Source organism: Halobacillus hunanensis (assembly GCF_900166655.1).
GTDB lineage: Bacteria > Bacillota > Bacilli > Bacillales > Halobacillaceae > Halobacillus_A > Halobacillus_A hunanensis.
Window position 1 is genome coordinate 1 of the sequence record NZ_FVZB01000005.1, and the last position, 114083, is coordinate 114083.

The window sequence follows — 114083 nt, forward strand, 5'->3', positions numbered from 1 at the left end:
TTCTTTATAAAATGATGTGGTGGCGACAGCGAAGAGGTCACACCTGTTCCCATGCCGAACACAGCAGTTAAGCTCTTCAGCGCCGATGGTAGTCGGGTCGATCCCCGTGAGAGTAGGACGCGGCCACATTATTATTTGAAAACCGGAAGCATATGCTTCCGGTTTTTTTACTATATAATAATAAAGACCCTTTATTCCTGAGCAAGGAAGGTGGAATCCGAATGGATGAGTTCATCATATTTAATGAACATATAGAAACATTTTTTATACGCTTGTTAATCGCACTTGTCTTATCAGGTATTATTGGTTTTGAAAGAGAATTAAAAAATCATTCTGCAGGATTTCGTACACATATATTAGTTGGAATTGGTTCGTGTCTCATGATGCTTTTATCCTTGTATGGTTTTGAACACTTTATTAACAAATATGACAATGTGCGTTTTGATCCTTCACGTATTCCCTCATATGTTATTAGCGGGATTGGGTTTTTAGGCGCAGGCACAATTATTGTAAATGGAATGACGATAAGGGGTTTAACGACAGCTGCTTCTATTTGGACGGTTGCAGGACTCGGTTTAGTAGTTGGTGCCGGGATGTACGATGTAGCAGTGCTTGCTACTATTTTAGTTTTGCTAAGCCTAATCTTCTTAAACAATTTGGAGAAAAAGTACTTTAGCAGTTATTTTAAAAATTCCTATGTACTCATTACGGATGAACGGATAGAGACTGGTAAGTTACTTGGTATCTTTGATGATAAAGGCATTGAACTGCAAAGAATAGAGATTGAAAATTTGAATAATCGTACTAAAAGCATTCTCATACACATTAATAAAGGGCAGGAATTTAATGATGCTACACTAATTGAACGGCTTTCAAACGTAGAAAATGTAATACAGGTCAAACAGAAAAGATAAGGAACTATACGACAAAATCGTATAGTTTTTTTGGTTTTAAGCTCCCTTTAATTAGGGAATGATTACAGATATAACAAAAACATTTTATTTGCGTATATGTAAAATTTAAGTATAATAAAATTATAGTCAAAGATAGTCAAAGTCAAATGAGGAGGAGGGAAAATGCGGAATATATCTGACATCATAGAAGAGTATTTAAAGAATGTTATAGACAATAATGAGAAGAAAGCTATTGAAATCAAGCGAAGTGAAATTGCTGATCGATTTCAATGTGTGCCTTCCCAAATAAATTATGTGATTAAAACACGGTTCACTGTGGAAAAAGGGTATATAGTTGAAAGTAAGCGCGGAGGCGGAGGCTACATTCGCATCAGGCGTGTTCAACATCGATCAGAAGCACAGATGATCGAAGACCTTATCCATCTAATCCATCCTAAAGTTTCGCAGTCTATAGCAATTGATATTATTGAAAGATTACTTGAAAATGACAGCATCACTGGTCGTGAAGCTCGTATGATGGTAAGTGTAATGGACCGTGAAGTTCTCGCTTTTCCCCTTCCTTTAAGGGATGAGATCCGTTCAAGAATTTTAGCGGCTATGCTGTTTACCCTTAAGTACAAAAGCTGAAATAGGAGGGAGAGAATGTTATGGAATGTCAACGATGCCATAACCGTCCTGCCACTGTTCATTTGACACAATTATTAAATGGTGAAAAGACTGAAATCCATGTTTGTGAACAATGCGCGAAGGAAAAAGGATATATGCATGACCATGAAGAAAACTTTATATTGAACGACTTATTGACTGGACTTTTTAATTTCGAAACGAAACACTCGTTGAAGGGTCAGCAGACTAGTGCCCCGTCTCCAAAGGAACAACTCAAATGCCCTACATGCGGACTTACATTTCAAGAATTCGCAAAAGCAGGGAAGTTTGGTTGTGCGGAATGTTATAGGACATTTGATGATAAATTAAATCCTATTTTGAGACGGGTTCATAGTGGTAATACGCGTCATGATGGTAAAATCCCTAGACGTGAAGGAGGCAACTTGCACCTTAAACGTCAGATGGATCAATATAAATCTGAATTACAACGCCTCATACAACAAGAAGAGTTTGAGGAAGCTGCTAAAGTAAGGGATGAGATTCGCTCCTTAGATAGCCAACTCGATCAAAGAGGGGAGGAGGACTGATGTCATTACAGCAATTTATGAATGAGGCAATTAGTCCGTGGATGAAGGAAGATGGACCCGATAGTGATATCGTGTTAAGCAGCCGTATACGTTTGGCACGTAACTTTTCTGACGTTCCTTTTCCGACGATTTCTTCAGAGGAACATTTGGAAAAGGTACTATCTTTTTTCCATGATGAGTTCCAGGATCAATCCTTTCGAGATTACAAAAACTTTGAAGTTGTTAAAATGAACGAGTTACAACCGATTGAGAAAAGGGTGCTGGTAGAAAAACATTTGATCAGCCCGCACTTAACGGATAATTCAGAGCACTCAGCATCCTTGATCTCTAAAAATGAACAAGTGTCGATCATGATCAACGAAGAAGATCATATACGCATCCAGTTATACTTCCCGGGCTTTCAGCTTGACAGAGCTCTTGAGCAGGCCTCACAGCTTGATGATTGGCTTGAAGAAAAGGTCGATTACGCTTTTGATGAGAAGCGAGGATATTTAACTGCATGCCCGACAAATGTAGGTACTGGAATGAGAGCCTCGGTGATGATGCATTTGCCTGCTCTTGCCATGACCCAGCAGATTAACCGCATGACCCCTGCCATTAATCAGCTAGGTTTAGTCGTTCGGGGTATCTATGGAGAGGGCAGTGAGGCAGTAGGCAGTATTTTTCAAATATCCAATCAGATTACCTTGGGGAAATCAGAGGAAGATATTGTAGAAGATCTTCATAGTGTAGTAAAACAACTGATTGACCAGGAACGAAGAGCAAGGCAAGCATTGATGCATCGCTCAGGTATTCAGCTTGAGGACCGAATTTTTCGTTCATATGGTGTTTTAAAACACAGTCGAATCATAGAGTCTAAAGAGGCTGCTAAATGTTTATCAGATCTAAGACTTGGCATTGACCTTGGTTTCATTGATCATGTACCAAAAACTATTTTAAATGAATTAATGGTATTGACGCAGCCTGGATTCCTGCAGCAATACGCAAAAGAAACCTTATCCCCATCCGAGCGGGATGTTAGAAGAGCATCATTAATTCGAGAAAGACTTCAGTTAGAAAATAAAGAATAAATGCAAGGAGGTTGTATCCATGATGTTTGGACGTTTTACAGAACGCGCGCAAAAAGTACTTGCCTTAGCACAAGAGGAGGCCGTTCGATTAGGTCACAACAATATTGGAACAGAGCACATTTTATTAGGATTAGTAAGTGAAGGTGAAGGGATTGCTGCTAAGTCTTTAACAGCATTAGGACTTGAAGCAAGCAAGATTCAGCAAGAAGTAGAAAAGTTAATCGGTAAGGGAGAAAAAGTATCCCAAACGATTCACTATACTCCAAGAGCTAAAAAAGTTATTGAGTTATCAATGGACGAAGCACGTAAATTAGGCCATTCTTATGTGGGTACAGAGCACATCCTTCTTGGTCTGATTCGCGAAGGTGAAGGTGTAGCAGCTCGTGTATTAAACAACTTAGGTGTAAGTCTTAATAAGGCACGGCAGCAAGTCCTTCAACTGCTAGGGAATAATGAGTCAACAGGCGGGCAAAATCGCCGTGGAGGCGGTGGGGGGTCACAGTCAGCCAATGCAAATACCCCGACACTTGATTCTCTTGCCCGTGATTTAACAGCGATAGCTAAAGAGGGAAATATTGACCCGGTAATTGGAAGAAGCAAAGAAATAGAGCGTGTAATTCAAGTACTAAGCCGCCGTACAAAAAATAATCCGGTACTTGTGGGAGAGCCTGGTGTAGGTAAAACAGCCATTGCTGAAGGGCTGGCTCAGCAAATCATGAACAATGAAATTCCTGAAATCCTGCGTGATAAACGGGTTATGACTCTCGATATGGGTACAGTAGTGGCAGGAACTAAATACCGTGGTGAATTTGAAGATCGCTTGAAAAAGGTAATGGAAGAGATTCGCCAAGCAGGAAATATCATCCTGTTCATTGATGAACTGCACACTTTAATTGGAGCAGGAGGAGCCGAAGGTGCTATTGATGCTTCAAACATTCTGAAACCTTCCCTTGCTCGTGGTGAATTGCAGTGTATTGGTGCTACAACTCTTGATGAATATAAAAAGTATATTGAAAAAGATGCAGCTCTTGAACGTCGCTTCCAGCCAATTCAAGTAGATGAACCTACGCTCGATGAATCTGTACAAATCTTGAAAGGGCTCCGTGACCGTTATGAAGCTCACCATCGCGTAACGATTACAGATGATTCTATTGAATCAGCGGTCCGCTTTTCTGATCGTTATATTACCGATCGTTTCTTGCCGGATAAAGCGATTGATTTAATAGATGAAGCAGCATCTAAAGTTCGTCTTCGCTCCTATACAGCACCACCTAATCTGAAAGAGCTTGAGCAAAAACTTGAAGAGGTACGAAAAGAAAAAGATGCCGCCGTACAGAGCCAGGAGTTTGAAAAGGCTGCATCCTTAAGAGACAGTGAACAGCGTCTTCGCGATGAACTTGATCAAACGAAAGATGAGTGGAAAGAAAAACAAGGTCAAGAGGACTCCGAAGTGACAGTAGAGGACATCGCTTCGATCGTATCGACATGGACGGGAGTTCCAGTTAAGAAAATGACCAAAGATGAAAGTGAACGATTACTACACTTAGAGGATACACTTCATGACCGTATCATTGGGCAGGAAGAAGCTGTTAAGGCTATATCCAAAGCGATTCGCCGTGCTCGTGCCGGACTGAAGGATCCGAAGCGTCCAATTGGTTCCTTTATTTTCTTAGGGCCAACAGGTGTAGGTAAAACAGAGCTGGCCCGTGCCTTAGCCGAAAGCATGTTTGGTGAAGAAGATGCGATGATTCGAATTGACATGTCAGAGTATATGGAAAAACACAGCACTTCTCGTCTTGTAGGCTCCCCTCCAGGCTATGTAGGTTTTGAAGAAGGAGGACAGTTGACAGAGAAAGTACGGAATAAACCATACTCTGTTATCCTGCTTGATGAAGTAGAAAAAGCTCACCCAGAAGTCTTTAACATCTTGCTTCAGGTACTTGAAGATGGACGACTGACTGACTCTAAAGGGCGTGTAGTAGATTTTCGAAACACGGTTCTGATTATGACATCAAACGTCGGTGCCCAAGAGCTTAAGAGAAACAAATACCTTGGGTTCTCAATGGATGAGGCCAACCAAGACTACAAAGATATGAAATCCAAGGTGACAGATGAATTGAAAAAAGCGTTCCGTCCAGAGTTCTTAAATAGAATCGATGAAACAATTGTTTTCCATTCTCTTGAGAGAAAACACATGAAAGACATTGTTACCCTAATGGCGGAACAATTGAGGAAACGCTTGTTAGATCAAGAAATCGATTTTACTCTAACGGAAAAAGCTATTGAGCACATTGCTGAAGAAGGGTTCGACCCAGAGTATGGCGCAAGGCCGTTACGCCGTTCCATTCAGAAAAATGTGGAGGACTTATTATCAGAAGAGTTATTGAAAGAAAATATTCAAAAAGGCCAAAAAGTTAAAATTGACCTGAATGATAATAAAGAATTTACCGTTAACGTTCAGCAAGAAGCGAAATAGGAACGCAAATATGAATAAAATATGAATAATTATAAATCGGAAGGGGTTTGCCTTCCGATTTTTTTCTGTATCAGCTATGCTTTTATTAAGAAGGTTTTAATATAATTGATAACTGCATGAAACTTTTTCACAATGTTTATCGTATAAAATAGTAAGAGAGGGGAAGATTCCCTTGGCTAAAAGAAAGACGAAGTTCGTTTGTCAAGAATGCGGATATGAAACACCGAAGTGGATGGGGAAATGTCCGGGTTGTCATCAGTGGAATACACTAGTTGAGGAAACTGCGATAACAGGATCCAATTCCCGTCACGTATTTCAAACCAGTACTTCATCATCTAAACCGGAGAAAATTAATGCGATCAAGTCTGAAAAAGAGCCTCGAATGGCCACGGATATGCCTGAATTAAACCGTGTGCTTGGCGGAGGTATTGTACCGGGGTCGCTGGTTTTGATAGGTGGAGACCCTGGTATTGGGAAGTCAACATTATTACTGCAAGTGTCAGCGCAAATTGCGAATAAACAGCCTCCAGTTTTATATATATCTGGAGAGGAGTCCTCACGCCAAACTAAACTGCGTGCAGAACGCCTGGGGGTAAAGTCAGAAGAACTTTATGTTTTATCTGAAACGAATTTACAGGACGTGTTAAATCAAATTGAGGCGATTGATCCCAAATTTGTGGTTATCGACTCTATTCAAACCATTTTCAAGGAAGACGTTACTTCAGCACCTGGGAGTGTGTCGCAAGTTCGTGAATGTACGAGTCAACTCATGAGGATAGCTAAGAGCAAGGGGATACCCATCTTTATCGTTGGCCATGTTACGAAAGAAGGCTCTATTGCTGGTCCGCGTCTACTTGAGCATATGGTTGATGCCGTCTTATATTTTGAGGGAGAAAGACATCATACTTTCCGTATTCTAAGGAGCGTTAAGAACCGCTTCGGAAGTACACATGAAATGGGCATCTTTGAGATGAAAGAGAAGGGCTTAGAAGAGGTGCTGAACCCTTCTGAAATCTTTTTAGAGGAAAGGTCTCAAGGGGCAGCTGGATCGATTGTAGTAGCTTCTATGGAAGGGACAAGGCCAGTCTTAGTGGAGATTCAGGCTCTCATATCTCCAACGTCTTATGGCAATCCTAGAAGAATGGCAACAGGCCTTGATAATAACCGAGTACCTCTATTAATGGCCGTCCTTGAAAAAAGAGCTGGGCTCCTGCTTCAAAATCAGGATGCCTATGTAAAAGTTGCAGGCGGTGTTAAATTAGACGAACCGGCGATTGATTTAGCTGTGGCCATCAGCATAGCTTCAAGTTTTAGAAATCAGTCTTCAAATGCTGATGATGTTGTGGTAGGCGAGGTAGGACTAACGGGTGAAATTAGAAGAGTCGCCCGCATTGAACAACGAGTGCAGGAAGCAAATAAACTTGGTTTTAAGCGTGTTATTATTCCTAAGAAGAATTTAGATGGTTGGACACCGCCACAGCCGATAGAAGTCATTGGTGTAAACACCGTTCAAGAAGCGATTCAGGTCACATTGGGGGAGCGGTAAATGGAATTACATGAGAGAAAAGATAATGGGATTGGTGAGATTCTAAAATTCGTTGCTCCTGGCACCCCGATACGTGATGGAATTGATAATGTATTACGGGCTAAAACAGGAGGGCTTATCGTCGTTGGGTATGGAGACACTATACGAGACTTAGTGGATGGTGGTTTTCATATTCAATCACACTTTACACCTGCCCATTTATATGAGCTTGCGAAAATGGATGGAGCGTTAATTTTAAACGATGAAGGCTCAAATATTTTATTCGCTAACGCTCAATTGATGCCAGACCCTGACATTCCCTCCACTGAAACAGGAATGCGGCATCGGACAGCTGAGCGGGTGGCGAAGCAAACAGGGCATTTAGTTATTGCTATTTCCCAAAGACGTAATGTGATTACGCTTTATAAGGGCCCGTTACGGTATTCTTTAAAGGATATTGGTGTAATTTTGACGAAAGCGAATCAAGCGATTCAGACACTGGAAAAATATAAGAACGTGTTAGACCAAAGTGTAACAAACTTAGGGGCTATGGAGTTTGAAGATATGGTATCTTTCTCTGAGGTTGTACAGGTGGTTCATCGAATAGAAATGGTCTTGAGAATTAAAACGGAAATCTTAAATTATGTGAATGAATTAGGAACAGAGGGGCGCTTGATTCAACTTCAGTTAACAGAACTAGTCTCAAATATTGAAGAGGATGCCAAATCTTTATTAAAGGACTATAGCAAACGTCCTGATTATGAACCGTATTATATTTTGCGGAAAATGCAGGAAGGAGCAAATACAGAGCTGCTCTCTGACGAGCAGGTTTTAAAGCTGCTAGGGTATCCATCTTACACGAAAATGTCTGATCCTATATGTCCTAGAGGATATCGGATATTGCAACGAATTCCCCGCCTTCCCAATTTAATTATCGAACACTTAGTTGAAAGGTTCGGAACTTTGAATGAGATTATACAAGCATCTGTAAAAGAGTTGGTGGAAGTAGATGGGGTAGGAGAAATACGTGCCACAAAAATAAGAGATGGGCTGGATAGGATTCAGGAGCAGTTATTCGTTGATCGGCATATATAAAATAATTGACAATATATTTAAATTTATGTTAAAATATTTTGTTCATCAATTGACTATATTTGGAATTTGTGCTAGTTTGAGATCATCATTTATGTTTTTAACCGATTAATAGTTCGGAAGTTTGGTCATAATGGAATCAAGGAGGTGAACGCAATGCTAAGAAGAATTGTTCAATTATTTATAGTTGTAACCGGCGGAACGATCGGCTATCTTTATATTCCTGAATTACTTTCAACGATGAACCTTTCCTGGCAAGGGTGGATTCAATCAGTAGTCGGTGCACTTGTAGGAGCACTTATCTTATTTTTACTAACGTTTTGGGTCGTCGATCATATCGTTAACTTTTTAAGATGGGTAGAGGACACCTTGGTAAGAGCCCCTGTCGCTGACCTTTTGTTTGGCAGCCTTGGGTTAATTGTCGGTTTAATAATTGCTTATTTAGTCAATAACATCTTGCAAGATATTAAGATTCAAATTGTGAATCAGATTTTACCGATCTTCTTGACCTTCCTTCTCGGTTATTTCGGATTTCAAGTCGGGTTTAAGCGGAAGGACGAGTTTTTAAACTTACTTGCCATTGCGAATAGGAAAGATAAGAAGCTTGCTGAAGAAGACCTGACGGGAGCGGAAAGTGTTGATCGTTCCATGATTCCGAAAGAGAAAATATTGGATACAAGTGTTATTATTGATGGACGAATAGCTGATATTTGTGAGACGCATTTTCTGGAGGGGACGATTGTAATCCCTCAGTTTGTATTGGAAGAATTGCAGCATATAGCAGATTCATCCGATGGTCTTAAACGTAACCGCGGACGCCGTGGACTGGATATTTTAAATCGACTTCAAAAGGATCTGCCCGTTAAGGTGGAGATATATGAAGGCGATTTTGAAGATATTCATGAAGTGGACAGCAAGCTTGTGAAGCTGGCTAAAGTGATGGACGGGATTGTAGTTACAAATGATTTTAACCTCAATAAAGTATGTGAATTTCAAAATGTCCAGGTTCTTAATATTAATGATTTAGCAAATGCTGTTAAACCTGTCGTTCTCCCTGGAGAAGAGATGACCATTCAAATTATAAAGGATGGGAAGGAACAAAAACAGGGTATCGGCTATTTAGATGACGGCACGATGATTGTGGTGGAAGAAGGTAAAGATTATATTGGCAGAACGATTGAAGTGATCGTGACTAGTGTCCTTCAGACTTCCGCAGGCCGGATGATTTTTGCTAAACCAAAATCACTTGAAAAAGCTTTATAAAAACGGTATAAACAAATAGAGAAAAACAAAAGTGATAACTGTGTGTTATCGCTTTTGTTGTTTAATACTGCTAGGATGGTAAATATGACAAATTATAATGTTGTGATTTTAGCTGCTGGACAAGGAAAACGTATGCTTGCTGGTAAGAATAAACAGTTTCTAATGATTAATGATAAGCCTTTAATCATACATACCCTTACCGTTTTTGTATCAGATCATCACTGTAAGGAAATTATACTCGTAACGAATCAACGTGAACGAGATCAAATGATCGAGCTTATAAATTCGTATGGTTCTTCCTCTTCTGTTACGTTTGTAAACGGAGGAGCTGAACGGCAGGACAGTGTTTATGAAGGACTTAAATCAGTTCGACAAACAGATCTCCCTGTTTTTATTCACGATGGGGCACGCCCTTTTGTAACGCATGAAAATCTACATAAACTAGCTGGGGTCGTACGTGATAAAGGGGCTGCATTATTGGCAACACCTGTCACTGACACGATTAAGCAAAAGGATCAGGCCCAATTATGGACGCTTGATCGAAGTAAACTGTGGGCTGCTCAAACTCCGCAAGCTTTTGATTATGAATTGATCACGGAAGCTCACGAACGAGCTCAAAGGGAAAATTACTACGGAACAGATGATGCTTCTTTAGTGGAGCGGTTAGAAAGGCAAGTCGAGATTGTGGAAGGCAGTTATGACAATATTAAATTAACAACCCCGGAAGATTTGGCTAAAGCAGAAGCTTATCTAAAGGGTACCAGGATAGGGAAGGCAGGAGAGCAGGCTATGTTTCGCATTGGACAAGGGTTTGACGTTCATCAGCTTTCTGAAGGACGGAAGTGTATCATTGGCGGAGTGACCATTCCTCATGAACGAGGCCTAATTGGGCATTCTGATGCAGATGTACTGCTTCATACGATTGCGGATGCATGTCTTGGAGCAATAGGGGAAGGCGATATTGGAAAACACTTTCCTGATACGGACCCTGAATTTAAGGACGCGGATTCAGGCGAACTCTTAAAGCGTGTGTGGAAATTCGTAACAGATGAGGGTTATGAGTTGGGGAATCTTGATTGTACCGTAATCGCACAGGAACCCAAGATGGCACCGTATATTGATGAAATCCGCGAAAATATTGCTCAGTTATTAGATGCAGAGCAATCACGTATTAACGTCAAGGCTACAACGACAGAACAGTTGGGTTTTCCAGGGAGAAAAGAAGGGATCGCAGCCCAGGCCGTTGTGCTTCTTCAAAATAGTCAACAATCATAAGGGAAAAATGATAAAATAAAAAGAGGATTATGCTCGGTTTGTAATGTAGAAAGGAGAACATACTATGACGAACAATGTACGCGTGCGTTATGCACCAAGTCCAACAGGGAATCTCCATATCGGTAATGCTCGTACTGCTTTATTCAATTATCTTTTTGCAAGAAATGCAGGAGGTAAGTTTATTATTCGTGTAGAGGACACGGATGCTAAGCGAAATGTCGAAGGCGGCGAACAGAGTCAATTAAATTACCTGAAGTGGTTAGGCATCGAATGGGATGAAGGATCAGATGTCGGTGGTAATTATGGACCTTATCGCCAAATGGAACGTCTTGAACTGTATAAAAAGTATGTCTATGAACTGTTAGAAAAAGGTCTTGCTTATAAATGTTATATGACGGAAGAAGAACTAGATGCGGAGCGGGAAGATCAACGCGCTCGTGGTGAAGTTCCTAAATATTCTGGAGCTCACAGTAATTTGTCAGAAAAACAAATCAATCAATTTGAAACGGAAGGCCGTCAGCCAAGTATTCGTATTCGGGTTCCAGAAGGAAAGACGTACAAATTTAATGATCTTGTCCGTGGAGATATTTCCTTCGAATCCAGTGACTTTGGTGACTGGGTTATTGTGAAAAAAAATGGTACGCCAACCTACAACTTTGCTGTTGCTGTTGACGATCATCTAATGGATATTACTCATGTGCTTCGCGGGGAAGAACATATATCCAATACACCTAAGCAGATGATGGTCTACGATGCCTTGGGCTGGGAGCCGCCAACATTTGGCCACATGACTCTTATTCTAAATGAGAATCGTAAGAAGCTAAGTAAGCGTGATGAACACATTCTTCAGTTCATTGAACAATATAACAAGCTAGGCTATTTACCAGAAGCTTTATTCAACTTTATTACATTGCTGGGCTGGTCACCTGTTGGAGAAGAAGAAATTTTCACAAAGGATCAGCTGATTGAACAATTCGATTCTGATCGTTTATCAACGTCACCTGCGATTTTCGATCCTGCTAAGTTAAAATGGATGAATAATCAATATGTGAAGGCTTTGAATTTGGACAGTGTTGTTGATTTGGCCTTGCCACATTTGGTGGAGGCTGGTCGTTTATCTGAAAATATGGCCGAAAATGATCAGTCCTGGGCACGGGAATTGATAAGTCTTTATCATGAGCAGCTGGATTACGGTGCACAAATCGTCGAACTGACGGAACTTTTTTTCAAACAAGAAATTCAGTATGATGAATCAGCGATGGATGTGTTAAAAGGGGAGCAAGTTCCAGAAGTTCTGGATACGTTCAAGAAAAAGCTGGCAGAGCTTGATGATTTTTCACCTGCGAATGTTAAAGCGCAGATTAAGGCGACACAGAAAGAAACAGGTCATAAAGGGAAGAAGCTGTTTATGCCGATTCGTGTGGCTACTACAGGACAAACACACGGACCTGAACTGCCAGATGCTATTCACCTGTTAGGGGCGGAGACGGTTACTATCCGTTTGAATGATGTTCTGAATCAGCTTCAAAACTAATTAATTCACAAACATAAGATTATAGCATATAGTAAAGATACTCATATGAAACGTTGAAGAGGAGAAGTATGGAGTGAAATCCTTACCCAGAGACAATCACCACCGGCTGAAAGTGATTGTAAGGAACACTCCTGAAATGCACCTCGGAGTCTGCAGCTGAAAAACAGTATGCTGTCAGCGGTCACCTGCCGTTATCAGGTTTTAAAGAGGGGAAAGTTTTTCCCAAAACAGAGTGGAACCGCGCATAACGCGTCTCTGTGCTGCCTAAGCACATGAGACGCGTTTTTTTTTTTAGGTGAATTGCACGCTTTTTCTTATATAAAAGGAGGGGGTATGGATGGGGTTTATGAAAATGTTTAAAGAGGATGTCGATGTGGTCTTTGATCAGGATCCCGCAGCTCGTTCTTATGTGGAAGTCATACTGACGTACTCTGGATTACATGCGATATGGGCGCATCGAGTAGCACATGCTTTATATAAGCGGAAGTTCTTCTTTATCGCCCGGGTTATTTCTCAAGTCAGCCGTTTTTTTACAGGCATTGAAATTCATCCGGGGGCTAAAATCGGCCGCCGCTTTTTCATAGATCACGGCATGGGAGTCGTCATTGGGGAGACATGTGAGATTGGCGATAATGTAACACTGTTTCAGGGCGTGACTTTAGGTGGAACAGGGAAAGAGAAAGGAAAACGGCATCCTACCTTACAAGATAACTCACTCGTTGCTACAGGGGCGAAAGTATTAGGGTCGATCACAATTGGAGAGAATTCTAAAGTAGGAGCAGGCTCGGTGGTGTTACATGAAGTGCCGGCCAATTCAACTGTTGTCGGGATTCCCGGACATGTGGTAGTTCAGGATGGTAAGAAAATTGGCAGGAAGGATTTAGATCACCACAAGCTTCCTGACCCGGTTTATGATCGGCTGGACCAAATGGAGAAAGAAATTACACGCTTGCGTGATCAGTTAGATAAGGTGGAAGGAGTCAGTCATAATGAGCATTAACGTTTACAATACACTAACAAGAACGAAAGAAACTTTTCAGCCGCTGGAAGAGGGGAAAGTGAAAATGTATGTATGCGGACCAACCGTGTACAACTATATTCATATCGGCAATGCTCGTCCAGCTATCGTATTTGACACCGTGCGCAGATATTTTGAGTATCGTGGTTATGAGGTCGAGTACGTGCTTAATTTTACAGATGTCGACGATAAATTAATTAAAGCTGCCAATGAAATGGGCGAGGAAGTCCCAGATATTTCAAACCGGTTTATCGAGGCCTATAAAGAGGATGTCAAGGCGCTGGGGGTGAAGGAAGCCGTTCATCACCCTCGTGTAACAGAAAATATGGAAGAAATTATCGCTTTTATTAAAGGTTTAATTGAAAAAGGTTTCGCCTATGAATCAGAAGGGGATGTTTATTTCCGTACACGGTCTTTTAATGAATACGGGAAACTTTCTCACCAATCAATTGATGAGCTTCGTTCTGGGGCTAGGATTGAAGTAGGAGAGAAGAAAGAAGATCCCCTTGATTTTACGCTTTGGAAAGAAGCGAAGTCCGAAGAGATTTCATGGGAAAGCCCATGGGGTGAAGGACGCCCTGGCTGGCATATTGAATGTTCAGCAATGGCGCGAAAGTATTTAGGGGATACAATTGATATCCATGCAGGCGGGCAAGACCTTACATTTCCTCACCATGAAAACGAAATTGCCCAGTCTGAAGCCAATAATGGCCATTCGTTTGCTCGGTACTGGATGCATAATGGGTATATCAACATTGAAAATGAAAAAATGTCTAAATCCTTAGGGAATTTCGTGCTCGCCCATGACTTAATTCAAAAACACGACCCGCAAGTGATTCGCTTCTTTATGCTGAGTGTCCAGTATCGTCATCCGATTAATTTTAGTGATGAGCTATTAGCGGGAGCGAAAAGCAGCCTGGACCGAATTCGGAATGCTTATGAAAATATTCAGCATCGTAAGAAATCCAGTATGAATTTGCAAGAGTCTACAGAGACTTGGATGGAACAAATTGAACAGCATAAACAGCAGTTCATGACTGAAATGGACGATGATTTTAATACAGCTAACGCAATTTCTGTATTATTTGATTTAACGAAGTCAGCTAACCTTTATCTACAGTCCGAACAGACCAATGAAGCGGTGCTTGAAGACTTTGAGCAGGCATTGAAAGAGTTGACGGATGTCTTGGGTGTACAAATTGCCAAAGATGAAGAACTGTTAGATGAAGAAGTCGATTCCTTGATCGCTGAAAGGAAGCAGGCCCGGAAAGATCGCGATTTTGCTCGTGCTGATCAGATTCGTGATGAACTGAAGGCGCGCAACATTATTTTAGAGGATACCTTTCAAGGTACTCGCTGGAAACGGGGCTGAGTTTCTATGGCAGCGACGAATGTGAAACAAATGAAGAGCCTCGCTCTCGCTTATATGGGAGACGGGGTCTATGAATTATATGTTCGTAAATATTTACTTGATAAAGGTGAGGTTATTAAGCCTCAACAGTTACATCAAGCAGCTGTGAGATTTGTGTCAGCTAAATCCCAGGCAAAAGTTGTTCAGGCATGGCAGGAAAGTTCCCTTTTGACAGAGGAAGAGGAAGGTGTGCTCAGGCGTGGACGCAATGCCAAGTCAGGGAGCATACCTAAGAATACAAACGTTCAAACGTATCGTTACTCGACTGCGTTTGAGGCTGTGATTGGTTATCATTATTTAGCGGGAAATACGGAGCGGCTTGAAGAGCTGATCACAAATGCTATTGATCTGGTTGAAGAAAGGAGTGAGAGTAATGAAAGATGAGTGGATTATTGGTAAAAACAGTGTACAAGAAGCATTACGATCAGGACGAGCTATTAATAAATTACTCGTTTCAGACCAACTTCAGCACAATGCTTTGAAGAAGCTTGAACAACTTGCTAAAGAGAATGGCGTCATTGTTCAGAAGGTTCCCAAGCGAAAAATTGATCAATTAGTAGACGGGAACCACCAGGGTGTAGCAGCAGCTGTAGCCGCCTACGAATATAGTGATATTGATGATTTATTTGCTCGTGCGGAAGAAAAAGGGGAGTCCCCCTTTTTTGTTATTTTAGATGAGATTGAAGATCCCCATAACCTGGGTTCGATATTGAGGACAGCAGATGCGAGTGGTGCCCATGGTATAATCATTCCTAAGCGAAGGTCAGTTGGATTAACGACTACTGTCGCCAAAACATCAACGGGAGCGATTGAATACATCCCTGTTGCCCGGGTGACGAATCTTTCCCGCACAATTGACGAACTGAAAGAACGGTTTGTTTGGGTTGTAGGAACAGATGCTGAGGGTACAGAAGATTATCGGCAGTTAGATGGTAATATGGCTGTAGCCCTTGTCATCGGAAGTGAAGGGAAAGGAATGAGCCGCTTAACGAAAGAGAAATGTGACTGGATGGTACGTCTTCCTATGGCGGGCCAAGTGACTTCTTTGAATGCTTCAGTGGCAGCGTCCCTCTTGATGTATGAAGTCTACAGGAAGCGCCGCCCCCTCGGTGAGTAACGATGATTGTTTTACTTGTTGATGGGTACAACATCATTGGAGCTTGGCCGGAGCTTAAGCGGCTTAAAGACCGGGATTTAGGTCAGGCCAGGGACCTTCTGATTGAAAAATTGGCTGAATATCAGGCATATACGGGCGACCGGGTCATTGTTGTTTTTGATGCGTACCATGTAAGGGGTCTTGAGAGGAAGCAGCACAATTTTAAAATTGAAGTCATTTTTACAAAAGAAAATGAAACAGCCGATGAGCGGATTGAGAAGCTGGCTGGGAGCTTAACCGATATAAGGACGCAAGTGTATGTAGCTACTTCTGACTATGCAGAACAACGTACGATTTTTGCACAGGGGGCCTTTAGAAAATCTGCCAGAGAACTTTACATTGAGGTTATGAATATTCAACGGGAAATAAAGAAAGATGTAGAATCTCATAAAGCCGTTCAATATCAGCCGAAGATCCCGATGAATAAAGAGATACGTGACATTTTTGAAAAGTGGCGTCGAGGAGGTAAATGACAAGGGCTTGTTGACGCTAGTGAAGCGCTTACTGTATAATATTTCTATATATTTAGGTACCACGGTCGGAGGGATCCTGAGTGAGCATCGGACAAACTGAGGCAGGCATCGAAGAGCTGGATCTTGATAAGCTTGATGACGAGTTAATCATTGAGCGTATTAACCAGGGTCAGATCCAGGCTTTAGATTATTTAATTAATAAGTATAAGAATTTCGTTCGTGCAAAAGCCCGGACGTATTTTCTTATTGGTGCAGATCGAGAAGACATTGTACAAGAAGGCATGATTGGTTTGTATAAGGCAATTAGAGACTATCAAGGGGACAAATTATCTTCGTTTAAAGCTTTCGCAGAACTTTGCGTTACCCGTCAAATTATTACCGCAATTAAAACCGCCACAAGACAGAAGCACATCCCGCTAAATTCTTATGTATCGCTGGACAAGCCCATCTTTGATGAAGAATCAGATCGTACATTATTAGATGTTATAGCCGGTTCTAAGGTCATTGACCCTCAAGAACTAATCGTCAACAAAGAAAAGTTCGGCGATATGGAAGAAAAAATTTCTGAATTATTAAGCGAATTAGAACAAAAAGTGCTCGCGCTTTATTTGGACGGGCAATCCTACCAGGAGATCTCTGTTGAGTTGAAGCGGCATGTTAAGTCGATTGATAATGCGTTGCAGCGGGTTAAGAGAAAGCTTGAGAAATACTTGGAAATGAGTGAAATTACGCTATAAGGTATAATTGACAGCCACTTGAAAGCGTGCTACATTTATGAAAGTGATTATACCTCTAACGTGGGGTGACAAAAAATGTCAACAAAGATTATTTTGGCTTGCGTACAATGCCAAAGTCGCAATTATAACACCCATAAAAATCGAACAAATCAACCCAAGCGATTAGAGGTTCGTAAGTTTTGTAAAACGTGTACAACTCATACACTTCATCGTGAAACGAAATAGAGCATGAAGCCGGCAGGCATAAGTTTGGAGGTAGTGTAGCATGTTTAAATTCTTCAAGAATGTATCCCGTGAAATGCGCAAAGTAAGCTGGCCTAAAGGACAGGAGCTTACGAGGTACACCATTACCGTATTGGGCACTGTAGCTTTCGTGGCTGTGTTCTTTGCGATTGTTGATCTAGGAATCTCTCAGGTACTTGAACTCATTTCTAAATAATAGTAAAGTCTTAATTGTGATATAATATAGTATAGCCTTGCAACAAAAACCCGTTTAACGGGTTTTTTATGTTGGTTAAAGAAAGCGACGATCATATAAATCGCTTTTTTAAATTTTAAGTTAAGGGAGGGAAGGGCAAGCCACTTGTCCTGTATGAATGGAAAAAAGATGGTATGTGGTTCACACTTATTCAGGTTATGAAAACAAAGTAAGAGCCAATTTAGAAAAACGTGTCGAATCTATGGGAATGGAGGATAAGATCTTCCGCGTTCTTGTTCCTGAGGATGAAGAAACTGAAATTAAGAACGGAAAGCGTAAAGTCGCTAAGAAAAAAGTTTTCCCTGGTTATGTACTAGCTGAGATGGTGATGACAGATGACTCATGGTATGTAGTGCGTAACACACCTGGTGTCACTGGATTCGTCGGGTCTACTGGCTCTGGTTCAAAACCAATCCCTCTCTTGCCTGAAGAAGTGGAGACGGTACTTAAACGTATGGGTATGGATAAACCTTCTGCAGCTGAAGTTGATTTTGAAGTGAAGGAAAGTGTAAAAGTTACAGAAGGTCCATTTGCGAATTTCACTGGATCCATTGAGCATATCGATTTAGATAAGCAAAAGGTAAAAGTTCATGTCAATATGTTTGGAAGAGAAACGCCGGTTGAATTGGACTTCTCACAAATTGAAAAATTATAAATCTCTCCCCCTCTTGCATTATGTGAAAATAAATGCTAAAATTCTAATGTTCTTTATGTGCCTCTATACAGAGGGGCGTTGATGCATATTAGATGAGTGGGAGGGGAAAACCCTATTACCACATCACGGACTTTAAGGAGGTGTGTCTCGTGGCTAAAAAAGTTATCAAAGTTGTTAAGCTTCAGATCCCAGCAGGTAAAGCTAACCCAGCACCACCAGTAGGACCGGCGCTAGGTCAAGCAGGTATTAATATCATGGGCTTCTGTAAGGAGTTTAACGCTAAAACGCAAGATGAAGCGGGTATGATTATTCCGGTTGAAATTACGGTATTTGAAGACCGTTCATTTACATTTGTTACTAAAACTCCGCCAGCTGCCGTTCTTCTTAAGAAAGCAGCAGGTATTGAATCAGGTTCAGGTGAGCCGAACCGTAACAAGGTAGCAGCTGTCAAGCGTGATCAAGTTCGCGAAATCGCGGAAACAAAAATGCCTGACTTAAACGCTGCTGACGTTGAAGCTGCCATGCGCATGGTTGAAGGTACAGCGCGCAGCATGGGGATCACAGTTGAAGACTAATCCCACAGCGTCACTTTGATGGAGTTAAAGGTTGCGAGAGAGGAAATTTCCTTGCTATCGCAACCTTTATTCGTGGGAGGTTAATCCGTTAAAACCACAACGAGGAGGAAATAAAATGGCTAAAAAAACGAAAAAACAACAAGAACTTCTTAAACTTGTTGATCGTACGAAATCTTATGATGCACAAGAAGCAATTAACCTTGTAAAAGAAACATCAAAAGCAAACTTTGATGAGACCGTTGAAGCGGCTTTCCGCCTAGGTGTTGATCCGAAGAAAGCGGACCAGCAAATTCGCGGAGCTATGGTGCTTCCGCACGGTACAGGTAAAACCCAGAGTGTGCTTGTTTTTGCTAAAGGTGATAAAGCAAAAGAAGCAGAAGCTGCCGGAGCTGATTATGTTGGAGATCAAGACCTTATTAACAAGATTAATCAAGGCTGGTTCGACTTTGATGTAGTCGTTGCGACTCCAGACATGATGGCTGAAGTAGGTAAGCTTGGCCGCGTACTAGGACCTAAAGGTCTTATGCCAAACCCTAAAACAGGAACCGTTACGTTTGAAGTTGAAAAAGCTGTAAATGAAATCAAAGCAGGTAAAGTAGAATACCGTGTCGATAAAGCGGCTAACATCCATGTACCAATTGGTAAATCTTCTTTCGATGCAGAGAAGCTGAAAGAAAACTTCGATGCTATTACGGATGCTTTGGTTAAAGCTAAACCTCAGGCGGCTAAAGGAACTTACATGCGTAATGCTGCTGTTTCTTCAACTATGGGGCCTGGCATTAAAGTTGATATTTCTAGTTACGTGAAATAATTATTTACATGTTGACTTTCCGTTTCTAATTTTATATAATTAGAAACGTTGTATAAATCGAATACGTTATACCGTAGACAGCAGGTGCGAATGATCGCTTAATTTCCTGCCGAGGTGTATGGATAAACAGGACAAACGGATGTCCTGGCATACGCACCTCCATGTCTGCATGGAGGTGCTTTTTTTGCTGTAGTTTGTTGGTCCTGGCATCGGAAACGGTATGATGAAACGTCAATAGGAGGTGGAACGATGAGCAAAATTATCGAGCAGAAACAGCAAGTTGTAGCTGAAATAGCTGACAAATTCCGTAACAGTAAATCTGCAGTACTTGTAGACTACCGCGGACTTGATGTAGCAGAAGTAACTGAACTTCGCTCACAGCTTCGTGAAGCAGGTGTAGACTTCAAAGTGTATAAAAACACGATGACTCGCCGTGCTGTACAAGAAGCTGAGCTTACAGAACTTGATGAGGTTCTTGTGGGGCCTACAGCTCTTGCATTTAGTGAGGATGACGCTGTTTCTCCGGCGAAAATTCTTAACAACTTTGCAAAAGATCATGACAACCTTGAACTTAAAGGCGGCGTGATTGAAGGACAAGTAGCTACTCTTGATCAAATTAAAGAGCTTGCAACTATTCCGAACTACGAAGGTCTTGTTTCTATGTTCCTAAGCGTGCTTCAAGCACCAATTCGCAACTTCGCTTACGCTACAAAGGCAATTGCGGATCAAAAAGAAGAAGAAAGCGCCTAAGCCAGCGCTCGTTATTGGCAATATAAATTTTTATTTAAAATCTAAGGAGGATCTATCTCATGTCTAATGAACAAATTATTGAAGCGATTAAAGAGATGTCTGTTCTTGAGCTTAACGATCTAGTTAAAGCAATTGAAGAAGAATTTGGTGTATCTGCTGCGGCTCCAGTTGCAGCTGGCGGTGCTGCTGCAGGCGGCGAAGCTGAAGAAGAAAAAACTGAATTCGATGTAGTACTAGAATCTGCTGGAAGCTCTAAGATTAAAGTTGTTAAAGCAGTACGTGAAATCACTGGTCTTGGTCTTAAAGATGCAAAAGATCTAGTTGACAATGCACCTGGTGCTATTAAAGAAGGCGCTGCTAAAGAAGAAGCTGAAGAAATGAAATCTAAGCTTGAAGAGGCTGGCGCTTCTGTAGAACTTAAGTAATCGTACTTGTTAAAGTAAAGCTCGCTGACTATCGGCGGGCTTTCTTTATCTCTTTTTATCTACGAAGTAACCTTTGTAGAATCTTCTGAAGTACTACTTCCCGGTAAAAGAAGGTGTTCACAGTATGTCAGAACATTATTATTCAAAGAAAACAAACGCTAAAAGTGAAGAGCGCTCATGGTCGTTTAACCTAAGGGGAATGCTATTAAATTTTACGACTGATCACGCTGTTTTTTCGAAAAGAGAGATAGACTTTGGGTCTCGTCTTCTCATTGAATCTTTCCGGGAGCCGTCTATTCGCGGGGACTTGCTGGATCTTGGGTGTGGATACGGACCAATTGGGTTATCTTTAGCTAAAGATTTAAAACAACGTCATGTTTGGATGGCTGATGTAAACGAGCGGGCTTTAACTCTTGCGAAACGAAATGCCGGGCAAAACGAAATTGAGAATGTATCAATTGTAGAAAGTAACCGTTTTGCGAGTATTCAAGGTAAGCAATTCGCTGCTATCTTGACGAACCCTCCTATACGTGCCGGAAAGAAAACCGTGCACCTCATGTTTGAAGAATCAAGAGATGCTCTTGATAATGGGGGAGAACTTTGGGTCGTGATCCAAAAGAAACAAGGAGCCCCTTCAGCTCAAACTAAATTGAATGAATTGTTCGGTGAGGTAGAGGTTGTCGAGAAGAAGAAGGGGTACTATATATTGAAAGCTAAAAAGGTTTGACTGCTCTATTGAATTGTGCTAGTATAGAAAAATGCCAATATGACCTTAGTGTTGTCAAGTCCTTTTTTTCATTATATTGAATAAATTTTTGATAGAAGGATAGAATGGTAAATCGAACAAGCAAAATGAAACGAGGTTTTTATTTGAAAACCCTTTTTCTTTTTTGTCTAACGTTAGAGAGAAATGAAGAAATACCATCCGGTTTAAGCGGGTGTTTACAATAGTGCTTGTGGCAAGATCAACCGCAAGCCTGTTCGGCATGTCTTTGCCGAACCCTTTTTTCGTTATAAAAATGCTTGATTTGAGGGGTGAATCAGTTGACAGGTCAACTAGTTCAATACGGACGACACCGCCAGCGCAGAAGTTATGCACGTATCAGTGAAGTTTTAGAGTTGCCTAATTTAATTGAAATTCAAACAGCTTCTTATGATTGGTTCTTAGAAGAAGGTTTGAAAGAAATGTTTAAAGACATTTCACCAATTGAGGATTTTACAGGTAACCTATCACTGGAATTTGTAGACTACAGCCTTGGCGAGCCAAAGTATCCAGTAGATGAGTCAAAAGATCGAGACGTAACATACAATGCACCGCTTCGTGTGAAAGTTCGTCTTCTGAACAATGAAACTGGTGAAGTGAAAGAGCAAGAAGTATTTATGGGAGATTTCCCGCTTATGACAGACACGGGTACCTTTATCATTAATGGTGCTGAGCGTGTTATTGTTTCTCAGCTTGTTCGCTCTCCAAGTGTATATTTTAATAAAAAGATTGATAAAAACGGTAAGCGAGGCTATACCGCAACTGTAATTCCGAACCGCGGGGCTTGGCTTGAGTTTGAAACAGATGCGAAGGATGTTGTGCATGTGCGGATTGATCGTACACGTAAACTTCCAATCACTGTCCTTTTACGTGCCCTTGGTTTCGGTACTGATCAAGAAATTATTGATTTGATCGGGGACAATGAGTATCTGAAAAACACATTGGAAAAAGACAATACTGAAAATAGTGAGAAAGCATTGCTTGAGATTTATGAGCGACTGCGCCCTGGTGAACCGCCAACAGTCGAAAATGCTAAAAGCTTGCTAGTTTCTCGTTTCTTTGATCCGAAACGCTATGACCTTGCACGCGTAGGCCGCTATAAAATAAATAAAAAGCTCCACATTAAAGATCGTCTCTTCAACCAAACTTTAGCAGAAACATTAGTGGATGAAGAAACGGGCGAAGTATTGGCTGAAAAAGGTGCAAAAATAGATCGGCGTTTGTTGGATAAGTTAATTCCACACTTCGATAATGAAGAAGAAACAACAAGTGAACGTGTATTAGAGACGATTGACGGGGTTCTAGAAGAACCGATCCGTGTACAATCAGTTAAAATTGTAGATCCAACCGACCCTGAAGGTGAGCGTTCCATTAATGTAATTGGAAATGCGAATATTGACCGCGACGTGAAAAACATTATGCCGGCAGATATTCTATCCTCCATCAGTTATTTCTTTAATTTATTGCATGATGTGGGTGGGACAGATGACATTGACCACTTGGGTAACCGTCGTCTTCGTTCCGTTGGAGAATTGCTTCAGAACCAATTCCGTATCGGGTTATCTCGTATGGAGCGTGTGGTAAGGGAGCGTATGTCGATTCAGGACACTTCTTCTATTACGCCACAGCAGCTCATTAATATTCGACCGGTGATTGCTTCAATTAAAGAATTCTTTGGAAGCTCCCAACTTTCACAATTTATGGATCAGACCAATCCGCTGGCTGAGCTTACGCACAAACGTCGTTTATCAGCCCTTGGACCTGGTGGTCTAACTCGTGAACGTGCAGGCTTTGAAGTTCGTGACGTACACTATTCCCACTACGGTCGTATGTGTCCTATCGAAACACCAGAAGGGCCGAACATTGGGTTGATTAACTCACTGTCTTCTTATGCAAAAGTAAATGAATTTGGTTTCATTGAAACGCCGTATCGTCGTGTTGATCCAGAAACAGGTAAGGTTACTGCCCAAATTGATTATTTAACAGCAGATGAAGAAGACAACTATGTAGTAGCCCAAGCCAACGCAAAGCTTGACGAAGATGGTTCATTCCAAGATGAAGAAGTTATCGCTCGTTTCCGTGGTGAAAACACGGTGGTAAGCCGCGATCGTCTCGATTATATGGACGTTTCACCAAAACAAGTGGTGTCTGCAGCGACTGCCTGTATCCCGTTCTTAGAAAACGACGACTCCAACCGTTCTCTTATGGGAGCAAACATGCAACGTCAAGCTGTTCCATTGCTTAAACCTGATGCACCAATTGTTGGTACAGGAATGGAGTATGTATCTGGTAAAGACTCCGGTGCTGCTGTAATTTGCCAGCACGAAGGAACAGTGGAGCGAGTAGAAGCGAAAGAAGTGCTTGTACGCCGTATTTCTGAAGTGGATGGCAGAGAGGTAGAAGGCGATTTAGACCGCTATCGTCTGCAGAAGTTTATCCGTTCTAACCAAGGAAGCTGTTACAATCAGCGTCCGATTGTTTCTAAAGGAGACCGCGTAACAAAAGGTGAAATCCTGGCTGACGGGCCGTCCATGGACATGGGTGAACTTGCGCTAGGTCAGAACCCGCTTGTTGCCTTCATGACATGGGATGGTTACAACTATGAGGATGCCATCATTATGAGCGAACGTCTCGTGAAGGACGATGTGTACACTTCCATTCATATAGAGGAATATGAGTCTGAAGCCCGCGATACAAAGCTTGGACCAGAAGAAATTACACGTGATATTCCAAACGTTGGCGAAGATGCGCTTCGTGATTTAGACGAACGCGGCATTATCCGTGTTGGTGCTGAAGTAAGTGATGGAGATTTACTAGTAGGAAAAGTAACACCTAAAGGGGTTACAGAGCTATCTGCTGAAGAGCGCCTCCTTCATGCTATCTTTGGTGAAAAAGCACGTGAAGTTCGAGACACATCTCTACGTGTACCGCATGGAGCTGGTGGGATTGTCCTCGATGTAAAAATCTTCAACCGTGAGGATGGAGATGAACTGCCTCCAGGAGTAAACCAATTAATCCGTGCCTACATCGTTCAGAAGCGTAAAATTTCTGAAGGAGATAAAATGGCAGGACGACACGGTAACAAAGGTGTTATCTCTAAGATTCTCCCTGAAGAGGATATGCCGTTCTTGCCAGACGGAACACCAGTTGACATTATGCTCAACCCTCTAGGGGTTCCATCTCGTATGAACATTGGTCAGGTGCTTGAATTACACTTGGGAATGGCTGCTCGTCAGCTTGGCACGCGTGTAGCGACGCCAGTGTTTGATGGAGCGCGTGAGGAAGACGTATGGGAAACACTAGAAGAAGCCGGTATGTCACGTGATGCAAAAACCATTCTCTATGATGGACGTACAGGTGAACCATTCGATAATCGTGTATCTGTCGGTGTCATGTATATGATTAAACTGGCACACATGGTAGATGATAAACTGCACGCTCGTTCTACGGGACCATACTCTCTTGTAACGCAACAGCCGCTGGGTGGTAAAGCACAGTTCGGCGGTCAGCGTTTTGGTGAGATGGAGGTATGGGCACTAGAAGCTTACGGTGCTGCTTATACACTGCAGGAAATTCTAACTGTGAAGTCTGATGATGTCGTTGGTCGTGTGAAGACTTACGAAGCCATCGTTAAAGGTGATAATGTTCCAGAACCAGGTGTTCCTGAATCCTTTAAAGTTCTTATTAAGGAACTTCAAAGTCTGGGTATGGATGTAAAAATTCTATCTGGTGATGAGAAGGAAATAGAAATGCGAGATATCGAAGATGAGCAAACTAAGGAATCTGAGAACTTGAACATGGAAGAACAATAGACGAGATTGTGTTCTAAGCTTAGGGTAGAACCTGGAGACTGAAAGGGAGGTAGGCCCCTTGCTAGATGTAAATAATTTTGAGTATATGAAAATTGGTTTAGCATCACCAGACAAGATACGCTCTTGGTCTTATGGTGAAGTGAAAAAACCAGAAACAATTAATTATCGTACGTTAAAGCCTGAAAAAGATGGCTTGTTCTGTGAACGGATATTTGGTCCTCAAAAAGATTGGGAATGTCATTGCGGTAAATACAAACGTGTCCGGTATAAGGGCGTTGTCTGTGATCGCTGTGGTGTGGAAGTAACGAAAGCGAAAGTACGTCGTGAGCGTATGGGGCACTTAGAATTAGCTGCCCCTGTTTCTCACATTTGGTACTTCAAAGGTATTCCGAGTCGTATGGGACTTGTTCTTGATATGTCTCCTCGTGCTTTGGAGGAAGTCATTTATTTTGCAGCATATATCGTAACCGATCCAGGGGAGACAGCTCTTGATAGGAAGCAGCTTCTTTCTGAAAAAGAGTACCGTTCATACCGTGAAAAATTCGGTCAAGGATTCCAAGCGGCCATGGGTGCAGAAGCAATTCGCAAGCTGTTATTTGATATTGATCTTGACGGAGAAGTGGAGAAATTGCAGGAAGAGCTTAAAACAGCACAAGGACAACGTCGTACACGTGCGATTAAGCGCTTGGAAGTTCTTGAGTCATTCCGTCACTCTGGAAATGACCCGTCCTGGATGATTTTGGATGTGCTTCCGGTCATTCCACCTGAACTACGTCCAATGGTTCAGCTGGATGGAGGACGTTTCGCTACTTCCGACTTAAATGACCTTTATCGTCGAGTGATCAATCGTAACAATCGTCTGAAGCGATTACTGGATCTTGGGGCTCCAACGATTATTGTTCAGAATGAAAAGCGTATGCTTCAGGAAGCTGTCGATGCTCTCATCGATAACGGCCGTCGAGGACGTCCGGTTACTGGTCCTGGTAACCGTCCGCTTAAATCCCTTTCTCACATGCTTAAAGGGAAGCAGGGGCGTTTTCGTCAAAACTTGCTCGGTAAACGTGTTGACTACTCAGGACGTTCTGTAATCGTCGTTGGACCAGGTCTTAAAATGTACCAGTGTGGTCTTCCTAAAGAAATGGCTCTTGAATTATTCAAGCCTTTTGTCATGAAAGAGCTCGTCTCACGAGGTCTTGCCCACAATATTAAATCAGCGAAACGGAAGATTGAACGTGTGCACCCAGAAGTTTGGGATGTACTAGAAGACGTGATTAAAGAACACCCTGTTCTGCTTAACCGAGCACCAACTCTTCACCGTCTGGGAATACAGGCATTTGAGCCGACCCTTGTGGAAGGCCGGGCTATCCGTCTTCATCCACTCGTGTGTACAGCTTATAACGCTGACTTTGATGGTGACCAAATGGCTGTTCACGTGCCGCTATCTTCTGAGGCTCAAGCTGAAGCACGCATTTTAATGCTGGCTGCTCAAAACATCCTTAACCCGAAAGACGGTAAACCAGTTGTTACGCCTTCTCAGGATATGGTACTTGGAAACTACTACCTTACCCTTGAACGCGCAGGCGCTGTTGGTGAGGGGATGGTCTTTAAAGATCTAAATGAGGCTATTATGTCTTATCAGAACGGATATACACACTTGCATACACGTGTTGCCGTTCAAGCCAGCTCATTGAAGAATGAAACCTTTACTGAAGAGCAGCAGCAACAATTGCTGATTACCACAGTAGGGAAATTAATCTTTAACGAAATGCTTCCAAACTCATTCCCTTACATGAATGAGCCGACACAAGAGAACTTGGAAGTGAAGACATCTGATCGGTTCTTTGTGGAGAAAGGCGCAGATGTTAGGAAAGAAATTGCAGGTCGCGAAGAAGTCCTTCCATTTAAGAAAGGAATTCTTGGGGACATTATTGCGGAAGTATTTAAACGGTTTACCATTAGTGAAACGTCCAAGATGTTGGACCGCATGAAAGATCTTGGCTTTGCTTATTCCACTAAAGCCGGGATTACTGTCGGTGTCTCTGACGTTGTTGTACTTCCAGAGAAACAAGAAATCCTTGACGAGGCACAAGCAAAAGTGGATAAAGTGCTCAAACAGTTCCGCCGTGGTCTAATTACTGAAGGGGAACGCTATGACCGTGTCATTGAAATATGGTCAGCCGCTAAAGATGATATCCAAGATCGTTTGATGCAGTCACTGAACCCTCGTAACCCGATCTTCATGATGAGTGATTCTGGCGCACGTGGTAACGCATCAAACTTTACACAGCTTGCTGGTATGCGTGGTCTGATGGCTAACCCGGCAGGACGTATTATTGAATTACCGATTAAATCAAGCTTCCGTGAGGGGCTTACTGTACTTGAATACTTTATTTCCACACACGGAGCTCGTAAAGGACTTGCCGATACAGCACTTAAGACAGCTGACTCTGGTTACTTGACGCGTCGACTTGTAGATGTGGCGCAAGATGTAATCGTTCGGGAAGATGATTGTGGAACAGACCGAGGCTTAACCGTTTCTTCTCTAAGAGAAGGGACAGAAATGATTGAGCCATTGATTGACCGTCTAATCGGGCGAACTGCTTTTGAAACGGTCAAACACCCAGAATCAGGAAAAATCCTTGCTAATCGCAACGAGGTTATTTTCGAAGATGCCGCGAAACAAATTGTTGACGCTGGCCTAGAAAAAGTTGTCATTCGCTCTGCATTCACATGTAATACGAAGCATGGTGTTTGTAAGAAGTGTTACGGTCGTAACTTAGCAACGGGTGATGAAGTGGAAGTTGGAGAAGCAGTAGGTATTATTGCTGCACAATCCATCGGTGAACCAGGTACACAGCTTACTATGCGTACTTTCCACACTGGTGGGGTAGCAGGTGATGACATCACGCAAGGTCTTCCGCGTATTCAAGAGATCGTGGAGGCGCGTAATCCGAAAGGGCAAGCAGTCATCACTGAAATCGCTGGTACAGTTCACGAGATTAGTGAAGTAAAAGAGAAGCAGGAAATTGTTGTTCAGGGCGCTGTTGAAACACGTTCCTATACAGCTCCATATGGTGCTAGACTGAGAGTTGTAGAAGGGGACGAAGTAGTAGCAGGGGAAGCTCTGACTGAAGGTTCCATCGATCCGAAAGAACTTCTAAGTGTTCAAGGACTAGATGGAGTTCAAGAATACTTGCTGAAGGAAGTTCAGAAAGTATATCGTATGCAAGGTGTTGAAATTTCAGATAAACACGTAGAAGTTATGGTTCGCCAGATGCTTCGCAAAGTTCGTGTGCTCGACTCTGGAGATACAGACGTATTGCCAGGATCTCTTCTGGAAATTCATCAATTTAAAGAGGCTAACCAACGAGTTCTTATGGAAGGCGGCCAGCCTGCTGTTGGACGTCCGGTTATTCTCGGTATTACGAAAGCTTCTCTTGAAACAGACAGCTTCTTGTCTGCAGCATCCTTCCAGGAAACTACGCGTGTCTTGACCGATGCAGCGATTAAAGGTAAGCGCGATGAGTTACTTGGACTTAAAGAGAATGTTATCATTGGTAAACTGGTTCCAGCAGGTACAGGTATGACCAGGTACCGTAAGATTAAGGCAGAGTCTGAAGCCAGTGAAGAGATTCAAACGGCTGAGGAAGTAACACAGCCCTAAGTAAAAACTAGATGAACAAGTGATAAAGCCAACAACTAACACAGGATGAACAATAAGGAAGCATCTTCTGTAAAAAAACTATTTAAAATTCAGTTGACATGAATTTCAGGTAGTGATAATATAATCAAGGTGCTTCCGTTTATCCTTGTTACTTTGGAGGATACGAAGATGTCTTATGAAAAAGTAGCAAAGGCTAAACCTGATATAGTCATTGGAACCAAACAAACACTTAAAGCTATGAAAAATGGCGAAGTGAATCATGTCATTACAGCAGAAGATGCTGATCAGTTTATGACAACGAAAGTAGCCAAACTAGCCGCGCAATTGAACATCCGTCATTCGAATGTAGATTCGATGAAGGAGTTGGGGAATGCGTGCGGCATTGATGTAGGGGCTGCTACTGTGGCGATAAAGCAATAAAGTTTTGGCGGTTAAACGCGAAAGCTTTGTTTTTTGCCTTTTTATGAACCACCTGGATGTGTGGGATTAAGAATAGATGAAGGGAGGACACTCATAATGCCAACAATAAACCAATTAGTACGTAAAGGACGCGTAAGCAAAGGTAAGAAGTCTGACTCACCTGCTTTGAACAAAGGCTACAACAGCTATAAAAAGCGTATAACTGATCAGTCTTCTCCACAAAAACGCGGCGTGTGTACACGTGTAGGTACGATGACACCTAAAAAGCCGAACTCTGCGCTTCGTAAATATGCGCGTGTTCGTCTTACCAACCAACTGGAGGTTAACGCCTACATTCCTGGTATCGGCCACAACCTGCAAGAGCACAGTGTTGTTCTTATCCGTGGCGGACGTGTTAAAGACTTACCTGGTGTGCGTTATCACATCGTACGCGGTGCATTAGATACTGCGAGCGTTGATGGTCGTATGCAAGGCCGTTCTAAATATGGTACGAAAAAGCCTAAAAAGAAATAAGACACAAATTGTGTCATTCACTAACTGTAAAAGAAAGGAGGGGAACATATGCCACGTAAAGGTCCAGTAGCTAAACGTGATGTGTTACCAGATCCAATGTATAACTCTAAGCTAGTAACCCGTTTGATCAACCAAATTATGGTTAATGGTCAGCGCGGTAAGGCTCAGAAGATTCTTTATAAATCATTTGAACTTGTTCAAGAACGTAGTGGGAATGAAGCTATGGAAACATTTGAACAAGCCATGAAGAATGTAATGCCAGTACTTGAAGTACGTGCTCGTCGTGTTGGTGGTTCTAACTACCAAGTACCTGTTGAGGTACGCCCAGAGCGTCGTCAAGCACTAGGTTTGCGCTTCATCGTGAACTATGCGCGTCTTCGCGGAGAGAAAACGATGGAAGAGCGCCTAGCTAATGAAATTCTAGATGCTGCTAACAATACCGGTGCTGCAGTTAAGCGCCGCGAAGATATGCACAAAATGGCGGAAGCAAACAAAGCATTCGCTCACTACCGTTGGTAATCATCTGCGGAATAAATTTTCATTGAGGAAGGAGAAAGAATCATGCCTAGAGAGTTCTCCTTGGAAAAGACACGTAACATCGGGGTTATGGCTCACATTGATGCCGGTAAAACAACGGCTACCGAGCGTATTCTTTTCTATACAGGACGTATCCATAAAATTGGTGAAACTCACGAAGGGGCTTCACAAATGGACTGGATGGAGCAGGAACAAGAGCGCGGAATCACGATTACTTCCGCAGCAACAACTGCTCAGTGGAAAGACCACCGTATTAACATCATTGACACACCAGGACACGTAGACTTCACAGTTGAGGTTGAACGTTCTCTGCGTGTGCTTGATGGATCTGTAGCCGTACTTGATGCTCAGTCTGGTGTTGAACCACAAACTGAAACAGTATGGCGTCAGGCAACCACATACGGTGTTCCGCGTATTGTATTTGTAAACAAAATGGACAAAATCGGAGCAGACTTCATTTACTCCTTGGGTACATTGAAAGACCGTCTAGGAGCAAATGCTGCAGCTGTTCAGCTTCCAATTGGTGCTGAGGATGACTTCGAAGGAATCATCGACCTAATAAACATGGAAGCATACTATTACATGGATGACCTTGGAACGCGTGCGGAAGCTCGTGAAATTCCTGATGAGTACAAAGAACAAGCTGAAGAGTATCACAGCAAACTAGTTGAAGCTGTTTCAGAACTTGATGAAGACTTGATGATGAAGTACTTAGAAGGAGAAGAAATCACTACAGATGAGCTTAAGGCGGCTATCCGTACAGCAACTCTAAGTGTAGATTTCTATCCGGTTTTCTGTGGATCGGCTTTCAAAAACAAAGGCGTTCAACTTCTAATTGATGGTGTTATTGATTATCTCCCATCACCGTTAGATGTACCACCAATCGAGGGACATGTCCCACAAACTGAAGAACAGGTTGTACGTAAGGCTGACGATAAAGAGCCATTCTCTGCACTGGCCTTTAAAGTTGCAACAGACCCTTATGTAGGTAAACTGACTTTCTTCCGAGTATACTCCGGTACACTTGACTCTGGCTCATATGTTAAGAACTCTACAAAAGATAAGCGTGAGCGTGTAGGACGTATCCTGCAAATGCACGCAAACTCTCGTGAAGAGATCTCTACAGTATACGCTGGGGATATTGCAGGTGCTGTTGGTCTTAAAGACACTGGTACAGGTGATACCCTATGTGCTGAGAAGAGTTTAGTTATCCTTGAATCTATGGAATTCCCTGAACCGGTTATCTCTGTTGCAATCGAACCTAAGTCTAAGGCTGACCAAGATAAGATGGCTGTAGCACTTGGTAAACTTGCAGAGGAAGATCCAACATTCCGTACAGAGACGAACGTTGAGACTGGTCAAACAATCATCGCTGGTATGGGTGAACTTCACCTTGATATTATCGTTGACCGTCTGCGTCGCGAGTTCAAAGTCGACGCAAACATTGGTGCACCGCAAGTTGCCTACCGTGAAACGTTCCGTGGAAGTGCGGAAGTTGAAGGTAAGTTCGTACGCCAGTCCGGTGGTCGTGGGCAATTCGGTCACGTTTGGGTTAAATTTGAACCAAACGAAGAAGGTGCAGGGTACGAATTCGTAAACAAGATCGTTGGTGGTGTTGTACCGCGTGAATACATTCCTTCTGTAGAAGCTGGAATTAAAGATTCTATGGAGAACGGTGTTCTTGCCGGCTATCCTATGGTTGACATCAAAGCGACGCTTTATGATGGGTCTTACCATGACGTTGACTCCAACGAAATGGCCTTTAAAGTAGCTGCATCAATGGCACTTAAAGAAGCAAAAAATAAATGTAAACCAGTTCTTCTTGAACCAATGATGAAAGTTGAAGTTGTTATTCCGGAAGAATATATGGGCGATATCATGGGTGATGTAACTTCCCGTCGTGGACGTGTAGAAGGTATGGAAACTCGCGGTACTGCTCAGGTTGTTAAAGCATTTGTTCCATTATCTGAGATGTTTGGCTATGCAACTGCACTTCGTTCAAACACACAGGGCCGTGGAACTTACACTATGCATTTTGATCACTATGAAGAAGTTCCGAAGAGTATCTCTGAGGAAATCATTAAGAAAAATGCTGGTGAGTAATTGATTTTTTTGTTAAGTTGAAGTATAACTTGTAATGTAAGCATAGGAAGATAACTTCTTCCTATCGCTTCATCATAAAACTAATTTCAAAAATAACTATGTTATTTATTTAAAGGAGGAAATATACAATGGGTAAAGAAAAATTCGACCGGTCCAAGTCCCACGTAAACATTGGTACAATTGGACACGTTGACCATGGTAAAACTACATTAACTGCAGCAATCACCACTGTACTTCACAAGAAATCCGGTGAAGGCTCTGCAATGGCTTACGATATGATCGATGGTGCTCCAGAAGAGCGTGAGCGTGGAATCACAATTTCTACTGCACACGTAGAGTACGAAACTGAAACTCGTCACTATGCACACGTTGACTGCCCTGGTCACGCTGACTATGTTAAAAACATGATCACTGGTGCTGCACAAATGGACGGAGCTATCCTAGTTGTATCTGCAGCTGATGGCCCAATGCCACAAACTCGTGAGCACATCCTGCTTTCTAAAAACGTTGGTGTACCAGCGATCGTTGTTTTCCTTAACAAAACAGACATGGTAGACGACGAAGAACTTCTTGAGTTAGTTGAAATGGAAGTTCGTGACCTTCTTTCTGAGTATGACTTCGATGGTGATGAAACACCAGTTGTAAGTGGTTCTGCTCTTAAAGCACTTGAAGGTGAAGAGAAGTACGAACAAGCTATCTTTGACCTTATGGAACAAGTTGATGCTTTCATCCCAACTCCAGACCGTGACACTGACAAGCCATTCATGATGCCAGTTGAGGATGTATTCTCAATTACTGGCCGTGGTACAGTTGCAACTGGTCGTGTTGAGCGTGGCCAAGTTAAAGTCGGCGACGAAATCGAAATCATCGGTATGGCTGAAGATGCTCGCAAAACTACGATCACTGGTGTGGAAATGTTCCGTAAGCTTCTAGATTATGCTGAAGCTGGCGATAACATTGGTGCACTTCTTCGTGGGGTTAACCGTGAAGATATCAGCCGTGGTCAAGTACTAGCTAAGCCTGGTTCTATTACACCACACACAAACTTCCAAGCTGAGGTTTATGTACTATCAAAAGATGAAGGTGGACGTCACACTCCATTCTTCTCAAACTACCGCCCTCAGTTCTACTTCCGTACAACTGATGTAACTGGTGTTATTCAACTTCCAGAAGGCGTTGAAATGGTAATGCCTGGCGATAACATTGAAATGACAGTTGAACTTATCTCTCCAATCGCGATTGAAGATGGAACTAGATTTTCTATCCGCGAAGGTGGACGTACTGTAGGTTCTGGCGTTGTTTCTAAAATTACTAAGTAATAAATGATTCCCTAAATCAGGTAACGGCCAATGGTCGTTACCTGATTTTTTATTTTTACTTGAACAGTTTTTTCATTTGAAAAACTGAAATGTCATTTATTCTGCAGTTCTATCAAAGAATGATTTCATACTTAAATCCTCCTGAGCCCAAGAGATACAAAGTGTATAAATGAATCATCTCCCCAAGTCTAGTCATGCATATAATTTAAATTAATTTTATTAGGCTAAGCAGTATCCTGAAATCTCGATAATGTCTGAGAAGAGAAGGGGAGGTGGGGAATTCAATAGGTTTTCACCAAGACACTATTAGTAAGATTGTTCTGTTGCTCTCATTAGCGAAATGGGGATGGGAAACTGCGAGACTCCTACGAGAAAGGAAACGCTGGCGCGACCCCAGAAGTCGTAGACCGAGGAGACTTGCCGGTTTTAAGGAAGTTCGGCTAAAACCGAAACCTCCTGTTTCAACGCCGGACGCCCCCAAGTCCTGTGGGGGCACCGTGGAAAGCGAGTAGTTTGCCAGCCCCATTCTCCTATTTAAAATATGGAACCTAACTCAGATTCAACAAATGAGCAGTTGTGGGGTAACACGAATAGAAAGTGATTATGAAATTGACTCAAATGAAAAGTTCTATAATCATATCTATTTAAAATGAGGGTTGAATTATGCATGAAACGCATGTATAATATCTTGAGGTGTTCACTTCATAACTTTTTATGAAAACACTCTTGCATTGACCACGATTCTTCTATATAATGAGTAATGTTGGTCATAAAAGGCGATGATGCGAAAGGTTGTTGATACACCCGGCCCCTTTGCCATGGCGGGTAACATCAAGGAATTTTCGCGGAGAATGTCTATTTTAAAAAATGGGCGAAGAAGGAGGGAAAATAATGGCAAAAGAAAAAATTCGTATTCGTTTAAAAGCGTATGATCACCGTGTGCTTGATCAATCCGCTGAGAAAATCGTAGATACTGCGAAGCGCTCTGGAGCAAATGTTTCAGGTCCAATCCCGCTTCCAACTGAGAAATCTATCTATACTGTACTTCGTGCGACTCACAAGTATAAAGATGCTCGTGAACAGTTCGAAATGCGTACACACAAACGTCTTATCGACATTGTTAATCCGACACCGCAGACAGTAGATTCGCTAATGCGTCTTGATCTGCCTTCAGGTGTGGATATTGAAATTAAATTATAAATTATAAAAAGTAACAATAGGAGGTGGAACGGATGACGAAAGGAATCTTAGGACGCAAGGTCGGCATGACTCAAATCTTTTCAGAAGACGGAGAGTTGATTCCAGTAACAGTTGTACAGGCTGAGCCAAACGTTGTTCTTCAGAAGAAGACAGTTGAAAATGATGGCTATGAAGCGTTGCAACTTGGTTTTGCTGATCAAAAGTCAAACCGTTTGAAGAAAGCTGACCAAGGTCACGCTGAAAAAGCAAACACATCACCTAAGCGCTACATTCGTGAATTCCGTAATTCTAACCTTGATGACTACGAACTAGGTCAAGAGGTTAAAGTAGATATTTTCGAAAATGGTGACGTAATCGATGTAACAGGAACTTCTAAAGGGAAAGGTTTCCAAGGCGCAATCAAGCGTCATAACCAATCTCGCGGCCCAATGAGCCACGGTTCCCGTTTTCACCGTCGTTCTGGTTCTATGGGGCAAGGTGCTGACCCATCTAAAGTCTTCAAAGGTAAAGGCCTTGCAGGACAAATGGGTGGAGAAACAGTTACCCTGCAAAACCTTGAAGTAGTGAAAGTGGACGCTGAGCGTAACCTGCTACTCATTAAAGGGAATGTCCCTGGACCGAAAAAATCATACGTTAAAGTAACAAGTGCAGTAAAGGCTAGCAAATAATTAAAGGAAGGGAGGATATGTCATGCCTAAAGTAGCACTATTAAGCCAAAGCGGCTCTCAAGTTGGAGATATCGAACTAAGTGATGCTGTTTTTGGAATTGAACCTAATACTCATGTTTTACATGAAGCTGTTGTGTCACAACGCGCTTCTTTGCGTCAAGGGACACACAAAGTTAAAAACCGTTCTGAAGTTAGTGGCGGCGGTCGTAAGCCATGGCGCCAAAAAGGTACCGGACGTGCGCGTCAAGGGTCAACCCGTTCACCACAGTGGGTAGGCGGCGGAACTGTATTTGGTCCGACCCCACGTAGCTATAGCTACAAAATGCCTAAGAAAATGCGTCGTTTAGCATTGAAATCTGCTTATTCTTCTAAAGTACAAGAAGATAATATTGTTGTGCTTGAGGACCTTTCTTTTGATGCGCCTAAAACGAAGGAAGTAGTCAACATGCTTAAAGCTTTAGATGTTAATGAAAAAGCATTGATTGTCACAGCTGATCGAAATGAAAATGCTGTTCTATCATCTAATAATCTTCCTACAGTGAAGACATTAACATTTGATGAAGTAAGTGTGTTAGATTTACTAACGCATGACAAACTTATCCTAACGAAGGAAGCAGCTGAAAAAGCAGGGGAGGTGCTCTCATAATGAAAGAACCACGCGATATCGTAAAACGCCCTGTCATTACTGAACATTCTGCTGACCTTATGGGAGAAAAGAAATACACGTTTGAAGTGAGCACGAAAGCAAATAAAACGGAAATCAAGACAGCTGTTGAAGAGATTTTCGGAGTTAAAGTTGCACGTGTAAACACAGCGAACCTTAAAGGGAAATTCAAGCGTATGGGTCGTTACGGTGGATACCGTTCTGATCGTAAGAAAGCAGTTGTCACACTAACTGAAGACAGTGAAGAACTAGAATTCTTTGAAGTATAAACTATAAATCCACTAAGTGAAGGAGGGAAATAAGATGGCGATTAAAAAGTTTCGACCAATTACTAACGGTCGTCGACACATGTCAGTATCAGATTTCTCTGAAATTACTACTGACAAACCTGAACGCTCCCTATTGACACCATTGCACAAGCGTGGTGGCCGTAATAATCAGGGTAGGCTGACAGTTCGTCATCAAGGCGGAGGTCACAAGCGTCATTACCGTATTATCGACTTTAAGCGTGATAAAGATGGAATACCTGGACGCGTTGCTACGATCGAATACGATCCAAACCGTTCCGCAAACATTGCATTAATTAACTACGTTGATGGAGAAAAACGCTACATTCTAGCTCCTAAAGGGCTGAAAGTTGGCCATGAAATCATTTCAGGTGAAGGTGCAGATATCAAAACAGGTAACTCACTTCGTCTAAAAGATATTCCAGTAGGTACAATTGTACACAACGTGGAACTTAAACCAGGGCGCGGAGGACAGCTTGTACGTTCAGCTGGTGCTTCAGCACAAATTCTTGGTCGAGAAGAAAAATATACACTTGTTCGTTTAGCTTCCCGTGAAGTTCGTCTAGTACTAAGTACTTGCCGTGCGACGATCGGTCAAGTTGGTAACCTTGAACATGAATTAATCAGCGTTGGTAAAGCTGGACGTTCTCGTTGGCAAGGCAAGCGCCCAACTGTACGTGGTTCTGTTATGAACCCTAGTGATCACCCTCACGGTGGTGGTGAAGGACGCGCGCCTATCGGCAGACCTTCTCCAGTGTCTCCATGGGGTCAGCCAACTCTTGGTTACAAGACACGTAAGCGTAACAAACCATCAGATAAATATATCGTTCGTAGAAGAGGTAAAAAATAACGGGGTTGGACGACGGGCGATAACACCCGTCTCTCAATCACGAAGGGAGGTTTATCCATGGGCCGCAGCCTAAAAAAGGGACCTTTTGTAGATGATCATTTAATGAAAAAAGTTGAGAAGTTGAACGAAGACAGCAAACACCAGGTGGTGAAGACGTGGTCACGTCGTTCTACAATCTTCCCAAACTTTGTTGGACACACAATTGCCGTTTATGACGGACGCAAACACGTACCAGTTTACGTGACAGAAGACATGGTTGGTCATAAGCTTGGTGAATTCGCGCCTTCCCGTACGTTTAAGGGACACTCAGGCGACGATAAGAAAACAAAACGCTAATGGAGAGAGGAGGCTACTCTAATGCAAGCTAAAGCAGTTGCTAAAACCGTTCGTATTGCTCCTCGTAAAGCTCGTTTGGTTATCGATTTGATTCGAGGAAAAAACGTAGGTGAAGCGATCGCAACATTACGCCTGAAACAGCGTGGTGCATCTCCTGTTGTGGAGAAGGTACTTAAATCTGCGATTGCAAATGCTGAACACAATTATGAAATGGACCCGGACAATTTATACGTTTCCGAAGCGTTTGTAAATGAAGGTGTCACTCTTAAACGTTTCCGCCCTCGTGCGATGGGACGTGCAAGCCAAATCAACAAACGTACCAGCCATATTACAGTGGTTGTATCAGAAAAGAAGGAGGGATAATCAGTGGGTCAAAAAGTTAATCCGGTAGGTCTTCGTATTGGCGTTATCCGTGACTGGGAGTCTAAGTGGTACGCTGGTAAAGACTATGCTGACTTGTTGCATGAAGATATTAAAGTTCGTGAATATATTGAACAACGTCTAAAAGATGCTGCCGTATCTACAGTTGAAATTGAGCGCGCAGCAAACCGTGTAAACATTACCATTCACACTGGTAAGCCAGGTATGGTTATCGGTAAAGGCGGATCTGAAGTTGAAGCACTTCGTAAATCGCTAAATAACCTAACTGGTAAACGTGTTCACATCAACATTGTTGAGGTGAAGAAACCTGACCTAAACGCTACGCTTGTAGCTGACAATATTGCACGTCAACTGGAAAACCGTGTATCTTTCCGTCGTGCACAGAAACAAACAATCCAACGCGCTATGCGTGGAGGAGCTAAAGGTATTCGTACACAAGTATCTGGACGCCTAGGCGGTGCGGATATCGCTCGTGCAGAATATTACAGTGAAGGAACAGTACCACTTCACACACTTCGTGCAGATATCGATTATGGAACTGCTGAAGCTGACACCACATACGGTAAACTTGGTGTTAAAGTGTGGATCTATCGTGGAGAAATCCTTCCAACTAAAAACAACAATTAAGGAAGGGGGAAAAGCATTATGTTAATGCCTAAACGTGTTAAATATCGTCGTCAACACCGTGCTAGCTTAAGAGGTCGTGCAAAAGGCGGCACTTCAGTAGATTTCGGTGAATATGGTTTGCAAGCAATCGATCCTGCATGGATCACAGCCCGTCAAATCGAGGCAGCGCGTATCGCAATGACTCGTTACATGAAGCGTGGCGGTAAAGTATGGATTAAAATTTTCCCGGATAAGCCTTATACTGCTAAACCCCTAGAAGTACGAATGGGTTCCGGTAAAGGTGCTCCAGAAGGCTTCGTAGCTGTAGTTAAGCCAGGGAAAATCTTGTTTGAAATTGCGGGTGTATCAGAAGAAGTTGCGCGCGAAGCGTTGCGTCTTGCTTCACACAAACTGCCGATCCGCACTAAATTTGTAAAACGTGAAGAAATTGGTGGTGAAATCAATGAAGGCTAATGAAATCCGTGAATTAACCACTGCCGAAATTGAACAAAAAGTTAAGTCTTTAAAAGAAGAACTTTTTAACCTGCGTTTTCAGCTGGCAACAGGTCAACTTGAGAACACTGCGCGTATTCGCGAGGTTCGCAAGTCCATCGCACGTATGAAAACTGTTGCTCGTGAACGTGAGTTAGGCGTAAATTAATTAATAAATGAGAGGAGGTCACCCTCACATGAGTGAACGTAACAATCGTAAAGTTTACACTGGACGTGTAGTATCAGACAAAATGGATAAAACCATTACTGTTCTAGTTGAGACATATAAGTTCCACAAACTTTATGGCAAACGCGTAAAGTATTCAAAAAAATTCAAGACTCATGACGAAAACAATCAAGCTAAAAATGGTGACATTGTGCGCATTATGGAAACACGCCCGCTATCAGCGACAAAGCGTTTCCGTCTTGTAGAAGTCGTAGAAGAGTCTGTTATTATTTAATATAGTTCGCTCGGAATGATTCCGAAGGGAGGTTACAGTGTATGATTCAACAGGAGACTCGTTTGAAAGTAGCCGACAACTCTGGTGCTCGTGAAATCCAAACGATTAAAGTATTGGGTGGATCAGGGCGTAAGACTGCTAACATCGGTGATATTATTACCGCTACTGTGAAACAAGCAACACCAGGGGGCGTTGTCAAAAAAGGTGAAATTGTAAAGGCCGTTATTGTACGTTCAAAGAGCGGAATGCGTCGTAAAGATGGTTCTTACATTCGTTTCGATGAAAACGCAGCAGTAATCGTGCGTGATGACAAAGGACCACGCGGAACACGTATCTTTGGCCCGGTAGCTCGTGAACTTCGTGACGCTAAATTCATGAAGATCGTATCATTAGCTCCAGAAGTATTGTAAAAACTCTGAATTGAAATGCCTTGTTAAGGAGGTGCGCGAAGCATGCACGTGAAAAAAGGTGACAAAGTTATGGTTATTTCCGGTAAGGATAAAGGTAAGCAAGGTTCGATCCTTGAAGCATACCCGAAGAAAGACCGAGTTCTTGTAGAAGGTGTGAATGAAGTTAAGAAACACGCTAAACCTTCCCAAGATAACCCACAGGGCGGGATTCTTACTCAGGAAGCGCCAATTCACGTTTCCAACGTAATGCCGATTGATCCAAAATCCGGCGAACCAACTCGTGTTGGTTATAAAGTTGAGAACGGAAAAAAAGTTCGTATCGCGAAAAAATCTGGTGAAGCTTTAGATAAATAATCCAGTGACGAAAGGAGGGCCACTTGATGAACCAATTCAAGAAAAAATATCAAGAAGAAATTGTGCCATCTATGATGAGCAAGTTTAATTACGACTCTATTATGCAAGCACCTAAAATCGAGAAAATTGTCATTAATATGGGTGTTGGAGATGCAGTGCAGAATGCGAAAGCACTTGATTCAGCTGTGGAAGAATTATCATTAATCTCTGGTCAAAAGCCAATGATTACAAAAGCTAAGAAATCTATTGCAGGTTTCCGTTTGCGTGAAGGTATGCCAATTGGTGCGAAAGTAACACTTCGCGGAGAGCGTATGTATGAATTTTTCCAAAAGCTTGTATCTGTATCTTTACCACGTGTTAGAGACTTCCGCGGAATCTCAAAGAAAGCCTTTGACGGACGTGGAAACTACACACTTGGGGTTAAAGAGCAGCTGATTTTCCCAGAAATTAATTATGACAAAGTAGATAAAGTGCGTGGCATGGATATCGTAATCGTCACAACGGCTGACACTGACGAAGAATCACGTGAACTATTAGCTCAATTCGGTATGCCGTTCCAGAAATAATGAGCTAACTTTAAGGAGGGAAAATTGTGGCTAAAAAATCAATGGTCGCGAAACAGCAGCGCAAACAAAAGTACCAAGTACGTGAATATACTCGCTGCGAACGTTGCGGACGTCCTCATTCCGTACTTCGTAAATTTAAGCTTTGCCGTATTTGTTTCCGTGAACTTGCATACAAAGGACAAATCCCTGGTGTCAAAAAAGCCAGCTGGTAAACCCGATATAGGGAAGGAGGTATATGAGTTATGACTATGACAGATCCAATTGCAGATATGCTTACGCGTATTCGCAACGCGAATATGGTTCGTCACGAGAAGCTTGAACTACCAGCTTCTAAAGTGAAAAAAGAAATTGCTGATATCCTAAAACGTGAAGGTTTTGTACGTGATTATGAATTTGTAGAGGATAGCAAACAAGGTGTCCTGCGCTTATTCCTTAAGTACGGTCAAAATGATGAACGTGTTATCACTGGTGTGAAGCGTATCAGTAAACCAGGACTACGTGTTTATGCTAAAGCCGAAGAACTACCAAAAGTTCTAAACGGACTTGGTGTTGCCGTTGTTTCTACTTCAAAAGGTGTATTAACCGACAAAGAAGCTCGTGAACAAGCCATTGGCGGCGAAGTTCTAGCATATGTTTGGTAATCGAATTAGATAAGACAGGAGGTGCAAATGAATGTCTCGCGTAGGATTAAAATCATTAGAAATCCCTGAAGGTGTAGAAATCATTCAGGATAATAATACAATCACAGTTAAAGGGCCAAAAGGTGAATTAACTCGTACATTCCACGAAGATATCACGGTGAAGATTGAAGATAATGTTCTTACAGTAGCTCGCCCTAGCGATCATAAAGAACATCGTGCTCTTCACGGTACCACTCGCAGCCTGATCGGAAACATGGTTGAGGGAGTATCTAAAGGATACGAGAAAAGCCTTGAAATTATCGGTGTAGGTTACCGTGCGCAAAAACAGGGAGAAACTGTTGTCGTTAATGCTGGTTACTCTCACCCTGTAGAAATTGAAAAGCGTGATGGAATCGAAATCGATGTACCATCCAATACGAAACTGACTATTAAAGGAATTGACAAAGAACTTGTCGGCGCTGTTGCTGCAAAGATTCGTGCTATTCGTCCTCCAGAACCTTATAAAGGTAAAGGAATTCGTTATGAAAACGAACGTGTTCGCAGAAAAGAAGGTAAAACAGCTAAATAAGGTGCTAAGGTAAGGAATAGAAAGGAGTGACCCAGATGATCACGAAGGCTGATAAAAATGCCGTACGTAAGAAGCGTCATGCCCGTGTTCGTACAACTGTTGCTGGTACAGCAGAGCGTCCGCGCTTGAACGTTTACCGATCTAACAAACACATCTATGCACAATTAATCGATGATACGAACCAAGTTACACTAGCAAGTGCTTCTACTGTTGAAAAAGACTTCGGTCTTGATAACACTGGAAACATTGAAGCAGCTGAAAAAGTCGGTGAATTAGTAGCTAAACGTGCCAAAGACAACGGTTATAAAGTCGTTGTGTTCGACCGTGGCGGTTACTTGTATCATGGACGTGTAAAAGCTCTAGCAGACGCGGCTCGCGAAGCCGGCCTGGAATTTTAATCGTTAAAGGAGGGACATAAATGCTAACAAACATTGACCCTAGTAAACTAGATCTAGAAGAACGCGTAGTAACGATCAACCGTGTTGCAAAAGTAGTTAAAGGTGGCCGTCGCTTCCGTTTTGCTGCATTGGTGGTTGTAGGAGACAAAAATGGCCATGTCGGGTTTGGTACTGGTAAAGCGCAGGAGGTACCGGATGCGATTAAGAAAGCTATTGATGATGCGAAGAAGAATCTTATTTCAGTACCAATAAAAGATACGACGATTCCACACGAAATCACAGGACAGTTTGGTGCAGGCAGCATTCTTATGAAGCCAGCAGCAGAAGGTACCGGAGTTATCGCAGGTGGTCCTGTACGTGCGGTTCTTGAGCTTGCAGGTGTTCAAGACATCCTTTCTAAGTCACTTGGTTCAAATACACCAATTAACATGGTGCGTGCGACTCTAAGTGGACTTGGCGAGCTTAAACGCGCAGAAGACGTTGCTCGACTTCGTGGGAAGTCCGTAGAAGAACTGTAGGATAAGGAGGGAAATGAAATGGCTAAAAAGTTAGAAATTACCCTCACGCGCAGTGTTATTGGCAGACCTGAAGATCAACGCGCAACTGTTAAAGCGCTCGGTCTAAACAAAATCCGTCAATCTGTCGTAATTGAAGATAACCCAGCGATCCGAGGTATGGCAAATAAGGTATCTCACCTTGTATCGATTAAAGAAGTATAAGCTAAGAATCAATAATTAAGGAGGTGCTCGCATGAAACTGCATGAACTGAAACCAGCAGCTGGATCTCGTAAAGAACGTAACCGTGTTGGACGTGGAATGGCTTCCGGTAATGGTAAAACATCCGGCCGTGGTCATAAAGGTCAAGGACAACGCTCTGGCAGCAAGACACGTCCAGGCTTTGAAGGTGGTCAAATGCCATTGTTCCAACGCTTGCCTAAACGTGGATTTACGAACATTCACCGTAAGGATTTTGCGATTATTAATCTTGATGCTCTTAATCGCTTTGAAGAGGGCACTGAGGTTACTCCTGAACTTCTACTTGAAACTGGCGTGGTCAGCAAGCAAAAAGCTGGCATCAAAGTTTTAGGTAAAGGTTCTGTAGAGAAAAAACTTACAGTGAAAGCTCATAAGTTCTCTGCTTCAGCGAAAGAAGCTATCGAAGCAGCGGGCGGTCAAACTGAGGTGATTTAATGTTCCGGACAATCTCCAATTTTATGCGCGTGGGTGATATTCGGCGGAAAATTATCTTCACTTTATTGATGCTCATTGTTTTTCGCCTGGGTACATTCATACCTGTACCATTTACAAATCAGGATGCTATTAACTTCATGGATGAACAAAATGCATTCGGATTCTTGAATACATTTGGAGGCGGTGCGCTGCAGAACTTCTCCATATTTGCTATGGGTATTATGCCGTACATCACAGCCTCCATCATTATGCAGCTATTGCAAATGGATGTAGTGCCTAAGTTTGCGGAATGGAAAAGTCAAGGTGATGTAGGCCGTCGAAAATTAGCTCAGTTTACCCGCTATGGAACAATCGCTCTAGCTTTTGTTCAAGCAATTGGAATGTCGATCGGTTTTAACACACTTGCTGGTGGTCAATTAATTGATAACCCCAGTGTGTTAACATACGCTGTCATTGCTCTTGTATTAACAGGTGGAACAGCTTTCCTAATGTGGCTAGGGGAACAGATTACTTCTCATGGTGTTGGGAACGGAATATCAATTCTAATTTTTGCCGGGATTGTTGCAGCGATTCCAACCGGTGTTAATCAACTATATGATCAGTACATCTCTGGTGCTGGAGATCAGTTGTTTATGAACCTTGTAATCATTGCGATCATTGCCCTGGTTATCGTTGCTGTAGTAGTTGGAGTCATCTTCATCCAACAAGCACTTCGTAAAATTCCAATCCAATACGCAAAAAAATTGGTGAACCGTTCGCCGGTTGGTGGGCATTCTACCCACTTGCCGATTAAAGTAAATGCTGCAGGGGTTATTCCAGTAATTTTCGCTATTTCATTCATTATTGCTCCAAGAACCGTTGCCGGATTCTTTGAAGGGAATGAAGTGGCATCTGTTATTCAATATATATTTGATTATCAGAACTGGCCTGGAATGATTATCTATGTTGCGTTAATTATTGCCTTCACTTACTTCTATACATTTGTTCAGGTGAATCCAGAGCAAATGGCAGATAATTTGAAGAAGCAAGGTGGGTATATCCCTGGTATTCGCCCTGGCGCAAATACTGAGACCTACCTGACAAGGGTCATGTACCGCTTAACCTTCGTAGGTTCTATTTTCCTAGCAGCTGTCTCAATTCTTCCGATTATATTAGGTGCTGCGGCAGAACTGCCGCCAACTGTCCAAATTGGAGGAACTGGTCTGCTCATCGTTGTAGGGGTTGCTCTTGAAATGATGAAGCAGCTTGAAAGCCAGCTTGTGAAACGCCATTATCAAGGCTTTATTAAGTAGGTAAGCAAGATAATGAAATGAGACGGAGGGAACACGTTGAATTTAATTCTGATGGGTCTTCCTGGTGCCGGTAAAGGTACACAGGCGGAGAAGATAGTCGAAAAATATAACATCCCTCATATCTCAACTGGAGATATGTTCCGTTTAGCTATCAAAGAAGGAACGAAACTTGGCCAAGAGGCTAAATCATATATGGACAATGGCGAATTAGTCCCAGATGAAGTAACCATTGGGATCGTTCGCGAGCGTCTAAGCAAGTCAGATTGTCAAAGTGGTTTCTTGCTGGATGGTTTTCCTAGAACTATTGCTCAAGCAGAAGCATTGGAGAACTTGCTGAAAGATATGGATGAATCTATTGATTACGTTCTTCATATTGAAGTTCCTAAAGACCAACTCATTGAACGTCTGACTGGACGAAGAGTTTGTCCGACATGTGGAGCAACTTATCATGTTGTATTTAACCCGCCTGAAGTGGTAGGGAAATGCGACCATGATGGTGCAGAGTTAATTCAACGTGAAGACGACCAGCCTGAAACCGTGAAAAAACGTTTAGAAGTAAATGTGGAGCAATCACAACCTCTTTTAGACTTCTACCAGGATAAGGGATATTTAGTAAGTTTCGATGGTGATAGAGATATCGACCTTGTTTTTCAAGACATTGACAAAAAGCTCGGAGGCCTTGTGAAATGATAAATTGCAAAACACCACGGGAGATTAAGATCATGCGTGAAGCGGGCAGAATTGTTGCCCTAACGCACCAGGAGTTGAAGAAAAGTATCCGGCCCGGTATAACGACTGGGGAATTAGATCAAATTGCTGATCAATTTATACGCAGTATGGATGCATTCCCTTCTTTTAAAGGTTATAATGGATTCCGTGGTAGTATTTGCGCATCGGTCAATGAAGAGCTCGTCCATGGAATACCGGGAGACCGTGTTTTAAACGAGGGCGATGTCATTAGTATCGATATTGGTGCAAAATACAAAGGCTACCATGGTGATTCGGCTTGGACCTACCCTGTCGGCACCGTGGATAAAAAAACAGAGGATTTGCTGAGAGTAACAGAGACATCGTTGTTAAAAGGACTTGATGAAGCAAAGCCTGGTGAACGCCTTTCTAATATATCCCATGCCATTCAAAGCTATGTCGAAGCTGAAGGTTTTTCGATTGTACGCGAATATGTGGGCCATGGTGTTGGGCAAGATCTTCATGAGGACCCTCAAATTCCTCATTACGGTCCGCCTAATAAAGGTCCGCGCTTGAAACCAGGAATGGTTCTGGCTGTAGAGCCAATGGTTAATGCCGGGTCTCGATATGTTAAGACTCTGTCGGACCGTTGGACGGTAGTGACACAAGATGATAAAATGTGTGCGCATTTCGAACACACCATTGCGATTACGGAAGAAGGTTACGAAGTATTAACTAAATCCTAAGTGAAGGTGATTGTGTTTGAATGAATCTGAGTCGAGTCCACGAATAGGTCAAGTTGTTCGCATTGTGCAAGGACGAGAGGCAGGACAGTATGCGGTTATAATAGATATACTGGATGGCCGTTTTTTGCTGCTTGCCGATGGAGAGAAACGTAAGTACGATCGACCAAAGAAAAAGAATCTGCAACACGTGGAGCTTATGAATTTCATCTCTCCAGAAGTCCAAAACAGCCTTCTGGAAACTGGTCGCGTCACAAATGGCAAGCTTCGATTTGCCGTATCTAAATATGTCAATGAAGAAGTGACTGATTTGAAGAAGGGAGATCAACTCGATGGCGAAAGACGATGTAATTGAAGTGGAAGGAACTGTCGTTGAAACTTTACCGAATGCACAATTTAAGGTAGAGCTTGAGAACGAACATACCGTTTTAGCTCATGTTTCTGGTAAAATTCGTATGCACTTCATTCGAATCCTGCCAGGAGATAAAGTAACGGTGGAACTTTCCCCATATGATCTGACAAAAGGACGTATTACGTACCGTTATAAATAATAGTATGAAGCTCCGTTATAAAAGGAGGTATGGATGATGAAGGTAAGGCCTTCTGTAAAACCAATTTGCGAAAAGTGCAAAGTAATCCGTCGTAAGGGTAAAGTAATGGTAATTTGTGAAAATCCTAAACACAAACAAAAACAAGGTTAATTAAAGAAGGAGGTGCACGTATCCGATGGCACGTATAGCAGGTGTAGATATTCCTCGCGATAAGCGAGTTGTCATATCTTTAACTTACATTTATGGTATTGGTAAACCATTAGCTAGTGAAGTCTTAGCTGAAGCAGGCGTTTCTGAAGATACTCGTGTCCGTGATCTTACAGAAGACGAACTAGGTAAGATTCGTTCAGCAGTGGATAATCACAATGTTGAGGGTGATCTTCGTCGTGAAAATTCTCTTAACATCAAACGTCTAATTGAAATTGGTTCCTACCGTGGAATCCGCCACCGTCGCGGGCTTCCAGCTCGTGGGCAAAAAACAAAAAATAACTCTCGTACACGTAAAGGACCACGTCGTACCGTGGCGAATAAGCGTAAATAATTCATAAAGAAGGAGGTTAAACCACATGGCACGTAAAGGAAATACTCGTAGTCGTAAGCGTCGCGTGAAAAAGAATATTGAGAGTGGTGTGGCACACATTCGCTCTACTTTTAACAATACGATCGTATCGATCACCGACGTGCAAGGTAACGTAATCGCTTGGAGCAGTGCTGGTGTACTAGGCTTCAAAGGATCTCGTAAATCCACTCCATTTGCCGCTCAAATGGCTTCAGAAGCTGCAGCTAAAGATGCAATGGATAATGGCATGAAGACGATTGAAGTGACTGTTAAAGGGCCAGGAGCTGGTCGTGAAGCAGCGATTCGTTCACTACAAGCCGTTGGACTAGAGATCACAGCGATTCGTGACGTGACTCCAGTACCGCATAACGGTTGCCGCCCGCCAAAACGTCGTCGCGTATAATAATTCTGAATAGAATTTGTCACCCTGTCTATAATGGGTTATGATAGCTTTTAATCAGCACCGCATTAGACAGTAAATAAGTAGTTGTCTTGTATGGGACTGCCTACCTGAGGAATTTCGGTTAGACCAATTGTCTAACCGGGGTTTCGACGTTTTGAAGGAGGGTTTTGTTTAAATGATCGAAATTGAAAAGCCAAAAATTGAACCGGTTGAGATCAGCGAAGACTCCACATTTGGTAAATTCGTCGTCGAACCGCTCGAACGTGGATATGGTACAACACTAGGTAACTCCTTGCGTCGTATCCTGCTATCCTCACTTCCTGGCGCTGCTGTAACATCAGTTCAAATTGAAGGGGTACTTCATGAGTTCTCAACGATCGAAGGTGTCGTTGAAGATGTTACAACAGTTATTTTAAATCTAAAGAAACTAGCTTTGAAGATTTATTCTGATGAAGAGAAGACTTTAGAGATTGATGTGCAAAACGAAGGGAAGGTTACCGCTGCAGATATCACGCATGACAGCGACGTAGAAGTCTTAAATCCAGACCTTCATATCGCGACGTTAGACAGTCAAACGTCTTTGCGTGTTCGTATTACTGCTGAACGCGGACGAGGATACCGTCCAGCTGAGGGGAACAATCATGAAGATTTACCGATTGGCGTAATTCCAGTTGACTCAATCTTTACACCCGTTTCTCGTGTCACGTATCAAGTGGAGAACACTCGTATTGGTCAGACTTCAAACTTTGATAAATTAACGTTAGACGTATGGACTGACGGAAGCATTCGCCCAGAAGAGGCGATCTCTCTTGGAGCCAAGATTTATATGGAACACCTTAATATCTTTGTAGGCCTTACTGATGAAGCTCAAAAAGCTGAAATTATGGTTGAAAAAGAAGAGGACCAAAAAGAAAAAGTTCTAGAGATGACGATTGAAGAACTCGATCTCTCCGTACGTTCATACAATTGCTTGAAGCGTGCAGGTATTAACACTGTTCAGGAGCTTGCTAACAAGTCTGAAGATGACATGATGAAGGTTCGTAACCTTGGTCGTAAATCTCTTGAAGAAGTGAAGCACAAGCTGGATGAGCTCGGACTTGGTTTGAGAAAAGAAGATTAATTGATCGATCACATCTAAGAGATTCTGATAAGGGAGGGATAATCCATGGCTAGAAAGTTAGGACGTACTACCGATCAACGTATGGCGCTTCTTCGTAACTTAGCGACAGACTTGATCGTTCATGAACGTATTGAAACAACAGAAGCAAAAGCAAAAGAGCTTCGTTCTGTTGTAGAAAAAATGATTACACTAGGTAAAAGAGGAGATCTTCATGCCCGTCGTCAGGCTGAATCATTCCTTTACCGTGCAGATGCGAATGAAAAAGGAGACCAAACAGCCCTGCAAAAGCTGTTCTCTGATATCGCTCCACGCTATGAGGAACGCCAAGGTGGATACACTCGCGTGCTTAAGTTAGGCGAGCGTAAAGGTGACGGTGCTAAGATGGCAATCATTGAACTAGTTTAATGTGAACCATTTGTATGGACACAAAAGGGCAGGGTGGAATCTCTTGTATGAGGTTAACTCCAGCCCTTTTTTTATTTTTGAAATTCATTCTCGAGATCATCGGCAAGTTTTTGCAAATGAGAAGAGTTTGTCGATACGAAGCAGGAAATGTTGAAATCTATTTCCCGGGAAATAGATTTGTCGAGCAGAGGGGGAAACCTTGTGAGTGTGAGTCAGATTGAGTTTAGAAATGTATCCTTTCGCTACCAGGAGGATATGCCTTGGGTGTTAAAGAACGTAAGCTTTTCCATCTCGGAGAATGAGTGGGTGGCGATCATAGGCCATAATGGATCAGGGAAATCAACGATTGCCAAATTGATGAATGGTCTGCTTTTCCCTCAGGAAGGAGAAATTGTGGTTGATGGTCAGAAGGTTGCGGCTGAAACAGTCTGGAGTGTGAGGAAAAGTGTAGGAATGGTTTTTCAAAATCCAGACAACCAGTTTGTTGGGACTACTGTACGCGATGATGTTGCCTTTGGGATGGAAAACCATGGTATGCCAAGACCGCTCATGTTGGAGCGTATCGAGGAAAGCCTTTCTGCGGTAGGGATGAGCGATTACGAGCGTCAAGAGCCGCACCGTTTGTCGGGCGGGCAGAAACAACGGGTAGCAATTGCCAGTGTTTTAGCTGTATCGCCAAAATATATGATTTTAGATGAGGCCACAGCTATGCTGGACCCTCAGGGCAGGAAGGAAATATTATCAACTATGCTCGATGTACAGGAGCAAAGAAATCTCTCTTTAATTACCATTACTCATGACTTGCATGAAGTAGTTCAGGCCGAACGGGTTCTTGTTATGAACGAAGGAGAAGTTTGGCTAGAGGGGACCCCTCGCGACATTTTTGCAAAAAAAGAACAATTAACTGAAATTGGCTTAGATACTCCCTTTGTCACGAAATTAGCAGATGAACTGAAATCTGCTGGTGTTGACCTTAGCCGTGAGCCACTTAATCACCAGGAGTTGTTGGAGGAACTATGGACATATCATTCCAAGAAGTAAGCTATGTCTATCAGCCGAAAAGTCCATTTGAGTATAGAGCATTACACAACCTCTCCTTTAACATACCATCTGGGTCCTTCGTGGCTGTGATTGGTCATACTGGTTCTGGCAAATCCACCTTACTACAACATCTAAATGGACTTGTTCAGCCAACAGAAGGGGAAGTCACTGTGGGGGAATTTCGCCTTAAAGCTGGAGAGAAAAACAAGCAATTAAGAGCATTGCGTGAAAAGGTTGGTGTTGTTTTTCAATATCCTGAACACCAGCTGTTTGAAGAAAATGTAGAAAAGGATATTGCCTTTGGCCCCATGAACTTTGGTGTACCACAAGAAGAAATTAAACAACGTACAGATGAAGCGATCACATCTGTTCATTTACCTAAAGAGATTCTGGATCGTTCTCCTTTTGACTTAAGCGGAGGACAGATGCGCCGTGTCGCAATAGCGGGAGTGCTAGCCATGAATCCAGAGGTGCTCGTTCTTGATGAACCGACAGCCGGACTTGATCCTAGCGGGCAGAGGGAAATTATGAATATGTTTGCCCGTATTCATAAACAGAAAGATCTAACCACAGTACTTGTTACACACAGCATGGAAGATGCCCTGGAATATGCAGATCACGTCATTATATTGAATCAAGGGGAAGTCTTCATGCAGGGAGCGCCTGCCGATATTTTTCAAAAGAAAAAGGAACTGAGCGAAGTCCAGTTGGATATTCCGGAGATTATCCAATTTTTAAATCAAGTAGAGGAAAAATTCAATAAGGAAATTCCCTTTCATAGACAGTCAGTGACAGAGTTAGCAAAGGAGTTGGCTCAAATGGTGAAGGGAGGCCGCGATCATGAGTAGTTCAATGATTATTGGCCAATATATTCCGGGGAACTCCGTTGTTCACCGATTGGATCCCCGTTCGAAAATCGCCATGATCTTCTTTTTTGTAGTGATCGTATTTTTTGCTAATTCTGTTCTGAGTTACGGTGTACTCACCCTTTTTGCTATCGGAAGTGCTGTAGCGACCCGTATTCCGATTCGTTACATTGTGAAAGGGTTAAAGCCGGTGTGGTTCCTCATTGCATTCACCTTCCTGCTTCATTTGATCGTGACGAAGGAAGGTGAGGTGCTTACGACAATACTGGGCTGGGAGCTTTATAAAGGAGCTCTTATACAGGGAGCGGCTATTTCGCTGCGTTTCTTCCTGTTAATCATGGTTACGTCACTGCTTACTTTGACCACAACTCCGATTGAGATTACCGATGCGATTGAGCAGCTGCTTGGCCCCTTGAAAAAAGTTCGCTTTCCAGTTCATGAGCTGGCGCTTATGATGTCAATCTCGCTGCGATTTATCCCGACCCTCATGCAGGAAACGGAAAAAATCTCAAAAGCTCAAGCTTCTAGAGGAGTAGACTTTCGCACAGGGTCGTTTAAAGACCGTATAAAGGCTGTTGTCCCACTTTTAGTACCTTTGTTCGTCAGCGCCTTCAAACGCGCTGAGGAGCTTGCTATGGCCATGGAGGCAAGGGGCTATAAAGGTGGAGAAGGCCGGACGAAGCTGAGAGAGCTTCAAATTGGGCGCACGGACTATTATATTTATATTCTATTTGTTTTGGTAGTGGTCGGTTTATTTTTAACAAGAAACTAGGGTGGAGGAGATCGGAATGCAGCGGTTGAAATGCAGGGTGGAATACGATGGGACAGCCTATGCCGGTTATCAAGTCCAGCCCAATGGTGTGACAATCCAGGAAAAGATTGAGAAAGCATTGACGCAAATGCACAAAGGGTTAAAGGTGAAGGTTACTGCCTCAGGCCGAACAGATGCTGGTGTACATGCAATCGGTCAAGTTATCCATTTTGATACAAGCCTGAACATTCCTGCTTCAAATTGGAAAAGAGCACTAAGTTCGATGCTTCCGAGCGATATTCGTATTTCAGAAGTAGAGCAGGTCTCCGAAGACTTCCATGCCCGTTATGATGCAAAAGGAAAAGAGTATCGTTATTATGTGTGGAATTCTCATGAGGCCAATTTATTTCGCCGGCTTTATAGGTATCATATTAGAAAACAGCTGGATATAGAATCGATGGAAACAGCGTGCAAATTAGTAGAAGGAGAACATGATTTTACTTCCTTTTGTTCTCCTCGAACGGATTTAAAGGGAAGCAAAGTACGCACCATTGAAAGAGCGACGATAGAACATCATGAAGCGGAGCTTGTGTTTATTTTTAAAGGCAACGGCTTTTTATATAACATGGTGCGAATTTTAGTAGGAACGATTATTGAAGTAGGACTTGGTAATCGTGCGCCTGATGAGCTTACAACGATGCTTGCGGCAAGAGACCGGAAATCAGCTGGGAAGACTGCACCACCTCATGGATTGTTTTTATGGAATGTAGACTATTGATTCCGGTTTAAGTGGTATAAATGCAATTAGCGGTGGTTTCACGCATTTAGACTGGCAGGTTAATCGTTTATATTTAACGACTTTCAAAGGGTTATCTTATTTTTCTATAAAAAACAACGATTCCTGGTGTGCGAAGACTTGACATTGGGACATAGAGTGTTATATTATATTCTATGGCATTTTATTTCTAGACCACGGTTAGCCCCGGAAACTAATCGTATTTGAGATAAATAAAAATGAAGCTATGTGAAACTAACAATTCAGGAGGGAAACCGATATGCGCACAACTTTCATGGCAAATGAAAACAACGTGGAACGCAAATGGTTTGTTGTGGATGCTGCAGGGCAGACACTTGGCCGTTTGGCAAGCGAAGTTGCTGCGATCCTTCGCGGTAAAAATAAACCAACGTATACACCACACGTTGACACTGGTGATCATGTGATCATCATCAATGCAGGAGAAATCGAACTAACTGGTAACAAAATCAATGATAAGATTTACTACCGTCATTCAAACCACCCAAGTGGGTTGAAATCTCGTACAGCTAACGAAATGCGTACAAAATATCCTGAGCAAATGCTTGAGCTTGCTGTTAAAGGTATGCTGCCTAAAGGAAGCCTAGGACGCAAAATGGGTAAAAAACTTCATGTCTACGCTGGATCTGAGCACAAACATGAAGCACAACAACCAGAAGTTTACGAACTTCGTGGATAATTAAAGGAGGTAATCGATAGTGGCACAAGTACAATACTCCGGTACTGGACGTCGTAAAAAGTCGACAGCTCGTGTTCGCCTTGTTCCAGGAACTGGTCGTGTAGTAGTAAACAAACGTGATGCTGAAGACTTTTTTCCATATGAAACACTTCGTATGATTCTGAAACAGCCTCTTGCTGTTACAGAGACTGAAGGTAACTATGATGTTTATGTAAATGTTGATGGTGGAGGTTTCACTGGTCAAGCTGGTGCGATCCGTCACGGAATCGCTCGTGCGCTGCTTCAAGCAGACCCTGAGTACCGTCTTCCACTTAAACGTGCGGGACTCCTAACTCGTGATGCACGTATGAAAGAGCGTAAGAAATACGGTCTTAAAGGTGCGCGTCGTGCTCCACAGTTCTCTAAGCGTTAATATGACAAGCTTAAAGCCTCTTTCCCTTTATCGGGAGAGAGGCTTTTTTATGTTCTTCAAAATTAGGGTGATGCCCACATTTTGCTCACATTTATTCTGATTCCATGAATTTTTGGAACCAATCAGCAGTTTTATCTTTTAATGAATCTAATACGTAGGCATAGACATTCATGGTCGTTTGATAATCTTTTTCCAGATTTTAATGGAAGACCATTTACTGTGACCGCATATACTGCGGGGTATGGATACAATGGGAAACGTCCGGGAGATCCTGAGTATGGTATTACCGCGTGGGGAGTCCGTTTAGTAGCAGGAGAAACAATAGCCTGCCCACCTTCTATCCCTTTAGAACCAAAGTACATATCCCTTTCATAGAGGAAATGTTCACCTGTGAAGATCGTGGGAGTGCCATTACACAAGAGCGTTTGGATGTATAAATGTCAAGGTTAAATAAAGCATTACAGTTTGGCGTCAAAAAATACAAGCTCAAAACCTAAATAAAAAAAGAAATTTCAAATCGCTCAAAACAATTTTTGAAATTTTTTGTGCTAGTCATGGCATGTCTTTGACTATAGTATTTCTATATCAATGTCTTATTGTTTAAAGAAAATCAAAATGTTTTCTTCTACTAAAAAAATGTGCAAGCAAATAAATGACCATTTGTATCGGAAGGGAGTATATAAATTTCCAGTGAGTTGGTTCATAAATATCCAACCAACTCATCAAGGGCAGTCCAATAAATGAGGTGAACGCGCCTAATAGTAAAGCTTTGAGTAAAGGGTGGATATGTGGTTTAAATAGTAACAAAAGCATGATTATAGTGGGGAGCATGAAAGCATCCCAAGGTAAATAAGCAAAGGCGGGGAACACTTCATATTGTTGAGTCCAAATACCAAAATACTCGCCAAATGAATCTAAGAATGTTGCAGTGAATGCCACAAAAAACCCTGCATAAAACAAACGGTCTGAACACCTCTTCTTTCTTAGCCAAATCCATACCCCTAAGCAAATTATAATCACTATAACGCCTATCCACCAGCGCCAAGTAAAAACAATATGGTCCATCCATATCTGAAATTGTTGTTCAAAGACTTGTCTTAAAACAGCGTCGTTTTTGTCAATCAACTCCTGAGTGTTCTCCATCTTTGTCACTCCCGTCTATAATTTTGTCTTAGTTTTCCCAAGGTAAAGAGTGATTATGAATATAATCCCCTTAACCCATTCCTCACTTTCCAAAGGGGGATACTACCCAGGTTGGATTAAGTTGAATTTTTATTATCAATACTCAGATGCCTTCATAACAGGCCTATGATTTGATCTGCTGATGGGAATTGAAAGAAAGCAAATTACAGAAAAAATTATTCATCTATATATTCTTGACATAGCTTATTTACTAATATACACTTACTTACATAAAGTAACTAAGTTATAGAAAAGGATGTAATGCAAATGATAGCAAGAGGAGAAATAGGCGCCATTATTTTAAGATTATTTTTAGGTTTAACGTTCTTTGTTCATGGGCTGTCTAAATTTCAAGGAGGGATTGGCAATACCGCTGGGTTCTTTGAAAGCTTAGGGATCCCGGGATTTGCGGCCTATGTGGTAGCGACCATCGAGTTAATCGGAGGTCTGGCGGTGATCGTTGGTATCGGAACACAAGTTATTTCTATTTTATTTGCACTTATTATGGCAGGAGCTATTGTGCAGGCGAAGTTTGCGGCAGGCTTTCTAGGAGGATATGAACTGGACTTAGCTTTACTAGTGATTTCCGTTTTTATTGCATTGTCAAATCGAAACATTTGGGCATTAGATAATGTGATTTTTCCAAAAAAACAAAGTTAGATTTTTTTATTCAAACAGGAGGTAAGAAACGTGGAAAAACAATTTTTTCAAGCACCCAATACATTTGTTGGACATGTCGAATTAAAAGTCCAAAACCTAGAATTATCAATAAAGTTTTATACGGAAGTACTCGGGCTTCAAATTCTAGAACAATCAGAAAGAAAAGCAGCATTGACAGTTGATGGTAAAAGGCCATTACTGACAATCGAACAACCTGAGCCAGCGGGACCGAAGGAAGCTAACAGATCTGGACTGTATCATTTTGCGATTTTACTGCCTAGTCGGTTAGAATTGGCGAAAATATTAAAGCACTTTGCTGAGCAGAACCAAAAGCTAGGAGCATCAGATCATCTCGTGAGTGAAGCTCTTTACTTGAATGACCCCGACGGAAATGGGATTGAAATTTATACGGATCGTGATTCCTCCACATGGAACTGGCAAAACAATGAAGTGGTTATGACGGTAGATCCATTAGACGCTGAAGATATTCTTGCCGAGCTTGATGGTGAGAGCTGGGAAGGGATGCCGGAAGGAACAATTATGGGTCATATTCATTTACATGTTTCGGAATTACAGAAAACAGAGGAATTTTATAATAAAGGACTTGGCTTTAATGTAGTATGTCGATTTGGCAAGCAGGCGCTGTTTATGTCTACGGGGGATTACCATCATCATATAGGTTTAAACACCTGGGCTGGAGTTGGGGCTCCGGCGTCATCGGAGCAAAGCGCTGGCTTAAAAGTATTTTCTCTTGTATTTCCAAGTGAAGAAGCTAGACAGGAAGTAATCGAACAAATACAGAGCCTGGAGTATGAAGTTCTAAAAGAAGACGGCTCATTTGTTACGAAAGACCCTTCTGGAAATTCGGTTAAGCTGACAATTTAAAAGTAAATAATGATACAAAAACTACCACCTCAGGTCATCCAGAATATGGATGACCTGAGGTGGTAGTATATACCATGAGAAAAGGGCAACCAGGCTGAGCTGGTTGTCCTTTTTCTGCTATTTATAAAGGAGATATTCTTCTCTTACTTCCTTAAACTCTTTTAAGTCTTCTTGCCATCTTTCTTGCATTTCCTCAACGGACTGACCATTTTCGATGGCTTCACGAACCCAGCCGTTTCCGATCAGGTTGTCGAAAAAGGAAACGCCTGCACTGTTTTCAGCTCGAAATTCAAAGTTTTCCGGATAGAGGTCATGGATCGTTTTCACGATGTGTAGCCCTGCAATAACGGGTTGATAAGCCTCTTTATCAGTTACATGGATCTCAATACCGTGGCTTAACGTACCGCTATGCTTGGAAAACTGTGGTGTGAAAGACGCAGCACGGAACGTAACACCAGAGAGATCCTTTTCGTTTAAGGCAGCTGCTAGCTCTGTACTGTTAATAAACGGTGCCCCGATCAATTCAAATGGCTTAGTCGTGCCGCGCCCTTCAGAGACATTGGTTCCTTCAATCAAGGCAGCACCAGGATAAACGAGTGCTGTATCCAATGTTGGCATGTTTGGCGATGGAGCAATAAATTGTAATGGTGTTTCATCATAGTACATGCTTCGTTTCCACTTATTCATTTCGACTACTGTTAAATCTGCTCCGATATCAAATTCCTCATTGAATAATTTTGCAAGCTCCCCTACAGTCATGCCGTGACGGAGGGGGATCGGATAGTTACCGATAAATGATTTGTATTCTGGATTTAAAACGGGTCCTGCCACTACTTCGCCGCTCAGTGGATTCGGACGATCCAGGACGATAAATGGAATGTCATTTTCCTGTGCAGCTTCCATAGCGTAAGCCATCGTATAAATGTAAGTGTAAAATCTTGTGCCTACATCTTGAATATCAAATAGAAGAACGTCAATGTTCTCCAGCATTTCAGGGGTAGGCTTTCTAGTTTTACCATACAAACTATATACGGGTAACCCAGTATTTTCATCAATATAATACTCCACATACTCCCCAGCCTGTGCGCTGCCGCGGACTCCGTGCTCAGGGCCGTATAGCGCTGTGAGGTTCACATCCGGGTCGTTATGCAGAAGGTCAACGATACTGTTTAACTCTTGATCTACGCCGGTTGGGTTGGTGATCAACCCTACGCGCTTACCTTCAATTAATTCTTTTTCTTCTTCAAGTAAAACTTCAACACCTAGCTTGAAGTTACGATATTTCCCCTTTTGCTTTCCGTTGTTATCCCCTTTATCTGCAAAAACGACGGTGAAGGTAGAGAGAACTAACAGGAACACGAGCAACATGATAACAGGTTTCCTTTGCATTTCATCCACTCCCCATTTGGTTTTGACCGAGGGGTGGAACTCATTTACCCCTCGGTTTATTTCGGGCTAATAGGATAGTCCGTGACCGTATTCGTAAAGAGGTTCGCCATTTTCCCCTGGAATGGTTACGGGCAGTAATCCAGTCGGGTTGTTTTCTCCAAACAAAGTAGCTGCCATGGCTTCAAAACTGGCTGCTCTAAATCCGTATTGGGCCAGATACCCATCGACTTCAGGGTAGCCCATAATGTCGTAAGGGTTTCGAATTCCGACGCCAATAACAGGGACATCCAGTTCATTGATAAGTTGATTCACCAACTGCATCTGTGCACTGTTTTCGGATCGGCCACTGACGTTATAAGTGTAGGTGCCTGCTATGATCCTATCGGCGTTCTCTAATTGATTGAGCTGCTCTTCATTTAAAGGGCCTGAGGTCTCAATCAATTCAGTGTTCTCGTGGTGATCACGAACAGCTTGATACAGACTGTTGATATACGTGTTTCCAATAACAACTATTTTTTCACCCAGTGAAGGATTAAGCGGTAATGTACCATCATTTTTTACAAGGGTAATGGATTGTTCAGCCGCTTCTTGCTCAACTTGTTTGTGTGCTTCTGATCCTACAACTTCCTTGGCATTTGCTAAAACCTCATCCATATTTGGAGCGGATTCCGATTTAATAACCCCGCGATTCAGTTTAAGGGTCAGAATCCGTTCTACTGACTCTTCAATCCGATCTACACTGATCTCTCCAGTTTCTACAGCTTCAAGTAAGCCATTAACGACCTCTTCAAGACCTACAGGCATGAGCGCAATGTCGGTACCTGCTTTGACGGCCCGAATCACAGCGTCCACAGGCCCAAAGTGTTCCGTGATCGCATTCATATTTAAGGCATCGGTAATGATGACACCGTCATATCCCATGTCCTCCCGCATCAAACCAGTGAGGACCTTATGAGATAGCGTGGCAGGAAGCGAAATCTTCGTGCCATCTTTCTTGGAAATCACCTTGGTGTCATCAATTTTTGGAAAAGTAACATGGGCTGTCATAATGGCATCAATACCAGCATCCATCGCCTGTTGGAATGGATATAACTCAACCTCCATGAGCCGCTCTTTATCGTAAGGAACTTCAGGAAGACCTAGATGGGAGTCAACAGCTGTGTCACCGTGTCCTGGGAAGTGCTTGGCTGTTGCAGCAACACCTGTACTTTGAAGGCCTTCCGTGTAAGCCACACCAAGTTCAGCGACCAATTCAGGTGATTCCCCGAAAGAACGGACACCAATAACGGGGTTATCAGGGTTATTGTTGACGTCTAAGACGGGCGCTAGGTTCATATTAATTCCTAACGCACTCAATTCTTCGCCGATAGCTTGGCCAACATTGTAGGAAAGCTCACTTGATCTTGTTGCTCCAAGTGCCATATTACCTGGCATGTCTGTTCCCGATTGTAAGCGAGTAACAATGCCGCCTTCCTGGTCAATCGTCATGAGTAAGCCATACTTTTCAGCAGCAGCTTGATAATCAGCAACAAGCTTGGCCGTTTGTTCTGTCGTTACAACATTTTCACGAAAAAGAATGACACCGCCGAGGTGATATTCCTTTACCATTTGTTCGATCTCGGGGAGCATTTCTGTTACATTATCTCCTTCCCAAGTTCTGAAATCAGGCATGAGCATTTGTCCGATCTTTTCATTAATTGTCATGCTTTCAATGGCTTGCTCGATGATGTCATAGCGTTCGCCTTGTTGCTTAACGACTTTTCCTTCAAAAGAAGGCTTTTGTTTTCGTGGCTGCTTAGCTGGTTTATGGTCAATAGCAATTCGGTCTTTATAAGCGCCGTCTGTAACCGTAATGAATGTTCGGCCATTGTGACCAGAAAGGGTAACCTTACCCTCCTCAACAACAGCTACGTTTTTATTTGTAGTGGACCAAGTAAGGTTCTCTGTTACCTTTTCAAAGTGGCCATCTTCATAGACGTGCAAAGCCGTGAGACTTATTTTTTTATCGGTAATTTTGTTTTCAACCCGGGGGACATTTTCTAATAAAATTAGATCTTTTACTGATGGCGAAGATTTTTCAGCAGCAGCGGTGTTTGGCATAAGCGGTACTAGTAAGGCGAGTATGAGCATGAGCATGGTAACGAGATTACGTCTTTGCTTCATCACATCGTTCACTCCCTTTTGTATTAATAACTTCGTTTCTCCCATTGGCTATTAGTAATATTTACAAGTGACGCATCGTTATTCCCACTCGTAAGCTTGAGATTCGTTACATACCACCCTCTGCCGTTAGTACTTCCATCTGTCTCGTAACGGAAACGGACATATTCTGTACCTTCAGGGATAGTCACCTTTTCCGACAGCCAAGAGACGCTTGTACCAGTATAAGGTTCATGCACCTGTGACCAGTTTACTCCGTCGTGAGATACTTCGATCACACCGAAATCATACCCTTGTTCGATCCGGTACCAGGAATCAAAGGTGAGTGTAGCGGTTCCGTTAACCGAGACCCTGGCTGTTAAGGTTCGGTTTAGTTGATGACCGTAACCTGCGAACCAAGCCTTGTCTTTCGTTGGCATGCTGACTGGAATTGCGTCAGCCACTTTTCTGGCAAATTGCCTGCGAGCCGGGTTAGTCGATACCGTCTCTCGGGTTGGGTGAACACGGTTTGTCAGTAAAATAGCTATTGTTTCATTGTTGGGGTTAATCACGATCGACGTTCCTGTGTAACCGGTATGGCCAATTGATGAAGACTCAGATAAGGCATCCATATACCAGCCCTGAGCAAGTTCCCAGCCCAGGCCGTGCTCATTACCCGGGAACTCTGGTATTTGATTTTTGATCAATAACTCCACAGTTTCCGGTTCGAGGATTTGCTTGCCCCCATATCGTCCTTCGTTTAAAAACATGTGTCCTAATTTGGCCAGATCCTCTGCAGTTGAAAAAACACCTGCATGTCCAGCTACGCCTCCAAGTGACCAGGCATTCTCATCATGGACTTCTCCCCAAACAAGACCGCGTCCTGTCCAAGGCTGGTATTCAGTTGCTGCAATCCGTTGTTTTAATTGTTCGGGAGGGTTATACATGGTATCCGTCATGTTGAGAGGTTCCGTGAGGTTTTCTTTGACGAAAGTATCCAGGCTTTGATCTGAGATGCGTTCAATAATAGAAGCTAAGGTAATCATGTTGAGGTCACTGTAGGTGTATGTAGTTCCTGGTGGGTTAGATAATGGATACTGGTAAACATATTGCAGCCGCTCCTCTTTACTATCTCCAATCGTGTAGAGCGGGACCCATGCTTTGAACCCGGAGGTGTGGGTCATCAGCTGTTTGATCGTTACATCTTCTTTTCCGTTTTGTGCAAACTCGGGAATGTAGTCGGCAACCGGGTCATCTAACTTAAACAGACCTTGTTCATAAAGTTTCATAGCTACCGTGGTCGTGAAAATTTTACTGAGAGAGGCGATATCAAAAATCGTATCCTCCTGCATGGCAATAGGGTCATCGACCTTGTTTCCTTGATCATCCTTGTACATAACTGCACTTCCATACGCTTCATGCTGGACGATATGCCCTCGTCGAGCTACAAACGTCACCGCGCCGGGCATCACCTTATCTGCTATCATCGATGTCATCACGGAATCAATTTCACGTAAGGGAGTCTTCATCATGCCGGCTCCTTTAATGGAACCTGGATGTAAGATAGGGGAAGATGGTCCTGGATTTCCCCAGGAAAATTTAGGATGTGCACGTTCTTGGGTCTGCTTTTTTTCTTGTTTTTCAATTGTAGGCTGATTTTTTTCGCCCGCCATCACACTCCTTTCTGAATTGGCCGGTAACATAATTGAAACAGATAACATAACTAAGATCGTCAGTAACGATGTTTCCTTTTTCATATGTGCCTCCTTTCAAACTTGTACCTCTTTATTGAAAAGGTTTACATTGCTTGTTCTCATCATAAGTTAACGACAATATAGTTGTCTATACCACATAAGTCGCATTAATAGTTTGAATAGTGTGAAAAATGATAGAAAGGGAATAGGTAAATAGTTACACATATTCTAGTTAAAGGAATCGATGGGCTTCATTTTATACATATCTGATTGTCTTGTCCCATATAGTTTAGATAGGTGATGTAAGGGGAGTGGGGAGATATGATACGGCGTATGAAAACAGCTGGATGGTTACTCGTAGTAGTCGGAGTTGTTTGTTTAATTTCCTATCCTGTACAAGAGGTGAAGGATGCCTGGCAGGTATGGTCTTCGCCACTCGCAGGCAAAGTGATCGTATTAGATCCAGGCCATGGTGGCCCAGATGGCGGTGCAGTAGGAAAAAATGGAACAGAGGAGAAAGATATCACTCTTCAGATTTCGCAATATTTACGAGATTATTTACAGCAATCTGGTGCACTGGTTTATTTAACGCGTGAAAATGGGGATGATCTATCTTCTGAAGATGCTGGCAGTTTATCACGGCGTAAAGCGGAAGATATTAGAAACCGCGTTGATTTCATTGAAGATAAAGAGGCTGACTTTTTCGTAAGCTTACACCTGAATGCCATCCCTTCCAATAAATGGCGGGGAGCTCAAACCTTTTACAATTCAAAGAATGAAGAGAGTGAAAGTCTGGCTAAGTTTATCCAGTCTGAAATTCGGACATCTCTTGATAATACAACAAGGGAAGCGATGGGCCTGGATAATATTTATATCCTTAAACATACAGAAGCGCCCGGAGCATTAGTGGAGGCTGGCTTTTTATCAAATCCTGATGAGCGGACTTTACTCGAGACTAATGAATACCAAAGAAAAATGGCTGAATCTGTATACAGAGGGATTTTACGTTATGTCACAGAAATGGAATATCCCGATGACTCTGAAGAGTAAGCATATTGCTTAGAAAGCGGTTCATGTATGTTATACTTGCACTGATGAAACATTTCTAAGGAAGGTGACAGTTTTTGCTTACACAAGAGGAAGTACTGAATATTCTCCACTCTATCGAAGATCCGTTTTTACATAAAACGTTAGAAGAGACGGGTGGAGTTGAGGAAATAAAGATTAAGGAAGAGAAGAATCATGTCAGTGTAAAGGTGTTAATTGCTAAAACCAACACGGCGGAACAAATGGAACTGCAGCAGACGATCGTCAATGCTCTTAAAAGCGGCGGAGCGGCAACAGTGGGACTTCGCTTTGATCAGCTGCCTGACGAAGTAATTGAGAAATTTCAGCCCGCTGCTGAAGAGGCTCAGGAAGCATCATTGCTCGATGGGAAAACAGGCACGAAATTCATTTCCATTGCAAGCGGTAAAGGCGGCGTAGGGAAATCAACTGTAACAGTTAACCTTGCTATTGCTCTGTCACGCTTAGGGAAAAAAGTCGGTATTATCGATGCTGATATTTACGGATTTAGTGTGCCGGACATGATGGGAGTGGAAGAACGCCCGGTTGTTCGTGGAGAAAAGATCATTCCTGTTGAACGTTTCGGAGTAAAAATCGTATCTATGGGCTTCTTTGTAGAGGATAACTCTCCTATTATTTGGCGTGGCCCCATGCTGGGTAAAATGCTGACAAGCTTTTTCAAAGAGGTGGAATGGGGCGACTTGGACTATCTCCTGCTTGACCTTCCTCCAGGAACTGGTGATATGGCGCTGGACGTACATGCCATGCTTCCATCCTCCAAAGAAATAATTGTGACAACCCCACATCCTACAGCTGCATTCGTAGCGGCTCGTGCGGGTCAAATGGCTATTAAAACAGAGCATGAGATTCTGGGCGTTGTTGAAAATATGGCCTACTTTGAAAGTAAAGAAACCGGCAATAAGGAGTTTGTTTTTGGCCGCGGTGGCGGAGCGAAATTAGCTGAAGAGCTGAAAACTGATATTCTTGGTCATGTTCCTTTGCAACAACCATATGAAGATGAGGATGTATTTGCACCTTCCGTGTATCAGTCCGATCACCCAATCGGTGTCACTTACCGAAATATGGCTGCTAAAATAATCGATAAATATTAATATAAGTAAAAAGCACGCAGTTTGTTTCTACAAGCTGCGTGCTTTATTGGTTGTTAAGCACCTTGTCCTGAGCCAGACTGCCCTTGTCCACCCTGTTGCTGCTTTTGTCCTCCACTTTGTTCGCCGGTTTTCATTTTCTCAGCGGCTTGGAGCAAAGTTTCGGTCATCTTAGCTTGAAACACAGGGCTGTTTAAAGTTTCCTGTATCGTTTTCTCTAAGTGAGCTCTAAATTTCTGACCTTGCATAACTTCAACCATCTGCTTCATCATTTCAGGGTTTTGATACAGCTCTATAAGTGATTTCTGATATTCAGGGTCTTTCATTAACCCCTTCATCAATTTTTTTTGCTGTTCTTCAATCACTTTACTGAATTCCTGGACAAATTTTGGATCTGTAAAAAGTTTACTCCAGAATTCTTTACCTTTTTCTGAAAGCAGGGTTTCACTTACAGCTTGCTTGACCACTTCAGAGTCCAATGCCATAGCTTGTTGCATTTGCTCATCGGTCAGCACCTCTGTCATTGCTTTCTTACCATCGTCTGTCTTTAAAATATCCACCATCATTTTTTTGGTGGTTTCGTAATCCGCTTCCCCGCTGGCTCCTGAAGTACCGCCGCAAGCGGTTAAGAAAACAACGAGTAAAACGGGACATATCAAGCGTAATATGGACATGAATTATGTCCCCTTTCCTTTGTTCTCCTTGCTTTACTATTTGCATTTCGACAAAAAATTATGCGGACTTGAGGAAAAATTGCACGCTTCATGATAAAATACGAAAGGGTAATTTAATGTAATTTAGGAGGACGTAAAGTGACCAGTCGAAAATGGGTGAGAATGTTTCTAACTACACTTTTAGTTGGTGCAGTATTAACTTTACTCACCAGTTTTGTTGTAAAATCAGACTCCTACCTAAGGGCGTTACAACCGCTTCAATTAAGTGAACTGTTAGGAGTGCTGTTATTTTTCCTTGGATTTGGGCTTATCTTTAGTGTCATCAGCCAAATGGGCTTTTTTGCATACTTAACGGTTAATCAATTTGGATTAGGAGTTTTTCGAAGTTTTTGGCCATCGATTCAAGTTTTCTTAGTTGCCTTTACGCTTTTTGACCTCATCTATTTCCGCTATCGCGCAGCAGAGGAATCATCGGTTTGGCCTTTTTTCTGGACAGCCATCGTTATATTGTTGTTATCGTTACTTGTCGCTTGGGTTAAAGCCAAGGAAACGAATAAGAAGGCATTTATCCCAGCTTTATTTTTCATGGTTGTCGTTACAACTGTTGAATGGGTTCCGGCCTTACGTGCTGAGGGTAGTGCTTACGTATGGTTAATGATTATTCCTTTATTTGTTTGTAATGCTTATCAGCTTTTATTGCTTCACAGGTTAACAGCAAATCATACATCCACAGAGAAATAAGCGGCCACTATTAGCCGCTTATTTTTCATTCTTCTTTAATTTTTGCCTGACCACCGTTAACTAATTCAGTAATCGTAACAAATTTAAGATCTTTTTGTTTAAGTCCCGGAATAATTACTTCCAGTGCTTTGGCTGTTTGCTTGATTGAATCAGAGGCATGCAGCAAGATTATATCCCCTTTTGAACTATTCTCCATGATTTGATTTATGATTGCGTTCGTGCCAGGATTTTCCCAATCACGCGGATTGAGGCTCCACTGAACTGTTTCAAGGCCTTCCTTTTCGATGGCTGTTAATACTTCCTGGTTTAAGTGACCGTGCGGAGGGCGCAAATAATTGACATCTTCAAACCCTAACTTTTCAAAAGCCTCTTTAGCCTTTTGAATATCCTTTCTTATTTGCTCAGGCTCCATCTTTGCATAGCTTTCGTATTCATATCCCATCATAGCAATTTCATGTTTACCTTCATGAATATCTTCTACAATATCCGGATGTCGCTCTGCCCAGCTTCCGCTTAGGAAGAATGTAGCCTTCGCCTTATGAGTTTTTAATTTTTCCAGGATATCATGTACCTTTTCATTTCCCCAGCTAATATTAAACGTTAAGGCGATAAATGGCTGGTCACCATTTCCCTTAGATAAAGCCCTCGACTCGCCATCATTTGAAAAAACAGGGAGTTGACTACGTTGGCCGATCCACATCATAAATGCACAAAACAATGCAAGGATAATAATTAGACTATAACGTTTGATTCGATCTGTTTTCCATGTATAAAAACTCACGCTACAGCAACTCCTTTTTACCTCTATATAGTCCATGGTTATGAAAAATATGGACAAACTATGCTAGAAATCGTAAAAACAGGGTAAAAATAAAAGGAGTTACTTGAAAGAGGGTGGAAGACAATGTACGGTTTCATGATTAATGATAATGAACAGCTTGAAATAGAGTACTTGTTAAAAAGGGAGATGGAGGAAATCACGTTTGATTTGGGTGATCACCGGATTGATTCGGAAATAAAGGCTGCCATGGAAGAAAGATATGGTGTATTATTTCAGTTATTTAGAAGGTTTGCAAGCAGAGAAGAATGCTTGCAATATATGCCGAAGAAGAAAAAGCAGAATTAACTTTGGTATGTTATATTCACACTTAATACGGGAGGGAGAGTGTGAATAGAAGAAACATATAAGAGCGATTATTTTTGACCTGGATGGTGATCACAGATACGGTTGAATATCATTATTTGGCTAGGAACGCTTTAGCTGATATTCCATTTGACCGTAATGAAAAACGAAAAGGGGTAAGCTGGATTGACTCTTTAAATATGATTTTGAAGCACAGCGGTCTGCATCTTAATGAGGAAGAAAAGAGCCATCAAGCAATGAAGAAGAACGAACATTATAAAATGATTGGATATATATTACACCTGAAGATTATTATCTCGAATTATTGACTTTATGAATGAGGTTAATCAAGCTGGCATAAAAACAGGCTAGGCTTCAGACAGCCGCAATGCCAAGCCTTTTGTAGAACGGTTACAGGTTACTGCACTATTGGGCACCATTGTCGATGTCACCAGGATGAAAAAGGGGAAGCTGGCCCCATTATTCATGGATGATTGGATTTTCGCTGACACCAGGGAGTTGACGTTAGACCAGTTGACTAAACAAGTCTTCTCATAATTTTAATCATTTCCTTAAAACTCGAAGCCTATTTTTCGGGTTTTTTTCATGATTATTTCTCTTTATGTTTGGTCAACTGTTAAAAAGGTAAAAGAAATATGAGAAATTCCTTAAAAGTTATTGCACTATCTTTTCATTCTATGCTATATTATTAATCGTTGTCGGGAAAGGGCGAACGGAAACAACATCGGCCTTTTAGAAACCAACAACTTTGTTGAAAAAAGTTGTTGACTTTATGATCTAGACGCGATAGAATAAATCTTGTCGCTAAAACGACAGCATATTGATTTGATCTTTGAAAACTGAACGAACCAACCAGTACGTCAACACATTCTTTCTATTCTATAGAGGGAATTCAAACAAGCACATTCGGTGTGCAAAGAGTTAAGGAACTTCAACGAAGTTCGCAACGTCCTGTTGCAACGTTGAAGTCAGTGCATCCATGCACAAGCAAACTTTACTTTTATGGAGAGTTTGATCCTGGCTCAGGACGAACGCTGGCGGCGTGCCTAATACATGCAAGTCGAGCGCAGGAAGCAGGCAGATCCCCTTCGGGGGTGATGCCTGTGGAATGAGCGGCGGACGGGTGAGTAACACGTGGGCAACCTGCCTGTAAGATCGGAATAACTCCGGGAAACCGGGGCTAATGCCGGGTAATCCTTTTTTTCGCATGAGAGAGAGGTAAAAGATGGCCTTTGGCTATCACTTACAGATGGGCCCGCGGCGCATTAGCTAGTTGGTGAGGTAATAGCTCACCAAGGCGACGATGCGTAGCCGACCTGAGAGGGTGATCGGCCACACTGGGACTGAGACACGGCCCAGACTCCTACGGGAGGCAGCAGTAGGGAATCTTCCGCAATGGACGAAAGTCTGACGGAGCAACGCCGCGTGAACGATGAAGGTCTTCGGATCGTAAAGTTCTGTTGTTAGGGAAGAACAAGTACCGTGCGAATAGAGCGGTACCTTGACGGTACCTAACGAGGAAGCCCCGGCTAACTACGTGCCAGCAGCCGCGGTAATACGTAGGGGGCAAGCGTTGTCCGGAATTATTGGGCGTAAAGCGCGCGCAGGCGGTTTCTTAAGTCTGATGTGAAAGCCCACGGCTCAACCGTGGAGGGTCATTGGAAACTGGGGAACTTGAGGACAGAAGAGGAGAGTGGAATTCCACGTGTAGCGGTGAAATGCGTAGATATGTGGAGGAACACCAGTGGCGAAGGCGACTCTCTGGTCTGTTTCTGACGCTGAGGTGCGAAAGCGTGGGTAGCAAACAGGATTAGATACCCTGGTAGTCCACGCCGTAAACGATGAGTGCTAGGTGTTAGGGGGCTTCCACCCCTTAGTGCTGAAGTTAACGCATTAAGCACTCCGCCTGGGGAGTACGGCCGCAAGGCTGAAACTCAAAGGAATTGACGGGGGCCCGCACAAGCGGTGGAGCATGTGGTTTAATTCGAAGCAACGCGAAGAACCTTACCAGGTCTTGACATCCTTGGACCGCCCTAGAGATAGGGTCTTCCCTTCGGGGACCAAGTGACAGGTGGTGCATGGTTGTCGTCAGCTCGTGTCGTGAGATGTTGGGTTAAGTCCCGCAACGAGCGCAACCCCTAATCTTAGTTGCCAGCATTCAGTTGGGCACTCTAAGGTGACTGCCGGTGACAAACCGGAGGAAGGCGGGGATGACGTCAAATCATCATGCCCCTTATGACCTGGGCTACACACGTGCTACAATGGATGGTACAAAGGGCAGCGAAGCCGCAAGGTGTAGCAAATCCCATAAAACCATTCTCAGTTCGGATTGCAGGCTGCAACTCGCCTGCATGAAGCCGGAATCGCTAGTAATCGCGGATCAGCATGCCGCGGTGAATACGTTCCCGGGCCTTGTACACACCGCCCGTCACACCACGAGAGTTGGCAACACCCGAAGTCGGTGAGGTAACCTTTATGGAGCCAGCCGCCGAAGGTGGGGCCAATGATTGGGGTGAAGTCGTAACAAGGTAGCCGTATCGGAAGGTGCGGCTGGATCACCTCCTTTCTAAGGAAATATGCAAGGTGGAAGCACCCTTACGGGTGACGGAAGCTGCCGCATACAGAGGACGTACATGGTTGGTTGTTCAGTTTTGAGAGATCAAAAATATAATGATCCCTGTGAATGGGCCTGTAGCTCAGCTGGTTAGAGCGCACGCCTGATAAGCGTGAGGTCGGTGGTTCGAGTCCACTCAGGCCCACCATTCAACGGGGCCTTAGCTCAGCTGGGAGAGCGCCTGCTTTGCACGCAGGAGGTCAGCGGTTCGATCCCGCTAGGCTCCACCATATAATGAATTTTAAAACACAATGACATTCTTGTGTTTTAAAAGCAACCCTTAGAATGGGATGAACCTTGAAAACTGGATAAGATATTTTCAGAACGTGTTGGATCGTCAGATCAACACGGGATGACAAGACATCAAACATCAATTTTTAAAACGTCTTTTCACAGATAGTTAAGTGAATAAGGGCGCACGGTGGATGCCTTGGTGCTAGGAGCCGATGAAGGACGGGACTAACACCGATATGCTTTGGGAAGCCGTAAGTAGGCTGTGCACCGAAGATTTCCGAATGGGGGAACCCCCTGCTCGTAATGGAGCAGGATCGTTTACTGAATACATAGGTAGACGAAGGCAGACCCGGGGAACTGAAACATCTCAGTACCCGGAGGAAGAGAAAGCAAACGCGATTTCCCAAGTAGCGGCGAGCGAAACGGAATCAGCCCAAACCAGAAAGCTTGCTTTCTGGGGTTGTAGGACACTCCTTTGGAGTTACCAAAAAAGAAGATAGATGAATCGATCTGGAACGATCAGCCAGAGCAGGTAAGAGCCCTGTAATCGACATCTTCTTTTCTCCGGAGTGGATCCTGAGTACGGCGGAACACGAGGAATTCCGTCGGAATCCGGGAGGACCATCTCCCAAGGCTAAATACTCCCTAGTGACCGATAGTGAACCAGTACCGTGAGGGAAAGGTGAAAAGCACCCCGGAAGGGGAGTGAAAGAGAACCTGAAACCGTGTGCCTACAAGTAGTCGGAGCCCATTGATGGGTGACGGCGTGCCTTTTGTAGAATGAACCGGCGAGTTACGACTGTATGCAAGGTTAAGCGTCAGAAGCGGAGCCGCAGCGAAAGCGAGTCTGAATAGGGCGAATGAGTATGCGGTCGTAGACCCGAAACCGTGTGATCTACCCATGTCCAGGGTGAAGGTCAGGTAACACTGACTGGAGGCCCGAACCCACGCAAGTTGAAAATTGCGGGGATGAGGTGTGGGTAGGGGTGAAATGCCAATCGAACACGGAGATAGCTGGTTCTCTCCGAAATAGCTTTAGGGCTAGCCTCAGAATAGAAAGTCTTGGAGGTAGAGCACTGATTGGACGAGGGGCCCCTACCGGGTTACCGAATTCAGTCAAACTCCGAATGCCAGCGACTTTGTTCTGGGAGTCAGACCATGGGTGATAAGGTTCATGGTCGAGAGGGAAACAGCCCAGACCGCCAGCTAAGGTCCCTAAGTGTGTGTTAAGTGGAAAAGGATGTGGAGTTGCTTAGACAACCAGGATGTTGGCTTAGAAGCAGCCATCATTGAAAGAGTGCGTAATAGCTCACTGGTCGAGTGACTCTGCGCCGAAAATATACCGGGGCTAAACACACCACCGAAGCTGCGGATTGATCCGAATGGATCAGTGGTAGGAGAGCGTTCTAAGGGCGGCGAAGTCAGACCGTAAGGACTGGTGGAGCGCTTAGAAGTGAGAATGCCGGTATGAGTAGCGAACAAAGAGTGAGAATCTCTTTCACCGAAAGCCCAAGGTTTCCTGAGGAAGGCTCGTCCTCTCAGGGTTAGTCGGGACCTAAGCCGAGGCCGAAAGGCGTAGGCGATGGACAACAGGTTGATATTCCTGTACCGCCTCCTTTCCGTTTGAACGACGGGGGGACGCAGGAGGATAAGGAGAGCGCACCATTGGAAGCGTGCGTCCAAGCAGTGAGACGGTCGAGGCAGGCAAATCCACTCGGCAACGTCAAGCTGTGACGGGGAGGGAACTAAAGTACCGAAGCTCCTGAGTTCACACTGCCAAGAAAATCCTCTAGTGAGGAAAGAGGCGCCCGTACCGCAAACCAACACAGGTAGGCGAGGAGAGGATCCTAAGGTGAGCGGGAGAACTCTCGTTAAGGAACTCGGCAAAATGACCCCGTAACTTCGGGAGAAGGGGTGCTCCTCTGCCGAGGAGCCGCAGTGAAAAGGCCCAAGCGACTGTTTACCAAAAACACAGGTCTCTGCGAAGCCGTAAGGCGAAGTATAGGGGCTGACACCTGCCCGGTGCTGGAAGGTTAAGGGGATGCGTTAGCGCGTAAGCGCGAAGCGTTGAACCGAAGCCCCAGTAAACGGCGGCCGTAACTATAACGGTCCTAAGGTAGCGAAATTCCTTGTCGGGTAAGTTCCGACCCGCACGAAAGGTGCAACGACTTGGGCACTGTCTCAACGAGAGACCCGGTGAAATTATACTATGCGTGAAGATGCGCATTACCCGCGACAGGACGGAAAGACCCCGTGGAGCTTTACTGTAGCCTGATATTGAATGTTGGTACAGCTTGTACAGGATAGGTGGGAGCCTGAGAAACCGGAGCGCTAGCTTCGGTGGAGGCGCTGGTGGGATACCACCCTGGCTGTACGGACATTCTAACCCAGGACCGTGATCCGGTTCGGAGACAGTGTCAGGTGGGCAGTTTGACTGGGGCGGTCGCCTCCTAAAGAGTAACGGAGGCGCCCAAAGGTTCCCTCAGAATGGTTGGAAATCATTCGCAGAGTGTAAAGGCACAAGGGAGCTTGACTGCGAGACTTACAAGTCGAGCAGGGACGAAAGTCGGGCTTAGTGATCCGGCGGTACCGTATGGAAGGGCCGTCGCTCAACGGATAAAAGCTACCCCGGGGATAACAGGCTTATCTCCCCCAAGAGTCCACATCGACGGGGAGGTTTGGCACCTCGATGTCGGCTCATCGCATCCTGGGGCTGTAGTCGGTCCCAAGGGTTGGGCTGTTCGCCCATTAAAGCGGTACGCGAGCTGGGTTCAGAACGTCGTGAGACAGTTCGGTCCCTATCCGTCGTGGGCGTTGGAAATCTGAAAGGAGCTGTCCTTAGTACGAGAGGACCGGGATGGACACACCGCTGGTGTACCAGTTGTTCCGCCAGGAGCATGGCTGGGTAGCTACGTGTGGACGGGATAAGTGCTGAAAGCATCTAAGCATGAAGCCCCCCTTGAGATGAGATTTCCCCTTACGCCAAGTAAGTAAGATTCCTCAGAGACGATGAGGTCGATAGGTTCGAGGTGGAAGCGTGGTGACACGTGGAGCTGACGGATACTAATCAATCGATGACTTAACTATATTCAAAAGCGGAGACGACCGTTTAAGTCCGCTGGGCTAAGCAAGCTCACATTAAGGCTGTGGTTTTTCAGCCTTGAGGGGAGATAGCTTAGAACATGAGGACTTGGGAGTCGGAGCTAGATGATAAAATATGTTTGATAACTTGAGTGTCTTATCCAGTTTTGAAGGTTTACCCTTCTTTATAAAATGATGTGGTGGCGACAGCGAAGAGGTCACACCTGTTCCCATGCCGAACACAGCAGTTAAGCTCTTCAGCGCCGATGGTAGTCGGGTCGATCCCCGTGAGAGTAGGACGCGGCCACGTCATATCTTTATACTTATTCCACCGTAGCTCAGTGGTAGAGCAATCGGCTGTTAACCGATCGGTCGTAGGTTCGAATCCTACCGGTGGAGCCACTTGCTTCCATAGCTCAGTGGTAGAGCACTTCCATGGTAAGGAAGGGGTCGCCGGTTCAAGTCCGGCTGGAAGCTCTGAAGATATTTGTAATGGCCCGTTGGTCAAGTGGTTAAGACACCGCCCTTTCACGGCGGTAACACGGGTTCGAATCCCGTACGGGTCACCACTAATTTTTCACCTAATGAACTTTAACCTTGGAGGATTAGCTCAGCTGGGAGAGCACTTGCCTTACAAGCAAGGGGTCGCAGGTTCGAGCCCTGCATCCTCCACCATTTATCGCCGGCCTAGCTCAACTGGCAGAGCAACTGATTTGTAATCAGTAGGTTGGGGGTTCAAGTCCTCTGGCCGGCACCATTAACGCTTGCATAACAATGGAGGGATAGCGAAGTTGGCCAAACGCGGCGGACTGTAAATCCGCTCCCATCGGGTTCGCAGGTTCGAGTCCTGCTCCCTCCACCATTTAATTACTAAATTTCATCTTTTAGTGTATAAGTTTTATTAAACAGTACATACTAATTTTTGTAATGTTGGGCCATAGCCAAGCGGTAAGGCAACGGTTTTTGGTACCGTCATGCGCTGGTTCGAATCCAGCTGGCCCAGCCATTTTATCTTAATAGGAAATAAGGCTTTTTTTATTTTACAGGAAATACATAAACGCCCTTGTTACCGATTTAAAGTTTTTTTTACGATGAGTATGACTTACGAAAGCATGAGCGTCATTATTAAATATGAGCCATTAGCTCAGTTGGTAGAGCAAGCCACCTACTTGCGTTACTTCCTTGCAGGCTTGTGAGGAGTGCGGCTTCACTGTTTTTACTTGCAACACGACGAGCATCACGTGCGAAAGCATGAGCGTCATTATTGAATATGAGCCATTAGCTCAGTTGGTAGAGCATCTGACTTTTAATCAGAGGGTCGGAGGTTCGAGCCCTCCATGGCTCATCCCGAGAGACGGAATTGCTATGCAATATCCGTCTCTCATTAATACTCTAGGGGCCTTAGCTCAGCTGGGAGAGCGCCTGCTTTGCACGCAGGAGGTCAGCGGTTCGATCCCGCTAGGCTCCACCAATACATATAAGCTTAAGCTGATATCATAATAGATATCAGCTTTTTTTGGTATGTTCTGTTTCTTGATCATATATAAAGACCTTCATAAAGGAGAGAAAACTAGTGAAAGCTATTTTTGTCGATCGTGATGGAACCATGGGTGGATCAGATAGAATAGAGTATCCAGGTGAATTTCAATTGTACCCAGGTGTTCAAGCTAAGTTTCGTGAGGTGCAAGAGAATGAGATGAAGCTATTTTCCTTCACCAATCAGCCAGGGATTGCTGAGGGGCATGCAACTGTTAAAAGTTTTCAAGAAGAAATGAACGGTTTTGGTCTTGATGGCGTCTATGTCTGTCCCCACAAGCCAAAAGCAGGGTGCAGGTGCCGAAAACCGGGGACGGGGATGATTGAACGTGCTTGTGAAGATCATGGGTTACAACCAGAAGATTGTTATGTGATAGGTGATCGTTTGACAGACATGCAGGCAGCTGAACTTGCTGGTTGTAAAGGGATCCTTGTAACTACAGGCGCTGGAGGAGATTCGCTAAGACAGTGGCAACAGTTAGACATAAAAACAGATATAAAGTGGATTGCTAAAGATATTATTCATGCATTAGATTGGCTGTTGGCGTGCAAATAACGTATATATATGCAGAAAGATGTGCGGTTGAACCACTTGTATGAAAACGTCTACAATTAAAGAAACAAAGGAGGACATTACTTATGAATAAACAGCTATCTATAATTGGAGTACCTATGGACTTAGGCCAAATGCGCCGAGGTGTTGACATGGGACCAAGTGCTATTCGTTATGCAGGCATTGTTGAGCGTCTGGAAAATTTAAAATATACGATTGAAGATCTCGGAGATATTGAAATCAAACGACCTGCCCAAAAAGATGATAACAAACTGGACAACCTCCGTAATTTGAATGAAGTAGCAGAAGGTAACTATCGATTAGCTGAAAAGGTAGACGAAGTTATAGAAAAAGGGAATTTTCCGCTTGTTCTAGGGGGAGACCACAGTATTGCTATGGGTTCATTGGCCGGTATTGCTAAGCACTATGATAATTTAGGTGTCATCTGGTATGATGCACACGGTGATTTAAATACAGGAGATAGTTCTCCTTCGGGAAATATTCATGGGATGCCATTAGCAGTGAGCCTGGGAATTGGGCACGAAAAGCTGACTAATATTCATGATTATCAACCGAAAATCAAACCCGAGAACATTGTAATTATTGGTGCCCGTTCATTGGATGAAGGCGAAAGGGTTCTGATTAAAGAAAAGGGTATTAAGGTGTACACCATGCATGAAGTAGATCGTATAGGGATGTCCCAAGTAGTAGAAGAAACGATTGAATACTTAAAGGAACGTACAGATGGTGTTCATTTAAGCTTAGACTTAGATGGATTGGATCCTGAGGAAGCCCCGGGTGTAGGAACTCCTGTAATGGGCGGGTTAAGCTATCGGGAGAGTCATTTAGCGATGGAGATGCTGTTTCAATCCAGCATGATTACGTCAGCAGAGTTTGTAGAGGTAAACCCTATCTTAGATGAGAAAAATAAAACAGCAAATATGGCTGTGGGTCTAATGGGGTCACTTTTTGGAGAAAGTTTAAAATAATGGGGAATTTAGGAGCAGCTTACCTTTCGCGGGGTAAGTTGCTTTTGTTTTAAAGTTTCAAACTCGTTTAATAAACGATCCAGCTTCACACTTATGCGAACCACCTCTTCAGAAGTTAATGCATTTTCGTGAGCTAACCTGCTCATTTCTTTTCTGCAAACTTCAATCTCTTCAAGCAACATGAACTCTTTTTCCATTTCCTCCACCTCCTATGGGAATTTTTTCATACGTTTTTCTTATACCCATTTTACTATATAATAAACATTATACTAGGAAAAATAAACAGTTATAGAATTTTTGAAACCTTTTGCTCCTCTCATTCGTATGAGGAGAACAACCGCACAGATGGCGGAGGTATAGTAAATGGAAACCATGATTATGAAAAAAATTAAAGAAGTAAAAAAGGGTGACCAGTCTGCGTTTGAAGATATCGTGTCCTTTTATCAAAATAAAGTATATCATATCTGTTATCGGATGATTGGGAATGCTTATGAAGCAGAAGATCTTGCTCAGGAGGCATTTATTCGGGCCTACACTAACATTAATACGTTTGACGAGCGGAGGAAGTTCTCTACTTGGCTATATCGTATTGCCACGAATTTAACGATTGATCGTATCAGGAAGAAGAAACCAGATTATTATCTCGATGCTGAGGTAAGAGGGACGAATGGATTAAACATGTACTCCCAACTGGCGGTTGATCAAGCGTTGCCGGAGGAAGAGGTAGAAAGCCTTGAGCTGCAAAGTTACATTCACCGAGAAATTCTCGCCCTGCCCCCTAAATATCGAAGTATTATCGTACTCAGGTATTTAGATGAATTGTCTCTTCAGGAAATTGCTGAAGTATTAGATATTCCTATTGGGACTGTAAAGACAAGAATTCACAGAGGCAGGGAAGCCTTACGTAAAAGGCTTCGGCATGTGTAAAGGAGTTGAGAGGGAATGAATTGCAATAAAGAAGCTGTGGCGCTCATGCACAAGTATTTAGATGGCGACCTGCTAAAAGAAGATGAGAGACGACTGCGTGACCACTTACAAGGATGCACAGCTTGCCAGGCTCATTTCCATGAGTTGAAGCGGTCTATCACATTAGTAAAAAATGCTGGACCCATTACAGCACCTTCAAATTTCACATCTAATGTAATGTCCAGCCTTCCAAAAGAGAAAAAGAGAAAAAACTATGTTCGCTGGCTGCAAAGGCATCCAATTATTACAGCAGCTGCTGTGTTTTTCATTTTAATGTTTAGCGGGATATTTTCTGCTTGGAATCAAGATCAGCAAGTAACCGTATCAAAACAGGATGATCTAGTGATTCGTGATAATACAGTGATCGTTCCCGAAGGCGTAACCGTAGAAGGTGATTTAGTTGTTCGGAACGGTGATCTTAAGATAGATGGCAAGATTAATGGTGATATCACGCTCATTAATGGTGATATGGTTACAGAATCAGAACTTGATGAGATTACTAATGGTAAGAAATATCAGGCATATGTTAGTGGTGAGATTCATGAAGTTAACCAAGTATTTGAATGGGTATGGTATCACGTGAAGAAATTCACCACGGAGCTTTTATCATTAGAATCAGAGGAATCAGATAACTAGTGGAGGGACCGCTATGAAAATTCATAGTGGTCTTCTTTTTAACGTAAAAAAGCCTCGCTATCCCATTAGGGGACTAAACGAGCAGCTTTTGAATTTTAAATTCCCCCATTCCTAGCAATATTCGTAAAAGTAAAAGTATGATATAATAACACAGGCTATGGCAATTTTTTATAAAAGGAAGTGTAGGCATGCTTGATGGGGGAAATGATGTATTAGATTATCTGCTAATTGCTATTGATATCGCCCTTGTCTGGTTTGTTGTATATAAATTAATCATGCTTATCCAGGGGACGAAGGCCGTTCAACTGTTGAAAGGAATCTTCGTTGTTCTAGGGGTATGGTTACTGAGTAATTTAACTGGACTAAGCACTCTCAGGTGGCTGATGTCACAAGCGATGACATGGGGTTTTCTCGGGATTATTATTCTATTTCAGCCTGAATTAAGAAGAGCTCTGGAGCAATTAGGACGTGGAAGTTTCTTTAGTCGTACCTCTACGGAAGAGGAAGATAAGGAGAAGTCGATTCAGGCCATTATCAAATCCTGTAACTACATGGCTAAACGGCGCATCGGTGCACTAATTACGATCGAGCGTGAAACAGGAATGGGTGATTACGTTGAAACGGGTATTACTGTTGGCGGTCATTTATCGAATGAACTTTTAACGAACATATTTATTCCGAATACACCGCTCCATGACGGGGCTGTGATACTTAAAGATAATGAAATAGTCGCAGCGGCCTGTTACTTACCTCTGTCGGAGAGCCCGTTTATTTCTAAGGAATTAGGGACACGACATAGGGCAGCAATGGGAATAAGCGAAGTAACAGATGCTCTGACAATCGTTGTGTCGGAGGAAACAGGAGCTATCTCTTGTACAAAAAGCGGTGAACTCCATCGAGATTTAAGCCAGGAGACTTTAGAAAACATTCTTAGGAATGAACTAGATTTCGGATCCAAAACCCCTGCCTCAAAATCTTGGAGTTGGAGGGGGAAGAAGAATGGATAATTTATTTAGGAATCGCTGGTTTATCCGAATTATCTCATTGCTATTAGCTGTGCTTTTATGGGTATCGATTAATATCGACGATAGTATGGATTCAGAGGATCAATGGTTAAGTGAGGGATCTTCTGATATGGAAATTATGAATAACATCCCGCTCGAGGTACAGTTTGATAGTGAACAATATGTTGTAAGCGGTCTTCCTCAAGACGTTGTGGTATCTGTGCAGGGTCCACAAGGGGCAACGGCTCCTGTTGTGAGACAAAAGAACTTTACTATATATGCAGACCTGACTGATCTAGGGCCTGGCACACATGAAGTTTCCTTGCAGCATACGGGTATAACAAGTAATTTAACTGTCAATATTGAACCCAAAGTGGTGGAAGTAACGATTGAAGAAAAAGACAGTGAAGACTTTAATGTCAGTGTCGATTATATAAATGAAAGTAAGATTGAAAATGAGTATGTCATAGGAGAACCGAAAGTCGAACCAAAAACGGTGACGATCACGGGAGCAGCCAGTGTGATAGACCGGGTAGCTCTTGTTCAAACCATTGTAGACGTGGGATCTGCGGATGAGACCATTGAAAATCTCGAGTCTCCTGTGAAAGTTTACGATGTACAAGGGAACGAATTAAATGTTCTTTCAGATCCTTCAACGGTGGAAGTAACTGTACCGATTAAGAAGCCTGAAAAGACAGTTCCAATATCGGTAGTACCTAGAGGGGGCGCACCTGAAGGGGTTATTGTGGACAGTATCACTACAGAAACAAAGGAAGTGGTGATTAGCGGGCCTAAAGACGTATTGAGTGAAATAAATAGTCTTGAGGAGATTCCTGTCGATGTGACAGAAGTTACAGGAGACCAGACAAAAGAGGTTGAGATCCCGCTTCCTGAAGGCGTCGACAGTGTCGAACCAAACACAGTAGAAGTAGATATAAATGTAGAGCAAGCAGGAGCAGCATAATCAATAACAAAAAATTGAATTTTGGGGATTAGGAAAGAGAGGTTACTATATATGGGTAAATATTTTGGCACGGATGGAGTTCGAGGTGTGGCCAATAAAGAGCTCACACCTGAATTTGCTTTTAAACTTGGTCGTTTTGGCGGTTATGTCCTTACTAAAAACGTGCAAAGGCCAAAAATATTAATTGGACGTGATACACGTATCTCAGGCGAGATGTTTGAGGGGGCTTTAGCTGCCGGACTTCTATCCATCGGAGCTGAGGTTATGCGACTAGGAGTGATCTCAACCCCAGGAGTGGCTTACCTGACTAAAGCCCTTCAGGCGGAAGCAGGAATTATGATATCCGCTTCACACAATCCTGTCGAAGATAATGGAATTAAATTTTTCGGTCCCGATGGATTTAAACTAACGGACGATCAGGAAGCTGAGATAGAAGCTTTGATTGATGGGGAAGAAGACAAGTTACCTCGTCCAGCAGGAGCAGATCTTGGTCAGATTAATGACTATTTTGAAGGCGGACAAAAGTATATGCAGTACTTGAAGCAAACGGTAGAGTATGATTTTGAGGGATTGCATATTGCTCTTGATTGTGCACACGGTGCAACGTCATCATTGGCTTCACACTTGTTTGCTGATCTTGAAGCGGACATCTCATCCATTGGGTCTACACCTGATGGGCTTAATATTAACAAAAATGTTGGGTCCACTCACCCCGAAGCACTCCAGAAATTAGTGATCGAAAAAGGTGCTGATATTGGACTGGCCTTTGATGGCGATGGTGATCGTTTAATCGCTGTTGATGAAAAGGGAAACATCGTCGACGGGGATCGTATCATGTACGTTTGTGCCAAATATATGAATGAAAATGGAACCTTGAATCACTCGACTGTTGTTTCTACTGTTATGAGCAATCTTGGTTTTTATAAAGCCATTGAAACCCACGGGATGAAGAGTGATAAAACCGCTGTTGGGGACCGTTATGTTATGGAAGAAATGCGTCGGGGAGGCTATAACCTTGGTGGTGAGCAGTCTGGCCATATTATCTTCTTGGATCATAACACCACAGGGGATGGCATGCTCACCGCTCTCCAGCTTGTAAATGTCTTGAAAGATACTGGGAAGCCATTGTCAGAACTTGCCGCTGAAATGAGGAAATTCCCGCAAGTTTTGAAAAATGTTCGTGTCATTGATAAGCAGCGGGTTCAGACTCATCCTCGAATTCAAGAGACCATTCAAGCCGTAGAAGCTGAAATGGGTGAAAGCGGACGAGTACTCGTTAGACCTTCGGGAACAGAGCCGCTTGTCCGGATCATGGCTGAAGCCCCAACGGAAGAACAATGTGAAGAATATGTTCAAAAAGTTGTTCAGGTTGTGGAAGAAGAATTAGGGATGAAAGAATAGGTCACTATATGCGCAGGGAGCACAAGATGGCTTCCTGCGCATATGTTATTACAAGCGTTTAACAATCCTATAACGAAGGAAAATTGTTGTTGACCAATTTATCTGATATCGGGTAGAATGAAGAATGTCTCTGAAAAAATAACGGAGTTTGTTTAGACAGTTAAGGTAGAGACTTTATTCAAATACATGAAGGAGGAAAGCAGACATTTTTTTCATAAAGCGCCAGGGCTGTGTGTTGAAATAAATAACACAGTTGACGAGGAGGAGAATCATCGAGCGTTCGGCGGATGTCTCCCGGTTGTTACACTTCAACCGTATGTCCATGTGTTAAACCAGAGAGGCGACTCTTTGTCCAAATCACATGAACAAAGTGATTTCAAAATTTGTTTACGGGGAAGGGGCGATCGACTGCCCCTGAATACGCATGTCGGTTGCTCCTTTCTTACTATAGGAGGATACCAATTATGTGTGGAATTGTAGGATATATCGGACAGAAAGATACGAAAGACATTTTGCTAAGTGGTTTAGAAAAACTTGAATATCGCGGATATGATTCTGCGGGGATTGCTGTGCGTAATGCAGGCGGGGTTCATGTTTCCAAGGTAAAAGGAAGGATTGCTGCCTTAAGAGAAGCAGTTAACGAAGACGTCCATGCCACAATGGGAATTGGACACACTCGTTGGGCGACACACGGAGCACCGAGCCGTGAGAATGCACACCCCCACCAAAGTTCAACAGAGCGCTTCACAATCGTTCATAATGGGGTAATCGAGAACTATATGGACATTCGCAATCAGTACCTGCAAGATGTAGCGCTTCAAAGTGAAACAGACACAGAAATTATCGTGCAGCTGATCGAAGTTTTTTATAACGAGCTTAACGACGTTGCGGCGGCTTTCCGTAAAGCTGTTGAGTTATTGACCGGTTCTTATGCGATTGCTCTAATCGACAGTGAGGATAGTGAAACCATTTTTGTTGCCAAGAACAAGAGCCCGTTGCTAGTTGGTCTTGGTGATGGCTTTAATATGGTCGCTAGTGATTCTATGGCCGCACTTCACGTTACAGATCAATTCCTTGAGTTAATGGATAAAGAAACTGTAATCCTTCGTCGTGGAGAAGTAAAGATTATAGATCCTGACGGTCAACAAGTTACACGTGAACCATTTAAGGCTGAAATCGATGCCACAGATATCGAGAAGGGCACATACCCTCATTTTATGCTGAAGGAAATCGATGAACAGCCATTTGTTATTCGTAAAATCATCCAAGAGTATCAGAACGAGAACGATGAAATTAAGCTGGATCCACAAATTAGGGAAGCTATGAAAACATGTGACCGCATTTATATCATTGCAGCAGGCACAAGTTACCACGCTGGTCTTTTAGGCAAGCAGTTTATTGAGAAATTGGCAAATATCCCAGTAGAAGTCCATGTGGCTAGTGAGTTTTCTTATAACATGCCACATCTTTCTGAAAAGCCATTATTCGTCTATATTTCCCAGAGTGGAGAAACAGCAGACAGCCGTTCTGTTCTAGTTCAAACGAAAAAATTAGGCCATCCAGCGTTAACGATCACAAACGTTCCTGGATCCACCCTTTCCCGAGAAGCGGATTATACGATGCACTTACATGCAGGGCCGGAAATTGCTGTAGCCTCAACAAAAGCTTATACAGCTCAAATGGCTGTACTCGCAATTCTAGCGGTTGATACTGCTCGTGCAAAAGGCATCGAATTAGACTTTGACCCCATGCAAGAACTGGGCATTGTCGCTAATGCTATGGAAGCTTTAACAGACCAAAAAGAGGAACTTGAAGAACTGGCACGTGACTATTTGTCAGTGACCCGCAATTGTTTCTTCATTGGCCGCGGTATTGATTATTATGTAGGTTTAGAAGGTTCGCTCAAACTAAAAGAGATCTCTTATATTCAAGCCGAAGGGTTTGCAGGAGGAGAACTTAAGCACGGAACGATTGCATTAATTGAAGAAGGTACACCTGTTATCGCATTAGCCACACAGGAAAACGTGAATTACTCCATTCGTGGAAATGTTCAGGAAGTTGAAGCGCGTGGTGCGAACAGTATGATTATCAGTATGAAGGGTCTTGATAAAGAAGGCGATGCATTCGTTATCCCTCACGTCCATGACCTGCTGACACCGCTAGTATCTGTTGTACCATTTCAGCTGATTTCTTATTATGCAGCGCTTCACCGTGACTGCGATGTTGATAAGCCGAGAAACCTGGCAAAAAGTGTGACCGTTGAATAAATAATAGACTTTGACTGATGTAATTGTTCAGTAAGTTGAAATTAATAAGGACCCTAATTAAATGTTAGGGTCCTTACTTTAAAAGCTAGGATTTCGTCCCAAAGAGGTGAAATTTCCTAAATAATTATCTCGACTTCATAATAAATTAAATTTGATAAAATGGCATACATTAAAAGCCATTAGCATCTTAGAAGGTGGAGTTATAGTGCTTCTGAAATTTCTAACAGAAACTACTACAGTTGATTTGCGCACTCCATTTGATAACATTTTCAATATGAGTCATAATTGCATCTGATCTTATGATAAGATAAGTAGCATGGTAAAGAATGATGATTGAGAAAAATCATCAAAATAGAAGATGGGAACTTTCTCAAAGGGGTGGAGGTATAGTGAAGAAATCTGATTTTCCAACAGAAGAACGTAAAGAGCAATGGGTTAGAGAGAGAAATAAGAAACTTGAGGAGATGGGACAGTACTTCCAAAGGTACTTCCATTTAACAAAAGTTAGAGAGAACGAAAATAGTTATGAAGTACAAGGGTACGTGTATCATCCGGGTTATGGAGAGATAAGAATGGCGTTTGAGTTTACTTATGATAACGTAGCTAAATTTACGGATTTGTTTGAGAGTGTAGAGAGCGAATAGCCATATAGAAGTATGAATGAACCCGGTTACCATTTCCTTTGGTACTGGGTTCATTTCATTTTTTAGCTCTTGAGTTTGACTGTATTAGCAGCGTTTTTAGGTTCTTTATTAGGTTCGAAACTATTCCCTTCCCAAAAGCAGGGAACGAGATGACTTGCCAATAAGTTAGAAATTGCCAAAGTCGATAAGGAACTTCTATAATAAAATTAGATTTGTAACCAAGTTAAAGTCACCATTTTTTCAAAAAAAGGGGAATGAAACATGGGACTAGATCCACAAGTGAAAATGTTACTACAACAATTAGAAGCAAATGGTGCTCCACCGTTAGAAAGTTTGCCTCCGATATACGCTCGCCAGGCATTTGAGTCCTTAGAAGCTAATTCGGAGGAACCACAAGAACCCGTACACATCGTCGAAGATCGTTCAATTCCAGGACCGAGTGAAGATATCAAGGTAAGGGTTTACACCCCTGAAGGTGCAGGGCCTCATCCAGCACTCGTTTTCTGCCATGGCGGCGGTTGGGTTATCGGCAGCCTGGATACTCATGATAATGTGTGCCGTGCGCTGACAAACTTAGCCGATTGTGTGGTCATTTCAATTGATTATCGTCTTGCCCCTGAACATAAATTCCCTGCTGCGGTGGACGATTGTTATGCAGTTGTAAAGTGGATAGCCGATCAACCTTCTATTTTTAACATTGATCCTTCTCGAATAGCTGTCGGTGGGGATAGTGCCGGAGGAAATATTTCGGCAGTAATTTCCTACTTAGCTAAAGAACGTGGAACACCACAGCTTGTCCATCAGCTGCTCATTTACCCTTCCACTGATTTCACAGCAGAAACAGCATCGATGAGGGAGAACGCGGAGGGATATTTTCTAACCAGAGGCAGTATGGTCTATTTCCGCGACCACTACCTCCAAACTCCCGAGGATGCTGAGAATCCGTTGGCATCGCCAATTCTCATTGAAGATTTTTCAGGGCTGCCGCCTGCCACTGTAATCACGGCAGAATATGATCCTCTCCGTGATGAAGGGGAGGCGTACGGAAGACGTTTAAAGGAAGCGGGTGTACCCGTGGTTCTTACACGATATGATGGTATGATTCATGGGTTTGTAAGCATGGCGGATAAGCTTGATCAAGGAAAGCGGGCTTTAGAGCAAGCGGGGAACGAACTGCGTATTTCCTTTGAAAGATACTAAACGCAGTCTGGAATGCTTTGTTAAATCGAATCAAATATACCTTTGTCTCCCTTTCAAGGATGAATAGTTAACGATCAATTTTCAAAAACTATTCATATAAAAGGAAGGAGGAACACAAAGATGTCTACCCCTAAAGGACCAAAACAGCAGAAACAACCGAATTTGCCCAAAAGCCCGGACCAGCCTTATGGAGAACCAATGAGCGGATCTCATAAAGTTAAAAATGCCAATCATTCTCGCCAAAATCAAAAATCTCACCACGATATGTAAAGAATTTAAAAGAAGAGAGAGGACAAATTTCCTCTCTCTTTTTGATTCGATGGACTCAATAATCTAGGACTGAACAGATTGAAAAGACGCTCACTATCACTTTCGTTCCCACCTTAATATGTTTCCTGCGTAATTAGGTCCTTACGTCCGCCGACCCCACCATAAATGTTCCAATAGTATATCTTCAGCCTCATGCCAGTTAGACGGATTTTCCCACCGACAGTGAATGAAAGAATTAGAGTATGTTAACAATTAATCGTATAGCCTATTGAAACGGGAGGTTAAAACATATGGGGTTAATTGAAATAGCTGCTTTAATTGTCGCAGCCATATCGCTCATTCACTTATGGGTAGTACGGAAATCACACCATCATAAAGCCTTAACGATTATTGAACAAATTGAAACGGATGAAAATTTGAAGAGGACCCTGGCGATGGGGATTTATTATAGGTTTAAGAATAAGGAAACAGTCCAGACAAAGGCAGGGGAAGTGGTGGAGGAAAAGTACTCCAAACTATTTATCAAGGAAGACCCAGTTACTTTCGAACGATTTGTGGCGAATATTTTTGAAAAGAAATTCAATGGCACTGCCTGGGTCACGAATCCTTCCTGGGATTTTGGCGTTGATTTTGACCTTACCGTAAAGGATAAGAAATATTTAGCACAGGTGAAATGCTATAAGGATGACATGGGATATGAACCAATTGCATTACTTCATTCAAATATAGTGAAGGAAGGTGCCACAGGGGGCTACGTGATTACCACCGGCTCTTTTAACAAGAATGCTGTAAATTATGCTCATTCATTAAAGAACATTGAACTTATTGATGGATTGGACCTTGTAGAGTACTGGCTGGAAGGTGTGAAAGAAGTGGATAAGGAGTTAATAGGCGAAATGGAGGAGGCCTAATGAACTTATTTTCTTCTGAAACATTGTGTAGGGGTTGAATAGTCGAAAAGTTCACAATAAATGATTGACAATTAGTGCTAGGGAGTGTAAATTATAGGATAATTAAATAATATATATTTCTTATCCAGAGAGGTGGAGGGACTGGCCCTTCGAAGCCTCGGCAGCAGACTGCAACAGTACTGTGCCAATTCCAGCATGCCGTTAAGGTTTGAAAAGATAAGAAGGGCGAAGTAATCGGATGCTTAAACCTCTTCTTATTTTGTGAGAAGAGGTTTTTTATGTTGGATTGCATGTGCACAGGGGAGAAGCAATAGAGGAGGGCTTGTATGGCAGACATTGATGAAAGAAAAATTAAGGATATTATCTCGAAGTTGGAAAGGTTAGAGTTTGGTTCATTAGTGGTCACGGTACACAATGGGGAAGTTACTCAAATCGACACCACTGAGAAGCAACGTTATACATCAGGCGACAATGGTTCCAAGAAAATAAATACATAGTACTGCTTAAACAATTAAAGGCACCTTTCTATGTTAAATGAAATAGAAAGGTGCCTTGCTGTTGGAATAGGAAGATAACCTGCCGTATGCAATACCAAACCTATTTAAAAAAGGAACCAACAAAGGAGTATAGGATAATGGTGACGAATAAAATAGTCAGGTGGTTAAGTGAAAAAATAAACATCGTTTTAGCCCACTTTTCTGGACTCATTTTTCTATAGCCGACAATACTTAATACGAGCCAAGCTGTGCTGAAGAATAAAGCAGCCATCATAATCCCTATTGAAAGTGAGGCGAATAAGAAACTGGCTCCGATTAAGGCAACTAGATAAATATTTGTTTGAATATACGTGCGTCTTAGCCCTTTCACAACAGGGAGCATTGGAACACTAGCCGCTTTATATTCATCGTGTCGACGAATAGCAATCGCATAAAAGTGCGGCATCTGCCAGAGGACCATAATGAGAAACAATCCGATGATTCCCGGGTGAAGCATATTAGGAGAAATCGCTGCCCACCCGATCAAGGGCGGTACGGCTCCTGATAAGCTGCCGATTTCTGTATTGTAAATTGTTTTTCGTTTTGACCACATGGTGTAGGGAACAACATAAATAAATAACCCAATTAAACCAAAGACTGCAGCAAGCGGTGATGCCAGTGCGAGAATAATAAGGCCTAGTAATGCCATAGATATACCAAGTGTGAGAGTGGATTTCAACTCCATCCTCCCTGTTACGGTTGGGCGGTTTTTGGTCCGATCCATGATGGCATCGATATCTCGGTCATATAAATTATTAAATGCTCCAGCTGCACCTATGACGAGAGACGAGCCGATCAAGGCAAAGATAACTTCTGGCAGCTTCGTAAGCGGGCTGATTCCGTTCACATATAGAGCCAGTGCAAGACCTGCAAACATGGCAATTACATTTGATTTGACGATTCCTGTTTTTATCGTTTCAGCTAGGACTTTTGACAAAGCCTGCTTTGGTATAGGAAGAGAAGACTCTTTAATGCTTTTGTCCGTCTTTACACTACTTCTCATAGTTTCCCTCTTTTCTTTTGCATTACACTATATAAGAGAATTCTATCACATTACGTTAGAAATAACCTGTCAGCGGGGTAAATTTCGGGAAAATGTCAAGAAGTTTTGAACGAATTTTGACAAGTTATTCCCTGATAGATCAGAGCTGCAGACCGCTTTCGACATGATTTGCTGTTTCTTTGGATAGAAGAAATTGGAACGAAAATCCGTTCAAAGGCTTAGGAGGGAGAAGATGACCCAAAAGCTTGCTGTTGCTATTTTACATGGTGCTGGCACTCCAGAGAAAAACTTTGCAGAATACATGATCGGTAAAATTTATAAAGGGTTCGCGAAAGAAGTGGAAGTCCAACATCCTGAACAAGAATTAGAAATTGTGCCTGTGTATTGGTCCTCCATATTTGAAGCGGAGGAAGAAAGACTTTGGAGAAAATTACAGCAAAGTGCGGACTTGGACTATGTCAGACTGCGTCGGTTTGCCGTTGAATTTCTGGCAGATGCTGTGGCTTATCAACCATCGTCTGTAGCGGATAATAATTATGATAAAGTACACGCTGTCCTGGCCCAGGCATTGAACCGTTTGAAGGAGAAAGCGGGTCCCACTGCTCCGTTATGTATCATAAGCCATAGTCTCGGGTCAGTAGTAGCGAGCAATTATTTTTATGACCTTCAGCTTAAACATGAGAATATAGGTATCCATACGAGAAGACACAATGGACAGTCACCTCTGGAGAAGGGGGAGACATTGGCGTTATTTTACACGATGGGCAGTCCTATGGCCTTATGGTCCCTACGTTTTATTGATTTCGGCCTTCCTATAAGAGTTCCCTCTCCCATGGTTAAGAAATATTATCAGCATCTTCAGGGTGAGTGGCTTAATTTCTATGACAAAGATGATGTTCTGGCCTATCCCTTAAAAGGTTTAAATGACCATTACCATAGCGCTGTGACGAAGGATGTGCAAGTCAATGCAGGCGGACTTTTAACAGGGTGGAATCCTTTTTCCCACAGCAGATATGATACTGATCGAAGCGTAATTGCTCCAATGGTAGAGGGATTAGCCAGAACCTGGATGGAGGTGAATAAGAGTTAGGGATCTGAATTTGGGACAGTGACACATCACAATGAAAGTTGAATAAGATAGTACATACGTTTAATACCTAACCTGGAAAAGAGGTATAGTATGATTTTACTATCGGGAAAGCCATTTCAACAAAGTGACATGTGGCCTTCCACTAATATGGAAGATATCATCCTTGAGGAGATGCAAGGGGATCATATCATTTATTCATTTTCGTCGTTTGATCAGTTAATGTTTGCGCTTCAGTTACGAAAGCAGATCATTTTAAGTGCTGAAGCAATGAATCAAAGTGAGATGGAGTTCGCAGTGTTTGCAACTTCTCGCTGTAATCCAGAGTACTGGCGTTTGACAGAATTAGGCGGATTTCAGTTGCGCAGGGGTGTAAAGCCTTCTGCGGCTATTCAGGATTTTTACAAGAATAGTTCGCTGTATGCCTTTGAATGTGCAGGGGCCATGTTGATTATTTATTACCATGCTGTTCTTAATACCATTGGTGAAGACGCGTTTAATTATTTATTTCCTGACCTCTACATTTACAGTTGGCACTCTGATTCTGATCTCGGAATTCATTCTATTTATACGCATGATTTTCTACCAGGTGATGTCGTCTACTTTAAAAATCCGGATTTTGACCCTAATGCTTCTCAATGGAGAGGGGAAAATGCTGTAGTCATGGGAGATGGAACGTATTTCGGTCATGGTTTGGGGAGACGTACAGCTGAAGAAATGATAGAAGCGTTAAATAAAAATAGAAAACAGGGCTCAAATCAATCAGCTTATCTAATGAGTGCAGCTAAAAGACTTTCATTTAAACATTTGGCGGAATTCTCTGTACCGCAAAGAAATCATCCGAAGCAAAAGTATAAATATCCTATCGTCCCTCACAATAGAACTTCAATTCAGTTTGAGGACTATCTTATCTTTCTTTATTCCATGTATAGGACACCATAAAAATCTGATACTCACCTCATTTCCTACAGGAGCTGGGAGGAGGTGAGTATCATATTGATTTGATGGAGCGAGCGGCTGCTGAGTTTCTGTATTCTTCAAAAGTGATAACGGATTCAAAGTTTAATGGTGCACTCTCCTAAGTTGTCCTCTCCCCATTGCAGGCAGAAGTGATCGTTGTTTGAGACGGCCCCCACCCCTTCTGGAGTCCCCGTGAAAATCAGATCACCTTGCTGAAGGCCCACATGAGAGGCACAATAATCAAGTAATGTTTGTAAGTCAAAAATTAATTCCTGGATATTGCCTTTTTGTACTTGTTTTCCATTGATGGTAAGGCTAAAGCTCCTTTTCCTGCATTCTTCTACACCTGGAAAGGTTATAAAACGACTCAAGACCGCTGAGTTGGGAAAACCTTTAGCCAATAACCATGGGTGACCTTTTTTCTTCAAATCACTTTGAACATCTCGTAAGGTAAAGTCAATTCCGATAGCCATTTGATCCACAATCTCATCAACGGTGATTCCTTTTTTATAAGGTTTTCCTATTTGGAGGACTAATTCAGCCTCATAATGGACGTCCCCACGTTCTCCTGGCAGATAAATATCAGCTCCATTTGCCCGGGTGTAGGAATGGCTTGGTTTTGTAAATAGCAGCGGAGATTCTGGAACATCATTATTCAATTCTTCCGCATGACGTACATAATTTCGCCCGACACAATAGATCGTACCAATTTGGTTCATATAATCACCCGCTTTTCACACTATATTATTTAAAAATCTCTTTAATAGCACTTTATCATATCTCATCTCTGTTTGTTGTCAGTAATTTGAATGTCATATAAGCTGAGAATTAGGGTAAAGACCTGCATAACCTCTGGAGGTGCATGGTATGAATGACGTTCAGACACTTCAGGAAAAAATTAATTATGATAAAACATTTGATTGCGTTCAGTGTGGATATTGTCTTCCGGCCTGTCCAACTTATGAAACAATGGAGAGAGAAACTCATTCGCCACGCGGGCGCATTAACCTCGTGAAACTTGTCGCAGAGGGCAAGGCTTCTGTAGAAGATTTACAAGAGCCGATTGAGAAATGCCTCGGGTGCATGGCTTGTACAACAGTTTGTCCTACTAATGTTCAGTATGGACAAATCCTAGAAGGGGCAAAGGAAGTGATTGAGGAACATCAAGTAAAATCTACGTGGCAGAGGAAAACAGAAGATTTCCTGTTTGGCTCCTTTTTTCCGTCCGGCAAATGGATGGGGAGGTTAGGAAACTTCACGTGGTTTTATCAAAAATCCGGCCTGCAGTATCTGGTGAATTCTTTATCTCTGACGCAAGCAGTTCCTTTTCACCTGGGTCAGTTTGAACAGGTTCTGCCTGCCCAACCTGCACCCAAGCAACGTGCCAGACGTGCGAAGCGGTACATACGCCATAGACCAGCAGCGGGGAAGGTTGCCTTTTTTACGGGGTGTGTGATGGATAGTGTGTTTTTTGAAACTAATGAGAACACGATTGAGCTGCTGTTACGAAGTGGTTTAGAAGTTGTTCTTCCAGAGCAGCAATCTTGCTGCGGAGCTCTGCACGCTCACTCAGGAAAGGTGGAAGAATCGCGGGAGTTAGCTAAACGCAATATTCGAGCATTTGAAGAGGAAAATGTTGATTATATAGTGAACAATGCTGGAGGCTGTGGAGCCAGGTTGATAGAATATCATCATTTATTTGAAGAAGGCAGCTCGTGGCATGGAAGAGCTAAACGGTTTATCTCCAAAATAAAGGATATTTCAGAAGTTCTGGCAGGTGTTGAAGGGTTGGAGTTTACCCGGCCGATTCATCGAACGGTTACTTATCAGCCATCTTGTCACATGACCAATGTGCAAGGGGTTCAAGGTCCGCCTCTGGAATTAGTGAAAAAGATACCAGGAGTTACCTTAAAGGAACTGGATCGTCCCGATTTCTGCTGTGGATCAGCTGGTATTTATAACATCATTCATTACGATGAATCGATGGAGGTATTAGATGTGAAAATGAAAGATGTCTGTGGTGTCCACCCGGACTCGATTATCACTACAAATCCGGGGTGTCTTTTGCAAATGAAACTAGGAATTGAACGAGAGGGGGCGAATCATGAGATAGACGCTCTCCATCTCGTAGATTTGTTATTAGAAGCAGAGCCAAGGGTGAAACGTGTTTAATACGTTAATCTACTTTATGAAATCGCTGGATCTGTTTAAGAGTTAGGAGTCAGAGCTCATGTTAGAAACCATCAATATCTATTTACAAAAATTTATGCCATTTATTACACCGATCTCAGTCGTTGTTGGGGTCGTCTTTGATGAATGGCTTAGCCTGTTTGTGTTTCTAGTTCCATGGATATTTGCATTCATGACTTTTTCAGGAAGTTTGGGCTCCAATTTCAGCGATCTAAAGAATGTGCTTCGTCACCCCTTGTCCCTTATTGCCTGCTTAATTGTCTTACATTTGATTATGCCGCTCATTGCGCTCGGAGTAGGAACACTGGTCTTCCCTGGGGATACGCTTACCACGATGGGCCTCATTCTATCTTTTGTTATTCCGACCGGGATTACGAGTTTAATCTGGGTGTCTATCTATAAAGGGAATGTCGTATTAACCCTTTCGATTATTTTGGTAGATACATTGCTTGCTCCATTTATTATTCCATTGATGATGCAATGGTTGGCAGGAAGTGCGGTGGAAATAGAGGGCAGAGAAATGATGACGGGGCTTTTATGGATGATTGTCGTCCCATCTTTGATTGGAATGCTTGTGAATCAATTTGCGAACAAGGGTGTTACGCGTTCATTTGAGTCAACTTTAGCTCCTTTTACAAAAATAGGAATAGGGGCCGTTGTGGCTATCAATAGCTCAGCTGTTGCCCCATATTTAAAAGACATTGATAGAAAATTACTGTTAATCGCTTTAATCGTGTTCATGCTGGCCATCTGTGCTTATACGATTGGCTATGTTTCAGGGAAGCTTATGAAGACAGACCAAAGTACCGTAATATCTCTCACATTCAATAGTGGTATGAGAAATATAAGCGGGGGTGCAGTGATCGCCATTACCTTCTTCCCGCCAGCTGTAGCTGTTCCTGTGATTGTTGGCATGTTGTTTCAACAAGTATTAGCAGCATGTACGGGCAATATTCTGGGCAAATTTTCGTTGGATCCAAGGAAAGAAGAAGTGAATGTGCCCTCCTAGAAACGAGATAATAGCTCGGTAAAGATAAGCCTGTGCCTCTCTATGGGGAGAGAATCTAATTGAAAATGGTAACCTGTGCAATATAGCGCATGAGCCCCCGCTTAAAGGGGCTTTTTTCATGTCGTGTTTCCCAACTCGAAAATGAAGGAATTTTCCCGCATTTAGCTGAATGGTAATAGTAACCCTAAAAAAGGAGGAATTTGATGAAGTTCAAAGCTTTAGCAACATTGTCGCTCGCCATGTCGTTGACCATTTTGCCGAATGTTGGAGATGTTTCTGCAGAAAGTGAGGTTAAGGTTCCAGAAAAGTCGAAAGAGGTAAACGTTCAGGTTGATAAAGGCAATTACGTCAAAGGTGAAGTCATCGTAAAATTCAAGGATAAGGGTAAGAATGCTAAAAAAGCACTTAATGGCCTAAATGCAGAGGTTGCCGCTGAAAAGGATCCGGTAGATTCGAACTTTAAGGTGTTGGAAGTGGGGAATGTTGAGGCAGCCGTGAAGGCCCTTAATAAAAACCCTAATGTAGAATATGCCGAGCCTAACTACAATTTCAGTGCGACTTGGACGCCAAATGACTATTACTATAGCAGTGTACAATATGGACCGCAAAATACTTATACTCCTTCAGCATGGGATTATGCAAGAGGGAGCAGCAGTCAAGAGATTGCCGTGATTGATTCTGGTGTCGATTATACACATCCTGATTTAGATGGAAAAACAATTCGGGGCTATGATTTCGTAGATAATGATAATTATCCAATGGATGAAAACGGTCATGGTACGCACGTGGCAGGTACGGCTGCTGCAGAAACGAATAATTCAATCGGGGTTGCTGGTATGGCTCCAAATACTAGCATTCTAGCTGTTCGAGCGCTAAATGCAAGTGGAAGTGGCTCCCTTGCAGATATCGCAGATGCTATTCGTTATTCTGCCGATGCAGGGGCTGAGGTTATTAATCTATCATTAGGCTGTAATTGTGATACACAAACCCTTGAGAATGCCGTGAATTATGCCTGGAACAGTGGATCTGTCGTAGTGGCAGCTGCGGGTAATAGTGGAGTCTCCACAACGTTTGAACCAGCTTCCTATGCCAATGTAATTGCAGTAGGTGCTGTAGACAGCAGTGATAATATAGCGTCGTTTTCTAACTACGGTACATGGGTAGACGTGACGGCTCCGGGAGTACAGATTGCATCAACTGTGCCAAATAATGGATACGCTTACAAATCTGGAACTTCTATGGCTTCTCCGCATGTAGCAGGACTTGCAGGACTGTTAGCGGGTCAGGGGAGAAATAACGTGCAGATCCGAGCGGCCATTGAAAATACAGCTGATCCAATTAGCGGAACAGGGTATTACTTCGAACATGGACGCATCAACTCCTTTGATGCTGTAAGGTATTAAGAACTGCTAAAGAATTCATTTCATAGTATGGAAAAAAGGCTCTCCGTAACTGGAGAGCTTTTCCTTTTTCACATTCATTTAGCGCAAGGCTTGATCTCGCTAATGAGGCTGTAATAAAGACGTGTGCTTATGGCATCATTTATAAAAAAAGAGAGGCACATGGCTCTCTCCGTTAATAGTAAGGATAGTATGGGTAATACGGGTAGTATGGACGATAATAAGGATACAGAGCTAACCCTGCTAAAGCTGCAAGCGGGAAAGCGAGTCTTCTAAAGCGTCTTGCTCTGCGACGGCCGTAACCGTATCCATAATCACCATACTGCCTGCTTTCGATTTCGTCACCATTGCCATCTACCATAACGTCCTCACTTACGAGAACAGTAATGCCGTCATCATCGACGTGAACAATAACTCCGTCAATAGTGGCTCCGTCTGATAATGCAATCATCACATGGAAGTATTTATACTTTTCACATTTACTATAGGTAGGCTTTTCGTAACCATTATCATACATATTCCGTTCGTCGGTCATATGACACCCCTCCCTCTACAAAATCATGATACGCACCCAGGTCATATGTGTGACAAAAAATTATGATAAGTCATAATTCTTAATAAATAATCCCATTTTTAGTAAACTAAAAGAAACATATAGATGAGGTGATGGAATTTGGAAAAAAGAGCACCGATTGCCCTTGGTAACCGCATTCATTTGATTGACGGCTTTGATCTTGGCATGTCAGGCCGAACAGGTACATATGTGATAGAGGAGGAGGACTTAACGCTGGTGGAAACGGGGCCGAGCCCATCTGTTCCGCGTATTTTGGAAGGGTTGAAGGAGTTAGGGCTAGATCCGGCTCATGTGAAATACATTATTTTGACCCATATCCATCTTGATCACGCAGGCGGAGCGGGTCTTCTATTGAATGAGTGCCCTGAAGCTAAGGTAGTTGTCCATAGACGCGGCAAGCGTCATCTTGCAGATCCATCAAAATTGATTGCAGGAGCCCGTGCTGTTTATGGAGATCAATTTGATCAATTGTTCGATCCTATTTTACCGATACCTGAAGAACGATTACTAATAAAAGAGGATGGAGATACTCTAACAATAGGGAAGGGTTGCAGCCTTACATTTCTCGATACACCAGGGCATGCCAAGCATCATTTAGGGATTTATGATCCAGTGAGTAATGGATTTTTCACAGGAGACACAGTAGGAATACGCTATCATCAAACAGATGATCGTGGGTTGACTTTCTATTTGCCGTCAACTTCGCCTAACCAGTTCAGCCCCGAAGCGATGCAGCAATCAATCGATCGAATCAAAGGAATGAACATTGATCGAATTTATTTCGGTCATTTCGGGGAGTCTACAGATCCAGCCAAGGTGTTTAAGCAAGTGTCTGAATGGATTCCTGTCTTTGTAGAAGCCGCCGAACAGTCGTATGCGAATGGTGAGGGGGCAGCAGGTACTCAACTTCGGCTCCTTGATAAAGTTTCCGGCTATTTAAGTGAACACGGAATTCCTGATGATCATCCTGTTTATGAAATTTTGAAGCTTGATTTTGAAGTATGTGCAATGGGGTTGATGGATTACTTGGACAAGGCAAAATAACCTATCATCTTTTACTCGAGGAGTTTCCCTGCAGGTTGTGTAAATGACCGGGATTCATGGTATAATAAATCTATAGGCACCATATAATAAAAAAAGGGTGCAGCTGTCACTGCAACCCTTCTAGATAATGATTCCCCCCAGGGGATCAGCTATCCACTTAAGGAGTAGACCTCTCCCGATTAACATGTGAGGCTAATAGGGAGGTCTATTTTTTATTGATCATTTTTATGATCAAAGCGAGCAATGCAATCAAAAACGTCCCGAATGAAAATAAAACCATCAGAACTTCATACATGCTAATAGGCATCACCCCCTTACTGCCATTGGGGTTAGCCGACCTGCCCTAAAAGGAATATTATCTGTATATTATTGTACCATATTCCATTAGGCAATCCTACCATAAAAACGAACGTATGTTCTGTTTTCGGGCTGCCTTATCTGATTTCACTCAAGACTCACTGCATGAAATTAGGGAGAATTAACACTTCAACCCGCCTGTTTTTCGCCCTGTTTTCCGGTGTATCGTTTGGCGCTACAGGGCTGTGCTCACCATAACCTTTGGCACTAAAGAGCTGGGGGTCGAGCTTTTCATTATTTAACAGTAAACTCATAAAATTTACGGCTCGCATTACGCTCAACTCCCAGTTGGATTGAAAATCGCTGTTGCGAATTGGGCGGTTGTCCGTGTGGCCGCTAATGATGATTTCATGCGGTTCCTTTGTGTTGAGAATCTCTGACATATCATTAGCAATGCCGATACCGTCTCTTTTAACTTCTGCACTGCCTGATCCAAAGAACACGTTATCCAAAATAACGACTAACAATCCCTTTTCTGACAAACTCGTTGTGAGCTCACCAGTCAACTTATTTTCTTCGATATAACCTTCAATTTCCTTCTGTAAAGATTTTAAAGGTAACAGTTTGTTCTCTTCTGTCTGAGTTTTAACTTTTGGTTCTTCTTCTTTTTCCTTTTCTTCCTCATCACTGCTTATACTTAATGGTTCTATTGGGCTCTCCTCATGTTCCATGGGTCCTTCCCCACCACTGAATTCATTTCGGAAAGCCTCAGAAAACTTTTTGAATTTTTGTGCATCAATTTCACTTGAGGCAAATAAAACAATAAACAATGCTAAAAGCAGTGTTAACATGTCAGCATAGGGTAAAAGCCAGGACTCATCGGTGTGATTTTCCTCACGCCGTTTCTTCTTTCTCATTGGTTTCCTCCTTATCTGCCTCCGAATGTAGCTTAGCAAGGTCAGAGGGTGATAAATAGGCACTTAATTTATCTTTAACCACTAGCGGGGATTCTCCTTCTGTAATCGACAGAACACCCTCGATGATCACATATTTATACTGTACTTCATTTCTTGATTTTTCCTTCAGCTTGTTTGCGAAAGGATGCCATAACACATATCCTGAGAAAATTCCCAAAAGCGTAGCAACAAATGCTGCTGAAATCGCATGGCCAAGAGCTTCGGTATCATCCATATTCCCTAGTGCCGCAATAAGACCGATTACAGCCCCGAGTACTCCCAATGTAGGGGCATAAGTACCGGCTTGTGTGAAAATAGCTGCCCCTTTTTGGTGCCTGTGTTCCATGGCTTCCACTTTTTCTACTAAAACGTCCCGGATAAATTCCGGGGTCTGACCATCGATCGTTAATTGCAGTCCCGATCTTAAAAACGGGTCATCCAGTTCATCGATCCTTTGTTCTAAAGCAAGCAAACCTTCTTTACGGGTAAAGTCTGCCAGTTCCGTAAAAAGGGTAATTAAATAATGGAAGTCATTTCCCTTTGTTTCCTTAAACAGAATCTTCATAAGGGCAGGGAGACGTTTAATTGTACTCATGGGAAAGGCTATGAATACAGTTGCTGCTGTGCCAAGAAAGATAATGAGTAATGCAGCCGGGTTGATGAGCGCAACTAAGCTGACGCCTTTTAAGACCATTCCTGCCGATACTGCAATTATGCTTAAAATAATTCCAATAATTGTTGATTTATCCATGCTCTCACCTCTTGCTTATGTTTTAGTTTATATAAAATTTTCGCGGAATGCTTTCTGCCATTAAGTAAGTGATTGACTCCAAACACGCTGCAGCCTCCTCTATTTGCCGGATGAATCCATCTGTACTTGTATGTAACGTAATTTTGCCGGAAACTATAACTAGTAACTCTATTTATTTTATCGTTCAGTTCGTGGCATTTATAAAGTAAAAAAAGGAAATCTATCAAGGTGAATTTTGACAAAATGAAAAACTCATCCTTAGCACGTAAGCAGAAAATTTATTATAATGAATCCGAAGACATTGTGAAGCATTTCACTAATTACAACCAGTTGGGAGATAGTGAGGACTATGAAACATCTAAGTAAAATAGCTTTCGGACAAAAAAATCTGATCGCACTGTTAGTCGTTTCATCTGTCTTAATCGGGATGATGATACTTGGTCAGGCATACTTTTTTGTGGATATTATTGAACGGATTTATTTGCAGGAAGAGCCGTTCGAGGGAGTATTCCTCTTATTAGCTGGATTACTATTAGTCATTATTGGACGTGCATTGCTTACTCACGTTAATGGGTGGGCAGGGGTGAAAATAGCTTCTGAAGCCAAACGTGATCTAAGAGATTCACTCCTCGCTAAGTATTCTCGTAATCCTATCCAAGCATCATTGCAGGGTCAATCTGGTCAGAAAGTAAGTGTTTTGATGGATGCGGTGGATGAAGTTGACCCGTATTTTAGCAGTTATATTCCACAGATTATACAATCTGCAATCGTTCCAGTCATGATTTTAGTTATCGTGTTTACACAACACCTTTATTCAGGACTGATCATCGTGGTGACTGCCCCGTTTATTCCCTTTTTCATGGCGATTATAGGGATGAAAACCAAAGATAAATCTGAGGAGCAGATGGATAAGCTTGCCGCTTTCTCTGGACAGTTCCTGGATACATTACAAGGGCTGACAACCCTGAAACTATTTGGACAGTCTTCCCATCAAAAGCAAAAAATTCGTAAGAGCAGCATCGATTTCCGTGAGGCTACCATGGAAGTGTTAAAGATTGCTTTTGTTTCTTCTTTTATGATGGAGCTTATCTCTATGCTTAGTATAGGGTTGATTGCGCTTGAAATAGCCATTCAACTTGTTGTCTATGAAAATATCAGCTTTTTCACAGCGTTTTTCATCCTAATTCTTGCGCCTGAATTTTTCTCCGGCCTAAAGGATCTGGCTAGTGCTTTTCATACTGGCAGGGGAAGTGCAGGGGCAGCGGAGAAGGTGCAAGGTGAATTGGATGAACCAGAAGTGTCCGTATGCTGGGGAAATCAGGAACTTTATAATGAAGGAAGACCACCTCATATTGAGTTAGAAAATTTATCTTTCAGTTATGGACAAGATTCTTTTGCCTTACATCACATTTCTACGATCATCCCATCATATGGTCAAATTGCGATTGTTGGGAGGAGTGGTTCTGGGAAAACAACATTGCTTCATTTACTAGCTGGACTGATGAATCCGCAAGAAGGAGCAATTATCGTAAATGGACAGCCCTTATCAGATTATAAGGAACAGGATTGGTTTGATCAGTTAAGTTATATTTCTCAACAACCGTATTTATTTTCAGGATCGATAGCAGAAAATATTGCGATCGGCGGTAAAGACAACCCTTCACGAATGAATATTGATAAAGCAGCCCGCAAGGCAGGGCTTGCTAACCTGATAGATTCCCTTGAATCAGGATTAGATACGCCTGTGGGTGAGGCGGGACGAGGACTTTCCGGAGGCGAGCAACAGCGTGTTGCTATTGCAAGAGCCTTCCTGAAACAACCCGCTGTTATTCTCTTTGATGAGCCCACGACAGGGCTAGACCTTCAGACGGAAAGGATAATGCAACAGTCCATAAAAGAGTTAGCACGGACTTCGACTGTCATTACAGTCGCACATAGGCTGCACACGATTAAACAAGCAGATCAAATTCTTTTTCTGGATGACGGAGAATTAGCGGGGCAGGGAACACACGGAGACTTAATCGAATCCATTTCAGAATATCGTCAGATGGTTTCTGTTCAACAGGGGAGTGATACGAAGTGAAAGACCTATTCATGGTAGTGAAGCTCGTAGTTAGAGAAAAGAGAGATATCTTACTATCCATTTTGTTCGGGTTTCTTGCAGGAATAACAGCTGTGGGACTATTTGGGGCAAGTGGCTATTTGGTATCAAAGGCTGCGCTCATTCCCCCGCTTTACACGCTTATTTTAGTCGTATCTTTCGTCAAACTGCTAGGGTTCATAAGAGCAATAAGCCGCTACATTGAACGATATGTTTCTCATCGAGCTACTTTTACGATTTTGAGTCATTTACGTGTGTCCTTTTATGAAAAATTGGAACCGCTGGCTCCAAGGATTTTTCAGAAGTATCGCAGCGGTGATTTGTTAGCTAGAATTGTAGGGGATGTAGAAAGTCTGCAAAACTTCTTTCTACGTGTATTTTATCCTCCTATTGTCCTGCTGATTGTGTTCCTGTTTACGATCATATTTACAACTTTTTATTCACTGTCTATTGCACTTGTTCTTCTAGGGGGATTGATCATTACTGCCCTGATGGTACCGCTGTTATTCGCTATGCGGCAGCGGAAAATTGAAGGTCAAGTTCGCGAAGTACGGGGAGTTCTATCAACAGAGACAACAGAATTGCTATATGGCTTTCGCGATCTAAAAATCTATCGTAAACTCGCGGAAAAAGAAAACCAGTTAAAAGGGTCTTCGGACTACTATATTCGAGAGCAGGAGAAGGTTGGTATCCATGCTTCCTTAAGTCAGGCTATGAATTCATTGGCCTCTCTAGTTGCATCCTGGGTTGTACTGTCTTTAGGTGCTTATTTGGTTGCTGAAGGGCAATTAAAAGGGATCTTCCTTGCTATGCTTGTCATGATTTCATTGACTGTTTTCGAAAATGTTACTCCTATGGCCGTGTTTCCAATTCATTTAGAGGATAGCCGTCGGGCAGCAAACCGTCTGTTTTCTGTAGTGCATACTAATAGTGAGGCGACTCAGTCTAATCAAGCTTCTATTCAGCTTCAGGAGCAGCAAGGTTTAGCCATCGATATGCACGAAGTAAGCTTTACATTTCCAGATGAAGTAAGGTCGACCTTGAAGAACGTCAGCCTGCACTTACCGGCAGGATCGAAAACGGCCATCGTTGGGCCAAGTGGCTCTGGTAAATCCACATTGCTCCAGCTTTTATTAAAAATACAGATGGAGTACACAGGGAAGGTCGAAGTTGGGGGAACATCACTGGATTCCCTCGATCAGGAAAGTCTCTGGGGTCATACAAACGTAGTGCTGCAGGAAAATCATTTTTTCTTCGGTACCATAAGAGAAAATTTAATGCTGGCGGGCGATGATTTAATGGATAGACAGCTGGAGGAAGCACTGGAGAAAGTGAAATTGCATCATATTCATTTAACTGATTCAGTTTTAGAAAAGGGTGAAAATCTTTCTGGTGGTGAAAAACAGCGTTTAGCAATAGCTCGGGCACTGCTTAGATCGAAGTCCTTATGGGTCTTAGATGAACCCACTTCATCAGTGGATGCGCTTACGGAAACCACAATCTACCAGCATTTATTCGAAGCAGCCGAGAGTGATACGCTCATCGTTGTAAGTCATCGATTAACAGGGCTTGAGCACATGGATAAAATTGTTGTGATGGAGCACGGCGAGACCGTGGAAGAGGGTACTTTTAATGAATTAATGGACAAGCGTGGGTACTTCTACCAAATGAAACAGATCGAGAAAAGTGTATTTATGTAGCGGGGGACGTTAGATGTTTTAAGAGTGATGTCAAAAAAGAAGTTGTGCATAAAGTAAGAATGAAATGCATGTGAGTGAATTTCATAATTCTCAGCCGTTCCATCAGCTAGATGGGGAGTAAGGAGAATAGGGGTGGTTTCCCACCCCTATTCTCCTATTAAAAATACGGAACCTGCTTCATGTGTAGCAACACGAATTCCAACTATTTTACAAAAGAGGAGTCTAATGGAAGTGATTCACCAGGTTCAAGGACTGGAACATCAACTTCCGCGGTGTCAGGGTACTTAATGCCAGCTCCCGTATTAAGAACGACTACACTCTCCTCTTGTTTAATCCAGTTCTGTTCCCTTAGTTGGCGGGCAGCTAAAAATGCAGCGGCACCTTCTGGGCATACAAAGGATCCTTCAAGCTTGGCGACTTGTTTCAGTTCTTTAAGGATCTCCTCTTCTTCTACAGCGATCGCACATCCGTCTGTTTCATAAAGGGCGTGGAGAATAAGGAAATCACCGATAGCCTTAGGAACGTTTATGCCGAACGCTTGTGTCTGTGAGTTTTCCCAGAATACAGATTCGGTTTTTCCTTGTTTCCAGGCTTCCACAATAGGCGCGCAGCCTTCTGCCTGCACAGCTACAAGTCGAGGCATTTTTTGGCCCTCCAGCCAACCAAGTGCCTGCAACTCCTGAAGTGCTTTATAAATACCAATTAATCCAACGCCGCCTCCTGTTGGATAGAGGATGACATCCGGCAGCTGCCAGTTCAACTGTTCAGCTATTTCCAGCCCCATTGTCTTTTTCCCTTCAATTCGATAAGGCTCTTTTAGTGTAGACACATCATATAGGCCATAGTTCTTTACAGCTTCAGCTACCATTTTTCCAGCATCACTGATCAAGCCGTTTACAAGAAAGAGATTAGCACCAGATAGGGCGCATTCGTTTCTTGTAATGGATGGAGCATCTACAGGCATTACAATAGTTGAACTTATATGCGCTCGAGCAGCATAGAGGGACCAGGCTGCTCCAGCGTTTCCATTTGTGGGCATGGCAAGAGCTTCGACTCCCAGCTCTTTAGCTTTTGATACACCAACAGCTGCACCTCTAGCTTTGAATGCCCCTGTAGGGATAATTCCCTCATCTTTCATTAATAGATTCGGCAGTTCCATATTTTCACCAAGTGTCGGCATCGAGAGGAGTGGAGTCATCCCTTCTCCCATTGTCGTGACATGTTCTTGTGACTGAACGGGAAGAAGTTCATGGTAGCGCCATAGATCGGGGGTTCTCCGCTCCAAATCGGCGGGACTCCATTCTTTTGCTAATTGATCCAGGTTATATTCAACTAGCAACGGAGCCTCACAATCACATAAATGATGAATGGCATCTTTCGCATAGGTCTGCAAGCATTTCGGACAGTAAAGATGAGAGATATAACTATAACGCAATGCAATCCCCTCCAATATGTAAAGTTGTTTTTATAGTATCATAGTATTCAGAAAAAATTATCAAAGTCTGACGGTAATTTTTGAAACGAAATGGCTAGTTGCTCCGTAAGTAATGATGGCAATTAAAATGCAAACGGAGGAGAGAGTGTCATGACGGGGATATTTCTAGCTGCTTTATTTCCTTTTTTATTGTTTTTATTACTAACGATCATCGCGGCTCTGCAGAATAAAAACAAAGCAAAAGGCATCATTCAAGGAGCGTTCGGATTATTTGTAATCGGATATATAATTGTTTTAATCATCACCTACATTTGGATGCCGGCCATTACAGTTCCTAATATGCTGCTAATGAACGCAGTCGTTGCCATTATATTAGCACCGGCTATGTATGTGGGAGCGGGAACAGTTATCGATAAAAAAACGATCCACAAATCAACGCCTGCTATCGTGTTTTTCATTACGGCCCTGGCTATTGCAGCCATTTTTGTAATCGGTATTTTCTCGGTGAATCAGACGTATAATTCGATTTCGAAACAGGAGGCAGGGGAAGCGAAGCCTTTGAACGAAGAGAATACACCGATATCCGTAGCACCGGAATCAGCTCGTAACAAAGTTCAGAAGTCAATGAGTGTCGTACCGAATACCCAGTTTTATGACCTTGGAAAACTACAGGTCCAGGAAGTGAACAATGAAATTTCGTATGTCGCCCCAGTCGAATTTACAAGCTTCTGGAGATACTTTCGCGGAAAAGAGACAGAGGGATATTTTACGATTCCAGCAACGAACATTAATGCCCAGCCTGAATTTGTGGAAAGCAAGATGCGCTACACAAATTCAAGTTACTTTAATCACAATGTCCAGCGTCAGGTCTATATGGAGTTTCCGTATTATATCCAAAGTGGGGAAGCTCAGATCGAGGTGGACGATGAAGGGAAGCCTTGGTATGTTCAAACGATATACAAACCAGTTTTGTTAACCAATCGGCCCGATCTTGAGAAAGTGAAGGTTGCTGTGGTTGATCCTGTTTCAGGAGAGGTAAAGGCTTACAAAGCCAGCGAAGCTCCTGATTTCATTGAAGGGTCGATCAGCTCTGAACTTGCGACAGGTGAGAATGAATACTTTGGTAAGTATGTTCATGGTTTGCTCAATTCCATTTTTGGAAAAAAGGATGTTAAAATCCCTAATGAGTCAGGAACAGAAAGCAGTGTAACCCCTATCTTTGGCGATGATGGAGACATGTATTATTTTACAGACATGGCTTCGCCTAAAGAAAATATTGATTCAGCACTTGGTTACACGTTAATTGATGCAAGGACAGGAGAATTGACCTATTATAACGGCAAGAAGAACAGCGGGATTATGGACAGTAAAGGGGCAAGGCAGATCGTAAATAAGCAGTTCCCTGAGAAAAACTGGACTGGTTCCATGCCGGTTCTGTATAACGTAGATGGTCATCCTACTTGGATTGTCAATGTGCTTGATCCAAACGGGCTTTTTAAGCGATATGCATACATTAAAGCGAACGATTCTGATTTTGCTGTTTTTGGTGAAACAGCTAAAGAGACACTAACTGCGTATCGATTACAGCTAGCTCAAGATCCAAGCAATGTTCAAGGAGGCGAAGGCGTTGAAACGACTGCAAAAGATGGGGTAGTCAACCGTGTGCTTGTGACTTCGACAGATTCCCGTCAAGTTGTTCAATTTATCCTTGAAGGGGATACAACGATCTATTCAGTCAACGTTAGTAAAGCACCGTTGGCCATATTCCTTCGTGAAGGCGACCATGTACAAATGCAGGTGAAAGTGCGTGAGAACGGACCGGCAACGGTAGAGGAAATGATAGTAGAAGAATTGAACAAATAAGTTATATCCATGAGCAGGATCACGAAACTAAACAATTTGGGATTCTTGTCAATATCATGCGTTTCACGTGGAACAATCCTCCATTTTGTGACCTATCCTCGCATCCTGTAGAATAAGAGGATAGGTTAAATTTTAATTAGAAAAGGTGTTTTTTGTGGAGAAGAAGTACATTGTTATAGGTTCAGGGATACTTGGTGCCTCAACCGCCTATCACCTTGCTAAAGCAGGGGCCGAGGTGACGGTAGTTGACCGTAAGGATACTGGCCAGGCGACAGATGCTGCAGCAGGAATCATTTGTCCATGGCTGACCAAACGAAAAAATAAAGCCTGGTATCGATTAGCTAAAGCCGGCGCGAAATATTACCCTGCATTGGTAGAGAAGCTGAAAGCAGATGGAGAACAGGAGACAGGATACAAACGCGTTGGAGCACTCCGTCTTCATACGGAAGAAGAAAAACTGGATGAAATGATGGAGCGGGCCCTAGAGCGCAGGGAGGATGCACCAGAAATGGGCGAAATCACTCGTCTTTCTCCGTCAGAAACGCAGACAATGTATCCACCTGTTGCTGAGGAATATGGTGCTGTTCACATGAGTGGTGCTGCTCGTGTAGATGGCCGAGCTCTTCGTGATGCTTTAGTAAATGCGGCTAAACGAAAGGGCGCTGTATTCTTAAAAGGCAATGCTTCCTTAATTGTGAAAGATCAGCAAATTACAGGTGTGAAAACGGAAGAAGAACAGTTGGAGGCTGACCAGGTGATTGTGGCAGCGGGTGCATGGGCGAAGGAAATTATTGAACCATTAGGCGTGAATTTTCTCGTGCATCCTCAAAAAGCACAAATTGTGCACTTGGAATTGCCGGCAACAGAAACAGGTGACTGGCCGGTTGTGATGCCGCCAACAAATAAATATTTGCTCAGCTTTGATCAGGGAAGAGTTATAGTAGGAGCAACACATGAAACGAAAGAAAAATTTGATTCGCGCATTACTGCCGGAGGGATTCATGAAATTTTTACTAAGGTGCTGGCAGTAGCGCCAGGACTGGCTCGAAGTACGATGCTTGAGGCGCGGGTAGGATTTAGACCGTTCACGCCTGATTCCCTTCCTGTTTTTGGAGAGATACCAAATTTCGAAGGGATATTGGTGGCGAATGGCTTAGGAGCATCAGGTCTTACCACAGGTCCATTTATCGGGGCGGAATTAGCGAGAATAGCCCTTGGTACTGACACGGAACTTCATAAAGAGGATTATAAGGTCGAGCATGCTTTTCCAAAAAATAAATAAGTAAGTAAAGAAGCACAACCTCTTAAAGGTTGTGCTTCTTTACAATTATTCTTCTCTAACAAGGCGAAACCCTACTTTTTTTAAAGCCTGTTCAAGGTTGCGTGTAATTCTGAGCCCTTTGTACATAGGATCCTGACTTAGGTGACTCATCGCCATGTCAGGGCGAATCCCTGTAAGAATAGGGGTAACCCCCATCAGTTCCAGAGCCTTAACAATATCTGATAAATGGCTGGTAAACAAGTCGTCAAAACTCACCATGCCAGAAAGGTCAAGTATAAAGTAATCCAGATTTTTTTGATAAATTCGTTGAAGTATGGTTTCGAGCAGGTGATTTGATCGATCTTCATTCACGATCCCTACTAAAGGAAGAACGACCACCCCTTCTGTCACTGGGACAATGGGTACAGACAAAAGGTCAACACGCTGTTGAGTCTGGTCAAGGCTAATGATATAACTGAAAATTTGGCCGACAGACCGTAGGAAATATGCTTCCTCTTCAGTGAATTTGCGCGGCTCTTTATCCATTACGCACAGTGTGCCGAATTCCATTCCATCCCGATCGTAGATTTTCACTCCCATAAAGGCTCTCACACTAACATCTACGGGCAGGTCTGCATTTTCCTTTATGTAGTGTAATGAAAGGTCATTTGAGGTGAATACTTCTTCACCAGATTCTATTACAAATTGACAAAAAGACTGCTCATAATCCATACGAATATTCGCATCTAGAATATGGTCGCTGTTATTATAAGCATCGATGATATTCATGTGCCCATTATCTTTCTTAGCTATGTAAACAGTATTAACATTGATAACCTTACTAACATGTTCCAGAATTTCATCAGCAGCTTCTTTAACAGAAAGATAGTGAAGGTCATTTGAGTGATTATGCATTTTCTTCATACTCCTATCCCATACATCTTTATGCGTTTTTCATCCTCCAAGTGCTGTAGCAATCACCGTAAACGTGTACATCAAATAATGACGATAACATTTTGTTAGGGTCATTGTACCATGTGACGAAGCTGATTTATACGAATAAGGGTTAGGGAGTCCTGCTCGAGGTCAGGACTCTCTTCCACCGATTAGCGGTCAAGTTGATTCATGAATTCTTTAGCAACGACTAAAGTAGATTGAGGGTTTTGCCCTGTAATTAAGTAACCGTCTACTTCTACATGTTTTGACCAATTATCTGCCGTCACAAAGTTTGCTCCTAACTCACGAAGTTTGCTTTCCAGGAGAAAAGGCATGTACTGATCGAGAGCAGTGTCAGCCTCTTCAGAGTTTGTAAACGAATTGATCTGCTTTCCTTTAACAAGCGGTTCTCCGTTTGAATGCTTCACACCGACCAGCCCTGCTGGACCGTGACAAACAGCCGCAACGGGTTTATCCGACTCATACATGTCCCGGATTAATGCTGCAAGCTTTTGATTGTCTGGGAAATCGAACATCGTGCCGTGCCCGCCCGGCAAGAAAATGGCGTCAAAAGATTCAGCAGACAGCTCACTAAGGGAAATCGTATGCTCGAGGTATTGTTTTGAGTCAAGGATTTCCTGCGGTTCATCCTCGCTGACACTGTTTGGATCAACAGGTGCCTTACCGCCTTTGGGACTGGCAACGGTTACCTCATATCCATGTTTTATAAATTCATTATAAGCTTCACCGAATTCGGACAGCCAAATACCAGTTGTTTTATCTTTGTTAATTTTTTCATGATTGGTAACGACCATTAAGATCTTTTTAGACATTTAAATTCCCCCAGGATTTATTGGTAAGTTACATAGATCAACTATTCCCGTATGCATGGCCTTACAAAACATGAAAACAAGAGGTAGAAGAGCTATGCGAGGAAGGGGGCCTTATAGAAAACGTGAGCAGCTAGTATAGCTGCTCACGTTAATTGGCTTCAGAAATTTCATTTTTTCGTACATAATTCACTGTGCTTTCGTCTGAATGAGTGGGTAGCGAATAGGATTGGGCGTATTCTTCATGCCCTTTACCCGTGATGACGATCCACTCTCCCGGTTTGCTGTTATCTATAGCTGTTTTAATCGCGAGTGTTCGGTCTGGTATGAGTTCGCCTTGTCCGAATTTTGTATGGTTTAAAAAAAAGGTCAGCACTTCCTCCATCTCGCTTTGAGGAACCCCGTTTAAATCATCCATTGTTAAAATAAATTGATCACTCATTTCAGCAGTAATATTCATCATTTCCTGCCTTTTTGTTTGATCCCGATTGCCTCTAAAACCGAAAATGTGGGTGATTTTTTTCGCTTCTGATTCCTGAACCGTTTGTAAACAATTGAATACCGCATCCGCTGTGTGAGCATAGTCTACCACGACAGTAGCACCGTTCTTAAGGGAATACGTTGTAAAACGACCAGGTACACCAGGAAAATCAAGAATGGATTCTAAAACTGCTTTCGCCTCTCCATCAAGCTGCATCGCTGCGGCGTAAGCTTGGAGAGTGTTGTAAAGGTTGTGGATTCCGGCCATGGGAGAGTGAAGTGTATGTATGTCATGACCTTTGAATCGGCATGAAGGCGGGGCAGCAGAAAGGTGTTCTAATATTTGTAAATCATTTGCAGTTGACGTGCCAAGGGTGTATGTTCGTAAGCCTTCTTGTTTAAGCTCTTTAGCTAACTGTTCCCCATAAGCATCATCGGAATTGATGACAGCAGTGCCATTAGGTTTTAATTTTCGAAACAATGCTTTTTTGACTTCATAGTATTGGTCGATGCTCCCATGGTAGTCAAGGTGTTCATGTGTCAGATTTGTAAATAAGCACAGATCAAAATGCAGGCCTTCCAGACGGTATTCCGCTAATCCATGTGAGGAGGCCTCCATAATGATAACCTCGTCATCGCTTTTATCGATTAATTGGTTTAGAGTCAATGCATTTGGAGTAGTATTGACTGTTTTTGAATGCTCCCCGTTGATAACGTTTTGAATCGTACCAAGGAGGGAACATGAGTAACCCATGCTCTCAAGAATATGCTTCACTAAATAGCTGGTCGTTGTTTTTCCGTTTGTTCCTGTAATTCCGACCATGATTTTGCGTGAAGCAGGGTTCTGGTAGTAATTGCGCCCAAGAATTCCTAATGCTTGTTTGCTGTTTGGAACTTGTATATAGGGAACCTTGGTAACTTGGTAATCCTTTTCGCCGATAATCGCAGCAGCTCCATTGTTAATGGCATCTTGAATGTACGCGTGCCCATCAAGCTGATAACCTGAAATGGCGACAAATAGGAATCCTGGTTTCACCTTGTGTGAAGAATCAGTCAACCCATGAATGACCACTTCATCAGAACCCGGCAGATCCTCGTGATGAAAGGGAATATCTTGCAATAGTTGATCAAGTTTCATTTATATCGTGCACACCTTTTTTGTATTTAAAATTAAGTCAAGTTTTAATGCTAATTTTATCAAATAAGCAGCATGCTATGTGGCAAAAAAGAAAAATAAGCTAAACGATTCATAAATAAGCCATAAAGAGGGAATGGGGTTATAACCTTATCTCCCTTTATATCCTTTGCGAAAGATTTCCTGAACGCCATGCACCGTAACGTAAGCATTTGGGTCAATGTTTAGAATGATCTTCCTGAAGGGTACAATTTCATGTTTGTTAATAACAAGATAAAGCACTTCTCGTTGTGAACCTGTGTAACCGCCTTTTCCTTCAAGAACTGTGATTCCACGAGCCATTTGGTTTGTCACTGCATCGAGTACTTGATCGGGGTAGCTTGAGATGATCATAACCGCAGTACGTTCGTTTGCTCCTTCTACTACGACATCGATAACTTTTGCACCGACATAAACAGAAATAAGAGTGTACATGGCTTTTTCCTGCCCAATGATGAAGGCAGATCCTACTATGACGGCAATATCAATAACAAGCATTCCTTTGCCAATCGTCCATCCGAAAAATTGATTTCCCAGCCGGGCAAGAATGGCGGAGCCGCCAGATGTACCGCCAGAACGGAAAATCAAGCCAAGACCGAATCCGACAGCTAAACCAGCGAATAAAGCCGCAAGTAATGGATCACTAATCTCTTTGCCCCAATCCACTGTGAAGTGTAAGAAAAGAGAAGAGGAAATAATCGCAGCAACAGTATAGACAATCACGCGTTTATTGAAAAATTTGTACCCGACTGCAACGAGCAGGGTATTCAGGACGAAGTTTACAATACCAGGCGACCATTCAAACAGATAATAGGTAACAATCGTAATCCCGATCACGCCGCCCTCAGATAGACGGTTTGGGATTGCGAAATAGTTTACGCCAATCGCAAAAACAAATGAGCCGATAATAATCATGATCATGTCTTTTACTTCACGTTTCATAGGTATGCCTCCTTTCTTTTATTTTATTATATTTTGAGGAAGGAAATATACCGAGAATAGTAAGTCTTAAGATTCATACTAAATGCTTAATAATATATTCGGATAAGTAAATAATAAGTAGAGATAAAAAACAGAAGCATCCGAAGGCGACTATAAAAAACAATGAGTGAGGAATAACTATGATGACAATACGTTTCGATCAATTAAAAGGGGTTGTTGTGAAGCACATCCACGGACCAAACGAACAAATGGTATCAAGCCTTGCCTTTCATTCTGGGCGGGCCTCAGCTTCTTCACTGTTTTTCAGTATCAAAGGAGATAAGGAGGACGGACATCACTATATCGAAGATGCGATCAGCACTGGTGCTTCAGCAATTATCGGTGAAAATGCTGAACAACTTACTAGGTTAAGTGAATCTTATCCTTCCTGTACTTTTGTTGTCGTTGAAGATGTAAGAAGTGCGATGGCCTTTATGGCCAAACACTTTTATAATCAAGCAGATGAACAAATTGCTACGATTGGAATAACAGGCACAAATGGGAAAACAACTGTAGCCGCCTATGTGCGTTCCTTAATGAAGTTGTTAGGGGTCCCCAGTGGTTCGATCGGGACAACAGGGATATGGTCATCGAAAGAAAAGTGGACGTATAAAAAGAGTACGCCAACGACTCCTGAAGCGATTGATCTTCACCAGATTTTTCGAGATTTGAAAGAGGCCGGAGATGAAGCAGCGGCCATGGAAGTTTCTTCGATAGCTTTAGCTCAGAAGCGGGTGGAGGGGATAATGTTTGATATAGGTATTCATACTAATTTCTCCGAAGAGCACTTGGAATATCACAAAACGATAGATCATTATAAAGCAAGTAAAATGAAATTATTTGAACAATCCAGGCAGGCGGTTGTTAACCTTGATGATGAAGGAATGGGTAAGGACCTTTTAAATTCCTATACAGGACCAATACTAACATATAGCTTAAAATCAGAAAGCGAAGCAGACCTCATTGGTACAGGGATTGAAGTAACCGAAGATGGGTCTATGTTTACGATTCAATACAAGAATAAAACGTTTCGCGTTTTTACCCCTGTATTTGGAACGTATAATGTAGCAAATGTCCTCTCTGCTATAGCTGTAGCTCTGCTTCAAGGGTACAAGATAGAAGAAGTTGCAGCTGTATTGCCTGAGCTTCAAGGCCCTGAGGGACGGTTTCAAATTATTGATGTTCCTGGTCGTACCAAAGTTATTCTCGACTACGCTCATACCCCTGTTGCCCTGGATAGACTTGTAGAAGAAGTCAAGAAAATGAGGCACAGCCGCCTTATCGTCATGATTGCAGGGATTGGAATTCGTGATTTTGGTAAAATGCCTAAAATGGCTGCAACCATTGAAGGAAGAGCTGATGAGGTCATCGTAACCGTTGACCATCCAGGATACCACGACCCTCAAACCATCGTGGACGAAGTTATGACAGGCTTTAAAGATCCGGAGGCGTCCAATATCCATGCCGCTTTAACCCGAGAAGAAGGGGTAAGAAGTTCCCTTAAGCTTGGACAGGCTGGGGACATTATTCTGTTAACGAGCGGCTGCATTAATAATGCTCAAATTGTAAGAGGGGAAGAGATTCCGCATTCTGATGAACACATCATCCATGAGCACTATTTACAATCAAATTAAAGGGAGGCTAATTTCGAAAAAAGCGTTCGACAGCTTTTTGATACGAATGAAAAAAGGCAGGAATTTCATCGTTCGGAATTCCAGTAGTCATGTGCTCAGCTATTGATTCATTGTACCATTTCTGCTGCGCATACCCTGCGTTAAAATGTTGCCACAATGCATCACCATCGCGCTCGAAATCCTTCTCAAGCGATAACAAATTGTCTAATTTATCTGCAACAATTAAACACTTTACCTCAAGGGAGCCCTTTCGAACCGTATCTACTGTGTGCTGTTTGCGTACCTGCCATGACTTTGATTTATCTTCTGTATGGGCTGCTACTAGATCAAGCACCGTCTTTGTAAATTCTCGTTCGATATCTGCAAGTTCATACATTGTATCTTCCACGACGTCATGCAGATATCCGGCGCAAATCACCTCCTCCCGGCAGCCGGCCGATCTTAAGGTGTCAGCCACCTGAATGGGATGAATGATATAGGCAGCAGTAGAGTTCTTGCGTTTCTGCCCCTTATGCGCTTTTTCAGCGAATTGTTTCGCCCTTTCTATCATTAGCGATCACTCCTTTTTTAAGCGTAAAAGTTGTCGAACTGTACCCCTGGAAGATACCATAGACACAGGGTTATAAAATGGAGTAGAGGAGTCATGTGAAATGAAAATCAATCAGGTAGATGATCAGCCAGTTGTACTCATAATAGCAAGATTCGATAGTCTTCACCGCGGGCATCAGCACTTAATAAATAAAGCCAAACCTTATGCAGTATCTCAGGGCGAACTAGCTGTTTGGGATCTTTCCGCTCGTGAACCTGTCTTAACTTCCCTTGAAGATAAATTGCACATCCTTACCGATTTAGGTGTTGATCGATATTATGATCATTCTAAGCTCAAGCCTTTAAACTGTAAGCGAATCGTGATCGAGGAAGATTTACAACAAGAGGCAGCTGAACTGTATGATTTTCAAGACACCCCTGTTACCATTGTACACCAGCCCGCGTTAAACCATGAGAAGATTCAACGAGCAGCCATTCAAACCTTTGTAGAAAAAGGTCAAATGGAAGCCGCTCAGTCTCTTATGGGTCGGCCCTACCAAACGACAGGCACTGTCGTTAAAGGGGATGCTCTAGGGCGCCAGCTTGGTTTTCCAACTCTTAATCTTGGCGGCATTGATGAATACGTCAAGCCAAAGCCTGGCGTGTATCTCGGCGTAGTAGAAGTGCACAAAGAGACTTCAGCCTTTTATTACACTTTAATCAGTGCAGGTTATCGTCCAACCGTGAATGGGGAGACCTTTAAAGTGGAAGCCTATTTATTGAACTTTTCAGGAGATTTATACGGCGAGAAAGTGACCGTAAGTTATTTGCGGCATATGCGCGATGAAGAGGATTTTGACGGACTCGATGTACTCGTCGAACAAATGAAACAGGATGAACGGAATGCAAGAATGATCTTAGGCATGCCGGTCATTTCATAATAAAGGAGCTATCATTATGGGGTAGTTGTAGTTGAAATATGTGATGGCAATTTGATTAACAAGCTTGATGTGGAGACCCTTATAGAATCAGAGTATCCAGAT

Annotated in this window: 119 protein-coding genes, 11 tRNA genes, 4 rRNA genes, 1 pseudogene, 1 riboswitch and 2 other annotated features (1 of these 138 running past the window's edge); of the genes and pseudogenes, 116 read left to right on the forward strand and 19 right to left on the reverse strand. The window is 42.8% G+C overall.

The genetic code is table 11. The features are described 5' to 3' along the window. The first annotated feature begins 15 nt into the window (after positions 1–15). The 69 genes and pseudogenes from rrf (B5354_RS00865) to rpsI all read left to right on the forward strand — a co-directional run bounded on the left by rrf (B5354_RS00865) (position 16) and on the right by rpsI (position 54358). Positions 16–129 (forward strand): 5S ribosomal RNA (gene rrf, locus B5354_RS00865). A 92-nt stretch (positions 130–221) separates the two neighbouring features. Further along, a complete protein-coding gene (locus tag B5354_RS00870) occupies positions 222–914 on the forward strand; it encodes an MgtC/SapB family protein (protein WP_079525063.1) in 693 nt (230 codons plus the stop codon). A gap of 162 nt (positions 915–1076) precedes the next feature. Further along, positions 1077–1541, forward strand: coding sequence for a CtsR family transcriptional regulator (locus B5354_RS00875; protein ID WP_079525065.1), 465 nt, complete (start codon positions 1077–1079; stop codon positions 1539–1541). 20 nt (positions 1542–1561) lie between these two features. Then, a complete protein-coding gene (gene mcsA / locus B5354_RS00880) occupies positions 1562–2107 on the forward strand; it encodes a protein-arginine kinase activator protein McsA (RefSeq protein ID WP_079525067.1) in 546 nt (181 codons plus the stop codon). Further along, positions 2107–3177 (forward strand): protein-arginine kinase McsB, encoded by a 1071-nt coding sequence (gene mcsB, locus B5354_RS00885; protein WP_079525069.1) that lies wholly within the window; start codon positions 2107–2109, stop codon positions 3175–3177. Before mcsA ends, mcsB begins: the two co-directional genes overlap by 1 nt. 19 nt (positions 3178–3196) lie before the next feature. Further along, on the forward strand, positions 3197–5653 hold the full coding sequence (gene clpC / locus B5354_RS00890; RefSeq protein ID WP_079525071.1) for an ATP-dependent protease ATP-binding subunit ClpC: 2457 nt from the start codon (positions 3197–3199) through the stop codon (positions 5651–5653). 172 nt (positions 5654–5825) lie between these two features. After that, entirely contained in the window at positions 5826–7199 is a 1374-nt protein-coding gene (gene radA / locus B5354_RS00895; protein WP_079525073.1) for a DNA repair protein RadA, read from the forward strand. Then, positions 7200–8273, forward strand: a complete 1074-nt coding sequence (gene disA / locus B5354_RS00900; RefSeq protein WP_079525075.1) for a DNA integrity scanning diadenylate cyclase DisA — start codon at positions 7200–7202, stop codon at positions 8271–8273. It begins immediately after the preceding gene. 153 nt (positions 8274–8426) lie between these two features. Beyond that, on the forward strand, positions 8427–9533 hold the full coding sequence (locus tag B5354_RS00905) for a PIN/TRAM domain-containing protein (RefSeq protein WP_079525077.1): 1107 nt from the start codon (positions 8427–8429) through the stop codon (positions 9531–9533). An 84-nt stretch (positions 9534–9617) separates the two neighbouring features. Beyond that, on the forward strand, positions 9618–10808 hold the full coding sequence (locus B5354_RS00910; RefSeq protein WP_079525079.1) for a bifunctional 2-C-methyl-D-erythritol 4-phosphate cytidylyltransferase/2-C-methyl-D-erythritol 2,4-cyclodiphosphate synthase: 1191 nt from the start codon (positions 9618–9620) through the stop codon (positions 10806–10808). 64 nt (positions 10809–10872) lie between these two features. Next, complete coding sequence (gltX, locus tag B5354_RS00915) at positions 10873–12342, forward strand: glutamate--tRNA ligase (protein WP_079525081.1); 1470 nt, start codon at positions 10873–10875, stop codon at positions 12340–12342. Positions 12343–12386: 44 nt separating this feature from the next. Further along, positions 12387–12602 (forward strand) — a binding site (T-box leader). Positions 12603–12679: 77 nt separating this feature from the next. Continuing rightward, positions 12680–13342 (forward strand): serine O-acetyltransferase, encoded by a 663-nt coding sequence (cysE, locus tag B5354_RS00920; RefSeq protein ID WP_079525083.1) that lies wholly within the window; start codon positions 12680–12682, stop codon positions 13340–13342. Next, positions 13332–14732 carry a cysteine--tRNA ligase gene (cysS, locus tag B5354_RS00925; protein ID WP_079525085.1) on the forward strand — a complete coding sequence of 467 codons (1401 nt, stop codon included), beginning with the start codon at positions 13332–13334 and terminating at the stop codon, positions 14730–14732. Before cysE ends, cysS begins: the two co-directional genes overlap by 11 nt. Before the next feature lie 6 nt (positions 14733–14738). After that, positions 14739–15155, forward strand: a complete 417-nt coding sequence (locus B5354_RS00930; protein ID WP_079525087.1) for a Mini-ribonuclease 3 — start codon at positions 14739–14741, stop codon at positions 15153–15155. Beyond that, positions 15145–15888: a 23S rRNA (guanosine(2251)-2'-O)-methyltransferase RlmB gene (gene rlmB, locus B5354_RS00935; RefSeq protein ID WP_079525089.1), complete on the forward strand. Its 744-nt coding sequence runs from the start codon at positions 15145–15147 to the stop codon at positions 15886–15888. Before B5354_RS00930 ends, rlmB begins: the two co-directional genes overlap by 11 nt. Before the next feature lie 2 nt (positions 15889–15890). Continuing rightward, positions 15891–16400: an NYN domain-containing protein gene (locus tag B5354_RS00940; RefSeq protein WP_079525091.1), complete on the forward strand. Its 510-nt coding sequence runs from the start codon at positions 15891–15893 to the stop codon at positions 16398–16400. Between the two features lie 80 nt (positions 16401–16480). Beyond that, positions 16481–17137, forward strand: coding sequence for an RNA polymerase sporulation sigma factor SigH (gene sigH / locus B5354_RS00945; RefSeq protein ID WP_079525093.1), 657 nt, complete (start codon positions 16481–16483; stop codon positions 17135–17137). 75 nt (positions 17138–17212) lie between these two features. Continuing rightward, positions 17213–17362 (forward strand): 50S ribosomal protein L33, encoded by a 150-nt coding sequence (gene rpmG / locus B5354_RS00950; RefSeq protein ID WP_079525095.1) that lies wholly within the window; start codon positions 17213–17215, stop codon positions 17360–17362. A 40-nt stretch (positions 17363–17402) separates the two neighbouring features. After that, on the forward strand, positions 17403–17576 hold the full coding sequence (gene secE / locus B5354_RS00955) for a preprotein translocase subunit SecE (protein WP_079525097.1): 174 nt from the start codon (positions 17403–17405) through the stop codon (positions 17574–17576). 157 nt (positions 17577–17733) lie between these two features. Then, complete coding sequence (gene nusG, locus B5354_RS00960) at positions 17734–18270, forward strand: transcription termination/antitermination protein NusG (protein ID WP_079525099.1); 537 nt, start codon at positions 17734–17736, stop codon at positions 18268–18270. Between the two features lie 149 nt (positions 18271–18419). Continuing rightward, positions 18420–18845 carry a 50S ribosomal protein L11 gene (rplK, locus tag B5354_RS00965; protein ID WP_079525102.1) on the forward strand — a complete coding sequence of 142 codons (426 nt, stop codon included), beginning with the start codon at positions 18420–18422 and terminating at the stop codon, positions 18843–18845. A gap of 115 nt (positions 18846–18960) precedes the next feature. Continuing rightward, positions 18961–19656 carry a 50S ribosomal protein L1 gene (gene rplA / locus B5354_RS00970; RefSeq protein WP_079525104.1) on the forward strand — a complete coding sequence of 232 codons (696 nt, stop codon included), beginning with the start codon at positions 18961–18963 and terminating at the stop codon, positions 19654–19656. Positions 19657–19709: 53 nt separating this feature from the next. Next, positions 19710–19850: a sequence feature (ribosomal protein L10 leader region), on the forward strand. A 55-nt stretch (positions 19851–19905) separates the two neighbouring features. After that, positions 19906–20406: a 50S ribosomal protein L10 gene (rplJ, locus tag B5354_RS00975; protein ID WP_079525106.1), complete on the forward strand. Its 501-nt coding sequence runs from the start codon at positions 19906–19908 to the stop codon at positions 20404–20406. A gap of 59 nt (positions 20407–20465) precedes the next feature. Next, positions 20466–20831 (forward strand): 50S ribosomal protein L7/L12, encoded by a 366-nt coding sequence (rplL, locus tag B5354_RS00980; protein WP_079525108.1) that lies wholly within the window; start codon positions 20466–20468, stop codon positions 20829–20831. A 124-nt stretch (positions 20832–20955) separates the two neighbouring features. Beyond that, positions 20956–21558 (forward strand): class I SAM-dependent methyltransferase, encoded by a 603-nt coding sequence (locus B5354_RS00985; RefSeq protein ID WP_079525110.1) that lies wholly within the window; start codon positions 20956–20958, stop codon positions 21556–21558. A gap of 317 nt (positions 21559–21875) precedes the next feature. Further along, positions 21876–25406, forward strand: coding sequence for a DNA-directed RNA polymerase subunit beta (gene rpoB / locus B5354_RS00990; RefSeq protein ID WP_079525112.1), 3531 nt, complete (start codon positions 21876–21878; stop codon positions 25404–25406). 58 nt (positions 25407–25464) lie between these two features. Beyond that, positions 25465–29070 (forward strand): DNA-directed RNA polymerase subunit beta', encoded by a 3606-nt coding sequence (gene rpoC, locus B5354_RS00995; RefSeq protein WP_079525114.1) that lies wholly within the window; start codon positions 25465–25467, stop codon positions 29068–29070. A gap of 168 nt (positions 29071–29238) precedes the next feature. Beyond that, positions 29239–29490 (forward strand): 50S ribosomal protein L7ae-like protein, encoded by a 252-nt coding sequence (locus B5354_RS01000; RefSeq protein ID WP_079525116.1) that lies wholly within the window; start codon positions 29239–29241, stop codon positions 29488–29490. Between the two features lie 96 nt (positions 29491–29586). After that, positions 29587–30003 carry a 30S ribosomal protein S12 gene (gene rpsL / locus B5354_RS01005; RefSeq protein ID WP_079525118.1) on the forward strand — a complete coding sequence of 139 codons (417 nt, stop codon included), beginning with the start codon at positions 29587–29589 and terminating at the stop codon, positions 30001–30003. A 48-nt stretch (positions 30004–30051) separates the two neighbouring features. Beyond that, entirely contained in the window at positions 30052–30522 is a 471-nt protein-coding gene (gene rpsG / locus B5354_RS01010) for a 30S ribosomal protein S7 (RefSeq protein ID WP_079525120.1), read from the forward strand. Positions 30523–30564: 42 nt separating this feature from the next. After that, the gene (fusA, locus tag B5354_RS01015) at positions 30565–32643 is read left to right on the forward strand and encodes an elongation factor G (protein ID WP_079525122.1); all 2079 of its coding nucleotides are present in this window, start codon (positions 30565–30567) and stop codon (positions 32641–32643) included. A 128-nt stretch (positions 32644–32771) separates the two neighbouring features. Next, on the forward strand, positions 32772–33962 hold the full coding sequence (gene tuf / locus B5354_RS01020) for an elongation factor Tu (protein WP_079525124.1): 1191 nt from the start codon (positions 32772–32774) through the stop codon (positions 33960–33962). Positions 33963–34853: 891 nt separating this feature from the next. Continuing rightward, entirely contained in the window at positions 34854–35162 is a 309-nt protein-coding gene (gene rpsJ / locus B5354_RS01030; RefSeq protein WP_079525128.1) for a 30S ribosomal protein S10, read from the forward strand. A gap of 32 nt (positions 35163–35194) precedes the next feature. Continuing rightward, a complete protein-coding gene (gene rplC, locus B5354_RS01035) occupies positions 35195–35830 on the forward strand; it encodes a 50S ribosomal protein L3 (protein ID WP_079525129.1) in 636 nt (211 codons plus the stop codon). A gap of 22 nt (positions 35831–35852) precedes the next feature. After that, the gene (gene rplD, locus B5354_RS01040; protein WP_079525131.1) at positions 35853–36476 is read left to right on the forward strand and encodes a 50S ribosomal protein L4; all 624 of its coding nucleotides are present in this window, start codon (positions 35853–35855) and stop codon (positions 36474–36476) included. Continuing rightward, positions 36476–36763, forward strand: coding sequence for a 50S ribosomal protein L23 (rplW, locus tag B5354_RS01045; protein ID WP_079525133.1), 288 nt, complete (start codon positions 36476–36478; stop codon positions 36761–36763). Before rplD ends, rplW begins: the two co-directional genes overlap by 1 nt. Positions 36764–36797: 34 nt before the next feature. After that, entirely contained in the window at positions 36798–37631 is an 834-nt protein-coding gene (gene rplB / locus B5354_RS01050) for a 50S ribosomal protein L2 (RefSeq protein WP_079525135.1), read from the forward strand. A 57-nt stretch (positions 37632–37688) separates the two neighbouring features. Beyond that, complete coding sequence (gene rpsS / locus B5354_RS01055) at positions 37689–37967, forward strand: 30S ribosomal protein S19 (RefSeq protein WP_079525137.1); 279 nt, start codon at positions 37689–37691, stop codon at positions 37965–37967. Between the two features lie 21 nt (positions 37968–37988). After that, complete coding sequence (gene rplV / locus B5354_RS01060) at positions 37989–38330, forward strand: 50S ribosomal protein L22 (protein WP_079525139.1); 342 nt, start codon at positions 37989–37991, stop codon at positions 38328–38330. Between the two features lie 3 nt (positions 38331–38333). Beyond that, positions 38334–39000 (forward strand): annotated as a pseudogene (gene rpsC, locus B5354_RS01065) (30S ribosomal protein S3). After that, on the forward strand, positions 38994–39428 hold the full coding sequence (rplP, locus tag B5354_RS01070; RefSeq protein ID WP_079525143.1) for a 50S ribosomal protein L16: 435 nt from the start codon (positions 38994–38996) through the stop codon (positions 39426–39428). Before rpsC ends, rplP begins: the two are co-directional and overlap by 7 nt. After that, a complete protein-coding gene (rpmC, locus tag B5354_RS01075; protein ID WP_079525144.1) occupies positions 39418–39615 on the forward strand; it encodes a 50S ribosomal protein L29 in 198 nt (65 codons plus the stop codon). Before rplP ends, rpmC begins: the two co-directional genes overlap by 11 nt. A 28-nt stretch (positions 39616–39643) precedes the next feature. After that, complete coding sequence (rpsQ, locus tag B5354_RS01080) at positions 39644–39907, forward strand: 30S ribosomal protein S17 (protein WP_079525146.1); 264 nt, start codon at positions 39644–39646, stop codon at positions 39905–39907. A gap of 41 nt (positions 39908–39948) precedes the next feature. Beyond that, the gene (gene rplN, locus B5354_RS01085; RefSeq protein ID WP_079525148.1) at positions 39949–40317 is read left to right on the forward strand and encodes a 50S ribosomal protein L14; all 369 of its coding nucleotides are present in this window, start codon (positions 39949–39951) and stop codon (positions 40315–40317) included. Between the two features lie 42 nt (positions 40318–40359). Beyond that, the gene (gene rplX / locus B5354_RS01090; RefSeq protein ID WP_079525150.1) at positions 40360–40671 is read left to right on the forward strand and encodes a 50S ribosomal protein L24; all 312 of its coding nucleotides are present in this window, start codon (positions 40360–40362) and stop codon (positions 40669–40671) included. A 26-nt stretch (positions 40672–40697) separates the two neighbouring features. Next, on the forward strand, positions 40698–41237 hold the full coding sequence (gene rplE / locus B5354_RS01095; protein ID WP_079525151.1) for a 50S ribosomal protein L5: 540 nt from the start codon (positions 40698–40700) through the stop codon (positions 41235–41237). A 26-nt stretch (positions 41238–41263) separates the two neighbouring features. Continuing rightward, entirely contained in the window at positions 41264–41449 is a 186-nt protein-coding gene (locus B5354_RS01100) for a type Z 30S ribosomal protein S14 (protein WP_035511674.1), read from the forward strand. A gap of 30 nt (positions 41450–41479) precedes the next feature. Then, positions 41480–41878, forward strand: coding sequence for a 30S ribosomal protein S8 (rpsH, locus tag B5354_RS01105; protein WP_079525153.1), 399 nt, complete (start codon positions 41480–41482; stop codon positions 41876–41878). A gap of 31 nt (positions 41879–41909) precedes the next feature. Further along, the gene (gene rplF, locus B5354_RS01110) at positions 41910–42446 is read left to right on the forward strand and encodes a 50S ribosomal protein L6 (protein WP_079525155.1); all 537 of its coding nucleotides are present in this window, start codon (positions 41910–41912) and stop codon (positions 42444–42446) included. Positions 42447–42481: 35 nt separating this feature from the next. Beyond that, positions 42482–42844, forward strand: a complete 363-nt coding sequence (rplR, locus tag B5354_RS01115; RefSeq protein WP_079525157.1) for a 50S ribosomal protein L18 — start codon at positions 42482–42484, stop codon at positions 42842–42844. 20 nt (positions 42845–42864) lie between these two features. After that, on the forward strand, positions 42865–43362 hold the full coding sequence (gene rpsE / locus B5354_RS01120; RefSeq protein WP_079525159.1) for a 30S ribosomal protein S5: 498 nt from the start codon (positions 42865–42867) through the stop codon (positions 43360–43362). 18 nt (positions 43363–43380) lie between these two features. Further along, a complete protein-coding gene (rpmD, locus tag B5354_RS01125; protein ID WP_079525161.1) occupies positions 43381–43563 on the forward strand; it encodes a 50S ribosomal protein L30 in 183 nt (60 codons plus the stop codon). A gap of 31 nt (positions 43564–43594) precedes the next feature. After that, positions 43595–44035 carry a 50S ribosomal protein L15 gene (gene rplO / locus B5354_RS01130; RefSeq protein ID WP_079525163.1) on the forward strand — a complete coding sequence of 147 codons (441 nt, stop codon included), beginning with the start codon at positions 43595–43597 and terminating at the stop codon, positions 44033–44035. Further along, positions 44035–45327, forward strand: coding sequence for a preprotein translocase subunit SecY (secY, locus tag B5354_RS01135; protein ID WP_079525165.1), 1293 nt, complete (start codon positions 44035–44037; stop codon positions 45325–45327). Before rplO ends, secY begins: the two co-directional genes overlap by 1 nt. A 36-nt stretch (positions 45328–45363) precedes the next feature. Beyond that, entirely contained in the window at positions 45364–46017 is a 654-nt protein-coding gene (locus B5354_RS01140) for an adenylate kinase (protein ID WP_079525167.1), read from the forward strand. Beyond that, positions 46014–46760, forward strand: a complete 747-nt coding sequence (map, locus tag B5354_RS01145; protein ID WP_079525169.1) for a type I methionyl aminopeptidase — start codon at positions 46014–46016, stop codon at positions 46758–46760. Before B5354_RS01140 ends, map begins: the two co-directional genes overlap by 4 nt. 16 nt (positions 46761–46776) lie before the next feature. Beyond that, positions 46777–47112 (forward strand): KOW domain-containing RNA-binding protein, encoded by a 336-nt coding sequence (locus tag B5354_RS01150; RefSeq protein WP_079525171.1) that lies wholly within the window; start codon positions 46777–46779, stop codon positions 47110–47112. Then, positions 47090–47308 (forward strand): translation initiation factor IF-1, encoded by a 219-nt coding sequence (infA, locus tag B5354_RS01155; RefSeq protein ID WP_079525173.1) that lies wholly within the window; start codon positions 47090–47092, stop codon positions 47306–47308. The genes B5354_RS01150 and infA overlap by 23 nt, the downstream gene beginning before the upstream one ends. Before the next feature lie 36 nt (positions 47309–47344). Continuing rightward, positions 47345–47458, forward strand: a complete 114-nt coding sequence (gene rpmJ, locus B5354_RS01160) for a 50S ribosomal protein L36 (RefSeq protein ID WP_003156543.1) — start codon at positions 47345–47347, stop codon at positions 47456–47458. A gap of 25 nt (positions 47459–47483) precedes the next feature. Then, on the forward strand, positions 47484–47849 hold the full coding sequence (gene rpsM, locus B5354_RS01165) for a 30S ribosomal protein S13 (RefSeq protein ID WP_079525175.1): 366 nt from the start codon (positions 47484–47486) through the stop codon (positions 47847–47849). Between the two features lie 25 nt (positions 47850–47874). After that, positions 47875–48270 (forward strand): 30S ribosomal protein S11, encoded by a 396-nt coding sequence (rpsK, locus tag B5354_RS01170; protein ID WP_079525176.1) that lies wholly within the window; start codon positions 47875–47877, stop codon positions 48268–48270. A 175-nt stretch (positions 48271–48445) separates the two neighbouring features. Beyond that, positions 48446–49390: a DNA-directed RNA polymerase subunit alpha gene (locus B5354_RS01175; RefSeq protein WP_079525178.1), complete on the forward strand. Its 945-nt coding sequence runs from the start codon at positions 48446–48448 to the stop codon at positions 49388–49390. Positions 49391–49435: 45 nt separating this feature from the next. Beyond that, entirely contained in the window at positions 49436–49795 is a 360-nt protein-coding gene (rplQ, locus tag B5354_RS01180) for a 50S ribosomal protein L17 (RefSeq protein ID WP_079525180.1), read from the forward strand. Between the two features lie 201 nt (positions 49796–49996). Then, complete coding sequence (locus tag B5354_RS01185; protein ID WP_139377032.1) at positions 49997–50836, forward strand: energy-coupling factor ABC transporter ATP-binding protein; 840 nt, start codon at positions 49997–49999, stop codon at positions 50834–50836. Next, positions 50812–51684, forward strand: a complete 873-nt coding sequence (locus B5354_RS01190) for an energy-coupling factor ABC transporter ATP-binding protein (RefSeq protein ID WP_079525184.1) — start codon at positions 50812–50814, stop codon at positions 51682–51684. The genes B5354_RS01185 and B5354_RS01190 overlap by 25 nt, the downstream gene beginning before the upstream one ends. Further along, positions 51677–52474 (forward strand): energy-coupling factor transporter transmembrane component T family protein, encoded by a 798-nt coding sequence (locus tag B5354_RS01195; RefSeq protein ID WP_079525186.1) that lies wholly within the window; start codon positions 51677–51679, stop codon positions 52472–52474. The genes B5354_RS01190 and B5354_RS01195 overlap by 8 nt, the downstream gene beginning before the upstream one ends. Before the next feature lie 16 nt (positions 52475–52490). Then, positions 52491–53231: a tRNA pseudouridine(38-40) synthase TruA gene (gene truA, locus B5354_RS01200; protein WP_079525188.1), complete on the forward strand. Its 741-nt coding sequence runs from the start codon at positions 52491–52493 to the stop codon at positions 53229–53231. A 277-nt stretch (positions 53232–53508) separates the two neighbouring features. Beyond that, positions 53509–53946 carry a 50S ribosomal protein L13 gene (gene rplM / locus B5354_RS01205; RefSeq protein ID WP_079525190.1) on the forward strand — a complete coding sequence of 146 codons (438 nt, stop codon included), beginning with the start codon at positions 53509–53511 and terminating at the stop codon, positions 53944–53946. Positions 53947–53965: 19 nt separating this feature from the next. Continuing rightward, positions 53966–54358 (forward strand): 30S ribosomal protein S9, encoded by a 393-nt coding sequence (gene rpsI / locus B5354_RS01210; RefSeq protein WP_079525192.1) that lies wholly within the window; start codon positions 53966–53968, stop codon positions 54356–54358. A gap of 600 nt (positions 54359–54958) precedes the next feature. Here rpsI and B5354_RS01215 read toward each other — a convergent pair. Continuing rightward, positions 54959–55501: a CBO0543 family protein gene (locus tag B5354_RS01215; protein ID WP_079525194.1), complete on the reverse strand. Its 543-nt coding sequence runs from the start codon at positions 55499–55501 to the stop codon at positions 54959–54961. A gap of 306 nt (positions 55502–55807) precedes the next feature. Between B5354_RS01215 and B5354_RS01220 the strand changes: the two genes are divergently transcribed. Together B5354_RS01220 and B5354_RS01225 are read left to right on the forward strand one after the other, a co-directional pair. Further along, positions 55808–56200, forward strand: coding sequence for a DoxX family protein (locus B5354_RS01220; RefSeq protein WP_079525196.1), 393 nt, complete (start codon positions 55808–55810; stop codon positions 56198–56200). Between the two features lie 30 nt (positions 56201–56230). Continuing rightward, positions 56231–57085: a VOC family protein gene (locus B5354_RS01225; RefSeq protein ID WP_079525199.1), complete on the forward strand. Its 855-nt coding sequence runs from the start codon at positions 56231–56233 to the stop codon at positions 57083–57085. Between the two features lie 117 nt (positions 57086–57202). Here the strand turns inward: B5354_RS01225 and B5354_RS01230 are convergent, their stop codons facing one another. From B5354_RS01230 to B5354_RS01240, 3 genes are all read right to left on the reverse strand, one after another. Further along, positions 57203–58474, reverse strand: a complete 1272-nt coding sequence (locus tag B5354_RS01230) for an exo-beta-N-acetylmuramidase NamZ family protein (protein ID WP_079525201.1) — start codon at positions 58472–58474, stop codon at positions 57203–57205. Positions 58475–58540: 66 nt separating this feature from the next. Next, the gene (locus B5354_RS01235) at positions 58541–60637 is read right to left on the reverse strand and encodes a glycoside hydrolase family 3 protein (RefSeq protein WP_079525203.1); all 2097 of its coding nucleotides are present in this window, start codon (positions 60635–60637) and stop codon (positions 58541–58543) included. A 23-nt stretch (positions 60638–60660) separates the two neighbouring features. Then, positions 60661–62370 (reverse strand): serine hydrolase domain-containing protein, encoded by a 1710-nt coding sequence (locus tag B5354_RS01240; protein ID WP_079525205.1) that lies wholly within the window; start codon positions 62368–62370, stop codon positions 60661–60663. 258 nt (positions 62371–62628) lie between these two features. On the opposite strand from B5354_RS01240, the gene cwlD reads away from it, so the two are divergent. Together cwlD and B5354_RS01250 are read left to right on the forward strand one after the other, a co-directional pair. After that, entirely contained in the window at positions 62629–63357 is a 729-nt protein-coding gene (gene cwlD, locus B5354_RS01245; protein WP_079525207.1) for an N-acetylmuramoyl-L-alanine amidase CwlD, read from the forward strand. A 74-nt stretch (positions 63358–63431) separates the two neighbouring features. Continuing rightward, positions 63432–64484, forward strand: a complete 1053-nt coding sequence (locus tag B5354_RS01250; RefSeq protein ID WP_079525209.1) for an Mrp/NBP35 family ATP-binding protein — start codon at positions 63432–63434, stop codon at positions 64482–64484. Between the two features lie 53 nt (positions 64485–64537). On the opposite strand, the gene gerD is transcribed toward B5354_RS01250, so the two are convergent. Next, on the reverse strand, positions 64538–65155 hold the full coding sequence (gerD, locus tag B5354_RS01255; protein WP_079525211.1) for a spore germination lipoprotein GerD: 618 nt from the start codon (positions 65153–65155) through the stop codon (positions 64538–64540). Between the two features lie 138 nt (positions 65156–65293). On the opposite strand from gerD, the gene B5354_RS01260 reads away from it, so the two are divergent. Then, positions 65294–65896 carry a KinB-signaling pathway activation protein gene (locus B5354_RS01260; RefSeq protein WP_079525213.1) on the forward strand — a complete coding sequence of 201 codons (603 nt, stop codon included), beginning with the start codon at positions 65294–65296 and terminating at the stop codon, positions 65894–65896. Positions 65897–65921: 25 nt separating this feature from the next. On the opposite strand, the gene pdaB is transcribed toward B5354_RS01260, so the two are convergent. After that, entirely contained in the window at positions 65922–66677 is a 756-nt protein-coding gene (gene pdaB, locus B5354_RS01265; RefSeq protein ID WP_245804681.1) for a polysaccharide deacetylase family sporulation protein PdaB, read from the reverse strand. Positions 66678–66800: 123 nt separating this feature from the next. On the opposite strand from pdaB, the gene B5354_RS01270 reads away from it, so the two are divergent. The 18 genes from B5354_RS01270 to rocF all read left to right on the forward strand — a co-directional run bounded on the left by B5354_RS01270 (position 66801) and on the right by rocF (position 76047). Further along, positions 66801–67022: a hypothetical protein gene (locus B5354_RS01270; RefSeq protein WP_079525217.1), complete on the forward strand. Its 222-nt coding sequence runs from the start codon at positions 66801–66803 to the stop codon at positions 67020–67022. A 74-nt stretch (positions 67023–67096) separates the two neighbouring features. Next, the gene (locus tag B5354_RS01275) at positions 67097–67348 is read left to right on the forward strand and encodes a beta-phosphoglucomutase (RefSeq protein ID WP_079525219.1); all 252 of its coding nucleotides are present in this window, start codon (positions 67097–67099) and stop codon (positions 67346–67348) included. Between the two features lie 691 nt (positions 67349–68039). Next, positions 68040–69606: ribosomal RNA gene (locus B5354_RS01280) — 16S ribosomal RNA — on the forward strand. 119 nt (positions 69607–69725) lie between these two features. Beyond that, positions 69726–69802, forward strand: a tRNA-Ile gene (locus B5354_RS01285). 6 nt (positions 69803–69808) lie between these two features. After that, a tRNA-Ala gene (locus B5354_RS01290) sits at positions 69809–69884 on the forward strand. 168 nt (positions 69885–70052) lie between these two features. Beyond that, a 23S ribosomal RNA gene (locus B5354_RS01295) occupies positions 70053–72975 on the forward strand. Positions 72976–73165: 190 nt separating this feature from the next. Beyond that, positions 73166–73279: ribosomal RNA gene (gene rrf / locus B5354_RS01300) — 5S ribosomal RNA — on the forward strand. The 16S, 23S and 5S rRNA genes sit together here with 11 tRNA genes alongside, the layout of an rRNA operon. A gap of 17 nt (positions 73280–73296) precedes the next feature. Next, a tRNA-Asn gene (locus tag B5354_RS01305) sits at positions 73297–73371 on the forward strand. A 3-nt stretch (positions 73372–73374) separates the two neighbouring features. Next, a tRNA-Thr gene (locus B5354_RS01310) sits at positions 73375–73446 on the forward strand. A gap of 17 nt (positions 73447–73463) precedes the next feature. After that, positions 73464–73538 (forward strand) — tRNA-Glu (locus B5354_RS01315). Between the two features lie 30 nt (positions 73539–73568). Further along, positions 73569–73644: transfer RNA gene (locus tag B5354_RS01320), tRNA-Val, on the forward strand. 6 nt (positions 73645–73650) lie between these two features. Then, a tRNA-Thr gene (locus tag B5354_RS01325) sits at positions 73651–73726 on the forward strand. 19 nt (positions 73727–73745) lie between these two features. Continuing rightward, positions 73746–73831 (forward strand) — tRNA-Tyr (locus tag B5354_RS01330). Positions 73832–73900: 69 nt separating this feature from the next. Continuing rightward, a tRNA-Gln gene (locus tag B5354_RS01335) sits at positions 73901–73975 on the forward strand. Between the two features lie 266 nt (positions 73976–74241). Further along, positions 74242–74314: transfer RNA gene (locus B5354_RS01340), tRNA-Lys, on the forward strand. Between the two features lie 50 nt (positions 74315–74364). Then, positions 74365–74440, forward strand: a tRNA-Ala gene (locus B5354_RS01345). A gap of 84 nt (positions 74441–74524) precedes the next feature. Beyond that, positions 74525–75061: an HAD-IIIA family hydrolase gene (locus tag B5354_RS01350; RefSeq protein WP_281252723.1), complete on the forward strand. Its 537-nt coding sequence runs from the start codon at positions 74525–74527 to the stop codon at positions 75059–75061. Positions 75062–75144: 83 nt separating this feature from the next. Then, the gene (rocF, locus tag B5354_RS01355; RefSeq protein WP_079525221.1) at positions 75145–76047 is read left to right on the forward strand and encodes an arginase; all 903 of its coding nucleotides are present in this window, start codon (positions 75145–75147) and stop codon (positions 76045–76047) included. A gap of 8 nt (positions 76048–76055) precedes the next feature. Here the strand turns inward: rocF and B5354_RS01360 are convergent, their stop codons facing one another. Next, positions 76056–76244, reverse strand: coding sequence for an aspartyl-phosphate phosphatase Spo0E family protein (locus B5354_RS01360; RefSeq protein ID WP_079525223.1), 189 nt, complete (start codon positions 76242–76244; stop codon positions 76056–76058). 166 nt (positions 76245–76410) lie between these two features. Here B5354_RS01360 and sigW point away from each other — a divergent pair, with 166 nt between their 5' ends. The 11 genes from sigW to B5354_RS01415 all read left to right on the forward strand — a co-directional run bounded on the left by sigW (position 76411) and on the right by B5354_RS01415 (position 86807). Further along, positions 76411–76974 carry an RNA polymerase sigma factor SigW gene (sigW, locus tag B5354_RS01365; protein ID WP_079525225.1) on the forward strand — a complete coding sequence of 188 codons (564 nt, stop codon included), beginning with the start codon at positions 76411–76413 and terminating at the stop codon, positions 76972–76974. A 15-nt stretch (positions 76975–76989) separates the two neighbouring features. Continuing rightward, on the forward strand, positions 76990–77649 hold the full coding sequence (locus B5354_RS01370; protein ID WP_079525227.1) for an anti-sigma factor family protein: 660 nt from the start codon (positions 76990–76992) through the stop codon (positions 77647–77649). A 188-nt stretch (positions 77650–77837) separates the two neighbouring features. Beyond that, positions 77838–78656 carry a diadenylate cyclase CdaA gene (cdaA, locus tag B5354_RS01375; protein WP_079525229.1) on the forward strand — a complete coding sequence of 273 codons (819 nt, stop codon included), beginning with the start codon at positions 77838–77840 and terminating at the stop codon, positions 78654–78656. Then, a complete protein-coding gene (locus B5354_RS01380) occupies positions 78649–79617 on the forward strand; it encodes a CdaR family protein (protein ID WP_079525231.1) in 969 nt (322 codons plus the stop codon). The genes cdaA and B5354_RS01380 overlap by 8 nt, the downstream gene beginning before the upstream one ends. A gap of 51 nt (positions 79618–79668) precedes the next feature. Then, complete coding sequence (glmM, locus tag B5354_RS01385; protein WP_079525233.1) at positions 79669–81018, forward strand: phosphoglucosamine mutase; 1350 nt, start codon at positions 79669–79671, stop codon at positions 81016–81018. 464 nt (positions 81019–81482) lie between these two features. Beyond that, positions 81483–83285: a glutamine--fructose-6-phosphate transaminase (isomerizing) gene (glmS, locus tag B5354_RS01390; RefSeq protein WP_079525235.1), complete on the forward strand. Its 1803-nt coding sequence runs from the start codon at positions 81483–81485 to the stop codon at positions 83283–83285. A 389-nt stretch (positions 83286–83674) separates the two neighbouring features. Then, the gene (locus tag B5354_RS01395) at positions 83675–83929 is read left to right on the forward strand and encodes a hypothetical protein (RefSeq protein WP_240339698.1); all 255 of its coding nucleotides are present in this window, start codon (positions 83675–83677) and stop codon (positions 83927–83929) included. Between the two features lie 261 nt (positions 83930–84190). Beyond that, positions 84191–85129: an alpha/beta hydrolase gene (locus B5354_RS01400; protein ID WP_079525237.1), complete on the forward strand. Its 939-nt coding sequence runs from the start codon at positions 84191–84193 to the stop codon at positions 85127–85129. Positions 85130–85249: 120 nt separating this feature from the next. Beyond that, the gene (locus B5354_RS01405) at positions 85250–85399 is read left to right on the forward strand and encodes a small acid-soluble spore protein P (protein WP_079525239.1); all 150 of its coding nucleotides are present in this window, start codon (positions 85250–85252) and stop codon (positions 85397–85399) included. A 290-nt stretch (positions 85400–85689) separates the two neighbouring features. Further along, on the forward strand, positions 85690–86310 hold the full coding sequence (locus B5354_RS01410) for a restriction endonuclease (RefSeq protein WP_245804683.1): 621 nt from the start codon (positions 85690–85692) through the stop codon (positions 86308–86310). A gap of 117 nt (positions 86311–86427) precedes the next feature. Next, a riboswitch (SAM riboswitch) is annotated at positions 86428–86533 on the forward strand. 103 nt (positions 86534–86636) lie between these two features. Then, entirely contained in the window at positions 86637–86807 is a 171-nt protein-coding gene (locus tag B5354_RS01415; RefSeq protein ID WP_079525241.1) for a YezD family protein, read from the forward strand. A gap of 100 nt (positions 86808–86907) precedes the next feature. On the opposite strand, the gene cyoE is transcribed toward B5354_RS01415, so the two are convergent. After that, positions 86908–87849: a heme o synthase gene (gene cyoE / locus B5354_RS01420; protein WP_079525243.1), complete on the reverse strand. Its 942-nt coding sequence runs from the start codon at positions 87847–87849 to the stop codon at positions 86908–86910. A 232-nt stretch (positions 87850–88081) separates the two neighbouring features. Here cyoE and B5354_RS01425 point away from each other — a divergent pair, with 232 nt between their 5' ends. Together B5354_RS01425 and B5354_RS01430 are read left to right on the forward strand one after the other, a co-directional pair. Continuing rightward, positions 88082–88939: an RNA-binding protein gene (locus B5354_RS01425; RefSeq protein WP_079525245.1), complete on the forward strand. Its 858-nt coding sequence runs from the start codon at positions 88082–88084 to the stop codon at positions 88937–88939. Positions 88940–89029: 90 nt separating this feature from the next. Further along, positions 89030–89878: a protein-glutamine gamma-glutamyltransferase gene (locus B5354_RS01430; protein WP_079525247.1), complete on the forward strand. Its 849-nt coding sequence runs from the start codon at positions 89030–89032 to the stop codon at positions 89876–89878. A gap of 113 nt (positions 89879–89991) precedes the next feature. On the opposite strand, the gene B5354_RS01435 is transcribed toward B5354_RS01430, so the two are convergent. Next, positions 89992–90615, reverse strand: coding sequence for a fumarylacetoacetate hydrolase family protein (locus B5354_RS01435; protein WP_079525249.1), 624 nt, complete (start codon positions 90613–90615; stop codon positions 89992–89994). Between the two features lie 148 nt (positions 90616–90763). Between B5354_RS01435 and B5354_RS01440 the strand changes: the two genes are divergently transcribed. The 3 genes from B5354_RS01440 (at position 90764) to B5354_RS01450 (ending at position 94498) form a co-directional block, all read left to right on the forward strand. Beyond that, a complete protein-coding gene (locus B5354_RS01440) occupies positions 90764–92068 on the forward strand; it encodes a (Fe-S)-binding protein (RefSeq protein WP_079525251.1) in 1305 nt (434 codons plus the stop codon). A gap of 58 nt (positions 92069–92126) precedes the next feature. Continuing rightward, positions 92127–93095 (forward strand): bile acid:sodium symporter family protein, encoded by a 969-nt coding sequence (locus tag B5354_RS01445; RefSeq protein ID WP_079525252.1) that lies wholly within the window; start codon positions 92127–92129, stop codon positions 93093–93095. Between the two features lie 203 nt (positions 93096–93298). Further along, positions 93299–94498: a S8 family peptidase gene (locus B5354_RS01450; RefSeq protein WP_079525253.1), complete on the forward strand. Its 1200-nt coding sequence runs from the start codon at positions 93299–93301 to the stop codon at positions 94496–94498. A gap of 172 nt (positions 94499–94670) precedes the next feature. On the opposite strand, the gene B5354_RS01455 is transcribed toward B5354_RS01450, so the two are convergent. Further along, positions 94671–95030 (reverse strand): hypothetical protein, encoded by a 360-nt coding sequence (locus tag B5354_RS01455; RefSeq protein WP_176142375.1) that lies wholly within the window; start codon positions 95028–95030, stop codon positions 94671–94673. Positions 95031–95168: 138 nt separating this feature from the next. On the opposite strand from B5354_RS01455, the gene B5354_RS01460 reads away from it, so the two are divergent. Further along, complete coding sequence (locus B5354_RS01460) at positions 95169–96113, forward strand: MBL fold metallo-hydrolase (RefSeq protein WP_079525255.1); 945 nt, start codon at positions 95169–95171, stop codon at positions 96111–96113. A 205-nt stretch (positions 96114–96318) separates the two neighbouring features. Here the strand turns inward: B5354_RS01460 and B5354_RS01465 are convergent, their stop codons facing one another. From B5354_RS01465 to motA, 3 genes are all read right to left on the reverse strand, one after another. Next, positions 96319–96420, reverse strand: a complete 102-nt coding sequence (locus B5354_RS01465) for a putative holin-like toxin (RefSeq protein WP_079525257.1) — start codon at positions 96418–96420, stop codon at positions 96319–96321. A 148-nt stretch (positions 96421–96568) separates the two neighbouring features. Further along, positions 96569–97327 (reverse strand): flagellar motor protein MotB, encoded by a 759-nt coding sequence (motB, locus tag B5354_RS01470; RefSeq protein ID WP_079525259.1) that lies wholly within the window; start codon positions 97325–97327, stop codon positions 96569–96571. Continuing rightward, positions 97305–98117 carry a flagellar motor stator protein MotA gene (gene motA, locus B5354_RS01475; RefSeq protein ID WP_079525261.1) on the reverse strand — a complete coding sequence of 271 codons (813 nt, stop codon included), beginning with the start codon at positions 98115–98117 and terminating at the stop codon, positions 97305–97307. Before motA ends, motB begins: the two co-directional genes overlap by 23 nt. Positions 98118–98466: 349 nt before the next feature. Here motA and cydD point away from each other — a divergent pair, with 349 nt between their 5' ends. Together cydD and cydC are read left to right on the forward strand one after the other, a co-directional pair. Continuing rightward, positions 98467–100200 (forward strand): thiol reductant ABC exporter subunit CydD, encoded by a 1734-nt coding sequence (cydD, locus tag B5354_RS01480; RefSeq protein WP_079525263.1) that lies wholly within the window; start codon positions 98467–98469, stop codon positions 100198–100200. Next, positions 100197–101918 (forward strand): thiol reductant ABC exporter subunit CydC, encoded by a 1722-nt coding sequence (gene cydC, locus B5354_RS01485; RefSeq protein ID WP_079525265.1) that lies wholly within the window; start codon positions 100197–100199, stop codon positions 101916–101918. The genes cydD and cydC overlap by 4 nt, the downstream gene beginning before the upstream one ends. A gap of 202 nt (positions 101919–102120) precedes the next feature. On the opposite strand, the gene B5354_RS01490 is transcribed toward cydC, so the two are convergent. After that, on the reverse strand, positions 102121–103353 hold the full coding sequence (locus B5354_RS01490; RefSeq protein WP_079525267.1) for a threonine synthase: 1233 nt from the start codon (positions 103351–103353) through the stop codon (positions 102121–102123). 150 nt (positions 103354–103503) lie between these two features. Here B5354_RS01490 and B5354_RS01495 point away from each other — a divergent pair, with 150 nt between their 5' ends. Further along, the gene (locus B5354_RS01495; protein WP_079525269.1) at positions 103504–105216 is read left to right on the forward strand and encodes a DNA-binding protein; all 1713 of its coding nucleotides are present in this window, start codon (positions 103504–103506) and stop codon (positions 105214–105216) included. A gap of 154 nt (positions 105217–105370) precedes the next feature. Beyond that, complete coding sequence (locus B5354_RS01500; protein ID WP_079525270.1) at positions 105371–106498, forward strand: NAD(P)/FAD-dependent oxidoreductase; 1128 nt, start codon at positions 105371–105373, stop codon at positions 106496–106498. Positions 106499–106543: 45 nt separating this feature from the next. Here the strand turns inward: B5354_RS01500 and B5354_RS01505 are convergent, their stop codons facing one another. The 4 genes from B5354_RS01505 to B5354_RS01520 all read right to left on the reverse strand — a co-directional run bounded on the left by B5354_RS01505 (position 106544) and on the right by B5354_RS01520 (position 110839). Continuing rightward, a complete protein-coding gene (locus B5354_RS01505) occupies positions 106544–107392 on the reverse strand; it encodes a GAF domain-containing protein (protein ID WP_176142376.1) in 849 nt (282 codons plus the stop codon). A gap of 191 nt (positions 107393–107583) precedes the next feature. Continuing rightward, positions 107584–108246: a type 1 glutamine amidotransferase domain-containing protein gene (locus B5354_RS01510; protein ID WP_079525273.1), complete on the reverse strand. Its 663-nt coding sequence runs from the start codon at positions 108244–108246 to the stop codon at positions 107584–107586. Between the two features lie 148 nt (positions 108247–108394). Continuing rightward, a complete protein-coding gene (locus tag B5354_RS01515) occupies positions 108395–109861 on the reverse strand; it encodes a UDP-N-acetylmuramoyl-L-alanyl-D-glutamate--2,6-diaminopimelate ligase (RefSeq protein WP_079525275.1) in 1467 nt (488 codons plus the stop codon). Positions 109862–110008: 147 nt separating this feature from the next. Further along, positions 110009–110839 (reverse strand): YitT family protein, encoded by an 831-nt coding sequence (locus B5354_RS01520; protein WP_079525277.1) that lies wholly within the window; start codon positions 110837–110839, stop codon positions 110009–110011. Between the two features lie 179 nt (positions 110840–111018). Between B5354_RS01520 and B5354_RS01525 the strand changes: the two genes are divergently transcribed. Further along, positions 111019–112512: a UDP-N-acetylmuramoyl-L-alanyl-D-glutamate--2,6-diaminopimelate ligase gene (locus tag B5354_RS01525; RefSeq protein ID WP_245804684.1), complete on the forward strand. Its 1494-nt coding sequence runs from the start codon at positions 111019–111021 to the stop codon at positions 112510–112512. A gap of 7 nt (positions 112513–112519) precedes the next feature. Here B5354_RS01525 and B5354_RS01530 read toward each other — a convergent pair whose 3' ends face one another. Then, positions 112520–113062 carry an HD domain-containing protein gene (locus tag B5354_RS01530; protein ID WP_079525279.1) on the reverse strand — a complete coding sequence of 181 codons (543 nt, stop codon included), beginning with the start codon at positions 113060–113062 and terminating at the stop codon, positions 112520–112522. A 100-nt stretch (positions 113063–113162) separates the two neighbouring features. On the opposite strand from B5354_RS01530, the gene B5354_RS01535 reads away from it, so the two are divergent. Together B5354_RS01535 and B5354_RS01540 are read left to right on the forward strand one after the other, a co-directional pair. Then, positions 113163–113981 (forward strand): riboflavin kinase, encoded by an 819-nt coding sequence (locus B5354_RS01535; protein ID WP_079525281.1) that lies wholly within the window; start codon positions 113163–113165, stop codon positions 113979–113981. A 36-nt stretch (positions 113982–114017) separates the two neighbouring features. After that, positions 114018–114083, forward strand: partial view of a YuzB family protein gene (locus tag B5354_RS01540; protein ID WP_079525283.1) — the beginning only. 162 nt of this gene lie beyond the right edge of the window; the window shows 66 of its 228 coding nt (coding positions 1–66); the start codon lies at positions 114018–114020; its stop codon lies off the right edge, out of view.

What these genes read in the sequence shown, in the direction of transcription:
- B5354_RS00870 (WP_079525063.1), top strand. Translation starts at nt 222, where the DNA reads ATGGATGAGTTCATCATATTTAATGAACATATAGAAACATTTTTTATA.
- B5354_RS00875 (WP_079525065.1), top strand. Translation starts at nt 1,077, where the DNA reads ATGCGGAATATATCTGACATCATAGAAGAGTATTTAAAGAATGTTATA.
- mcsA (WP_079525067.1), top strand. Translation starts at nt 1,562, where the DNA reads ATGGAATGTCAACGATGCCATAACCGTCCTGCCACTGTTCATTTGACA.
- mcsB (WP_079525069.1), top strand. Translation starts at nt 2,107, where the DNA reads ATGTCATTACAGCAATTTATGAATGAGGCAATTAGTCCGTGGATGAAG.
- clpC (WP_079525071.1), top strand. Translation starts at nt 3,197, where the DNA reads ATGATGTTTGGACGTTTTACAGAACGCGCGCAAAAAGTACTTGCCTTA.
- disA (WP_079525075.1), top strand. Translation starts at nt 7,200, where the DNA reads ATGGAATTACATGAGAGAAAAGATAATGGGATTGGTGAGATTCTAAAA.
- B5354_RS00905 (WP_079525077.1), top strand. Translation starts at nt 8,427, where the DNA reads ATGCTAAGAAGAATTGTTCAATTATTTATAGTTGTAACCGGCGGAACG.
- B5354_RS00910 (WP_079525079.1), top strand. Translation starts at nt 9,618, where the DNA reads ATGACAAATTATAATGTTGTGATTTTAGCTGCTGGACAAGGAAAACGT.
- gltX (WP_079525081.1), top strand. Translation starts at nt 10,873, where the DNA reads ATGACGAACAATGTACGCGTGCGTTATGCACCAAGTCCAACAGGGAAT.
- cysE (WP_079525083.1), top strand. Translation starts at nt 12,680, where the DNA reads ATGGGGTTTATGAAAATGTTTAAAGAGGATGTCGATGTGGTCTTTGAT.
- cysS (WP_079525085.1), top strand. Translation starts at nt 13,332, where the DNA reads ATGAGCATTAACGTTTACAATACACTAACAAGAACGAAAGAAACTTTT.
- B5354_RS00930 (WP_079525087.1), top strand. Translation starts at nt 14,739, where the DNA reads ATGGCAGCGACGAATGTGAAACAAATGAAGAGCCTCGCTCTCGCTTAT.
- rlmB (WP_079525089.1), top strand. Translation starts at nt 15,145, where the DNA reads ATGAAAGATGAGTGGATTATTGGTAAAAACAGTGTACAAGAAGCATTA.
- B5354_RS00940 (WP_079525091.1), top strand. Translation starts at nt 15,891, where the DNA reads ATGATTGTTTTACTTGTTGATGGGTACAACATCATTGGAGCTTGGCCG.
- rpmG (WP_079525095.1), top strand. Translation starts at nt 17,213, where the DNA reads ATGTCAACAAAGATTATTTTGGCTTGCGTACAATGCCAAAGTCGCAAT.
- secE (WP_079525097.1), top strand. Translation starts at nt 17,403, where the DNA reads ATGTTTAAATTCTTCAAGAATGTATCCCGTGAAATGCGCAAAGTAAGC.
- nusG (WP_079525099.1), top strand. Translation starts at nt 17,734, where the DNA reads ATGGAAAAAAGATGGTATGTGGTTCACACTTATTCAGGTTATGAAAAC.
- rplA (WP_079525104.1), top strand. Translation starts at nt 18,961, where the DNA reads ATGGCTAAAAAAACGAAAAAACAACAAGAACTTCTTAAACTTGTTGAT.
- rplJ (WP_079525106.1), top strand. Translation starts at nt 19,906, where the DNA reads ATGAGCAAAATTATCGAGCAGAAACAGCAAGTTGTAGCTGAAATAGCT.
- rplL (WP_079525108.1), top strand. Translation starts at nt 20,466, where the DNA reads ATGTCTAATGAACAAATTATTGAAGCGATTAAAGAGATGTCTGTTCTT.
- B5354_RS00985 (WP_079525110.1), top strand. Translation starts at nt 20,956, where the DNA reads ATGTCAGAACATTATTATTCAAAGAAAACAAACGCTAAAAGTGAAGAG.
- B5354_RS01000 (WP_079525116.1), top strand. Translation starts at nt 29,239, where the DNA reads ATGTCTTATGAAAAAGTAGCAAAGGCTAAACCTGATATAGTCATTGGA.
- rpsL (WP_079525118.1), top strand. Translation starts at nt 29,587, where the DNA reads ATGCCAACAATAAACCAATTAGTACGTAAAGGACGCGTAAGCAAAGGT.
- rpsG (WP_079525120.1), top strand. Translation starts at nt 30,052, where the DNA reads ATGCCACGTAAAGGTCCAGTAGCTAAACGTGATGTGTTACCAGATCCA.
- fusA (WP_079525122.1), top strand. Translation starts at nt 30,565, where the DNA reads ATGCCTAGAGAGTTCTCCTTGGAAAAGACACGTAACATCGGGGTTATG.
- tuf (WP_079525124.1), top strand. Translation starts at nt 32,772, where the DNA reads ATGGGTAAAGAAAAATTCGACCGGTCCAAGTCCCACGTAAACATTGGT.
- rpsJ (WP_079525128.1), top strand. Translation starts at nt 34,854, where the DNA reads ATGGCAAAAGAAAAAATTCGTATTCGTTTAAAAGCGTATGATCACCGT.
- rplC (WP_079525129.1), top strand. Translation starts at nt 35,195, where the DNA reads ATGACGAAAGGAATCTTAGGACGCAAGGTCGGCATGACTCAAATCTTT.
- rplD (WP_079525131.1), top strand. Translation starts at nt 35,853, where the DNA reads ATGCCTAAAGTAGCACTATTAAGCCAAAGCGGCTCTCAAGTTGGAGAT.
- rplW (WP_079525133.1), top strand. Translation starts at nt 36,476, where the DNA reads ATGAAAGAACCACGCGATATCGTAAAACGCCCTGTCATTACTGAACAT.
- rplB (WP_079525135.1), top strand. Translation starts at nt 36,798, where the DNA reads ATGGCGATTAAAAAGTTTCGACCAATTACTAACGGTCGTCGACACATG.
- rpsS (WP_079525137.1), top strand. Translation starts at nt 37,689, where the DNA reads ATGGGCCGCAGCCTAAAAAAGGGACCTTTTGTAGATGATCATTTAATG.
- rplV (WP_079525139.1), top strand. Translation starts at nt 37,989, where the DNA reads ATGCAAGCTAAAGCAGTTGCTAAAACCGTTCGTATTGCTCCTCGTAAA.
- rplP (WP_079525143.1), top strand. Translation starts at nt 38,994, where the DNA reads ATGTTAATGCCTAAACGTGTTAAATATCGTCGTCAACACCGTGCTAGC.
- rpmC (WP_079525144.1), top strand. Translation starts at nt 39,418, where the DNA reads ATGAAGGCTAATGAAATCCGTGAATTAACCACTGCCGAAATTGAACAA.
- rpsQ (WP_079525146.1), top strand. Translation starts at nt 39,644, where the DNA reads ATGAGTGAACGTAACAATCGTAAAGTTTACACTGGACGTGTAGTATCA.
- rplN (WP_079525148.1), top strand. Translation starts at nt 39,949, where the DNA reads ATGATTCAACAGGAGACTCGTTTGAAAGTAGCCGACAACTCTGGTGCT.
- rplX (WP_079525150.1), top strand. Translation starts at nt 40,360, where the DNA reads ATGCACGTGAAAAAAGGTGACAAAGTTATGGTTATTTCCGGTAAGGAT.
- rplE (WP_079525151.1), top strand. Translation starts at nt 40,698, where the DNA reads ATGAACCAATTCAAGAAAAAATATCAAGAAGAAATTGTGCCATCTATG.
- rpsH (WP_079525153.1), top strand. Translation starts at nt 41,480, where the DNA reads ATGACTATGACAGATCCAATTGCAGATATGCTTACGCGTATTCGCAAC.
- rplF (WP_079525155.1), top strand. Translation starts at nt 41,910, where the DNA reads ATGTCTCGCGTAGGATTAAAATCATTAGAAATCCCTGAAGGTGTAGAA.
- rplR (WP_079525157.1), top strand. Translation starts at nt 42,482, where the DNA reads ATGATCACGAAGGCTGATAAAAATGCCGTACGTAAGAAGCGTCATGCC.
- rpsE (WP_079525159.1), top strand. Translation starts at nt 42,865, where the DNA reads ATGCTAACAAACATTGACCCTAGTAAACTAGATCTAGAAGAACGCGTA.
- rpmD (WP_079525161.1), top strand. Translation starts at nt 43,381, where the DNA reads ATGGCTAAAAAGTTAGAAATTACCCTCACGCGCAGTGTTATTGGCAGA.
- rplO (WP_079525163.1), top strand. Translation starts at nt 43,595, where the DNA reads ATGAAACTGCATGAACTGAAACCAGCAGCTGGATCTCGTAAAGAACGT.
- secY (WP_079525165.1), top strand. Translation starts at nt 44,035, where the DNA reads ATGTTCCGGACAATCTCCAATTTTATGCGCGTGGGTGATATTCGGCGG.
- map (WP_079525169.1), top strand. Translation starts at nt 46,014, where the DNA reads ATGATAAATTGCAAAACACCACGGGAGATTAAGATCATGCGTGAAGCG.
- infA (WP_079525173.1), top strand. Translation starts at nt 47,090, where the DNA reads ATGGCGAAAGACGATGTAATTGAAGTGGAAGGAACTGTCGTTGAAACT.
- rpmJ (WP_003156543.1), top strand. Translation starts at nt 47,345, where the DNA reads ATGAAGGTAAGGCCTTCTGTAAAACCAATTTGCGAAAAGTGCAAAGTA.
- rpsM (WP_079525175.1), top strand. Translation starts at nt 47,484, where the DNA reads ATGGCACGTATAGCAGGTGTAGATATTCCTCGCGATAAGCGAGTTGTC.
- rpsK (WP_079525176.1), top strand. Translation starts at nt 47,875, where the DNA reads ATGGCACGTAAAGGAAATACTCGTAGTCGTAAGCGTCGCGTGAAAAAG.
- B5354_RS01175 (WP_079525178.1), top strand. Translation starts at nt 48,446, where the DNA reads ATGATCGAAATTGAAAAGCCAAAAATTGAACCGGTTGAGATCAGCGAA.
- rplQ (WP_079525180.1), top strand. Translation starts at nt 49,436, where the DNA reads ATGGCTAGAAAGTTAGGACGTACTACCGATCAACGTATGGCGCTTCTT.
- B5354_RS01190 (WP_079525184.1), top strand. Translation starts at nt 50,812, where the DNA reads ATGGACATATCATTCCAAGAAGTAAGCTATGTCTATCAGCCGAAAAGT.
- B5354_RS01195 (WP_079525186.1), top strand. Translation starts at nt 51,677, where the DNA reads ATGAGTAGTTCAATGATTATTGGCCAATATATTCCGGGGAACTCCGTT.
- truA (WP_079525188.1), top strand. Translation starts at nt 52,491, where the DNA reads ATGCAGCGGTTGAAATGCAGGGTGGAATACGATGGGACAGCCTATGCC.
- rplM (WP_079525190.1), top strand. Translation starts at nt 53,509, where the DNA reads ATGCGCACAACTTTCATGGCAAATGAAAACAACGTGGAACGCAAATGG.
- B5354_RS01215 (WP_079525194.1), bottom strand. Translation starts at nt 55,501, where the DNA reads ATGGAGAACACTCAGGAGTTGATTGACAAAAACGACGCTGTTTTAAGA.
- B5354_RS01220 (WP_079525196.1), top strand. Translation starts at nt 55,808, where the DNA reads ATGATAGCAAGAGGAGAAATAGGCGCCATTATTTTAAGATTATTTTTA.
- B5354_RS01230 (WP_079525201.1), bottom strand. Translation starts at nt 58,474, where the DNA reads ATGCAAAGGAAACCTGTTATCATGTTGCTCGTGTTCCTGTTAGTTCTC.
- B5354_RS01235 (WP_079525203.1), bottom strand. Translation starts at nt 60,637, where the DNA reads ATGAAGCAAAGACGTAATCTCGTTACCATGCTCATGCTCATACTCGCC.
- B5354_RS01240 (WP_079525205.1), bottom strand. Translation starts at nt 62,370, where the DNA reads ATGAAAAAGGAAACATCGTTACTGACGATCTTAGTTATGTTATCTGTT.
- cwlD (WP_079525207.1), top strand. Translation starts at nt 62,629, where the DNA reads ATGATACGGCGTATGAAAACAGCTGGATGGTTACTCGTAGTAGTCGGA.
- gerD (WP_079525211.1), bottom strand. Translation starts at nt 65,155, where the DNA reads ATGTCCATATTACGCTTGATATGTCCCGTTTTACTCGTTGTTTTCTTA.
- B5354_RS01270 (WP_079525217.1), top strand. Translation starts at nt 66,801, where the DNA reads ATGTACGGTTTCATGATTAATGATAATGAACAGCTTGAAATAGAGTAC.
- rocF (WP_079525221.1), top strand. Translation starts at nt 75,145, where the DNA reads ATGAATAAACAGCTATCTATAATTGGAGTACCTATGGACTTAGGCCAA.
- B5354_RS01360 (WP_079525223.1), bottom strand. Translation starts at nt 76,244, where the DNA reads ATGGAAAAAGAGTTCATGTTGCTTGAAGAGATTGAAGTTTGCAGAAAA.
- sigW (WP_079525225.1), top strand. Translation starts at nt 76,411, where the DNA reads ATGGAAACCATGATTATGAAAAAAATTAAAGAAGTAAAAAAGGGTGAC.
- B5354_RS01370 (WP_079525227.1), top strand. Translation starts at nt 76,990, where the DNA reads ATGAATTGCAATAAAGAAGCTGTGGCGCTCATGCACAAGTATTTAGAT.
- cdaA (WP_079525229.1), top strand. Translation starts at nt 77,838, where the DNA reads ATGCTTGATGGGGGAAATGATGTATTAGATTATCTGCTAATTGCTATT.
- B5354_RS01380 (WP_079525231.1), top strand. Translation starts at nt 78,649, where the DNA reads ATGGATAATTTATTTAGGAATCGCTGGTTTATCCGAATTATCTCATTG.
- glmM (WP_079525233.1), top strand. Translation starts at nt 79,669, where the DNA reads ATGGGTAAATATTTTGGCACGGATGGAGTTCGAGGTGTGGCCAATAAA.
- glmS (WP_079525235.1), top strand. Translation starts at nt 81,483, where the DNA reads ATGTGTGGAATTGTAGGATATATCGGACAGAAAGATACGAAAGACATT.
- B5354_RS01400 (WP_079525237.1), top strand. Translation starts at nt 84,191, where the DNA reads ATGGGACTAGATCCACAAGTGAAAATGTTACTACAACAATTAGAAGCA.
- B5354_RS01405 (WP_079525239.1), top strand. Translation starts at nt 85,250, where the DNA reads ATGTCTACCCCTAAAGGACCAAAACAGCAGAAACAACCGAATTTGCCC.
- B5354_RS01410 (WP_245804683.1), top strand. Translation starts at nt 85,690, where the DNA reads ATGGGGTTAATTGAAATAGCTGCTTTAATTGTCGCAGCCATATCGCTC.
- B5354_RS01415 (WP_079525241.1), top strand. Translation starts at nt 86,637, where the DNA reads ATGGCAGACATTGATGAAAGAAAAATTAAGGATATTATCTCGAAGTTG.
- cyoE (WP_079525243.1), bottom strand. Translation starts at nt 87,849, where the DNA reads ATGAGAAGTAGTGTAAAGACGGACAAAAGCATTAAAGAGTCTTCTCTT.
- B5354_RS01425 (WP_079525245.1), top strand. Translation starts at nt 88,082, where the DNA reads ATGACCCAAAAGCTTGCTGTTGCTATTTTACATGGTGCTGGCACTCCA.
- B5354_RS01430 (WP_079525247.1), top strand. Translation starts at nt 89,030, where the DNA reads ATGATTTTACTATCGGGAAAGCCATTTCAACAAAGTGACATGTGGCCT.
- B5354_RS01435 (WP_079525249.1), bottom strand. Translation starts at nt 90,615, where the DNA reads ATGAACCAAATTGGTACGATCTATTGTGTCGGGCGAAATTATGTACGT.
- B5354_RS01440 (WP_079525251.1), top strand. Translation starts at nt 90,764, where the DNA reads ATGAATGACGTTCAGACACTTCAGGAAAAAATTAATTATGATAAAACA.
- B5354_RS01445 (WP_079525252.1), top strand. Translation starts at nt 92,127, where the DNA reads ATGTTAGAAACCATCAATATCTATTTACAAAAATTTATGCCATTTATT.
- B5354_RS01450 (WP_079525253.1), top strand. Translation starts at nt 93,299, where the DNA reads ATGAAGTTCAAAGCTTTAGCAACATTGTCGCTCGCCATGTCGTTGACC.
- B5354_RS01455 (WP_176142375.1), bottom strand. Translation starts at nt 95,030, where the DNA reads ATGACCGACGAACGGAATATGTATGATAATGGTTACGAAAAGCCTACC.
- B5354_RS01465 (WP_079525257.1), bottom strand. Translation starts at nt 96,420, where the DNA reads ATGCCTATTAGCATGTATGAAGTTCTGATGGTTTTATTTTCATTCGGG.
- motB (WP_079525259.1), bottom strand. Translation starts at nt 97,327, where the DNA reads ATGAGAAAGAAGAAACGGCGTGAGGAAAATCACACCGATGAGTCCTGG.
- motA (WP_079525261.1), bottom strand. Translation starts at nt 98,117, where the DNA reads ATGGATAAATCAACAATTATTGGAATTATTTTAAGCATAATTGCAGTA.
- cydD (WP_079525263.1), top strand. Translation starts at nt 98,467, where the DNA reads ATGAAACATCTAAGTAAAATAGCTTTCGGACAAAAAAATCTGATCGCA.
- B5354_RS01495 (WP_079525269.1), top strand. Translation starts at nt 103,504, where the DNA reads ATGACGGGGATATTTCTAGCTGCTTTATTTCCTTTTTTATTGTTTTTA.
- B5354_RS01505 (WP_176142376.1), bottom strand. Translation starts at nt 107,392, where the DNA reads ATGCATAATCACTCAAATGACCTTCACTATCTTTCTGTTAAAGAAGCT.
- B5354_RS01510 (WP_079525273.1), bottom strand. Translation starts at nt 108,246, where the DNA reads ATGTCTAAAAAGATCTTAATGGTCGTTACCAATCATGAAAAAATTAAC.
- B5354_RS01515 (WP_079525275.1), bottom strand. Translation starts at nt 109,861, where the DNA reads ATGAAACTTGATCAACTATTGCAAGATATTCCCTTTCATCACGAGGAT.
- B5354_RS01520 (WP_079525277.1), bottom strand. Translation starts at nt 110,839, where the DNA reads ATGAAACGTGAAGTAAAAGACATGATCATGATTATTATCGGCTCATTT.
- B5354_RS01525 (WP_245804684.1), top strand. Translation starts at nt 111,019, where the DNA reads ATGATGACAATACGTTTCGATCAATTAAAAGGGGTTGTTGTGAAGCAC.
- B5354_RS01530 (WP_079525279.1), bottom strand. Translation starts at nt 113,062, where the DNA reads ATGATAGAAAGGGCGAAACAATTCGCTGAAAAAGCGCATAAGGGGCAG.
- B5354_RS01535 (WP_079525281.1), top strand. Translation starts at nt 113,163, where the DNA reads ATGAAAATCAATCAGGTAGATGATCAGCCAGTTGTACTCATAATAGCA.